Annotated in this window: 90 protein-coding genes and 2 pseudogenes (1 of these 92 cut by a window edge); 37 read left to right on the top strand and 55 right to left on the bottom strand. The window is 44.2% G+C overall.

The window, feature by feature from the left end:
• The 5 genes from ACVA53_RS01905 to melB form a co-directional block, all read right to left on the bottom strand.
• The coding region (locus ACVA53_RS01905) for an IS30 family transposase (protein WP_446504395.1) at positions 1-592 on the bottom strand (592 nt) is incomplete at its 3' end.
• A 688-nt stretch (positions 593-1,280) separates the two neighbouring features.
• A complete protein-coding gene (locus ACVA53_RS01900) occupies positions 1,281-2,306 on the bottom strand; it encodes an L-rhamnose/proton symporter RhaT (protein WP_274126261.1) in 1,026 nt (341 codons plus the stop codon).
• Between the two features lie 9 nt (positions 2,307-2,315).
• A complete protein-coding gene (locus ACVA53_RS01895; protein WP_446504386.1) occupies positions 2,316-3,737 on the bottom strand; it encodes a hypothetical protein in 1,422 nt (473 codons plus the stop codon).
• Between the two features lie 270 nt (positions 3,738-4,007).
• Positions 4,008-7,079 (bottom strand): sugar-binding domain-containing protein, encoded by a 3,072-nt coding sequence (locus ACVA53_RS01890; protein WP_255041884.1) that lies wholly within the window; start codon positions 7,077-7,079, stop codon positions 4,008-4,010.
• Positions 7,080-7,099: 20 nt separating this feature from the next.
• Entirely contained in the window at positions 7,100-8,461 is a 1,362-nt protein-coding gene (melB, locus tag ACVA53_RS01885) for a melibiose:sodium transporter MelB (RefSeq protein WP_255041883.1), read from the bottom strand.
• A gap of 532 nt (positions 8,462-8,993) precedes the next feature.
• Here melB and ACVA53_RS01880 point away from each other — a divergent pair.
• Positions 8,994-10,190: an ROK family transcriptional regulator gene (locus ACVA53_RS01880; RefSeq protein ID WP_255041882.1), complete on the top strand. Its 1,197-nt coding sequence runs from the start codon at positions 8,994-8,996 to the stop codon at positions 10,188-10,190.
• 98 nt (positions 10,191-10,288) lie between these two features.
• Here the strand turns inward: ACVA53_RS01880 and ACVA53_RS01875 are convergent, their stop codons facing one another.
• The 3 genes from ACVA53_RS01875 to ACVA53_RS01865 form a co-directional block, all read right to left on the bottom strand.
• The gene (locus ACVA53_RS01875) at positions 10,289-13,621 is read right to left on the bottom strand and encodes a DUF5107 domain-containing protein (RefSeq protein WP_255041881.1); all 3,333 of its coding nucleotides are present in this window, start codon (positions 13,619-13,621) and stop codon (positions 10,289-10,291) included.
• A 303-nt stretch (positions 13,622-13,924) separates the two neighbouring features.
• Positions 13,925-14,215: a carboxymuconolactone decarboxylase family protein gene (locus ACVA53_RS01870; protein ID WP_255041879.1), complete on the bottom strand. Its 291-nt coding sequence runs from the start codon at positions 14,213-14,215 to the stop codon at positions 13,925-13,927.
• A 261-nt stretch (positions 14,216-14,476) separates the two neighbouring features.
• Positions 14,477-14,734, bottom strand: a complete 258-nt coding sequence (locus ACVA53_RS01865; RefSeq protein WP_255041878.1) for a YdcH family protein — start codon at positions 14,732-14,734, stop codon at positions 14,477-14,479.
• Positions 14,735-15,048: 314 nt separating this feature from the next.
• Here ACVA53_RS01865 and ACVA53_RS01860 point away from each other — a divergent pair, with 314 nt between their 5' ends.
• Positions 15,049-15,345 carry a hypothetical protein gene (locus ACVA53_RS01860; protein ID WP_255041877.1) on the top strand — a complete coding sequence of 99 codons (297 nt, stop codon included), beginning with the start codon at positions 15,049-15,051 and terminating at the stop codon, positions 15,343-15,345.
• Positions 15,346-15,352: 7 nt separating this feature from the next.
• Here the strand turns inward: ACVA53_RS01860 and ACVA53_RS01855 are convergent, their stop codons facing one another.
• Positions 15,353-16,510, bottom strand: a complete 1,158-nt coding sequence (locus ACVA53_RS01855) for a winged helix-turn-helix domain-containing protein (RefSeq protein ID WP_255041889.1) — start codon at positions 16,508-16,510, stop codon at positions 15,353-15,355.
• Between the two features lie 245 nt (positions 16,511-16,755).
• Between ACVA53_RS01855 and ACVA53_RS01850 the strand changes: the two genes are divergently transcribed.
• A complete protein-coding gene (locus ACVA53_RS01850) occupies positions 16,756-17,241 on the top strand; it encodes a VOC family protein (RefSeq protein ID WP_255041875.1) in 486 nt (161 codons plus the stop codon).
• A gap of 59 nt (positions 17,242-17,300) precedes the next feature.
• On the opposite strand, the gene ACVA53_RS01845 is transcribed toward ACVA53_RS01850, so the two are convergent.
• From ACVA53_RS01845 to ACVA53_RS01835, 3 genes are read right to left on the bottom strand one after another with little or no spacing between them, the layout of a single operon-like run.
• A complete protein-coding gene (locus ACVA53_RS01845; protein WP_255041874.1) occupies positions 17,301-18,269 on the bottom strand; it encodes a hypothetical protein in 969 nt (322 codons plus the stop codon).
• Positions 18,266-19,540, bottom strand: coding sequence for a cytochrome-c peroxidase (locus tag ACVA53_RS01840; protein WP_446504394.1), 1,275 nt, complete (start codon positions 19,538-19,540; stop codon positions 18,266-18,268). Before ACVA53_RS01840 ends, ACVA53_RS01845 begins: the two co-directional genes overlap by 4 nt.
• Entirely contained in the window at positions 19,512-19,958 is a 447-nt protein-coding gene (locus ACVA53_RS01835) for a FixH family protein (RefSeq protein ID WP_446504385.1), read from the bottom strand. The genes ACVA53_RS01840 and ACVA53_RS01835 overlap by 29 nt, the downstream gene beginning before the upstream one ends.
• Before the next feature lie 548 nt (positions 19,959-20,506).
• Between ACVA53_RS01835 and ACVA53_RS01830 the strand changes: the two genes are divergently transcribed.
• The 7 genes from ACVA53_RS01830 (at position 20,507) to ACVA53_RS01800 (ending at position 28,130) form a co-directional block, all read left to right on the top strand.
• Complete coding sequence (locus ACVA53_RS01830) at positions 20,507-21,301, top strand: TOBE domain-containing protein (protein ID WP_255041869.1); 795 nt, start codon at positions 20,507-20,509, stop codon at positions 21,299-21,301.
• A 614-nt stretch (positions 21,302-21,915) separates the two neighbouring features.
• On the top strand, positions 21,916-22,335 hold the full coding sequence (gene rbsD / locus ACVA53_RS01825; RefSeq protein ID WP_446504384.1) for a D-ribose pyranase: 420 nt from the start codon (positions 21,916-21,918) through the stop codon (positions 22,333-22,335).
• Positions 22,336-22,375: 40 nt separating this feature from the next.
• Positions 22,376-23,881, top strand: a complete 1,506-nt coding sequence (gene rbsA, locus ACVA53_RS01820; RefSeq protein ID WP_446504383.1) for a ribose ABC transporter ATP-binding protein RbsA — start codon at positions 22,376-22,378, stop codon at positions 23,879-23,881.
• A complete protein-coding gene (rbsC, locus tag ACVA53_RS01815) occupies positions 23,878-24,861 on the top strand; it encodes a ribose ABC transporter permease (RefSeq protein WP_446504382.1) in 984 nt (327 codons plus the stop codon). The genes rbsA and rbsC overlap by 4 nt, the downstream gene beginning before the upstream one ends.
• A gap of 229 nt (positions 24,862-25,090) precedes the next feature.
• Entirely contained in the window at positions 25,091-25,969 is an 879-nt protein-coding gene (rbsB, locus tag ACVA53_RS01810; protein WP_255041862.1) for a ribose ABC transporter substrate-binding protein RbsB, read from the top strand.
• 191 nt (positions 25,970-26,160) lie between these two features.
• A complete protein-coding gene (rbsK, locus tag ACVA53_RS01805; RefSeq protein WP_446504381.1) occupies positions 26,161-27,081 on the top strand; it encodes a ribokinase in 921 nt (306 codons plus the stop codon).
• Between the two features lie 44 nt (positions 27,082-27,125).
• Complete coding sequence (locus tag ACVA53_RS01800) at positions 27,126-28,130, top strand: substrate-binding domain-containing protein (protein ID WP_255041859.1); 1,005 nt, start codon at positions 27,126-27,128, stop codon at positions 28,128-28,130.
• Between the two features lie 750 nt (positions 28,131-28,880).
• On the opposite strand, the gene fabG is transcribed toward ACVA53_RS01800, so the two are convergent.
• Positions 28,881-29,615 carry a 3-oxoacyl-ACP reductase FabG gene (gene fabG, locus ACVA53_RS01795; RefSeq protein WP_446504380.1) on the bottom strand — a complete coding sequence of 245 codons (735 nt, stop codon included), beginning with the start codon at positions 29,613-29,615 and terminating at the stop codon, positions 28,881-28,883.
• 285 nt (positions 29,616-29,900) lie between these two features.
• Between fabG and ACVA53_RS01790 the strand changes: the two genes are divergently transcribed.
• Together ACVA53_RS01790 and ACVA53_RS01785 are read left to right on the top strand one after the other, a co-directional pair.
• The gene (locus ACVA53_RS01790) at positions 29,901-30,872 is read left to right on the top strand and encodes a LysR family transcriptional regulator (RefSeq protein WP_446504379.1); all 972 of its coding nucleotides are present in this window, start codon (positions 29,901-29,903) and stop codon (positions 30,870-30,872) included.
• Positions 30,823-31,740 carry an alpha/beta fold hydrolase gene (locus tag ACVA53_RS01785; RefSeq protein ID WP_255041854.1) on the top strand — a complete coding sequence of 306 codons (918 nt, stop codon included), beginning with the start codon at positions 30,823-30,825 and terminating at the stop codon, positions 31,738-31,740. Before ACVA53_RS01790 ends, ACVA53_RS01785 begins: the two co-directional genes overlap by 50 nt.
• 114 nt (positions 31,741-31,854) lie before the next feature.
• Here ACVA53_RS01785 and ACVA53_RS01780 read toward each other — a convergent pair whose 3' ends face one another.
• From ACVA53_RS01780 to ACVA53_RS01760, 5 genes are all read right to left on the bottom strand, one after another.
• Positions 31,855-32,376 carry a DUF2058 domain-containing protein gene (locus ACVA53_RS01780; RefSeq protein WP_255041852.1) on the bottom strand — a complete coding sequence of 174 codons (522 nt, stop codon included), beginning with the start codon at positions 32,374-32,376 and terminating at the stop codon, positions 31,855-31,857.
• Positions 32,377-32,501: 125 nt separating this feature from the next.
• The gene (astB, locus tag ACVA53_RS01775) at positions 32,502-33,836 is read right to left on the bottom strand and encodes an N-succinylarginine dihydrolase (protein ID WP_255041850.1); all 1,335 of its coding nucleotides are present in this window, start codon (positions 33,834-33,836) and stop codon (positions 32,502-32,504) included.
• 290 nt (positions 33,837-34,126) lie between these two features.
• Positions 34,127-34,513 carry a hypothetical protein gene (locus ACVA53_RS01770; RefSeq protein ID WP_255041849.1) on the bottom strand — a complete coding sequence of 129 codons (387 nt, stop codon included), beginning with the start codon at positions 34,511-34,513 and terminating at the stop codon, positions 34,127-34,129.
• 151 nt (positions 34,514-34,664) lie between these two features.
• Complete coding sequence (locus tag ACVA53_RS01765; protein WP_255041847.1) at positions 34,665-35,588, bottom strand: cation diffusion facilitator family transporter; 924 nt, start codon at positions 35,586-35,588, stop codon at positions 34,665-34,667.
• Between the two features lie 112 nt (positions 35,589-35,700).
• Complete coding sequence (locus tag ACVA53_RS01760) at positions 35,701-36,294, bottom strand: DNA-3-methyladenine glycosylase I (protein ID WP_255041846.1); 594 nt, start codon at positions 36,292-36,294, stop codon at positions 35,701-35,703.
• A gap of 366 nt (positions 36,295-36,660) precedes the next feature.
• On the opposite strand from ACVA53_RS01760, the gene ACVA53_RS01755 reads away from it, so the two are divergent.
• A complete protein-coding gene (locus ACVA53_RS01755) occupies positions 36,661-36,942 on the top strand; it encodes a hypothetical protein (protein ID WP_255041845.1) in 282 nt (93 codons plus the stop codon).
• 193 nt (positions 36,943-37,135) lie between these two features.
• Here the strand turns inward: ACVA53_RS01755 and ACVA53_RS01750 are convergent, their stop codons facing one another.
• The 5 genes from ACVA53_RS01750 to ACVA53_RS01730 form a co-directional block, all read right to left on the bottom strand.
• On the bottom strand, positions 37,136-37,483 hold the full coding sequence (locus ACVA53_RS01750) for a hypothetical protein (protein ID WP_255041844.1): 348 nt from the start codon (positions 37,481-37,483) through the stop codon (positions 37,136-37,138).
• A 137-nt stretch (positions 37,484-37,620) separates the two neighbouring features.
• Positions 37,621-38,808 carry a cystathionine beta-lyase gene (locus ACVA53_RS01745; protein ID WP_255041842.1) on the bottom strand — a complete coding sequence of 396 codons (1,188 nt, stop codon included), beginning with the start codon at positions 38,806-38,808 and terminating at the stop codon, positions 37,621-37,623.
• Positions 38,809-38,963: 155 nt separating this feature from the next.
• Positions 38,964-39,860, bottom strand: a complete 897-nt coding sequence (gene secF / locus ACVA53_RS01740; protein ID WP_446504378.1) for a protein translocase subunit SecF — start codon at positions 39,858-39,860, stop codon at positions 38,964-38,966.
• A 1-nt stretch (position 39,861) separates the two neighbouring features.
• Positions 39,862-41,682 (bottom strand): protein translocase subunit SecD, encoded by a 1,821-nt coding sequence (secD, locus tag ACVA53_RS01735; RefSeq protein WP_446504377.1) that lies wholly within the window; start codon positions 41,680-41,682, stop codon positions 39,862-39,864.
• Positions 41,683-41,932: 250 nt separating this feature from the next.
• On the bottom strand, positions 41,933-42,466 hold the full coding sequence (locus ACVA53_RS01730) for a hypothetical protein (protein WP_446504376.1): 534 nt from the start codon (positions 42,464-42,466) through the stop codon (positions 41,933-41,935).
• Positions 42,467-42,777: 311 nt separating this feature from the next.
• Here ACVA53_RS01730 and ACVA53_RS01725 point away from each other — a divergent pair, with 311 nt between their 5' ends.
• Complete coding sequence (locus tag ACVA53_RS01725; RefSeq protein ID WP_446504375.1) at positions 42,778-43,659, top strand: NAD(P)-dependent oxidoreductase; 882 nt, start codon at positions 42,778-42,780, stop codon at positions 43,657-43,659.
• Positions 43,660-44,663: 1,004 nt separating this feature from the next.
• Here ACVA53_RS01725 and ACVA53_RS01720 read toward each other — a convergent pair.
• The 3 genes from ACVA53_RS01720 to ACVA53_RS01710 all read right to left on the bottom strand — a co-directional run bounded on the left by ACVA53_RS01720 (position 44,664) and on the right by ACVA53_RS01710 (position 49,018).
• Positions 44,664-45,872: a NupC/NupG family nucleoside CNT transporter gene (locus ACVA53_RS01720; protein WP_255041837.1), complete on the bottom strand. Its 1,209-nt coding sequence runs from the start codon at positions 45,870-45,872 to the stop codon at positions 44,664-44,666.
• A 588-nt stretch (positions 45,873-46,460) separates the two neighbouring features.
• Entirely contained in the window at positions 46,461-48,395 is a 1,935-nt protein-coding gene (locus tag ACVA53_RS01715; protein ID WP_255041836.1) for a monovalent cation:proton antiporter-2 (CPA2) family protein, read from the bottom strand.
• Positions 48,396-48,397: 2 nt separating this feature from the next.
• Entirely contained in the window at positions 48,398-49,018 is a 621-nt protein-coding gene (locus ACVA53_RS01710) for an NAD(P)H-dependent oxidoreductase (protein ID WP_255041835.1), read from the bottom strand.
• A gap of 493 nt (positions 49,019-49,511) precedes the next feature.
• Between ACVA53_RS01710 and ACVA53_RS01705 the strand changes: the two genes are divergently transcribed.
• Positions 49,512-50,129, top strand: a complete 618-nt coding sequence (locus ACVA53_RS01705) for a hypothetical protein (protein WP_446504374.1) — start codon at positions 49,512-49,514, stop codon at positions 50,127-50,129.
• Between the two features lie 98 nt (positions 50,130-50,227).
• Here ACVA53_RS01705 and ACVA53_RS01700 read toward each other — a convergent pair whose 3' ends face one another.
• The 4 genes from ACVA53_RS01700 to ACVA53_RS01685 form a co-directional block, all read right to left on the bottom strand.
• Positions 50,228-50,995, bottom strand: a complete 768-nt coding sequence (locus ACVA53_RS01700; RefSeq protein WP_255041833.1) for an amino acid ABC transporter ATP-binding protein — start codon at positions 50,993-50,995, stop codon at positions 50,228-50,230.
• A 19-nt stretch (positions 50,996-51,014) separates the two neighbouring features.
• The gene (locus ACVA53_RS01695) at positions 51,015-52,112 is read right to left on the bottom strand and encodes an amino acid ABC transporter permease (protein WP_446504373.1); all 1,098 of its coding nucleotides are present in this window, start codon (positions 52,110-52,112) and stop codon (positions 51,015-51,017) included.
• Between the two features lies 1 nt (position 52,113).
• Positions 52,114-53,388 (bottom strand): amino acid ABC transporter permease, encoded by a 1,275-nt coding sequence (locus tag ACVA53_RS01690; protein ID WP_446504372.1) that lies wholly within the window; start codon positions 53,386-53,388, stop codon positions 52,114-52,116.
• Positions 53,389-53,653: 265 nt separating this feature from the next.
• Complete coding sequence (locus ACVA53_RS01685; protein ID WP_373689552.1) at positions 53,654-54,643, bottom strand: amino acid ABC transporter substrate-binding protein; 990 nt, start codon at positions 54,641-54,643, stop codon at positions 53,654-53,656.
• Positions 54,644-55,931: 1,288 nt separating this feature from the next.
• On the opposite strand from ACVA53_RS01685, the gene ACVA53_RS01680 reads away from it, so the two are divergent.
• Both ACVA53_RS01680 and ACVA53_RS01675 read left to right on the top strand, forming a co-directional pair.
• Positions 55,932-56,396 (top strand): SRPBCC family protein, encoded by a 465-nt coding sequence (locus ACVA53_RS01680; protein ID WP_255041829.1) that lies wholly within the window; start codon positions 55,932-55,934, stop codon positions 56,394-56,396.
• Between the two features lie 124 nt (positions 56,397-56,520).
• Positions 56,521-57,069 (top strand): GNAT family N-acetyltransferase, encoded by a 549-nt coding sequence (locus ACVA53_RS01675; RefSeq protein WP_255041828.1) that lies wholly within the window; start codon positions 56,521-56,523, stop codon positions 57,067-57,069.
• Here ACVA53_RS01675 and ACVA53_RS01670 read toward each other — a convergent pair.
• Positions 57,062-57,313, bottom strand: coding sequence for a GNAT family N-acetyltransferase (locus ACVA53_RS01670; protein ID WP_446504371.1), 252 nt, complete (start codon positions 57,311-57,313; stop codon positions 57,062-57,064). The genes ACVA53_RS01675 and ACVA53_RS01670 overlap by 8 nt on opposite strands.
• A gap of 618 nt (positions 57,314-57,931) precedes the next feature.
• On the opposite strand from ACVA53_RS01670, the gene ACVA53_RS01665 reads away from it, so the two are divergent.
• Positions 57,932-58,240, top strand: coding sequence for a DUF4198 domain-containing protein (locus ACVA53_RS01665; RefSeq protein ID WP_255041826.1), 309 nt, complete (start codon positions 57,932-57,934; stop codon positions 58,238-58,240).
• A gap of 68 nt (positions 58,241-58,308) precedes the next feature.
• On the opposite strand, the gene ACVA53_RS01660 is transcribed toward ACVA53_RS01665, so the two are convergent.
• Positions 58,309-58,860 (bottom strand): hypothetical protein, encoded by a 552-nt coding sequence (locus ACVA53_RS01660; protein ID WP_255041825.1) that lies wholly within the window; start codon positions 58,858-58,860, stop codon positions 58,309-58,311.
• A gap of 186 nt (positions 58,861-59,046) precedes the next feature.
• On the opposite strand from ACVA53_RS01660, the gene ovoA reads away from it, so the two are divergent.
• The 5 genes from ovoA to ACVA53_RS01635 all read left to right on the top strand — a co-directional run bounded on the left by ovoA (position 59,047) and on the right by ACVA53_RS01635 (position 63,794).
• Positions 59,047-61,173: a 5-histidylcysteine sulfoxide synthase gene (gene ovoA, locus ACVA53_RS01655; protein ID WP_255041824.1), complete on the top strand. Its 2,127-nt coding sequence runs from the start codon at positions 59,047-59,049 to the stop codon at positions 61,171-61,173.
• A 110-nt stretch (positions 61,174-61,283) separates the two neighbouring features.
• Complete coding sequence (locus tag ACVA53_RS01650) at positions 61,284-61,589, top strand: DUF1289 domain-containing protein (protein WP_255041823.1); 306 nt, start codon at positions 61,284-61,286, stop codon at positions 61,587-61,589.
• A 233-nt stretch (positions 61,590-61,822) separates the two neighbouring features.
• Entirely contained in the window at positions 61,823-62,059 is a 237-nt protein-coding gene (locus ACVA53_RS01645; RefSeq protein WP_255041821.1) for a hypothetical protein, read from the top strand.
• Positions 62,060-62,163: 104 nt separating this feature from the next.
• The gene (locus tag ACVA53_RS01640) at positions 62,164-62,610 is read left to right on the top strand and encodes an META domain-containing protein (protein ID WP_255041819.1); all 447 of its coding nucleotides are present in this window, start codon (positions 62,164-62,166) and stop codon (positions 62,608-62,610) included.
• Positions 62,611-62,690: 80 nt separating this feature from the next.
• Entirely contained in the window at positions 62,691-63,794 is a 1,104-nt protein-coding gene (locus ACVA53_RS01635; protein WP_255041817.1) for a hypothetical protein, read from the top strand.
• Between the two features lie 52 nt (positions 63,795-63,846).
• Here ACVA53_RS01635 and ACVA53_RS01630 read toward each other — a convergent pair whose 3' ends face one another.
• On the bottom strand, positions 63,847-65,616 hold the full coding sequence (locus tag ACVA53_RS01630; RefSeq protein WP_255041816.1) for a lysophospholipid acyltransferase family protein: 1,770 nt from the start codon (positions 65,614-65,616) through the stop codon (positions 63,847-63,849).
• 376 nt (positions 65,617-65,992) lie between these two features.
• Here ACVA53_RS01630 and ACVA53_RS01625 point away from each other — a divergent pair, with 376 nt between their 5' ends.
• Positions 65,993-66,469, top strand: a complete 477-nt coding sequence (locus ACVA53_RS01625) for a CreA family protein (protein ID WP_255041815.1) — start codon at positions 65,993-65,995, stop codon at positions 66,467-66,469.
• Positions 66,470-66,723: 254 nt separating this feature from the next.
• Here ACVA53_RS01625 and ACVA53_RS01620 read toward each other — a convergent pair whose 3' ends face one another.
• The 5 genes from ACVA53_RS01620 to ACVA53_RS01600 all read right to left on the bottom strand — a co-directional run bounded on the left by ACVA53_RS01620 (position 66,724) and on the right by ACVA53_RS01600 (position 72,653).
• On the bottom strand, positions 66,724-67,890 hold the full coding sequence (locus ACVA53_RS01620) for an ABC transporter permease (protein WP_255041814.1): 1,167 nt from the start codon (positions 67,888-67,890) through the stop codon (positions 66,724-66,726).
• A complete protein-coding gene (locus ACVA53_RS01615; protein ID WP_255041813.1) occupies positions 67,887-69,032 on the bottom strand; it encodes an ABC transporter permease in 1,146 nt (381 codons plus the stop codon). The genes ACVA53_RS01620 and ACVA53_RS01615 overlap by 4 nt, the downstream gene beginning before the upstream one ends.
• Positions 69,029-70,018, bottom strand: coding sequence for an HlyD family secretion protein (locus ACVA53_RS01610; protein WP_255041811.1), 990 nt, complete (start codon positions 70,016-70,018; stop codon positions 69,029-69,031). The genes ACVA53_RS01615 and ACVA53_RS01610 overlap by 4 nt, the downstream gene beginning before the upstream one ends.
• A complete protein-coding gene (locus tag ACVA53_RS01605; RefSeq protein WP_255041809.1) occupies positions 70,015-71,463 on the bottom strand; it encodes a TolC family protein in 1,449 nt (482 codons plus the stop codon). Before ACVA53_RS01605 ends, ACVA53_RS01610 begins: the two co-directional genes overlap by 4 nt.
• A 176-nt stretch (positions 71,464-71,639) precedes the next feature.
• Positions 71,640-72,653 (bottom strand): helix-turn-helix domain-containing protein, encoded by a 1,014-nt coding sequence (locus ACVA53_RS01600; RefSeq protein WP_255041808.1) that lies wholly within the window; start codon positions 72,651-72,653, stop codon positions 71,640-71,642.
• A gap of 319 nt (positions 72,654-72,972) precedes the next feature.
• Between ACVA53_RS01600 and ACVA53_RS01595 the strand changes: the two genes are divergently transcribed.
• Complete coding sequence (locus tag ACVA53_RS01595) at positions 72,973-74,145, top strand: cation:proton antiporter domain-containing protein (RefSeq protein ID WP_274126258.1); 1,173 nt, start codon at positions 72,973-72,975, stop codon at positions 74,143-74,145.
• A gap of 33 nt (positions 74,146-74,178) precedes the next feature.
• On the opposite strand, the gene ACVA53_RS01590 is transcribed toward ACVA53_RS01595, so the two are convergent.
• Positions 74,179-74,889: a hypothetical protein gene (locus ACVA53_RS01590; RefSeq protein ID WP_446504370.1), complete on the bottom strand. Its 711-nt coding sequence runs from the start codon at positions 74,887-74,889 to the stop codon at positions 74,179-74,181.
• A gap of 185 nt (positions 74,890-75,074) precedes the next feature.
• Here ACVA53_RS01590 and ACVA53_RS01585 point away from each other — a divergent pair, with 185 nt between their 5' ends.
• On the top strand, positions 75,075-75,350 hold the full coding sequence (locus tag ACVA53_RS01585) for a hypothetical protein (protein ID WP_446504369.1): 276 nt from the start codon (positions 75,075-75,077) through the stop codon (positions 75,348-75,350).
• 346 nt (positions 75,351-75,696) lie between these two features.
• Here ACVA53_RS01585 and ACVA53_RS01580 read toward each other — a convergent pair whose 3' ends face one another.
• The 4 genes from ACVA53_RS01580 to ACVA53_RS01565 all read right to left on the bottom strand — a co-directional run bounded on the left by ACVA53_RS01580 (position 75,697) and on the right by ACVA53_RS01565 (position 78,868).
• Positions 75,697-76,161 (bottom strand): hypothetical protein, encoded by a 465-nt coding sequence (locus tag ACVA53_RS01580; protein ID WP_255041804.1) that lies wholly within the window; start codon positions 76,159-76,161, stop codon positions 75,697-75,699.
• A 176-nt stretch (positions 76,162-76,337) separates the two neighbouring features.
• Positions 76,338-76,847: a porin family protein gene (locus tag ACVA53_RS01575; protein ID WP_446504368.1), complete on the bottom strand. Its 510-nt coding sequence runs from the start codon at positions 76,845-76,847 to the stop codon at positions 76,338-76,340.
• A 373-nt stretch (positions 76,848-77,220) separates the two neighbouring features.
• Entirely contained in the window at positions 77,221-77,790 is a 570-nt protein-coding gene (locus tag ACVA53_RS01570) for a porin family protein (protein WP_446504367.1), read from the bottom strand.
• Between the two features lie 157 nt (positions 77,791-77,947).
• Entirely contained in the window at positions 77,948-78,868 is a 921-nt protein-coding gene (locus ACVA53_RS01565) for an AraC family transcriptional regulator (protein WP_255041802.1), read from the bottom strand.
• A 254-nt stretch (positions 78,869-79,122) separates the two neighbouring features.
• Here ACVA53_RS01565 and ACVA53_RS01560 point away from each other — a divergent pair, with 254 nt between their 5' ends.
• On the top strand, positions 79,123-80,274 hold the full coding sequence (locus tag ACVA53_RS01560) for an iron-containing alcohol dehydrogenase (protein ID WP_446504366.1): 1,152 nt from the start codon (positions 79,123-79,125) through the stop codon (positions 80,272-80,274).
• Positions 80,275-80,474: 200 nt separating this feature from the next.
• Here ACVA53_RS01560 and ACVA53_RS01555 read toward each other — a convergent pair.
• Positions 80,475-81,080: pseudogene (locus ACVA53_RS01555) on the bottom strand (murein L,D-transpeptidase catalytic domain family protein); the annotation flags it as partial.
• Positions 81,081-81,300: 220 nt separating this feature from the next.
• On the opposite strand from ACVA53_RS01555, the gene ACVA53_RS01550 reads away from it, so the two are divergent.
• Entirely contained in the window at positions 81,301-81,933 is a 633-nt protein-coding gene (locus tag ACVA53_RS01550; RefSeq protein ID WP_255041799.1) for a D-Ala-D-Ala carboxypeptidase family metallohydrolase, read from the top strand.
• 129 nt (positions 81,934-82,062) lie between these two features.
• A complete protein-coding gene (locus ACVA53_RS01545; protein WP_446504365.1) occupies positions 82,063-82,716 on the top strand; it encodes a LuxR family transcriptional regulator in 654 nt (217 codons plus the stop codon).
• Between the two features lie 74 nt (positions 82,717-82,790).
• Here the strand turns inward: ACVA53_RS01545 and ACVA53_RS01540 are convergent, their stop codons facing one another.
• Complete coding sequence (locus ACVA53_RS01540; protein ID WP_446504364.1) at positions 82,791-83,687, bottom strand: LysR substrate-binding domain-containing protein; 897 nt, start codon at positions 83,685-83,687, stop codon at positions 82,791-82,793.
• Positions 83,688-83,836: 149 nt separating this feature from the next.
• Here ACVA53_RS01540 and ACVA53_RS01535 point away from each other — a divergent pair, with 149 nt between their 5' ends.
• The 4 genes from ACVA53_RS01535 (at position 83,837) to yidA (ending at position 88,343) form a co-directional block, all read left to right on the top strand.
• On the top strand, positions 83,837-84,052 hold the full coding sequence (locus ACVA53_RS01535; protein WP_446504363.1) for a DUF1656 domain-containing protein: 216 nt from the start codon (positions 83,837-83,839) through the stop codon (positions 84,050-84,052).
• An 18-nt stretch (positions 84,053-84,070) separates the two neighbouring features.
• A complete protein-coding gene (locus ACVA53_RS01530; RefSeq protein ID WP_446504362.1) occupies positions 84,071-84,952 on the top strand; it encodes an efflux RND transporter periplasmic adaptor subunit in 882 nt (293 codons plus the stop codon).
• 9 nt (positions 84,953-84,961) lie between these two features.
• Positions 84,962-87,154: an FUSC family protein gene (locus ACVA53_RS01525; protein ID WP_446504361.1), complete on the top strand. Its 2,193-nt coding sequence runs from the start codon at positions 84,962-84,964 to the stop codon at positions 87,152-87,154.
• Positions 87,155-87,530: 376 nt separating this feature from the next.
• The gene (yidA, locus tag ACVA53_RS01520; RefSeq protein ID WP_446504360.1) at positions 87,531-88,343 is read left to right on the top strand and encodes a sugar-phosphatase; all 813 of its coding nucleotides are present in this window, start codon (positions 87,531-87,533) and stop codon (positions 88,341-88,343) included.
• A gap of 659 nt (positions 88,344-89,002) precedes the next feature.
• Here yidA and ACVA53_RS01515 read toward each other — a convergent pair.
• Together ACVA53_RS01515 and ACVA53_RS01510 are read right to left on the bottom strand one after the other, a co-directional pair.
• Entirely contained in the window at positions 89,003-89,719 is a 717-nt protein-coding gene (locus tag ACVA53_RS01515) for a hypothetical protein (protein WP_255041790.1), read from the bottom strand.
• A 569-nt stretch (positions 89,720-90,288) separates the two neighbouring features.
• Positions 90,289-91,266: a SphA family protein gene (locus tag ACVA53_RS01510; RefSeq protein WP_446504359.1), complete on the bottom strand. Its 978-nt coding sequence runs from the start codon at positions 91,264-91,266 to the stop codon at positions 90,289-90,291.
• A gap of 136 nt (positions 91,267-91,402) precedes the next feature.
• Here ACVA53_RS01510 and ACVA53_RS01505 point away from each other — a divergent pair, with 136 nt between their 5' ends.
• Complete coding sequence (locus ACVA53_RS01505; RefSeq protein WP_255041786.1) at positions 91,403-92,338, top strand: CorA family divalent cation transporter; 936 nt, start codon at positions 91,403-91,405, stop codon at positions 92,336-92,338.
• Positions 92,338-92,880 carry a mechanosensitive ion channel domain-containing protein gene (locus ACVA53_RS01500; RefSeq protein ID WP_255041784.1) on the top strand — a complete coding sequence of 181 codons (543 nt, stop codon included), beginning with the start codon at positions 92,338-92,340 and terminating at the stop codon, positions 92,878-92,880. The genes ACVA53_RS01505 and ACVA53_RS01500 overlap by 1 nt, the downstream gene beginning before the upstream one ends.
• Positions 92,881-92,935: 55 nt before the next feature.
• Here the strand turns inward: ACVA53_RS01500 and gltS are convergent, their stop codons facing one another.
• Positions 92,936-94,162: a sodium/glutamate symporter gene (gene gltS, locus ACVA53_RS01495; RefSeq protein ID WP_446504393.1), complete on the bottom strand. Its 1,227-nt coding sequence runs from the start codon at positions 94,160-94,162 to the stop codon at positions 92,936-92,938.
• A gap of 255 nt (positions 94,163-94,417) precedes the next feature.
• Here gltS and ACVA53_RS01490 point away from each other — a divergent pair, with 255 nt between their 5' ends.
• Complete coding sequence (locus ACVA53_RS01490; protein WP_446504358.1) at positions 94,418-95,380, top strand: YhfZ family protein; 963 nt, start codon at positions 94,418-94,420, stop codon at positions 95,378-95,380.
• Between the two features lie 97 nt (positions 95,381-95,477).
• Here ACVA53_RS01490 and ACVA53_RS01485 read toward each other — a convergent pair whose 3' ends face one another.
• The 4 genes from ACVA53_RS01485 to ACVA53_RS01470 all read right to left on the bottom strand — a co-directional run bounded on the left by ACVA53_RS01485 (position 95,478) and on the right by ACVA53_RS01470 (position 101,176).
• On the bottom strand, positions 95,478-97,187 hold the full coding sequence (locus tag ACVA53_RS01485) for an FAD-dependent oxidoreductase (RefSeq protein WP_446504357.1): 1,710 nt from the start codon (positions 97,185-97,187) through the stop codon (positions 95,478-95,480).
• On the bottom strand, positions 97,187-98,677 hold the full coding sequence (locus ACVA53_RS01480; protein ID WP_446504356.1) for an FGGY family carbohydrate kinase: 1,491 nt from the start codon (positions 98,675-98,677) through the stop codon (positions 97,187-97,189). The genes ACVA53_RS01485 and ACVA53_RS01480 overlap by 1 nt, the downstream gene beginning before the upstream one ends.
• Positions 98,678-98,696: 19 nt before the next feature.
• Complete coding sequence (locus ACVA53_RS01475) at positions 98,697-99,644, bottom strand: hypothetical protein (RefSeq protein WP_446504355.1); 948 nt, start codon at positions 99,642-99,644, stop codon at positions 98,697-98,699.
• Positions 99,645-99,778: 134 nt separating this feature from the next.
• Entirely contained in the window at positions 99,779-101,176 is a 1,398-nt protein-coding gene (locus tag ACVA53_RS01470; protein ID WP_446504354.1) for an FAD-binding oxidoreductase, read from the bottom strand.
• 237 nt (positions 101,177-101,413) lie between these two features.
• Here ACVA53_RS01470 and glcF point away from each other — a divergent pair, with 237 nt between their 5' ends.
• The gene (gene glcF / locus ACVA53_RS01465; protein ID WP_446504353.1) at positions 101,414-102,679 is read left to right on the top strand and encodes a glycolate oxidase subunit GlcF; all 1,266 of its coding nucleotides are present in this window, start codon (positions 101,414-101,416) and stop codon (positions 102,677-102,679) included.
• Between the two features lie 80 nt (positions 102,680-102,759).
• Here the strand turns inward: glcF and ACVA53_RS01460 are convergent.
• From ACVA53_RS01460 to ACVA53_RS01450, 3 genes and pseudogenes are all read right to left on the bottom strand, one after another.
• Positions 102,760-102,915: pseudogene (locus ACVA53_RS01460) on the bottom strand (tryptophan synthase subunit beta); the annotation flags it as partial.
• Between the two features lie 252 nt (positions 102,916-103,167).
• Positions 103,168-103,542, bottom strand: a complete 375-nt coding sequence (locus ACVA53_RS01455; protein ID WP_255042699.1) for a hypothetical protein — start codon at positions 103,540-103,542, stop codon at positions 103,168-103,170.
• Positions 103,543-103,741: 199 nt separating this feature from the next.
• Positions 103,742-112,387, bottom strand: partial view of a retention module-containing protein gene (locus tag ACVA53_RS01450; protein ID WP_446504352.1) — the 3' portion only. The gene runs 2,835 nt beyond the window's last position; only the last 8,646 of its 11,481 coding nucleotides appear in the window; its start codon lies off the right edge, out of view — the gene reads right to left on this strand; the stop codon is at positions 103,742-103,744.

Here is a 112,387-nt window from a genome sequence, read left to right as displayed (position 1 = left end):
CCACTTTTTTAGCGAGATAAAACCGGCTCTTGCGCTCCAAGATCGTGACTATTGCACCCGTCCCGTGCTTGCCCAATACGGTGTCAATTTCCCAGTCCCCAAATCGGTCGCGGCTATCCACGACCGATGGACGCTCGTCGATTGAAACCGCATGCTTAATCGTTGGTGCCTTAACTCTCTGCCCCTTCCGATAACGTTTATGACCTTGCCTTAAGTGGCGATAAAGCTTGCCACCTGTACGCTTATCAAGTGCGATGTGCTGGTAAATCCACTCGTGGCTAACAGGCGCGCCAGCGCTTGTTAGAACATTGGCAATTTGCTCAGGGCTCCAATCGATACCAAGCAATAGCTTGATGAACTCAATGCGTTCCCTAGGTATTCGATATTTGCGAGCCGATTTTCGCCTACTAATGGTTGAGGCTTCGGCCTGCTCGGGACAATAGCGGCCACTTGTTCGATTTCTTTTTAACTCACGATAGATCGTGGCTCGGTGACACTTCACCCTCTTGGCAATATCAGAGACTGATATTCCCAGTTCCAAAAGGGCAGAAATCTGGTATCTTCTCACCTTAGTCAACTGCTGATAACTCATGGTAGTACTGCTTGTTTCTTTGGCGAGAAGAGCGTACCACTTTCGGCAGTTGGCTTCCTCTTTTACACCTTCCCATGAGTGTCGCACTTATTATCTGAATTCAGGGGTTGGTATAACCTACACTTAAAGAGATTTCACATATTGTGTTGTTCGTACCTGCAAACTCTATGGCCCCATCGGTGCTGTTGCGTATGGACGACTGGTGGGTGACCTATTACCTAGCTATCTGAGCAGTACATTTGCGGGAGTTATGCTTGGGACAAGCTTAAGTACGTTTAACAGCACGCTAAACTCATCGGCAACACTTTACTTCTGTGATATTCATGAACCATTTGTCAATCATCGCAATGTTGCGGCAATTAAGTGGGCTCTATAATATGCCAGTACTTTCGGCATTCATAATAGCCTTATACTGGAGAGATATCGATACAAGAACAGTGATTATTAGGCTGATATCAGGTACGATTTTCTACGCAATATTATTTTCTTTGGTCTCCACTACATTATATTCATCTCATGTTTACTACGATATGCTTCTGTATCACCGTAGCATCTATCTGCAGCCGTGCTATCTACAATCAAGAAGCTAGATTTATTCTATTCAGACGACCTGTTTCGGAAAATTAGACAAAATGCCAGTCAATATAACCTGGCACTTATCTGCATGAAGACCTTTTATATATTATATCTAACTTGCTCCTATCCCAATAATAAGTGTAGATAGGACTAAAATCATCATTCCTGAAACTTGAGTTAATTTTGTTTTCTTTGGAACTTCTATCCATTCTTTCAACACAAAACCAAAAATACCACCGCAAAGAACTAACATAGACATATGGAATGTCCAACTAACAAAGCCAAGTTCAGAATTAACCAACTCTACATGTCCCCAACCATAAAAGAAGAATTGCATATACCAAATAATACCACCAGTAAAAGCAAGTACGATATTTTTATTTCTATCCGTTTTATCGTTAAGTATTTCACTTACAGAGTTGTTCTTGTTAGCCTGAAATAAACAATATAATGTATTGGTTGTAAATCCACCTAGCATTATAAAAATATAACTAGGCATAACTTGGTAAAGAGGGTCGATGCCATACTCAATCGCCAGCTCCTGTATTGGGGCTCCAGCCTCAATTGCAAATGCCATAAATGAGCTCATTACACCACATACAATTGCTATAATTATCCCTTTTTTGAGGTTAAACTCTGAATTTGTTTTTTTAGTAGATTGTTCTTTTTTATATCCAGCCAGTGATGTTACACCTATGCCCATAACAGCAATAATAACACCTAAAATAGCAAATAATCCCGTAGTGGTTGAGATTATCTCCATTATGGTGCCGTTAAGCAGGACTGGTGTTAAAGTTCCAACAACGAGGGTTATACCTATTGCAACACCATAACCAACAGAAAGCCCTAAATATCTTAACGTCATACCAAACGTTAAACCACCAACTCCCCATAAAGCACCAAAAATATATGTCTTAAACATATCATTAAATTTAACATCTAATAAGAAACTTAACGTATCTGGAATAATCAAAAACGTTACCAATGTTGGCATAACAATCCAAGATGCAATGCCATTTATAAACCAAGATATTTCCCATCTCCAATTTTTTATTTTTGCAATCGGAATATAGAATGATGCAGCTGCAAGAGCACCTAAAAAGTGATATATAATACCTAAATTGACAGAGCCTTCCATCATTACCTCCTAAGAAATTCTATTCGTTTTTATTTCTAGACAATTAGCTAATTTTTCTATTTTATTACCTAGATGACCTTTCCCAATTGCAGCATGATGTGATGGCCCACCTAGACACCATTTAGTTGTGAATTCTTTTGCACTTAAGTCAAATTTATAATTGCTATTTGTATTTCCAATATCAAGTACGCTTCCATCTGTTGAATTTCCTTCCGCATACTGAAGAACGATATCTCCATCAGAATTTTCAACTACAGATAAAATAGTTATCGGTCCCTTGGCCACACTCATCTGTATAGATACCCCTTTACCAGGTTTACCATGATATACAGGTAGGGGGACTAAACTTACGACATCCTCAGACATTTCAATATGAGCTGGCCCATCATGGCCCCAAATAACTTTATCATTTTCAAAATCCATTCCATACGGTTCAGAAAATGATCCTCCAGCACCAAATAAAGACATGATTTTCATCGCAATGACATTCTTTACTTCATATTCTCCAGCAATAGGTATACCCCGAGATGTTAAAAGTGTATTACCGAGAATTACTGAAGTGATAATATTCTCATGTTCTGAATTAGTGGAACCTTCGTAATAATAAGCCATTGCTCCTAAACGGTGGGCATTCACAAGTTTATCAAGTGCAACAGAAGTAATGACAGCTCTTTCGATCTCAAATTTTTCACATTGATTATTTACCGATAGTTTTGACTCTAGCTCTTTGTACTTAATTTCAATTTCTTCAGTAGATACAGCACGCCTTTTTTCAACAAGTTCACATATCTCTATAACGTCAAATCGAACACCAAATTTTGAACTTAAAAGTCGTTTATTAGAGTAAACATCAACCATGCCATTATAATAATGACCAAGAACACCAATATTTGTTTTACTCAACTGTTTTTTTACTGTAAAAGCATTCAATGTATCGCTAACTTCTGACCAAACATCATTTTCTTCTAAATATCCTACGATCATTTCGTACGGTATTTTAGCCGTATTAAAAACACTTGCTAGCTCCGGAGCGGCACATGCTTGGCAATGAGCGAGCCATTTCCCTGTTCTAGTGGCACGATCATCATATTTATTTATTTCTTTATACGGTAATTGTTTCTCTGGCTGAAGTGCTAACACGATAACTGGCTTATCAATCGCCTGAACTAGTGGTAAAACAGTTGAGCTCAGTGCATATGTTGTTATATACAAAACTAAAACATCAACCTGCTCACTCTTAAATTTATGCTCTATATCTTCAGTCTGCCTAACAGTATCAACCAAACCTGCATTTAATACTGAAAATCCTAATTCATGGATTTTCATAGATACCGTTTTAATATACTGGTTCAATTGTTCATGTAAGCCATCAAATTGTTCCCAGTAAGTATCAAGCCCTATTCCAAATAATCCTATTTTAATTTTATCCATTCTATATTTCCTTGCTATTATAAATGTAACGCTAAGATTACGAACGATAGCAAGCCGTATAGATTAAAACCTTTGATTTTTTCTAAATTACTTTGCATGGTAGGTATTTATCTGAAGATATTGACGATCCACGTCTCATATTAGAAAATTTGATAGCCAGACTAACCTAAATCAATCGTATATAATGATAGTCGAAGTGGTGTCATATTTTATAAAAAACCCTGGAAACACCAGGGATTTTATATATTTAAAGATTATAGTTTAATGTTTCTAGCCAAAAACTCGAAATGCTCGATGCCCAGCGGCTATAGATCCCATCCTTCGATCGTATGTTATTCGGATATAACGCCATTCACCACAAATTGAATGATTTTGCGTTCTAAATGAAACTTCAGGATTAACCAATTGATGTATATTTTTGAAATCAATACCATCAACAGAACCTGCAATGGTGTATTCATATAACGCATCATGGTTAAACTCGATCTCGATTTCGCTGATCGTACTAACCTTGCCTAAATCTACACGCCACCAGTGCCCAGCCTCATATTCAGAAGCAAACCAACCGGTTATACATTTACCATCGACGGCTTTATGTGGAAGTGTTGACTGGTCACGGTAACAATCCGCAATAGCTGGTTTACGATAGGCTAAATCATTGTCATGATTACTACTTATTGATTCTTTGAAAAGAGTCAACATCTGCTCTTTCGTTAGGTGATTACCCGGTTCGAAATTAGGTGATTCCATATAAGACAAAATACTGCTCAACAGACATGAGGCAACAGGATCGGTATTAAGCTCATCAAAAAAGTCAAAACCTGCAAAAATAACTCTACCATTAAGTACATTTGCTTCAAACAAATTAGTCCTTGCAGCATTGTGTAAATAGTTAGGTATTACATCAATAATTGGTTTAAAAGTAACACCCATTGATGAGTAGTCAATATTAACAGAATCTTCTAGTAAACTTTTCCACTGATAATTAATATATTTTTCCGTTGGGAACATTGACAGCATATCAGATTCGTGATCAATTATAAGTCCTAATGAATCCTCACTAGAGAAACATATAGGACTCCAAAATACTGGAAAAAATGTGCCTGGCTTTGGCGAAGTAAGACAATTAACATCCGGAACAATAAGGACATCTTCTCCCTGCTCCAGTTTTTTAATTACTAGCTCATTAAAAGTATTAAAAACAAATACTTTTTTATTATTCACTAATTCACAACATGATAAATTGGCAGCTTTTGGTAATACCCATATCATCCAACGATTCTTATATTCCGTTCCTTCTACTTCAAACGATAACTCTACAGGGCTTGTTGAGCTACAATTTTTCAAGGTTACAGTATAATCTTCAAAACGATATAGTTGTCCTTGCTTAATTTCATTTACAAAAAGAGGAACACTTTCTATTAATTTATCTCTTTGGTATATTTTAATAACAGCTTTAACCTTATCCAATTTTCTATTGCTATAATTTGAAATAAGAGGCGTAAAGCTAAGTGAATCACCTGATTTGTAAATTCTTTTTTCCAGTTCTAATAATGGCACAACATCATTACAAAACTCACGGAAATCGGTACCACTAACAATACCTTTACTTTTCCAAAAAGCATTCAACATACCGATAGTTGCAGTACCTTGACCAGGATAATCATGAAGATCAAGCAGCTGAATTCCACCAAAATTAGGGGTTCTCAAAGCTGCTTCAATTTCATCCTTGTACAGCATTTTAGCTAATTGGCCCGAGCCAAGCTTATATTCCTCAGCATGTGAAATGAGTTTTTTTTCCACTAGATCTTTTTTAATAATCTTCAAATTAATTGGATTAAGGACACCTGTGTAATCGTCTATTTCGGCCATATCTGGATAAACCAAATATTGGCCAACTTCATGAGAAACAACCGGTACGGGTGAATTTGATGATCCTTGTGAGAATTCGAGTTTCGTGCCTCTAACTAGATCCTCAAGGAAATATTGACCTCTAACACCAACACCACCAACACTTTGAGATGTAAAGAAGTCATCGTAAGACTCAATGTCACGATCCCAGTTACTTGTAAGAGTAAAAAGAATATTAGGGTATTCTATTTTTAGTGGAGCAATAGCATCTCTAAGGATTGAGAAATCCCCTCTCAGTTCATTACCATTAGCAAAAAAACAGAAACTAGGATGATGACCATACTCTTTCAGAATTCTTTGAGCCTCAGACTTAATAAAGTCTCGATGTTGAGGGAAAGAACCCACAATCCTGTTCATACAGTAGTCGAGCCAGATGGGTCCCTCAATATTCAAGTATACACCTAGCTCATTGGCAGCCAAGTATGCCGCTTCAGGAGGACACCAAGAGTGGAAACGAATATGATTGAGACCATAATCTTTTACGGTCTTCATTACACGTTTCCAACTTTCTACATCGCAAGGTGGATGGCCAGTAAGAGGGTAAATACAACAATCTAATGTACCTCTTAGAAAAATATGCTTACCACCAATATGCACCCCATCAGAATCAGTTTTTATCTGTCGAACAGCAATTTGATGTGTATCAGCTTGAAGAGGAGTTACTATACGGTACTCATATTGTTTAGGATTAAACTCATTCCATTGAGTAAAGCACGATAAAGGAATATAAATCTTGATCTTATTATCTATAACTGAGCTTTCTTCAAAGGTATGATTAATATCAAGTTCATCAATACTAACTTCTATCGGAAACTCAGCTTTTGGAGGGAGTATATGAGTAAACTCTACGACATCCCGATCATTATCTATACTTATCTTGGGCCTTTCTACTTTTCGTTCATCACAGACCTTAATAAGCAAATCTCCAACAATGCCATTCCACATCGTTTGTGTATCATCAGTATAAGCACTGGCTAAAATACCAAGTTCTTGCGTATCTCGATTATCAATACACACGCAAATCTCGTTGTGCTGTCCAGCTACTAATAGCTGACTGACATCATATTGATGAGGAACGCAAAGAGAGATAGTATTTCCAACGAAATTACCGTTTATCCACAACTTGCTGTTATAATTCAATCGTTCAAAAATTATTTTATATTTTGCATTATCAACTTTCTGGTCAATAAAGACTTTTCTCTTTAACCACACAGCACCAAGATATTTATAATTATCTCTCAAGCAATGTAGATTTTCTTCATTAAATTCATCGGTAAATAATTGAGGCTCACCGATCTTGTTTATTGAAAGTGTGCCAGGAAATTTTAGCTCACCATCTTCATTAAAATTAACAAACCAAGATTCAGAATCACCAACATCATTTGGATCTAATTTATATAACCATGTACCACTTAAATCATAACTAGGCATAAGTACTCCAAGAGTTTTCATCAACTCACTACAACTATTTCTTTATTATTACTGTCAGGTAAAGATTCTGGGTCAAAGCCATCTTTCATCAAATAGTATTTCTTATATACAATAGCACTCAAAGTCATAAGAATTGCCGGTAGTAATAACATCAGTATTTTTATACCGACAATAGCGCTTTCACTCTGCTCAATATTAGGAACATAGCCAACAATTGAAAGTCCAATGCCAATAAAAAATCCTGCAAATGCCGCAGAGAATTTAACTAACATTGTCTGTACTGAAAAAATAATGCTCTCACTTCGTCTACCTGTTTTATACTCACCATAATCGACAACATCAGCCAGCATCACAGTAGATAGGCCGTTACCAAAACCATTACCAAGCCTGAACATGAAACCAGCAGCACCGACAAGGATGACACTTTCAGGACTGAAAACGCTTGAGATAAACAGCACACCAAAACAGCCGATAGGGAAGAAACATGCTAAAAACCACATAATCCGTCTAGAGAATAAAGTTGACAGATATGGAAAAGAAACAATCCCTAAAATCTCAGCAAAACCTGAAACAAGCATAAAGATTGGGAACAAATGAGGTTTATTTAATCCGTATGTAAAATAATAAATCGCAAAACCGCTGATTAGCTGACCCGCAATATTAAACGTCAGTACGGTTCCAATTAAAGCTTTTAATTGATCATTATGCTTAATAATACCGATGACATCTTTTACGGTAAACTTCTTAAATTGGCTTTCAGGTGTATAAGCTTCCTTAACGTTTTTTACCATAATAAAACTACAAATTACGAACAGTGCCACAATTATAAAAGCCGAAACCAAGAAGCCGTTACCTTGGTCACCCTCTCCTAACTTGCTAATTACCGTGAGTCCATATGCTCCCGTTGTCATCCATGCAATACTGGCAGCAACACGTACCCAAACAACAACTTTTTCCCGGTCTGAACGAACTTTTGTTAAAGCAGGAAGTATTGACCAGAATGGAATATCAAGAATCGTAAAAGATATACCCCAAAGTATATAAGTAACAAATACATAACCATATAGTAACCACCCATCGACTAGGTGAGCACTGAATACAGCGATTAACATAACCGAGTTAACCAAGGTACCAACTAAGATCCATGGTCTAAATTTACCAAATCGACTTTTTGTATTATCAACAATCATTCCCATTATTGGATCAGTTATTGCGTCTATAACTCTGACAATAAGGAATAAAGTACCGATAAATGCAGTAGAAATGCCAACTACATCGGTATAGTAAAACATCAGGTAGATATATATAATAGCGCAAGCATAATTGGCACCTATCGACCCGATTCCATAAGAAACCTTCTCTTTGATACTGATATTTTTCATAAACGCCCCTTAAGCATTTAAAATTATCACTCTATTTTTTATTTCTCTAAACCATAAATCACATAAAAACAATTTATTAAATACTATTTTGTAATTAATTATTTTTTAATTAATTTTATACTATTCAATACTTAACAGGTTAAACTGAATCTTGTGATATAGTTTTCATAAATGTCACAAAGTTTACTAATGTTAGTTAAGTAAAGTGCTTGATCTAACACTCACTTTCTAAGCAACTACAAAAAGCATGATAAAAATCTGTATATTGACAAAAGAGTCATTAAAAATGGAATTAATAAAAAATTCAAACCAGATTTTTTCGTAACTGTAAACACAAATGAGTATCAATATCTCATAGAACGTCCTCTGAGAGTAAAAAAACACTCAATTTAACCAGGAATAAATTTAGCCATCATCAATTCTGTAATCCCTACGTACACCTCAATCTTAAAATTATTGTTCGATTTCTATTTCCTTTCTATAAACTTACTTTTACTCTCTCATATTATTCAACTATTTTTGCATATCAATCATGCCAACTCATTTAAAAGAGCTCACAACAGAGCAAGGGATTAGCCCGAAACATATCCGGCAATTTAATCGGCGTCAGATTCTCAAGCTCCTTTATCACTACAAAGGACTCAGCAAGTCGGAGCTAGCAAAGTTAACTCAACTATCTATTCCTGCTGTAACCAATATCCTTGCTAGTTTGTTGCAAGATAATTGGATTGAGCAGCATCATGTAATAAACGCTACGAGAGGAAACCACAAAGGTATTTTTCGCGTTTCAAAAAACCAACATGACACTGTTTGTGTTTATATCTCACCCAAGCAATTACGAGCTATCGTCGCTGATAACGAGATCCGCCCGATATCAAATTTGTTCGTCCATTCGATCAGTCCTGACACACCTGAAGCGATGCTAGAAAGCATCATTGCTATTATTGTGGCCGCGCGACAAGCTGCAGGCCAACGCCCTTACCGTCTTGCTTTGGCTTGCCACGGTCAGGTAGATACCAAGTCGGGAGCTTCCCTCCAAATGTCCCAAGCTCCTTGGTCTGGTAGTGTTGAATTTAAATACCTATTAGAACAGCGATTAAATGTAGATGTACTGATAGACAATGATTGCGTCATGATTGCGCTTGCAGAAAAGTGGCAGGGGAGTAACCTAGAAAACGATTACTGTATTCTGAATATTGATTATGGCATTGGTTCCTCATTCTTAATTGGCAATGATATATACCGTGGCAAACACTTCGGCAGTGGTCAGATAGGCCATACCACAATATCTCTTAATGGCGAAATGTGTGGTTGTGGGCGACGAGGATGTCTGGAAACATTAGCTTCTCTTAAAGCGATTGAGCAGAGCTATAATAATATGTCTCAGCAACAAGCCGTATCATTCGATACCATCCTCAAACGCTATCACGCAGGTGACTCTTTAGCTGAACGTATTATGCAACAGGCAGCAAAAGCGATTGGCCAAACGTTATATAACTTTCTAGTCACTCTCGATATTAACCAGATAATCCTTTACGGATCCACTTGTCAATTTGGCGAAAAATGGCTTGAAACTATCACTAGTCAAACCCTAACGAACCCATTTGAATCAGACTCCTCGCTTAGTCGGGAGCAAACACAGATCCGCTTTGGCATGTTGACCGATGAACAGTTATTGCTTGGGATCTGTTACCTATGGGTAGAGAAAGAGCTTGATAGCCTAATGTAGAAAAGGCAGCCCTTAGGCTGCCTGAAGATATATGCTAAAGAATTTTCGTTTAATATCTACATTTGATCGAATCAGTTCAAAGTCACATCACGTGCAACTCACATTCTACAAACAGAAGATTCTGCTCTAAAAAGACCGACTAGAGTTGCAACATCTTTGAACATATTCGCCTTCGTATGATCCGGCTTACGTTTAATCAACGTTTCGATGACCGCATGAAAGGCATCCAATGATTGATTATCCACCATCGCTAACCCTAATAAGCCCATTGCTTCGACAAGCTCACAATGACAATTTTGCTCGGTATCAAGATCCGCATCAAAAACAATCAAATCCGGAAGTGAGACAGCAAAAAAGTCCGGCTCCACATGATCCTTCTTATGATCATGCGCCCAATTGATCATATGCTCGTATACCTTCCGGGCAACCGTCTTGTCACCTTTAAGATTTAACGCTGCTGCCTGGTAAAACAAATAGTCCGCAGGCTGATCGTTGTAATAGCGACTCTGACCAATTTCCAACGTACCGTGTGTCGCTAACTCCAAGTGATGATCGGCAAGATCTTTCTTACCAACTTGCTTATAACACCAGCCTAACCAAAAGTGAATATCGTTATCACTCTGTCCAACAAGGCGCCCTTCCCCTAGATTCAACGGGTAGGTCAGTGAAGCCTCTAATACCTTAATGGCTAAATCATATTGTCCATTCTGGATAGCACCAAATGCTTGGCGCACTTGGTTAACAATATATTGCCCAGTCACTTTACCTTCCCCTCCTTCCCAAGGATGGAAAACCCTTTCTTGGAGCAATGAGCGCGCTTTTCCAAGCTGGTCGGTAACATTGTATAGGTTAAGTAACTCGGCGGTGAGGTCATCGCGCTTAAGTGCCAAAGGAAACGACAGTTCAAGCTTATCCAAACGTTGCTGTGGTGACTGAGCGTTCATCTTGCGAAGGTAATCAAGTTCAAACAGCACCCGAGCATCCTCTTGGGCAAACTCGAAGGCACGTTCCATATAATCTAACGCCAGTGTCGGATCATACAATTTATTAAAACTATACACTGACAAGTTACGATATGACGGAGCAAATTCACGATTGAGATCAATACTCCTTTGCCAGTGTGTTACCGCTTGCATGTAATCACGCTTGGCATAAAAGAAACACCCCAGTAAATAGTGAGCAAAGTAATGTCCATCAAATGCCTGCAGCACCATTACTTCCGTTAGAGTATTAGGGAACAACACATCTTGATTAAATTGCTGCTCAGCCTGATTAAACAGGTTGCCCTGAGGTGTATTTATTTGCCCCAAAAGAAATGCTTTATAGAACCATAAGACACCACTTTGGCTTTTAATACGCTCTAATGCCTCCAAAGCCAGTGCCCCTTCACCTAACGATAGGTAGAAATTTGCCAAGTGAATCGCATTAACTGTCCGGCCCGACGTCAACTGCTGAAAGCTCGCTAAAAGTTCAGCGTCACGTTTCATCAACCACCTCTGGAAAACAAGCGCATACGCTAAAGGGTACTGAACTAGTTGACGGTCAATGTACGCTTGTGCAGCGTCTTGACGACCCAATTTATCAAGTAATAACGCTTTCATTGCCATTGCTTGGTAATGCGTACCGTTAAACCGCAACACTTTCTCCACCAACTCAAGCGCCTGTAAATATTCTCTTTGTCGCATAGCTATACGAGCGGCACCATAAAAACCTATATCGCGGCAATTTCCACTCCAGGTTGACTTGTAAAAATCACTGTAAGCAAGTTCAAGTAATCCTTGTTTTTCCCTAGCACAACCGCGTAAAAAGCTTGCCTTTCCACACATAGGGTTTTTATTAAATTTATGTGACCGAGTTAACGCAGCATCACAATAGATTACAGTTTGTGGATAATCTGCCCGATTAAACGCCATAGCTGCAAGCGCAATATTACATAGATAGTTATTCGGGTCACGAACTAGCCCTTCATGATAATACGCTTCTGGTAACCGTGTAGCATGGTGATATTGCTCTAAGTGCTGGCCTATATAATAGAGCTCCTCAATACTGGATACATCTGCCGGTTTTTCCGGTGCGGTAGCTGGTTCCGGAATAGGAATATCCGTTATCTGTTGCTCGGTATAACTAAGTACAGGTGCTCCATCTTCGTCGGTCACCCTAATTGTCAATGGACCAACTTCGTCAATAATGAGTGTCCCATTTACTGACTGCGTTGGTTTCAGACTAATTCGCTGGTTAAGGTATTCATCGTTATCCCCCTGAATGCTGACAACGCAACGGTCAAGACATCCAATCGCATACACCCCCCACCTAACAGTATTACGGCCACCTTTTTCACTGCGTACTAAATTTAGTGCCAGCTGAGTATTTGCATTATGAACGACTCCCAGATCACTGTATGGCAGGAAGTTTTGGACAAATTGCTTTTCTTCATAGCTATCCAGCCAAGTAAAATCTGGTTGGTTATCGGTATAAACCCCAGTCATCAATTCAATATAAGGACCATTATGATCCGTCAGATTACGATCCCAGGCGAGACCAAAATCACAGTTACCCCAAGTCCATTGCTTTTTACCCGGCGACACATGATGATCTGCGATGTGCAACAAGCCACCTCGCTCAGAATGACTATACGCTCCAACAAAATCGTAAGCCGATTTATCAGCCATATAAGAGGTGGGAACAGGTAAATTCCGATAGCAAGAAATATCAGTACCCGGAGAATAATCCACTTTATAGTATTCACCGGTCGCAATGGGAAAATCCGACACATCACGCTTACCGTGATCATAAACGGCGGTGACATCTGGCGGGAATATACTCTGATGATCATCACCCCCTTTGACTGCAGGGTTTGACCACCACAAAAACTGGCGAGGAGTTTCATTACCGTTATACACCTTACCGGTGATTTCAATAAGTGCTTTATCTGTATACAGTTTGAAGCCAGCCATCACCTGCAAACCATACATATGCTCGATTTCTCCCATCCACACTGTGGCAGAACCGTCATCATGATGTTCAATTTTGAAGTCAACTGGCATAAAAGTGGTTGGGCGATGATGCTGTGGCCAATTAAATTCAATACCACCTGAAATCCAAGGCCCAAGCAACCCAACGAGAGCTGGCTTAACGACGTCGTTGTAATATACAAAGTCTCGTTGTTTCACCTTGTCATAGGCGCGATGGATACGCCCACCAAGTTCAGGCAATAACATTACCCGTATATAATCATTTTCAATGAAAATAGCCTGATAGATTTTATCCGTTTTCACATCTGAAATACTGTCAATCACACCGTATGGATACACATTTCCTGATGATCCCTGATACACACGGCTTTCTAGAAACAGTGGATTAGGATCCACGTCTCCAACTTCATAAGTCGAAAGAACCACCTCTTCAATCCACGCTTGTACGGCGTTATTCATTGCCATATCCCCTCATCTGTTACTTTACTTGATAACAGTGTATGAGGTGTCAGCATTAGACACTCAACAACCAGTCACGAACTTTACTAAATAAAGTTAACGAAAAAGTGAGAGGTCAGCGCATAAGGCAACAGAGCTTGGTTTCTGGGCTAGTCAGTAACGCAGGAAAAGCGATCACATTTATTCTCAACATACACAAGCTTCATGCCAAAGATATCTGCTCTAACTGCCGAAATGGCTGAATTATCATAGAGCCCCTAAAAATGGCGAACATTCAGTTCGCCTTACATTCACGATGACAAACTACTTCGAAAAAGTACTTAAATCGATTTCGTACCGCTCTAGTACTTCCTGCATCTGGAGCTTTTTTTGTCCGGCAGATACCGCCATGACCTTAGCGGTCACATCTGAGATCTCCCCCTGGGTGATACCAGCCTTTTTGGCTTGCTTGAGATAATAGTTAGTACAAGGCAGACAATTCATTGCCATTGCCGCCGCGAGACCGACTAGTAACTCTGTTTTAGTATCTAGGTGCTCATTGTCGTGGGTCGAGCGATAGAACGCACCATAAGTTTCCTGATGTTTCCCTAACATATCCCCTCCTTGGTAATTTAATGCCACTTGAAAATAGGTATAAAGTAGCATAAAAACAGGAGGGTAACTTAGATAGACATAATTGACAAAAAAAACCATTTATCAATCACTTAAATAACAATATCTCATCAAATCGAACTATACAGATAAAGCATTTTTGATTATTAATTAGTATGAACCATAAAGCCTCGTGATATACCCAAGTAACTTCCAGATTCTCGGGTATACCACGAGGCTTTAATCAGGCTAATTCGATTAATATTAGTTACTGGCCTGCTCATGGTGTTTGGTGAGTTGTTTATAAAGCACATCTTTTAAAACCATACGCTGGTGTTTTAAATCATGCATATTGGTGTCATCAATTGGGCTACCTGAGATTTCCAACTGACGAATGTCATAATCAAGTTCATGGTAGCGCTGAAGTTCGGCTTTGAACGTCGGATCATCGTGGTTGAGCTGAACAATATCTAATTTGAGTTCTGGAAAATCTAAAATAAACGCATGGTTTTCATTTAGCATCGGCATTCCCTCATTCGTTGGCATACAACCTAGTATAGAGTCTACATAGATGAAAAACTGTGTCCTAGCTTTTATCGCGAGTGAAATATCGTTGTAAAGCTACCTATCAATCGATGCTCCCCATGAAGTGGCGCTATGGTATCTTGCCCATCATAGTCAAAAAGCGCTCAGCCTCTTACAGCATTACCATAACCTTCAGCGTTTTTAGCTCCCCGCTAGTTAATGAACACATCATCAAATGACATAACTCTAACTTTAACTCATTCAAAAGACAGTAGAATAATTATACCCAGTACACGATTTAAAGGGATGGCATGTTTAAATTACAGCCACAACACTCCATGTATGACATTGCTTGCCAAGCGGAGCAAGTCGGCCGTGTGACTGTTGTTTGTTCAGAGCATCAGCTGAACTGGATACATGATATTGAGTTCGCCGGTGTAGAATTCGTCATCACAACAGCAGCGGATTGTAACAAGTATAACTTGAAGCGGATCCCTTCCATCCTGTTCCATGAACATGGATTTATCACCAGCGGAATAAAGTTATCAACGGCCATTCGAGATCTCGAAAAGATTTTGTTGAGAAAGGCGAAGTACAACAAAAGGTAGTGATAATTCAATAAAAGTCATACGACACTTTTTGGATAGAGTATTCACCGCATTGATTGAATTTTGTGAAGGCCTGCAACTCTTGTGCTAACGCCGCTAAAAAAGCGTCACGCTCTTTCAAAGAAGGCTCGACATACAGATGCATCAATTCAAGTTTTGAAGCTGGTTTGTTGACTTTACAATCGGCTCTGGCAACAAGTTTGCCATCCCACAATATTGGCAAGCAAAAGTACCCAAATTTACGCTTAGGTGCTGGCACGTAACATTCCAGCTGATAATCAAAATTAAAAATAGTACTGGTTCTATTTCTCTGTATGAGCATGTTATCAAAGGGAGACAGTATTCTCGCATGCTTACGAGTCAATCTTGTATTCAGCAAGAACAAAGACTCTGAACAGGTAAAGTATTCGTCATCGCTGATTATGATCTTCTCGATTTCACCGCTCTCAAGCAACTGCTCCAACACGCACTTTACTTGCGCTTTCACTCCCTTCAGAAGATAAGTCATTTCGGCTAACGTACCAAAGCCGTTAGCCTTTAGGTAACGAAAAACAAGAAATCGACCGTGCTCTTGCTGCGTAGGAACAGAGGCATCAATACCCTTTGGCAGTACACGCTCCGTTAAATCGTACACTTTGTGAAAGTTTCTGCGCTCAGAGATCATCAAATCTCCCTGCATATAGAGCATTTCCAACGCCTGCTTGGTCGGCTTACTTGCCCAACCATTTTTGTTTGTCCGTTGAGACTCAAAGTCTTTCGCCATTAACGGGCCATCAATTTCAATGCGGCTGAGTACGTTGGCCATCAACTTCGGGTCTTTTCGGTACCAATGATTTTCGACTCCTGACTTTATGGCGAGCTTACGGGGTAAAGTAAATCGGTAGTCATCCATCAGCAAATAAGATGCAGCATGGGACCAGTACTCAAACACCTTTCTATCTGCAACTAACTGATCAAGATGACCTAACCGATAATCCTGATTACGGCTCCACAGGGTATGGTGGTGAGCACGCTGAACAACAGAAATCGTATCTATCTGTACATAACCTAACCGACAAAATACCGATAGGGTCTTTGACAATGCATGGCCTTTGAGTTGCTTAGGCGAAAGACCTTGAGAAAGCAAAACAAGCTTCCTTGCCTCAGAGATAGAAAGTGACTTCATAATGACTTCGCGACTTGCATTTCCTTTGAACACCTTTCGATTTTCACCCTTGTTACTAGGCTTGTCCATGGTTGTCTATGTTGAATTAACATTTACACAACACAGATAGAGTTATCGCCACTCATAATGATAATTTAAAATTATCATTTTTATAATCTATGATAATTTAACTTAATATTTATTTCTCCATATACTCACTCCATCAAAACGAATCACGCAACAATCATCAGAGTCTGGAGCAAATTATGAAAATGAATCACGTTGGTATCATGGTCGGTGATATGGATAAAGCAGTAGAGTTTTATACCAATGCTCTTGGCCTTAATATCGTTATGGGCAACACCAAAGTTATTGAAGAGCGTGAGACAGCTATCGGCAGAATGTGTATCGCCGTATTTGGCGAAGGTTTTAAAGGCTTCAACATTGCCCACTTAGTCACCAGTGATGGTATTGGTGTTGAACTATTTGAAATGAAAGAGCGCCAAGAGCGACACGAAGTCGATTTCTCGCGCCTCGGCATTTTCCACTTTTGTCTTCAAACCGATGATTTTGCAGGTGTTATTGAGAAAGTTGAAAAGTTCGGCGGAAAAGTACGTATGGACATCATGCGCTATCACCCAGAAGATGATAACAAGCCAGCGAAAATGGTTTACCTAGAAGACCCGTTCGGTAACCTGTTTGAGCTTTACTCTCACACTTACGAAGAAACTTACGCGTCTGATTACGAGTAACGGATTAAAAAGAAGAAAAGCCAGCCTCTTTAAGGCTGGCTTTGTCATTTCATTTAGCATCAACTCGCCGTCTTCAATGGCAATACATTGGCAGTATTATTTACCGACTCACATAACAGGATGAAAGCGATAGCAAAAATAGGCATGTGACCCAACACATCTTTTGGCCCTGCGACATAGGTAGTGATAAGAAAAATTGTTGCCAGTAACCCCACCACTAACCGGTTGGCTAACCCCAGTATCAACATCAAGCCAAGCAGCGCCTCACTTAATCCGACAAACCAAACAAAATGATGGTTGGTGAAATTCTCCCATCCGAATAGTTGAAAGAAATTATAGTAAGGGTACATATCAAGGAAAGTAAGCGATAAACCTGGCAACATCAATTTATTATGAATCCCTAATATCAGCAATTGTAAACCCAACATCATTCTCAACAAGTTTACTGCCGCCTGTCGACCACCCAGTGGGTATACAAGGCCTGAAAACATTTTTTTATCAAACGGCGAAATATAGGGACCAATCAGTATCAGTGCGCCACCAATTCCTAACAATTCAGGCAAGTAATCAATAACAGCCGAAAAAGGCAATAATATACTCGAAGCCGCCGCAATTAATATTATGACGATACCACTGATGGTGACAGAAAACACCATAACCGTTGCCACCGCAATTTGCAGAATAATACCAATCAATTCTTGGCCTGTGTTTAATTGTAGGTTCGGCGCAATAAACTCGCCAAATACAACATTAAGAATAAAAAACAATGCCATAACAACGGTTAATATACGCCAGAAAAAATAGGTATCAGTCATTACGGGATTTGATGTAATCGGGCCCAACAAACCTCTTCGGGTAATAAATGAGGCAATAAGACAAAACCCAAGAATAAAGGTTAAAATAGAGGCAAATAATATATCAACAGGTAAAGTGGCATCCGTATACTCCGACGAGTTAACAAACCACCGAACATGAGCCCACGTTGGTAATGAAAATAAACCAAAAACGAAGAGTAAAATCAATTTCATTCTTTTTTCTCCTTGCTGTGAGTTAGTCCCCACGCCGATGAAGGGGCTATTCCACTTTCAAGTGATGATAAAAATTGCTCGAGCTGTTTAAGTTGAAATGGGAAAAGGTATAGCGGCTCTAGTTCTGTATGATTCAAGCCATTGCGAGGGGAACGATTATAGTAATCCAATACCTCGCTGAGATGATAAAATGAGCCATTATGCATATATGGAGCGGTCAGGGTGATATTTCTCAGGGAAGGTACTTTAAACGCATGGCGCAACTCTTCCCCGTCTGTTTTTAAGTAAATGAGCTCATCACAACTCCCTTCACCTTTGTCAGCATAACGGCTAAGGCAGTTGAACTCATTGGATGATAGCTGAGCAATGACGGCTAAACGCCCTTCATCTCGGTGACTTCCCGGTACTGCTGTTGTTGTAAAGTCGCCATTAGAAAACATGGGGCCACTGTGACAACGTACGCATCGCCCGCTATCACTAATAAATAGCCTAAGCCCTGCTTCTTCAGCTGGGCTCAACAATTGGCTCGCTGATATATAATCCTCTTCGACAATAGCATCGACATACCGATCAAACCTTGAAACAGCAGGCATCAAGCGTGCTTGATAGGCTGCCAAGGCTTTCCCCACCAAGGCATATGTTTGATTAATTCTATTGCGCTGAGCTTTCGTTAAACGATGCCAATTTTCAATACTATTTACTGGAGACGCTTGCTTTGGCAGTGAGCTTTGTTCTTCAACCAGTTCTACTAACGATGCGGTTTTACCAAATGCTGCCTTAAAATCATCTAAAAAGTAGTCCAGAACAACGTGGACTACCTCAAGCCGGGTTAGCGCATGTTCAGTGGGATCTTCTAACGGAAATAATGCTTGAGACCACAGACTATCAGCCCGACCATCCCAAAATAGCCAAGTAGAACCAACAGCACCAACCACAGTGGGAGTATTACGTTTACCGTCAACTGGTTTGCCTGACGTGAAGTAATATTTAGGTTGGTGGCAATGAGCGCAAGACATATCCCCTTTTCGGCTTAACTGTGACGAGAAGAACAGCTTTTTCCCTAGTGCTGCAGCCGCATCATTAGCTAAATACGCATTACCGGGATCTGTTACAGGTGGTAAGCTAGACAGTTGTAATGACTGAAGTTGTTTCAATTCGACCTGACTCCAGCCATGACGAGAAGTCGGCATTTCATCCAAGCACCCAATTACAATCGTGCACAGAGATAAATAAATGAAAAATTTAAAGAGTAAACTCAAAAGTAAATTCATGGTCACGCTCTCTGTCGTCCTTACACGAAAAGACAACTTGCCAAAGGCCTGGCATTTGAAATTTCAAACCATCTATTCGATAACTTCCAGCCTCTTTACCATGATGCCATTGCGGCTGGGTAGGTAAGCCATGTCGATGAGCGGGCATTCCCCCTCTCACTGGCAGTGGACTGCAGTTCATCGCAACACCTTTGTCATCAGTGATCATCAATTGCCAACTATGTATCTGATTAAGTGGTAGATCTTCAGCTTGCTGAACACGTTGTGCCATCCAGCCAAACTCACTCACAGCCTCATTATTCTCTGGTGATTTAGCAAATGCATTATGGAAAAATACACTAAAAAAAATGATGAAGCTTGGACTCCAAATCATAAAAAAATCACCATGCAGTATTATTTTGTTGTTAAACTTAATCATAATCTTCGTATTTATAATTACTTATTAATTCTATGACATAATAAATCAAAAAATTTCAGACAAGTTAACCATTAAACTTCAAACATAATGTTTCCAACATATAAATATAGAAAATGCTATTGAGAAACATCTCAAAGTTGTAGCAAAATTTACTTTGTGAAGCGGCGCAACAAAATAAAGAATAACCAAGCACTGATGCATAATTTATTGGTCAATAACCGCCATTTATAACCTTAATCCACTCGTGGTTATTTAGCCATGTTCAAAATTAAAATCTTTATTACATCTCGGAATAAGATAAGAAAAGTCGGTATCAAAGTTAACGTTGTTGATACTACGGAGGGCTGACGATGTGCTCATGGTGCATTCAAGATAAGACAAACTGATAAAACTTTAAATAGACAAGGGCTGATCATTTCATCTCCATTAATTTCTTGATTATTTTTGTTTTATAAATCAATCACTACATAAAATCGGGTATACTCTACGGCAAAGCATCACTGCGGTTTATGATCTGACACAACGGCTAAAGGGGGTTGGATAACACTATGGTTTTCGACGCAATTCTTACCTTGTCACAACAAGGAAAAATGTTCGCTAATCCTCGTCGTATCGCCCTATTGAAAGCGATTTCATCGACAGGCTCGATTAGCCAAGGAGCCAAACAAGCCGGGATCAGTTATAAAGCTGCTTATGATGCTATTAGAGAAATGAACAACCAGTCTGAATCCCCACTTATCGAAAGTGAAAAGGGAGGAAAAGGTGGTGGCGGTGCTTCACTCACTCACCGCGGGCAAAGACTGATACAAATGTACGAACTGCTTGATCAAATCCAATCCATGGGATTGGAAGCGCTTAATGATGAGTCTGTACCACTGCACAGCTTACTGGGTGTCATGAGTAAATTGTCATTGCAAACCAGCGCCAGAAATCAACTTTTTGGTACCATTGCAAAAATAGAAAACCATGCGCTCCATGATCAGATCACGGTCGTCTTACAAGAAGACATAAAGCTTACAGCCACTGTCACCCACGGCAGTACAATTCGGTTAAACCTTCAACCGGGTAAAGATGTTGTTGCCCTTATCAAAGGACCAGCCATTGATATCAAATTGCCCTCCTCTAAAACTGAAGACTTATCAGATCACAATTGGTTAAAAGGGAAAATAAAAGCTATCGAGGAAGATGACAACTCAGTCGAAGTTACTTTAACCCTGAATCAGGAAGATGAGATTTGTGCCCTAATTGATAAAGGGAGCGAAGATGTTTCACAGCTTTGTATTGGGAGTGAAGCCTATGCCGTTTTCTCCAGTGCCCAGGTAATCTTGGCAACCCTGAGCTAACTTGGCATAAATAAATCGCTAATTGAATTTGATACAGGAACTCTGAAAAGGGTTGTAGACTTCCCCTTGTAACAGGCAGTTTTCCAGATAACGATAATCCAGATACTGAAATGCAAACAGCAGTAAGACAGAAATCACCATCCCTATCAATGACACTCTCATCAGCCACAATTTTTTGCTCTTCATGGCATACAGCATAACAGCCACCGAAACTGGGGCAATGCTAAGAAGAACAGGTTGAAGCTGAAGTACGATTACCATCACGAGCAGTCCATTAAGGTGATTAAAGAGCGAGCACGGCATAATAATACGCTTTTAGCATACCCGATATCAAAGTAAAGTCGCGGCCTTTGCAAAACCTTACACAAAAATCACATCCTCCCCTGCATAGATTTCTTGACAACGCACACAAAACATAAATTAAAAGCATATTTCTTCTGAGACCAATCACATTTTTCAACCATTATTAGTGCGCATCGAAACGTTTGCTTTTATATTCTCAGCCATCGAAACGTTTGCGTAATCGTTTCGATGGCGATTTATGACACAGATGACGCAGCCAAGCTTGGCACGACGTTAGAAGCATCACCACCATCAATAATTAAGGTGCAAGCATGAAAAAGAGCGCACTCATCAATTCTGAGCTGTCTTATTTGGTCGCTACTCTCGGCCATACCGATGAAGTCACTGTGTGTGACGCAGGTTTACCGGTTCCAGATGAAACCCAACGTATTGACCTTGCCCTTATTCCAGGTGTCCCGACTTTCATCCAGACGGTTAAAGCCTTGTTAGGCGAAATGCAGATTGAAGGTGTGGTGATGGCAGAAGAATTCAAGCAAGCCAGCCCTGATCACCACGATACACTGATTGCCCTACTTAACGAAGAAGAAGCGATGTGCGGAAAAACAATCAACATCACTTATGTTCCTCACGAAGCATTTAAAGTACACACCCAAAGCAGTAAAGCGGTGATCCGCACGGGTGAATGTACCCCGTATGCCAATGTCATTTTCCAATCCGGCGTTGTTTTTTAAGCACACCTGTGGTTTCAAGGCCTAGTTGCAAGGACTCCCTATGACTCAGCCAATTCTAGAACTCAAGGACATCGAAAAAGCTTTTCCCGGCGTCAAAGCCTTGGATAAAGCCAGCCTGAATGTCTACCCAGGTAAGGTCATGGCCTTGATGGGTGAAAACGGCGCAGGTAAATCAACTCTCATGAAAGCGTTGACCGGCATCTATCACATGGATGCAGGTGAAATTCGCTATCAGGGTGAAACCGTCAACTTCAGTGGTCCACGCCATTCGCAAGAAGCGGGTATCAGTATTATTCACCAAGAGTTAAACCTGCTCCCTGAATTGACCATTGCCGAGAATATCTATCTTGGCCGCGAAAAAACCAACTCTTTTGGTGGTATCAGGTGGTCACAGATGTACAGGGAAGCCGACGCCCTGCTGGCACGCCTGAATGTTAAGCACAGCTCGCGTAGCTTGCTTGGTGAGCTGAGCCTTGGCGAACAGCAAATGGTAGAGATTGCCAAAGCCCTGTCCTTCAAATCCCAAGTCATCATCATGGATGAGCCGACAGACGCCCTCACCGACACCGAAACAGAATCACTGTTCAAAGTGATCAATGAGTTGCGCGCTGAAGGCACAGGCATTGTCTATATCTCCCACCGCTTGAAAGAGATCTTCGAGATCTGTGATGACATAACAGTGCTTCGCGACGGGAAATTCATCGGTCAACGCGCCGTTGCTGATATTGATGAAGACACCATGATCGAGATGATGGTTGGCCGCCGTCTCGACGAACAATACCCTCGCGTCGATGCAAAACATGGCACTACTTGCCTTGAAGTAAAAGGCCTTAATGGTGCTGGGGTCAAAAATGTCAGCTTTACCTTGGATCGCGGTGAGATCTTGGGGATCTCCGGCCTAATGGGAGCTGGCCGCACCGAATTGATGAAAGTCATTTACGGTGCACTGAAGCGTGAATCCGGTGATGTCGTTCTTGATGGCAAAGCAATCAATCCATTAAGTCCACAAGACGGTCTAGCCAATGGCATCGCTTATATTTCTGAAGATCGTAAGGGTGAGGGTCTGATCCTCGGCCTATCCGTGAAAGAAAACATGTCGATTTGTTCACTGGAGCAACTGTCAAAAGGTGTCCAGCTTCAACACTACGACGAAGTGACGGCTGTAGAAGATTTCATTCGTCTATTTAACATCAAGACCCCAAGTCATAACCAGATCATCGGTAACCTGTCTGGCGGTAACCAGCAGAAGGTCGCTATCGCTAAGGGTTTGATGACTAGGCCTAAAGTTCTGATCCTGGACGAACCGACTCGCGGTGTTGATGTCGGCGCCAAAAAAGAAATCTACCAGCTAATCAACCAATTCAAGTCAGAAGGGATGAGCATCATTCTTGTTTCTTCTGAGATGCCGGAAGTACTCGGCATGAGTGACCGTATTTTGGTCATGCACGAAGGTAAAATCAGTGGCGAATTCATGGCTGAAGATGCCGACCAAGAAAAACTTCTTGCCTGCGCTGTGGGTAAACAAATCAACGAGGTAGCAGCATGAGTAGCAACGCTATGACCAAACAACAAAACACTGGTAGCACCAAGCTATTTAGCAAAGAATGGCTAATCGAACAGAAGTCTCTGATTGCCCTCGTGTTCCTTATTGTCGTGGTGTCATTCCTGAACCCGAACTTTTTCACTGTCGACAATATCCTGAATATTCTGCGCCAGACCTCAGTGAATGCCATCATTGCCGTGGGTATGACTCTGGTTATCCTGACTGCGGGTATTGACCTGAGTGTTGGCTCCGTCCTTGCGTTGTGTGGTGCCTTCGCCGCTACGTTGATTGGCATGGAGGTCCCAGTCCTGATCGCCGTACCGACTGCCTTGCTAGCCGGTGCCGCGCTGGGTGCGATAAGTGGTGTGATTATCGCCAAAGGTAAGGTCCAGGCTTTCATCGCGACACTGGTTACCATGACGCTGCTGCGTGGTGTGACCATGGTATACACCGATGGTCGACCAATCTCAACAGGCTTTACTGATGTTGCCGACAGCTTTGCATGGTTCGGTACGAGTTACGCTATGGGTATCCCTGTGCCAATCTGGCTGATGGTGATTGTATTTGCTGCAATCTGGTACCTACTAAATCACACCCGTTTCGGTCGCTACATCTACGCCCTGGGTGGTAACGAATCAGCAACTCGCCTATCGGGTATCAATGTGGATCGCGTCAAGATTGGGGTTTATGCCATCTGTGGTCTGCTTGCCGCACTTGCCGGTATCATCGTGACTTCTCGCCTGTCTTCAGCGCAGCCTACAGCTGGTATGGGCTACGAGCTTGATGCTATCGCAGCTGTTGTTCTTGGCGGCACCAGCCTAGCCGGTGGTAAAGGCCGCATCATGGGTACTCTAATTGGTGCACTGATCATCGGCTTCTTGAACAACGCCCTTAACCTATTGGATGTCTCCTCCTACTACCAAATGATTGCAAAAGCAGTGGTAATTTTGCTGGCAGTCCTTGTAGATAATAAAAATAAGTAATACCAATCTGGATAAATAGTTGACCAAGGATTTGCACAGGAAAAATCGTTGTTATCAAGGCAGAGATTGCAGTAACTAGTGGTTCTAATTATAAAATCTCTAACACAGAGAACAGCGATTTTAACCTGCAAGACTGAGCAAATATTTATGTAAGTTGGTATACCACAACTTCTGTGCGCGGGTAGCCCCCTGCCCGCCTTTACCCGACATATATAGAAAGGAATATAGAATGAAAAAGTTAGCTACCCTGATCTCTGCCGCCGTACTGTCAGCGTCATTCAGCTCTACGGCTGCCGCGCAGGACACGATGGCTATGGTCGTATCAACGCTGAACAACCCATTCTTCGTCACCATGAAGGAAGGGGCTGAGGCCAAAGCAAAAGAACTGGGCTATAACCTGATTGTTCTTGACTCACAAAACGACCCAAGCAAAGAGCTATCCAACGTGGAAGATCTTACTGTTCGTGGTGTGAAGGCAATACTTATCAACCCAACCGATTCTGATGCCGTTTCCAATGCCATCCGCATGGCAAACCGCTCGAAGATCCCGGTCCTAACACTAGACCGTGGTGCAAGCCGTGGAGAAGTAGTCAGCCACATCGCTTCTGACAACGTTGCAGGTGGGGAGATGGCCGGTAAATACATCATGGAAAAAGTGGGTGAACAAGCTCGCGTTATTCAACTAGAAGGTATCGCTGGCACCTCTGCTGCTCGCGAACGTGGTAAAGGCTTCATGCAAACGGTTGATAGTAGCGGTATGGAACTGCTAGCAAGCCAGCCAGCTGACTTCGACCGCACCAAAGGTCTTAACGTAATGGAAAACATGCTTGCCGCGAACCCAGACGTTCAAGCGGTATTTGCCCAGAACGATGAAATGGCACTGGGTGCCCTTCGCGCTGTTCAGGCTTCAGGCAAAGAAGTCCTAATCGTCGGCTTCGATGGTACTGAAGACGGCATCGCAGCGGTTAAACGCGGCATGCTTGGCGCAACCATCGCTCAGCAGCCTGATCTAATTGGTTCATTGGGTGTCGAAACTGCCGACAAGGTGCTAAAAGGCGAGCAGGTTGAAACAAACATCCCTGTGCCTCTGAAAGTGATTTCAGAATAAGAGAGGCACGAGGCCAGAAGCGATAGGCGATAGGTTCAAAGCCAATAGCCGGGCAGGATATAACGGAGCTTCGAGTTTTATCCTGCCTCCCAACAACCCAGAAAATGTTCAAAATCTATCGTTTAGCAAACAGCTCCCTCCCTACTGCTAAGCCATACATTTTGGCCAATGAGAATGAGAAAGGTCCCAATATGAATAAATTAATCGTTCTTGGCAGCGTGAACGCCGATCATGTTTTGCAAGTTGCCTCTTTCCCTCGTCCGGGGGAAACACTGCATGGCCATAGCTACTGTGTCATCCCTGGTGGAAAAGGGGCGAACCAAGCAGTGGCAGCCGCTCGCCTAGGCGCTGATATTGCCTTTATCGCATGTGTCGGTGATGACAGCTTCGGCCATGAGATGCGTGAAACATTTGCCAAAGAAGGCATGAATACCGATGGCGTAATGATTGAGAAAGGTATGCCAACCGGCATTGCAATGATTCAGGTCGCGGCAACGGGTGAGAACAGCATCGCCATTTCCGCTGAAGCCAATGGCTGCCTGAGCCCTGCTCGTATTGAACCGCACTACAACCTGATCAAGCAGGCCGATACACTATTAATGCAATTAGAAACACCGATGGCAACAATTGAAGCCGCGGCTAAAGTGGCCAAACAGGCAGGCACCCGCGTGGTACTCAACCCAGCCCCTGCCCAGCCATTATCGGATGACTTATTGCAACATATTGATATGATTACGCCTAATGAGACTGAAGCGGAATTGCTGACAGGTATCAAGGTAACCGATACCACCAGCGCTCAACATGCAGCCGATGCCCTTCACGACAAAGGTATCAAGCAGGTCATGATCACCTTGGGCAGCCAAGGAGTGTGGATCAGCGCAAACGGCGAAAGCCGTCAAGTCCTAGGCTATCGTGTTGATGCCAAAGACACGACCGCAGCCGGTGATACCTTCAACGGTGCCTTGCTGACCGGTCTGCAGGAAAACAAAGCGATGGACGATGCCATCCGCTTTGCCCATGCCGCTGCTGCAATTTCAGTCACCCGAATGGGTGCTCAAACTTCAATTCCGCACCGTCGTGAAGTGGAACGCTTTCTTATTGAGCATCAGTAAGTAATTGATACCGTGCCCACAGTGGCACGGTTCAGGGAGAACCTATGGCGACAATCAAAGATGTAGCAAAACATGCAGGAGTCTCGACTTCCACCGTTAGCCACGTCCTGAACAAAACCCGCTTTGTCAGTGAAGACATTTCTGTGCGCGTGATGGCGGCAGTGAAAGAGCTGAACTATGCCCCATCGGCGTTAGCGCGAAGCCTGAAGGTTAACCACACCCGCACTTTCGGCATGTTAGTCACCACTTCCACTAACCCTTTTTTTGGTGAAGTGGTAAAAGGAGTCGAGCGTCGCTGTTATGAACAAGGCTATAACCTGATCCTCTGTAACACCGAGGGTGATCTTTCCCGAATGAGAGACAGCCTTGATATCCTACTGCAAAAGCGTGTCGATGGACTGTTGTTGATGTGCAGCGAGGTTGATGGTCAGGCATTCGAGCTGTTTTCCCGCCACCAACCCGTACCCACAGTGGTCATGGACTGGGGTCCGATCGATTTCCCTAGTGACAAGATCCAAGATAACTCGCACCATGGTGGCTACCTCGCCACCAAGCATCTTATCGAGCAAGGCCATACTCAGATTGGCTGCCTAACTGGACCACTTGATAAGCTAACCGCTCAACAACGTTTGTCCGGTTATGCACAGGCAATGGAAGAAGCCGGTTTAGACGTCAATAAACAATGGATTGCATCAGGTAACTTCGAATGTGAAGGCGGTGAAATTGCCTTTAACGACGTATTGGCCAGAGGCCCGCTACCAACAGCACTCTTTGTGTGTAATGACATGATGGCAATGGGTGTAATTAACACCGCCAGCAAAAAAGGTATTCGTGTACCCGACGATCTCTCTATTGTCGGCTACGACGACATTAAGCTGGCGAAGTACATAACCCCATCACTGACTACCATCCACCAACCTAAGCACCGATTGGGCCAACAAGCGGTCGATATCCTGCTGGAGAAAATCCAGAATAAGCATGAAAGCAACAAGGTGATCCAACTAGAGCCAACACTGGTTGAGCGCGACAGCGTGAAGCGCATTCCATAAAGTATCTAAACTCAAGTGACTTCTCGCCCAAGGCTATCTGTACCAATAATCACAGCCTGACACATATAAAGCTCTATATATTAGGGCTTTTATTTGTTTTAACCCCATCAATTTAACCACCCCACCCTAAAATAAGATAATTTGACTGCTTAGTGGTATTTCTCAAAACAAGTTATACCAATCTGGATAAGTAGTTGATCAAGTATTTGCTCTGGAAAAATCGTTGTTATCAAGGCAGATATTGCAGTAACTAGTGGCTCTAATTACAAAATATCTAACGCAGAGAACAGCGATTTTAACCTGCAAGACTGATCAAATATTTATGTAGGTTGGTATTAAGCATACGCCATTAACAATTTGGCATAATTATGAACACTATTTCATTGACCAAACGCCCAATTCAGCGTACAACTGTAAGCCGAGTTTCGGTGACATATCTTTGGGTCTCAATCTAACAGCCAGATGTACCCTGGCTAAAGGACAACATCATGCTAGATAGCATTACACACTGGATTAAACTTCGCTTAATAGGTTCTTCCTTATCCACTCAATGGGAAAACGATTTTTTTTCCAACCACTTTTGACATGCTGCGACAAAGTAACGTCAAAGTGCTTGGGTATACAGAGTACCCCACTTAGGATCGCAAGTAAGAACCAAAGAAATAACACTGTACTAAGGTTTATTGGCACGCATAAAAAAATCCCCTACTTGACAGCAGGGGATTTTACCAACCAGTAAAGTGAAGCGCTTTAAATGACTAACCCGCCATCAACTTTCAATGTTTGACCTGTAATAAATGCCGAATTGTCACTTGCTAAGAACAAAGCGCCATTGGCAATATCTTGCGGTTTACCCATACGGCCTAATGGCGTTTTATTCCTCATGTGATCCAATACTTTTTCCGGTAAATCAACGGTCATTGGTGTTTCAATAAATCCAGGGGCTATACAATTTGCCCTCACTTGGGCACCTTTGCGCGAAAACTCCTTCGACCAACCTTTTGTCATGGCAATCACACCACCTTTGGTTGCTGCGTAGTTGGACTGACCGATATTCCCGTCAGTCCCCACCACTGAAGACATGGTGATGATTGAACCAGACCCGCCTTCAACCATCACAGGTGCAATGGCTTGGGTCATATTGAAGACTCCCTTCAGGTTGACATCGGAAACCAAGTCCCAATCTTCCTCTGTCATTTTTTCAATCAGGTTGTCCCGTGTTACACCAGCATTGTTGACCAGTACATCAATCTTTCCGTACTCTGATTTCACTTTATTAACGAAATTCGCAATATTATCTCGATCACAAACATTCAGCTCAATGGCAGTAACGTTAGGATACTTGGCTTCTAAGTCCGTCATGGCAGCTGAGTTCATATCACACGCATACACCTGAGTTGCATCATTCTTAGCAAAGGTTTCGACAATGCAGCGACCAATCCCTTGGGCACCACCTGTCACTATACACACTTTGTTATTTAGCATTTTAATTCCCCTATATGAATACCAAACTGTTGACATCAAAACGGTTGTAACTGGTATTAGCGAGTGCCTGCAGTTGTGACGGGCAACACAACTCACTGTATTCTGGTATTTTAGAGGATTCACCCAAAAATATTACTCACATTAATGCAAATCAGCTTTGCTAATATGACGCTATGTCTTCCTCTTCTACATGCAGTGATCATTGCCGCCTTGAGTATTTATTCATCATTTTGTTGCATTTTATTGCTATAACTGTATGAGGGTAAATGGATTTTAGGATGTACTATGTTGGACAAGGTTGTCTTCTTTCTACACGTAGTGAGAACAGGTTCGATCAGCGAAGCGGCAAAGCACAATAATATCTCCCCTTCCGCTGCCAGCCGCTGGCTTAATGAGTTGGAAGAAAAGATGGGGGTTAGCTTACTCAAGCGCACAACACGCAAAATCACCCCGACTCAAGCCGGGCAACGACTGTTCGACCGATTCAGCTTGTTGTATACCCAAATTGACGATGTGTTCAACGAAGTCCAGAACATGAGCAGTGAGGACAAAGGAACCATCAAAATTGCCAGTACCCCTCTATTTGCCAAGCACTATCTGAGTCAGATCATCGGTGAGTACCTGCTGCTTCACCCATCAATTAACTTTGTCGTGCTAGAAACAGCCTTCGAAGTCGATCATGTCCATGATGTTGATTTTGCGATACGAGCCAACGCCACCTATCGTGGTTTTCAGGACAAAGATAGCCTGCTGGTTAAGCGTTCACTGCTGAAAGAGCCATTATTGGCATGCTGCTCGCCGGCATATATCAAAAAAAACGGCAAACCTATTGTCCCCGATGACCTCAAACACCATCGCTGCTTGTATGCCAGTACATTGGTTGGTGGTAATCGTTGGATTTTCGAATCGAATGGCGAATACTCCACCGTTGAGATAGCTCAGACAGTGGAGGCCGATGACAGTGAAATTCTCAAGAATATCGCCATACATGGTGGAGGAATTGCGTATTTGCCCTTTAGTTTAATTGCCAATGAACTCGACAGGAAAACCTTACAGCCAATTTTGGAAAATTACGTCAGTAGCCAATTTGAGCTCAACCTCTACTTCAAGCCACGAAAATACATGCCCGCGCGTTGTGCCAATTTCAAAGATTATCTTATCGAACGCGTTCCCGAAATTGAACGACTAAAGCGACAAGGAAACTCGCATGGCCGACATGCCAACAAGCCTGCAGATATGGCTAAAATCATTCAATGATGCCCTAGCGCAAGCAAGAGTCTTGGGGATTTCACCCACGCCTGAGATGGCAAGACTAGGGCTGTCGACTATCACACAGCAGTTTGTCACAGCCCCCATAACCATAAAACAAGTTATTGATACATTTATCCATGGAACTGCAATTCCATGCCGAATTTACCACCCATCTCCGGGTAATGAATTACCGGTATTATTATTCTTCCATGGTGGCGGCCACATGTGTGGCAGTATTGAGGTCTACGATCCAATCAGTCGTCGCCTCGCACATCACAGCCAGCACGTCGTTGTCACGATTGATTATCGGCTTTCTCCCGAGCATCCTTACCCGAAAGGCCTCGTTGACTGCATTATGAGCCTTGAAGAGATAGTAAATACGCTGGTGACACAGAATATATCCTTTCGGCCGACGATATCTATTGCAGGTGATTCTGCAGGTGGTGCATTGGCGGCAACGCTTGCCCAACGTCAACCAGATACCATCAATCAATTAGTCTTGATATACCCAAGCCTCGATTACACATTATCTAGTGGATCTTTAATTGATTACCGCGAAGGGTACATCTTAGAGACGGAAAAGATTCAATGGTATTTTGACCAATACTTCCAGCAAGAAAATAACCGCCAGACAGCGTCACCACTATTCGGGGCGTTACCCAGCAACCACCCTGCAACCCTGCTTATAACAGCGGGCTTTGATCCAATACAAGATGAAGGAAAGCGGTATCTCAAGCGATTAACAATGTTAGGGATCGATAACCTGCACCATCACCTCGATAATATGACACACGCTTTTCTGAATTTGGAAGACCTCGTTTCGAAGGCTTGCGACACGACCTACCACTATATTGACGAGTTCCTCAATCGTTAAGTAATACCAATCTGGATAAGTAGTTGATCAAGTATTTATGTCGGTTGGTATAAAACGTTCAGATAACATAAAGCCCAGCATTTGCTGGGCTTTAACAATGTTACGGGTAGCGGATTACCACATAAGATCATCAGGGATCTGGAAATCAGCATACGGGTCATCTTCATCAATCTCTTGCTCAGACGACGTATTATTCACGATGATGCTTTCTTCATCCCGCTGGCTGATCTTATCAGCGACGACACCAGGGATCACTGCGTAACTCTCCAGGTAACGAGCAATCGCCAAACGGCCGCTAACAAGCTGATCTTGCGTCTGCTTATTAACGTAAATCTTCTTCACTAACGTGCCATCAGTAAAGTTATAACCGATGTCACCGTCTGCGATATCGATTTTGTTCATTTCAATCAACTGTTTGACTTGAGATGTGATCGCTTTCTTGTCAGCCTCTGCCTGCTTTTGACGATTCAGCTCTTGATCCTGCTCCAGCTGTGCAGCCTTGTTAGCTTCCACAGCGGCTTTAGCTTCATTGCGAAGAGTACGTGATTTTTTGGACTGTTTGCCCGCTTTCTTTAGTTTTTTCTTATCAATGAGTCCAGCTTTTAGCATCTGCTCTTGAAGGGATAGTTTCGCCATTTCGACTCCGTCACGGGCATAAAATTTTAATCTCCCTATTATCCCTTTGTCGCCTGAATCTCGTCAACCTTGTGTTGTCCACTATAAGCAAGATAAGCGGCACAATCGCGCCACAAGTCAGAATATTAACGCTGAAAAGGATAAACAGAGCCTATATGAAGAATCTGTGTGAGCTCATCAAGCGCAGTGCGTGATTCCACCAACAAGGACGGATCCGCCAAATCCGCTTCAGCCAATTGATCGCGGTAATGGTGTTCTACCCATTGGCATAACTGCTTATATAAAACATCGGACATCATTGTATTGGGGTTAACAGCGGCCAATTCATCCTGTTTTAGCGCGACGCGCAATCTCAAGCATGCAGGTCCCCCACCGTTCGCCATACTTTGTTTCAGGTCGAAGATTTTAATATCATCGATACCCTGCTTGTTGGCTAATAACTGGTCTAGGTATGCCCACACCCTCGGATTGTTTCGGCATTCTTCAGGCAAAATCAACACATTGTCACCGTTAGGCATAGTGATCAACTGCGAGTTAAACAGGTAACTGGTCACTGCATCTTCTATTGATACACTCTTTGTTGGTACTTCGATAATGCGCATTTCACCCGATAGTTTTAGATCAAGCTCGTCATAAACCGCCTGCTGATTCAAAAAGGCCTGCTCATGACAAAAAAGGACATTGCGGTTACCGACAGCGATAACATCGTTATGAAACACACCTTGATCAATCACATCCGGGTTCTGCTGGGCAATCACGACCTTGTCATTCTCCAGCTGGTGCAACCTTGCCACCGCTTCGCACGCTTCAAAAGTATGCCGGGCAGGGAATTTCTTTGGCTCAGGATAACGGCTGTCAAAGGCATAACGACCAAAGACGAAGAATTCTACCCCTTGCTGATCATAGGTGAGACAGAAACGGGTGTGGTTAGCGGCACCTTCATCACCAAAGTGCTCAATACTCGGTAAGGCTGGGTGGTGAACAAAATGGTTATCGTCAGCGAAAGTGGCTTTTAATATCCGCCCAGTCACCTCATGCTCGATAGAGCGATGGAATTTATTGATTAAATTCGCTGGTGTAAAGTGGACCTTGCCATCTTTGGTATCTGCCGAAGGCGAGACGGTTGCTGCGTTAGCCGTCCACATGCTTGATGCTGAACAACAAGCCGCCAATACTTTCGGCGCCTGCTTCGCAGCTGCGGCCAGCACCGACTGATCACTACCAGTAAAGCCCAGTCGACGTAACGTCGCTATATCAGGTCTTTCCTGTGGGGCGAGCACACCTTGCACCATTCCTATATCAGACAGTGCCTTCATCTTAGCTAATCCCTGCAAGGCTGCTTGTTTAGGGCTAGAGGGAGTAGCTTGGCTCCTCGCCGAGGCGACATTACCAAAAGACAACCCACTGTAGTTGTGAGTTGGACCAACTAGGCCATCGAAATTTGCTTCAACTGCGCTCATAGATATTCCATGTTTGATTACCACAGTTACACAATAACAAAGTCGCTACATTTACAACAAGCTTGGCACAACCAGCTACCTTTAATCGCTGATAAGATAGAAATGATTTTTTTAGGCATGACTATGCACCTGTAAACGTTTACTGCCGTCTCTATTACGTGTAGCAAGGGGGGATTGAGCCGAAGATTACTGGGGACAACACATATTTACGCATTTTATGCTCAACAAAAGCCAGCTCAAAACAAGCAGGCATCTTATTAAACTGTGCGTTAGATCATCATGAAGTACGTTTAATCATCCCACTCAACGACATGTCCAGCATCATAAATTCCATCACTGTAAGCCGGGGAAAAGTTAATAAAGATGTTTTCCTTAGATACTGGCAAGACGTCAGCCAAGGTATTGGCAATGACTTCCAACATAGTGGCAATTTGCGTTTCGGTATTGAAGTTAGGGGCGATGAGATGAACGAGCAGTGGGTGTGTTTTATCTGGCTGGCAGTCAACCACTTTGCCGTTATGGGCATAATGATGAGGAGAAAGGTAATCCCATGTTGCCATGACATGCTTTAAATCGATATCGCTAGTTTCTGAAACGGCTTTTGAGAGCACACCCAAGGTGGCCGGAATATTGACTTCTTGAGCAAAAGGCAAAGACTTAATTCTAATTAACGGCATGTCGCTTCTCCTTTTATGACCATACCTAGCAACATCATTGCTGCTAGGTAATTTTTCTGGATCACTTTTAGAAGATAGCTAAACGCGTTACTGTCACGCCTTCTCAATATTGAGAATTTTAACTTTTTTGTCACAATCTTCAACAAGGCCGTTAATCACAGCGCTTATCTTCACAGCACGGGTTTATCACCCGCTCAGCACAGGTATAAGGTTCAATGTGAATAACAACATCAACCAGTTCATCGATTTGCGCCAAGATATGCGCTTTGAATTTTTCGCTGATGGTGTGAGCATCTTCAACGCGCATGTCTGGATCGACTAGCATATGAAAGTCCAACAAAATAGTACTGCCCGTACGTCGACTACGGATAGCATGCACTTCTTTTATCTGAGGTACCTCGCCAGCATAACCTTGTACTTTTACTTCTATATCTTCATCAACCTGTGCCTCGGTCAACTCCATAATAGCCGGCCATAAAATTTCAATCGCCGCTTTGAAGATCATCGCCGTTACGATCAGCGCTGCAACTTGATCGAGGTAATGCAGATCAGGGAACACAAAATTCGCCACGACCGCGATAGCAACAGGTAAAGAACTCAAGGCATCACTACGGTGGTGCCAAGCATTAGCATGCAGAGAACGACTCTTGATCTTCTTGGCTTGGATAACGGTCCAACGGTAAAGCACTTCTTTTACCACAATCGAGGCCAATGCGGCCCAGAAGGCCAGCATTCCAGGAATAGCGGTTGTTTCATGCCCTAATGCCGAGAGGGAGTCCCAACCAATACCTATACCGACAATCAGCAGTAGAATACCAATAAATATATTGGTAAAGGTTTCGAAACGACCATGGCCATAAGGGTGGCCTTTATCGGCTGGAGCTGTCCAGTAACGTGATCCAATCAAGATAGCCGTATCGGTGATAAGATCCGAAAAACTGTGGACACCATCGGCAACCAACGCCTGACTGCCCGTAATTTTGCCTACCGTTATCTTTAATACCGCCAAACTAACGTTAGCGATGGAGCCTATCCAGGTTGCTCGATGGATTACTTTTACCGGGTTTTCAGCCATTGTTCCAACTTCTAATAAGGTTAAAGCACCCTCACCACTTCAAAGTGCAAGGGGTAACGTGAATAGAATATACTACGAGTCATCCCACTGACAAACCAGTTCATTAGCCCTATTACTTCGATAGGTCTGACTTATTCATTACCTCTGAATGGTAATAACAAGTCACTAAATGATCATTGACCATTCCAACGGCTTGCATGAAAGCATAACAAGTCGTCTCACCCACAAACTTAAAACCTTTCTTTTTGAGAAAGCGACTCATTTCTTTGGAGGTTTCAGTGAAAGCCGGAATATCGGCCATGGTTTGCCAGTGATTAATAACTGGCTGGTGATCGACAAATTGCCACAATGCATTTGCTAAACTGCCATACTCATAAATTAGCCGCTGGGCAGCCCGGGCGTTATTAAATACCGAGCTAATTTTCCCTCGGTGCTTGATGATATCGTAGCTGGCAATAATCGCCTCTATGTGATCATCCTCATATGAAGCTAACTTTTCGATATCATAATTGTCGAAAGCAGCCCTGTATGCTTCTCGGCGTTTTAAAATGGTGTACCAGCTCAGCCCAGCTTGTGCACCTTCAAGTGTCAGGAACTCGAATAAATATGTATCTGATTTATTTACCCGCCCCCACTCTTGGTCATGATATTCCCGTTCAATAGGCTGCTTCATAGCCCATGCACATACACTCTTTTCCACAGCCATTCCTTACATTTTGTTAAATTTTTAATAGTAAAATTTAGTTACAACAATGATATTTCGCCAACTATCTGAACATGAAAGAAATTTGTCACGAGTACCCCAAAAGGGGTAGTTTTGGTCGTTAACCCCCTTGCTAATATTCTCCTGGGGAATTATTCTGACAACACTTACTGATGAGTTTATCGACTATTAAGGGTTGATGTGACCGGTAAAGTGAATTTAATTCTCATACATACATGTAATTTTCAATTTTATGATACCAGCATCACATAAACCTAGATGAGCTGTGTAATTCAAATTGAAAACTAACAACTTAGTTCCATAATGGGGAAGTCAATACACAGCTATTGATTAGGGAAAAGGACTTTTATGAGAAATATCGCCGATTTTATCGAGCAACTAGAAAAAGGAGATAACCCATTTAATGTTTGGGTTTACTCCAGTAAAGGTCAATATAGTCAGTTTGGCAAGCAAGGTAATAAGATTTCAACCCCGGCTCTTCAGCGTGCGTTGAACAAGTACCTACAAATTGTGGTAGAAATGAATAATGAATCGGATGACGATGCATTTTTATTACTGCCCGAGGTGCATGCCGCCGTGCCTGTTTCGTTCCGAGACGGCCAAGTACAATTACTGACAAGACAAAACTAAATAAGCCATAGCATTTTGTGACTAACGATTAAGAACGATACCTGGCTAGGTCAATCTTCAACACAAAGTGATAGTGACTTAACCAAAAACAGACCTTTACGGTCTGTTTTTTTATGGCTTTACAGCAGCCACATCCGCTTTCTGTCATACCAATCTGGATAAGTAGTTGATCGAGTATTTATGTAGGTTGGTATCACTCATAACTGTATCTAAAACTCTGATAAGGATTGATAAAGGATGTCTGCATTAGCACTCGTCTACCAGACTGACAGGCTTTGTTACCTTCATCCCAGCCTTGGTTAAATTTTGTGTCACTACCATCCAGGGTTTCATCCTTACCAAAAACTTTCCCATAATTGCCGGTAATGCCCAGCGCACTGTCACAACCTTGGTTATAGCCATAATGGTAGAGACTGTCGTAAGGCACATCGTAAACATAATCATCTGGAAAAAGCTGATAGTTTTCCAGATCTGAGCTTGAACAACCCAGCATTGTCATTGGAAATATGACAATAGCAGCCCAATACCCTGTCTTTTTCATAACGACCCCTCTAGTATGGCGTTTAGTAAATAGTAGCTAAAACCTACACACACTGATGCTCAGAAAGATAATTAATTCAGATAAAAGCCAGCATTGCTGGCCTTATCATTAGAACAGGTTAAGTGCGGATTAGCTGATTACTTGTTCAATACCGCATTCAAACGCTCAAATCCGCGTTCTAGATCAGCGATCAGATCGTCTGCCGACTCCAAGCCAATATGCAATCGCAATAACGGGCCTGCAAAATCTTTCTTGGCAACCGTGCGTAGCGAATTAATATTTTCGTTCGCGAGGATCAAGCTCTCAAAGCCACCCCAAGAGTAGCCCATGCTGAAATGCTCCATACCATCGAGCAATGCCGTCAGCGCCTCGGAATTACCGCGGTTCAACACAACAGAAAACAGACCGTTACACCCTTTAAAGTCACGCTTAAAAAATTCGTGCCCTTCACAGCTTTCAAAAGCCGGATGGCGCACATGATCAACTTCTTCGCGCTCTGCCAACCACTGTGCAACTTTAAGGCTATTCTGCTCATGCTGCTTCAAACGTACGCCTAGAGTACGAAGTCCTCGCATGGCAAGGTAGATATCATCCGCAGAGGTACATTGACCAAGCAGGTAACTGTTTTCTTGTAACTGTGCCCAACAGCGTTCATTAGCGACTGCAGTCCCCAGCATGACATCAGAATGCCCCACAATATATTTGGTTGCAGCCTGAATCGAGATATCAACACCATGATCAAAAGGCTGGAAGTTAATTGGTGACGCCCACGTATTATCTAGCATCACAACCAAATCATATTCATGGGCAATACGAGACAAAGTCGGAACATCTTGAACTTCCATGGTGATTGAACAAGGTGACTCAAGGAACAATACTGTTGTATTCGGCTTGATAAGGTCACGGATCCCCTCACCAATCATTGGATCGTAATACGTGGTTTCCACGCCCATCTTATCGAGGATTTTATCACAGAAATCACGGGTCGGTTCGTAAACACCATCGACCATCAAGATGTGATCTCCTGCTTTAACGAACGACAGAATAGCGCTGGTAATCGCTGCCGTCCCACAAGGGTACACGGCACAGCCTACACCGCCTTCTAACTCAACCATGGCATCTTGAAAAGCAAAGTGAGTGTTGGTACCGCGGCGGCCATAAAACAGGGCTTGGTTCTTTCTGTTAGCCGTTGCCTGTTTCATCTCTTTCACCGACTCAAACACTATGGTCGAAGCTCGGCTAACAGGTGGATTAACCAGCGACTGTGTCCACTTTGCAGAACGCCCAGCAGTAACGATCTTGGTCTCTAATGATTTCTTTCCCATGTTGTGTCTCTTTCCTTTCATTCTCGGCGCTAGTCTCCATTCATTTGACGTTATCACAGTTGGACGCTAAATGGGTAGCCATGAAAAAAAGACAACAAAAAAGGGCACGAAGGCCCTTTTAACTCTATAAAGCAGCCGTATATACAGCTGCCGCCTTATGGCTCTTGTGAAACAGGCTGCAACTTATAGTGTGAAGAATCCAGCTTAAATAACTCAGGTAGCGCTGTGCCCACAGAGACTGAAGACCAAGTCCCCGTCAGAATGCCGATAAACATCGCGATGGCAAACCCTTCAAGAGGACCGCCACCCAATAACCATAAAGAGCCAACTGTCAGCAAAGTCGTACCGGATGTGATCATCGTACGGGAAATCGTCGCCGCTATCGCTTCATTGTTGATATCTTCAATCGCTTGATTCGGTTTCGAAATCAACAACTCGCGAATACGGTCTGCAATGATGATTGAGTCATTCAGCGAGTAACCCAAAATAGCCATCACAGCTGCCAGCACCGTCAAATTGAATTCCATCTGAGTCAGTGCAAAGAAACCCAGAACAAAAATTACGTCGTGCGCCAGAGCAAAGACTGAACCCGACGCCAAACGCCATTCAAAACGGTAACTCAGGTAACCGAGAATACACAGCACAGCGACCAACAGTGCCAATCCACCCTGCTCTGCCAATTCCTGCCCCACTTGTGGACCTACAATGCTGGTATTTAGCACCTGTACTTGTGAATCAATAGTATGCAGTGCAGCGGCAATATCCGGCGCTTCACCGTGCTGTGGAATCGCATAGCGTAATACCCAGCGTCCCGGCTCACCGGCCGCAATCACGCTGACATCCTGACCCAGTTTATCGTCCAGCAGTTGATCGATTTCATGGCTAGTTAACGCACTGTTGGTTTGAACTTCAGTGACAATACCACCGGTAAAATCTAATCCCCAGTTCAAACCTTTGACCGAAATAGCCACTATGGAGCCAATCAGTAAAATAATAGAAATGACACTCGTAACGTGACGCCATTTTGTTGCATTTGTCATAGTGATAAACATATTAAATTCGCACCTCTCGTCGAGCATCACGACCCCACACCACATTAATAATGGCGCGAGAAGCAAAAATACCGGTAAACATACTGGTCATCAGTCCCAGCCCCAATGTCAAGGCGAACCCTTGAATAGGACCATTACCAATTGCATAGAGAACAACCGCGGTGATCATGGTGGTAAAGTTAGCATCGAAAATCGTACTGAAGGCACTGCTAAAGCCCCGGTCGATTGCTTGAGCTAAACTACGGCCTTCTCTTAGCTTGTCGCGAATACGTTCGAAAATAAGTACGTTAGTATCTACCGCCATACCGACAGTCAACACCAAGCCAGCAATCCCCGGCAGTGTCAGTACCGCCCCAGGGATCATAGCAAGCAGACCAAACAGCATCACCATATTGGAGACCAGTGCGACATTCGCTACCCAGCCAAGGCGTCGGTACCACAAAGCCATAAAGATCAATGTCAGACCCAAACCCAATGCCAATCCCGCAAAACCATTTTGAATATTCTCTGCCCCCAGTGTTGGACCAATCGTGCGCTCTTCAACGATTGTCACAGGTGCTGTTAATGAACCTGCACGCAGTAACAGCGCCAACTCTTGCGCATCTTGCATTGAGCCAGCGCCGGTAATTCTAAAGTGATTACCCAATTGGCTTTGGATCGTCGCCACACTGATGATCTTGTTCTCTTGTACCGCATTGCCTTCGCTGTTCCGGCTGTACTCGCTAAAAGCGGTGGCCATTGGCTTGCCGATGTTCTGGCGTGAAAAGTCAGACATAATCTTGCCGCCAGCACTATCAAGGTTGATGTTCACTTCGGCCATACCCATCTCACCAAAACTGGCACGAGCATCAACGATATGGTCACCACTCAAAATAGGCTTACGCGCTACGCGTACAGGCTGTCCATCCTCATCATTGATGATCATTGTGCTACCACTACCCAGTTCTCGAACCGGATAGAAAGCCAAGCTGGCTGTTGCACCGATAACACTTTTGGCTGCCGCGGGGTCTTGAACACCAGGCAGTTCGATTCGAATCCGGTTTTCACCTTGGCGCTGCACCAAGGCTTCGGTGATCCCCAGCTCTTCAATTCGGCTACGCATGGTTTGCAAGTTTTGTTGAACCGTTAGGTTACGAAGCTGTGTTTGCTCATCCGCTCTCAGAGCCAACTTAACGCCATGGCCAGCATCATTGGTTACTTGCCATTGAGGGTAGTTATTACGGATAAACTGGCGAACTTTACCATTGGCTTCGCCATTAGGTAGACGCACGGCCAAGGTATCTGAAGCCACGGCTTCAATTCGGGTATTTCGAATGCCTTGCGTGCGAAACTCCTGACGCAATTCATCTTGAAGCAATTCGCCCTGTGCTTGATACACCTGATTCATATCTACATCTAACAAGAATTGAACACCGCCACGAAGGTCCAAACCAAGCTTAATAGGCGCAAAGCCCATATCCTGCAACCATGCAGGTGCAGCGGGTGTCATGGCCAATGTTAATTGCGAATCACTTTTAGGTCCCATTTTCTCCGACAGAACTTTACGGGCTTGGGTTTGCTGTGAATCGTCGGCAAGCACAACCAACGTACTATCTGGCTGCTGATCAATACGCTTAACTGCAATATCATGCTGCTTCAATGTGTTTTGCAGTTGAACAACATCAGGCACGGGCACGCCTTTGGCAGAAACTTGCACGGCAGCATCTTCACCGTACCACGTCGGGATTGCACTGAGCATCAGCACCACCAAGGTGACGAGAAGGACAACATATTTCCAAGCGGGGTAATGGTTCAACAAACGTTGAGGGGCTTTCTTTCTCATATTTTTTACCACTGTTTTTGTTGCACCCCCATGTCGACAGAGGCACAACTCACTGCTGTTTCAATCAAATTGAAAACAGTCTGAATCGCCCTACTCGTTAAACACTTTGTAGCCATGAGCTAAAGACGCGCAGTATCAATACACAAGTAGCAATACCTAAAGCGAAGCAATACTCAGAGCAATGTAATAACAAGCAAGGTTTCATAGTCCTACTTTTACAAGGCAGGAATAGATCGATGACAGGCTATGTCTATGAGAGGCGGTGGTGGTAAACCGTATAGAGCAAGTTAGATTCCTTCCAACCGGAAATCCGGCCTGAAGGGGGGGAAGTGTTCAGGGTCCAATCTAGCGCTGGCTGCATATCGACGCGGTAGTCCTTGGCAAAACTCGGGACAGGTTCGATAGGCAACTCAATCGCCAATTGATAAGCAGGTTCAACCTCTTCTGGATCATGGCGCAACAAGCTGGCAAAACGGTTAGAACTAACAATAGCGAGGTCAAGACTGCGGTCATGCTTGGAGTGTTGATTGTTATTCGATTGGGAGCTGCTGTGAACGTCTATCGCATCAACGAAGTCAGTCTGATCCAATTTAAACAGCGCATTGAGCTCTGTTTGAGAAGCCTGAAGATGTAAGTTCTGGCTTGCTGTAGCAAAAAAGCGATCAAAAGCAGCGGACTGAGCCAATTGTTGTGAAAAGAGCATCGGCATATAACGAGTGGAAGCACTGTCGACATCGCTATAAACATTATGCTGTAGTCCTGCTGTCACACTTGATACAGGCATGACTGAGCCTGCATGGCTAGGCCATACAAATCCCAAACACACTATCAACATCAAAACTCTCAGCACATAAACTAGCATAAAACAGCCATTACAGAATAACTTTCCGCATCATAGGGTCCGAGCCAGTGATTCACAAGAAAAGAATGCGTTTGCCTACATTTTTTTAGTTATTTTTTGACAAGCTCATCTGTGCTATATATCGAAGCAAATCATTAGGCCGTGTTAACCTATTGCCAAGATAGTTAAAAACCACATATTCACTATCCATTTTTACCGTTACTCAGTAGCGCTTATGTTAAGGGAAGCAAATCATGACATCACATAAAATTGCATTTATCGGACTGGGCACCATGGGCTTCCCGATGGCTGGCCACCTCGCCAATGCTGGCCACCATGTGACCGTATACAACCGTACCACAGCCAAAGCAGAAAAATGGGTCGAGACTTATGCTGGCAGCTACGCCCTAACGCCTGCTGAGGCGGCTGAAGGGGCTGACTTTGTCTTTACCTGCGTTGGTAATGATGATGATTTACGCCAAGTATACTGTGGTGATGATGGCATCCTTGCATCAGCAAAACCGGGAGCGGTGCTCATTGATAACACCACCGCCTCTGCAGAGGTTGCTAAAGAAATTGCTGAAAAAGCCGTGGATTGCCAGCTTAACTTCCTTGATGCGCCAGTTTCCGGTGGTGAGGCTGGCGCTGTGAATGGTTGTCTTACCGTCATGGTTGGCGGAGATAGCAAGGTATTTGAACAAGCAAAACCTATTATGGGTAGTTTTGCTAAAGCCACCACCTTGATGGGTGGGGTCGGCTACGGCCAAGTAACCAAAATGGCTAACCAGCTTTGTATTACCGGTATTCTGCAAGGGTTATCAGAAGCGATTACATTAGCGAAATCTGCAGGGCTTGATATCGAGCAGATGACAGAAGTACTCAAGCACGGTGCAGCAGGATCTTGGCAATTGGAAAATCGCGCTCAAACCATGGCAGAAGATACATTCGACTTCGGCTTTGCCATTGACTGGATGCGTAAAGACCTGAGTATCTGCTTTGAAACCGCGGAGAAACTTGGGGTTGAACTTCCTATCGCCAAACAAGTTGACCAAAAATATGCTGAACTACAAGCCCGTGGCTACCAGCGTGCCGATACCTCCGTGCTTATCAAACAGTTCGATAACGATAAGCGCTAATACACAGCAAATACTTTTCTTGATGAACGTTTTCAAGTGATTTATTCCCCAGTTTCTAGGGCATAAATACCAACAAAAGCATAGGCTACTAACCAGCCTCTGCTTAGGGACTCAGATGTGCAGGCTGATTGGGTCCCTAGCATGGCAACAGATACAAGACGACAGGGGATATGATTAAGGGCAAATACAACCAGTTTTAACTTGGGAAAATGGAAATAGATTTCATCAACTCATCGATATAAATATATTATCCAACTATAGCGAAAAAAATTTAAAGTTGCCAATTAACAATAAATAATACTTAATACGCATATTTATTGTTAATTGGAATTCCGCTGTTAATATTAATATCAACAATATACATCAACTCTAACCACATGATTAAGAAGCAATAAAAGTTATTTTTTATTGCCAAAATGTTTATTGTTATTTAATTCACAATTTAGCATCATCAAGCTTTCACGAACTTTAAACACCACTAATAATAGGGATAATTATAAAAAGGATTTATATTATAAAAATGAGGGCAGTATGATTAAAGCTTATGCTTACTTGTCTATGAAAAGACCACATATCCACATATTCAGCGTAACATCAACATTTCTTCTTTTTGCTTTTTGTTGTTACCAATTGCTCGCTAATGAAAGGATGACTTTTGGGTTAGGGTTAATTTTCGTTGGCATCATGGTCACCTTGTTCAGCCAAGCTTCTTCTTATCGCCAGAAGTACTTAAGCCGTGACTAAACTAAGACTCAATCACCTAAGGTAGTTTTGGTATATGACCCAAAAAAACCTCTTTCAATGAAAGAGGTTTTTATAACGATAACTCGTCATTTATACCAACCTACATAAATATTTGATCAGCCTTGCAGGTTAAAATCGCTGTTCTCTGTGTTAGATATTTTGTAATTAGAGCCACTAGTTACTGCAATATCTGCCTCGATAACAACAATTTTTCCAGTGCAAATACTTGATCAACTACTTATCCAGGTTGGTATTAGTCTTTAAAGGCTAATGAAAATCCCCGCCAAAGCAGCACTCATCAAGTTGGCTAGTGTTGCAGCTAATACTGCTTTAATACCCAGGTTCGCAACATCACCACGACGCTCTGGGGCCATTACACCAATAGAGCCAATCTGAATAGCGATTGAACCTATGTTGGCAAAACCACACAGGGCAAAAGTAATAATCACCTGGCTGTTCTGAGATAATGTTTCTTTGATGCTGACGAAATCGAGGAAAGCAACAAACTCATTCAGAATCATTTTCTGGCCAATGAACGCACCAGCCTGAAGCATTTCAGACGCAGGCACACCAATGACGAACGCTAGCGGTGCGAATAGGTATCCAAGCATACCTTGCAAGGTTAGGTGCTCGAAGCCTACCCAAGAACCTACGGTTTCTAGACCCGCGTTAGCCATTGCAATCACGCTAACAAAAGCAATCAACATAGTACCGATAGCCACAGCCACTTTCATACCGTTCATGGCCCCTGCAGCTAGAGCATCAATCGCATTACTGTGATCACTTTTCGCCATTTCAATATCAGTTTGCTCAACCGCGACACTCTGCTCTGGTACCAGCAATTTAGCCATCATCAAGCTACCTGGCGCAGCCATAAAGCTTGCAGCAATTAGGTACTTCAGATCCACACCCAAACCTGCGTAACCGCCGAGAACACTGCCGGCAACCGATGCCATACCACCTGTCATTACTGCGAACAGTTCTGAGCGTGTCATTTGAGGCAGGAATGGTTTCACCAACAGTGGGGATTCACCTTGTGATAGGAAAATATTACCTGTAGCAACCAAAGATTCAGCACGGCTTGTACCCAACGCACGCTGAATACCACCACCGATCACTTTGATGATCCATTGCATCACGCCAAGGTAATAGAGAAGGGAAATAAGAGCACTAATAAAAATAACAAGCGGAAGGACGCGAACAGCAAAGATAAAACCGGAAGTCGCTAGATCACCAAACAGGAACTTGATCCCTTCATCGGCAAAACCCAATACGCTAGCAACACCATTACTCATTGCTCCCAGCAGCTTTTGCCCAATAGGAATATACAAGACCAAAGCGGCAAAGCAGGCCTGTAACAACAATGCCCCACCAACCGTGCGCCAATTGATTGCACTACGGTTTTCAGAAAGCGCGTACGCGCACAATACCAGTACCAAAATACCGGCCAAACTAATTAACAACTGCATTATTTCGTCCTGTTGCTTTGACTATGTGTTGGAAAGTCGAAAAATGAAGGTGTTACTGTCTGCAATACCAATGGGGACATCGCCTTCGGAGAGAAAGCTAAACATGGAAGGTCCTGAACAAGATTGCTCAAAAAATGTGGAATTGCCCGTCCATTTGTAAAACATACAAATCACCTAATTAACAAGCTAAGTAATGCCGGTCCAACTCCGTGGGTCATTCACATGTCCATGGTGACAGCTTGTTAATACCAAACTAAGTAATAGTCTCGCTGATAATTCGAGTTATGACTTTGTTAGGTATAGGTGGCTGAACGCTATGGTTCTGGCCGGAAGCGGAGTATATAGAGATATAAATCACATTAAAAACCCGAAAGGGTGTTTTTTTTGTGAACTCGGCTTGATTGAGCAAAAACTCGTCAAACGTAAGAAAAGATTTCCAACTGTCAATTTCGTATATAGAAAAGCAAACGATTACTAATTTTTTGACGCTGTATTTCTGCTTTTTATTCTGGTAATTGCTTAAAAGCGCAGCCAAGAAATAGGTTTACTCAGCTACGCCTAGGTTCAAACTTGTCATCTCAATAGAGATTAATCTTGCTCTTTTTGCATTTTCGCGATGATATTGATGTAGTCTTTTGGTGGCGGTGTCCACCCCCGCTCGGATGAAGCATGCTTATGATGCCGGTCTGTTTTCATTTCGTTGCTGAGTACTTCCTCTAGTTGTATAAACAGATCACGATACGTTGCATTGAATTTGCTTTCCTCAGTATTGTCCTTCCAAGCTTGGTACAGCACTTCTTTACTTCTGGCTTCCGTCTCAACAAAGGTTTGCCGCAACTTCTCGGCTCTAAATGGGTGAACTCCCAAGTCTTTCAGAGCTTGAGTCCCCATCGTCAATGCGGAGTGGTAGGTTTCACTGATAATAAAGTCAGCACCGGCAAAGCGAAGTGCGTAGTGATGGCCCCGATCATAAGCCCTCGCTAAAATACGAACATGGGGGTAGCTATGCTTCACATACTCTGTAAGCTCTACCGCACGCTCTTGATCATCAATGGCAATCACCAACAGTTTTGCCTCTTCAATACCAGCGGTATGCAGTAAATCAGGGCGCGTCGCATCCCCATAATAGCTTTTGATTTTGATGGCCCGCATATTATCTATCTGGCCAGCTTCATGATCGAGAACAACGGTTTTGATCCCGTTAGCGACCAACAAACGGTTAATAATTTGTCCAAAACGACCAATCCCTGCGATGATCACCGTCCCGGTTTCATCAATTTTATCCGCTTCTCGCTCATTGCTCTGCTCTACAAATTTCGGCACTACCACTTTATCGAAGAAAATGAACAAGCCTGGAGTCAGGAGCATGGAAATGGCGACGACCAGGGACAATATCTGTGCAATGCCTGCAGGCAGTACATGGTTTTGCATTGAATAACTCAGTAACACAAATCCAAATTCACCCGCCTGAGCCAAGCTCAATGTCAGCAAATAGCGATCACTTCCCTTTACTTTAAAAATCAACGCGAGGGAAAATAGCACCGCTGCTTTAATCAGCATAACCCCCAAGGTAATACCCAGCACCAACCCCACATTGCTCATCAACACCGAAAAGTCTATGCCAGCACCGACGGTAATAAAAAACAAACCGAGCAACAGCCCCTTGAACGGTTCTATGTTCGACTCAAGTTCATGGCGAAATTCACTGTTTGCCAACACAACGCCAGCCAAGAAGGTGCCCAATGCAGGAGACAACCCGACCAAACTCATCAAAGCTGCGATACCAATAACAAGCATCAGCGCGGAAGCTGTGAAGATCTCTCTGAGACCCGCACTAGCAACAAAACGGAATAATGGCCGGCTAAGGAAGTGCCCCCCCACTACCACAGCACAAATAGCACCGACAACAACCAACGCATAACCCCAACCAGGCAGCCCTTCAACGAGACTTAGCTCCTCATGATGTTCAGCCGCTTTATGCACCAATTGCTGAGCTTTTTCCACCAGTTCAGGCAGTGCCAACAAGGGGATCAAAGCCAGCATAGGAATAACCGCAATATCTTGGAACAACAAGACAGAGAAGGCATTCCTACCTCCTTCGGTTTTGGCTAACCCTTTTTCGTTGAAGGTCTGCAAGACAATCGCGGTTGATGACAGAGAGAAGATCAAACCTATCGCCAACGCCATAGTCCAGCCTAGCCCAAAGAACATCGCTATCGCCATCACAATCAAGGTCGTTAATCCGACTTGTAGCCCCCCCAACCCCATTAATCGATGGCGCATGTCCCATAACATTCTGGGTTCTAATTCCAACCCGACCAGAAACAGCATCATAACTACACCAAACTCGGCAAAATGCTGAATGGCCAAGGTTTCTTCACCCACCAAGCCCACCACAGGACCGATGACGACACCAGCAATCAGGTAACCTAATACCGAGCCCAGGCCAAGACGTTTAGCAATAGGAACGGCAACCACGGCCGCACACAGGTAAATAAATGCCTGAATAAAATAGATGGTCATGCCTACCCCTCCCTAATCAGCACATCGAGGTGGTCGTTGAGCTTGGTTACCGCACCTGCCTGCTCAAAGTCAATCCGGTCATCCCGCAATGCCAGCAGCAATCGCTGCCAGCCTTCAATATGCTTCCCTACCCGCTTTTCCTCTGCAGCCGTCCGAGCACCGAACAATGCATAGGGTGCAATATAGTGCATGCCTGTTAACACTGCGGTTTGTTCCAGAGGATGCAGTAACTCGCGGAGGGTGTAGTGGTTGAAGCCATCTTCGCAGTAAGCATTTGCTGGCCCACCAGCGGTGAGCGCACACAAAAATTTCTTACCCTGCAGTGCGGTTCCGTCCTCACCGTAGGCAAAACCATATTCCAATACCAAATCCTGCCACTCTTTTAAAATTGCGGGAGTTGAATACCAATACATAGGAAACATGAACACCACAATGTCATGCTCTCGGAGTCGCTGCTGCTCCCGATCGATATTGATATGGAAGGTTGGGTATTCTTGGTAGAGATCAACCGCTGTCACGCCACCGATACCCTGGGAGGATCGGAATAAAGGCCAATTTATCTCAGAACGATTAATAGATGGATGGGCGAAAAGAATAAGTACTTTGTTCTTGGTCCCTGACATAAAGCTCCACACTCCGGGAATCATAACGACAAGCGACGGATAAGCCGTGTCCCACAAAAATGTCACAAAGTCGCGATAAGACAATAGCCTAGCCGCGATACCTCTTTGGCATTAAGTGTAGACTGACAAATAAAAAAAGGGCGCCTGGAAGAGCGCCCAAAAGGAAGTTGTGTGCTAATTGCTTACATCGTTTCCAAGCTCGGTATCCAAGGAAAGGGCGCGATGCCCTAGGGGAGGTATAGATACCTTGCTTGTTGCCCGAAACGTATAATTAATAAAGCAATGGATATGCCAACTTTTCAAATGAAGTCTGTTTTATTTAAATGTAAGGAATTTCGACCTCTTGGGCTTGAAATATGGCGGTTTGGGCTAGTAATCACCATTTTTATTGGAGTACATTTCCACTACAATGCATTGATTTTTAGCCGTTAAGTGATTGCTAAGCGTGCACGGCGCACCATATTAGAGCAGAAGGAAGCCCAAGGCCCTGGTTATGAAAGGACGTTCATCAAGTACCTCATGGAAAGCGTTATCCCGAAAAGTCATTAATGAAAAATCATCTACCTTTAGGAGCACAGCAATATGGCTTCTATTGGCCTTGCTTCCACTTAGCCAAAGCACCGCTAATTCACCCCTAATTCCCCAGCAACTCCTCAACCATACAGATAGTTACGGCAACATCTCACTACGCAACTCTGCCGAGATCGCGTTACCGGATCCCTTGGTTGTTAAGGGAAACCTTAATCTCGAAAACAGCCAGATACGCCAGCTTCCCAATACTCTAGCGGTAAAGGGAAACTTGAACCTTGCGTATAGCCACATCGAATATTTACCCGCTCAAATCCGCATTGGTGGCTACCTTAACCTTGCCCACTCGAATATTGCCGCGATCAATGAAGGATTACAGGTACATGGCGATCTCAGCCTGATGGGCACAACACTGACTAAGCTCCCTGCACACCTTTATGTTGGCGGCGATCTTTACCTCGCCAACTCAAGCATAACCGAACTGCCTGAATTCCTTGTTGTGAAAGGAAATGTTCACCTTGGTGGTATAGCGATTAACCGTATCCCAGAGCATGCTCAAATTGAAGGGTTCATATTCCAGTAGCGCCACAAACTAAAAAAAAGGCGCCCAGTCGGACGCCAAAGGAGGTTGAAACAGAAGTTACCGGTTATCACATGTATTGCTTGTAATGAATAGTTTGATTAATGAATAATTTGCTGCAAGAACGCTTGAGTTCGATCAAACTGCGGAGCACTAAAAAAGGCTTCTGGCTCGTTCTGCTCAATGATTTCACCTGCATCCATAAATATCACCCTATCTGCCACCTCTCGGGCAAAACCCATCTCATGGGTAACGCAGATCATTGTCATACCCTCTGAGGCCAACTCCACCATGACATCGAGCACTTCCCTTACCATCTCAGGGTCCAACGCCGACGTGGGTTCATCGAATAACATCACCTGTGGTTGCATAGTCAAAGATCGGGCTATCGCAACACGCTGTTGCTGTCCACCCGATAACTGTCCAGGAAACTTGTGTGCTTGGTCTGCGATTCTTACACGCTTTAGGTATTCCATCGCGAGAGCTTCCGCCTCTTGCTGAGGCATTTTCTTCACCCAAATCGGTGATAGCGTGCAGTTTTCCAGCACAGTCAAATGTGGAAACAGATTAAAATGCTGAAAACACATCCCGACTTCCCGACGCACCAGTTCTATGTTCTTCAGATCGTCGGTAAGCTCTGTCCCCGCCACCATAATTTGGCCACGCTGGTGATCTTCTAGATGGTTAATACACCGAATCATCGTTGACTTACCCGAACCGGATGGCCCACAAATGACAATTTTTTCACCTTTTTTCACATTTAAATCAATATCTTTTAGAACATGAAATTCACCGTACCACTTATTAACTTTCTGCAGGCGGATCACAGAGTCTTCCGGCACTGACTGATAAACGGTTTTTGTAAACATATAAACTTCCTTGTACAAGTTAATGTCGGTGTTCCGTGTTTAGCTTACCTTCCAGGTAAATACTGTATCGAGACATACCGAAACACATAATCCAAAACACCAAAGCTGCAAAAACGAAACTCTCGGTAGAAAAGCCAAGCCATGCCGGATCACTGTTTGCCGACTGGGCAATGCCAAGGACATCAAACATACCGATAATCAAAACCAGACTGGTATCTTTCAACAGGGCAATAAAGGTATTCACGATAGAAGGAATACTGATCTTCAGTGCCTGCGGCAAAATGATCAGCCTCATCGATTTCCAATAACTCAGGCCAAGCGCTTCAGCCGCCTCGAACTGCCCTTTTGGTATCGATTGCAAGCCCCCGCGAATCGCTTCAGCCATATATGCGGCATTAAACAACACCACACCAATCAATGCCCTTACTAGTTTGTCTATTTCTGTCCCGCCAGATAAGAACAGCGGCAACATGACCGATGCCATGAACAATACGGTGATCAAAGGAACACCACGCCAAAACTCGATATAAACCGTACTAAAGCTGCGCACAATTGGCATCTGTGATCGGCGACCAAGTGCTAACACAACGCCAAGCGGTAATGAGACCACAATACCAGTTAGGGCAATGACTAAAGTAATGAGCAAGCCGCCCCATAAGTGTGTTTCAACCACAGGTATACCAACCACACCTCCGTACAACAAAGCCACAGACAAAACGGGAAGCACGGATACAGAGACCACCAGTAGCCATTTTTTGACTGAGCCCTTGCCCAACAACATCCCAGCAATGATACCTAGCAGTCCCAGCATAAATGTCACTGGTCGCCATATCTCTTCGCTCGGATAAAACCCAAACATAAACTGTTGGAATCGAGCCTGAACAAATACCCAGCATGCGCCATCGCGACTACAATCTTCACGGCTAACCCCAACCCAGTCGGCATCAAGAAGTGCCCATTGGATAATGCTCGCCAATGCGATAAATGCACCACCGGCAATAACACCTGTGATAAGGGTATTTAATGCTGAAGAGAACAAATTCTCCCTAAGCCATGCCGAAATGCCGATCATCTTCGATGGCGGTGCTTCAGACGGCGAAAAATGAAAAACTTTCATATTATCTCTCCACCAAGGCCATTTTACGGTTATAGATATTCATCAACAGTGAAGTTAACAAGCTAAACGTCAGGTAAACCGCCATGGTCATCGTGATGATCTCAATCGCCTGCCCGGTTTGGTTCAGCGTTGTCCCGGCAAATACCGAAACGAGATCGGGATAACCAATCGCCATTGCTAATGAAGAGTTCTTCACCAAGTTCAAATACTGGCTGGTAAGGGGAGGAATGATGACTCTCATTGCCTGTGGGATCACCACCAACTTGAGCACTTTCGTTGATGGTAAACCCAATGCACTTGCAGCTTCAGTTTGCCCCTTATTAACCGCCATGATCCCAGAGCGAACAATTTCTGCGATAAAAGCTGCAGTATAAATAGACAGCGCAATAAGCAAAGCAAACAATTCAGGCATGACATCAATGCCGCCTCGGAAGTTGAAACCTTTCAACTCAGGATATTCAATGCCGATTGGCTTGCCGGCAAAGAAAAAAGCCAGCACTGGCAGTACTACCATGACTAATGCACTTAATCGCCATGCAGGAAGAGGGTACCCCGTATTGTACTGCCTTCGATGGCTCGCGATGTGTATCGCCACCACACCCAACAAGCCCGCGATCACTGATATACCAACCCACACTGCACCAGAATGGAACTCCAGTGCAGGAAAGAACAAACCGCGAACATTTAAAAAGACAGAATCGGCGAAAGATAAACTATTGCGCGGTGAAGGCAATGCTTGCAAAACGACGGTGTACCAAAACAAGATCTGCAATAACAATGGAATGTTACGAAAAACTTCAATGTAAACAGCGGCAACCCGACTCAGTAGCCAATTTTTCGACAGGCGCGCTATCCCAATTATAAAGCCCAGTACCGTAGCCAAGGCAACTCCCAGCGCAGCAACCAAAGCGGTATTGAGTAAACCAACTATGAAAGTCGCACCATATGTATGAGTCTCATCATATGAGATCAACGACATCCCAATTCCAAAGCCCGCCGTTTGCCCCAAAAAGTCAAACCCGGTAGCAATCCCTCGTTGCTCCAGATTCACTAGCGCGTTATTGATAGCGCCATACCCCAAAAAGCCCATCCCAGCTAATAACAGTATCTGAAAGAAAATGGCTCTCGCTGTCGGGTTATACAGCAGCCGCTTTAATCCAGAGGTTAATGGAACTTGCGAGGGTTCATCAGCAGATGGAGCAGCAGCACCTCTATGACGGGCGGTCTTTGGCTCAGGACCAAGCCGCGAATCCAACTCTAAATCACTAATAGACATCAATGCACCTTTACCACTCAGTTAAATCCATGTGCAATAACAAATGAAAAGAGGCCAGATACCCAGCCTGACCTGGCCCCCTCTCTCCTGCCAACTTATACCAACCTAAATAAGTATTTGATCAGTTTTACTGGTTAAAATCGCTGCTATCTATGTTAGAGATTTTGTAATTAGAGCCACTAGTTACTGCAATCTCTGCCTTGATAACAACCATTTTTCCTGCGTAATACATAGATCAATTACTTATCCAGGTTGGTATTAATAACTATCGAACTGGAGGTGCATACATGATGCCGCCATCATTCCATAATGCATTCAAACCTCGAGCAATTTTCAATGGTGACCCTGTACCCACTGTGCGCTCAAAGCTATCACTGTAATTCCCGACTTGCTTTAGAACTTGATACGACCAATCATCTGTTAGCCCCAAACCTTGGCCTTTCGGCCCATCAACACCCAATAAGCGCAAAACATTAGGATCGGTCGACGTTTTCATGCTATCGACATTGGCTTGTTCAATGCCATACTCTTCAGCATTCACCATTACATTCAATGTCCACTTTGCGATATTGAACCACTGGTCGTCACCTTGAGCGACAACAGGCCCTAATGGCTCTTTAGAAATCACTTCAGGTAGTACGACGGCTGACGTTGGGTCTGCAAGCTTGATACGTAGTGAGTAGAGTTGAGACTGATCGGAAGTCAGCACATCACAACGGCCTGCTTCAAAGCCCTTAACTGTTTGATCGGATGTATCAAACACAACTGGCTTGAACTCCATGCCATGCACTCGGAAATAGTCCGCCAAGTTCAATTCAGTTGTTGTGCCTGACTGGATACACACCGAGGCACCATCAAGTTCTTTAGCCGAACCGATACCTAGCTCTTTGCTGACCATAAATCCTTGGCCATCATAATAATTAACACCAACGAAATTGATCCCAAGAGCACTGTCACGCTGCATCGTCCATGTTGTATTTCGAGACAGAATATCGATTTCACCAGACTGAAGTGCGGTAAAACGCTCTTTCGCCGTCAGTGGCACAAACTGTACCTTACTGGCATCTTTTAACACTGCCGCAGCCACCGCACGACAATACTCAACATCGATACCTTCCCAGTTACCTTTCGCATCGGTACTAGAAAAGCCTGGTAGACCTGTACTCACTCCACACTTTAAAACTCCTGCTTCTTTCACCTTTTTCAACGTTGCCCCAGAAGAATCTGACGCCGCTGTAACACTACCCGAAACCATTAGCGCTGAAGCTAATAAAGAAATCGACACACCATTTATAACTTTCTTCATATTGGACATCCTGTCTACCATTAGAGATAAGCTTTTGTTTTACTTTCCAATCTCATTATTGCAACAGGTATGCCAACATAACCCTAAAGGATTAAATCGGCACCTAAATAGAAAATATCACTAACAATAAAATTTTTATGACAGATATAGCTATAAAATCAGGAAACAAAGGATTAGATACCAACAATCAACAAACCACGGAAGGCACGCTCAGTATTAGGGCGCAATCGCTTCAAAACAGCCCCCCAATTTGGGGAGGGATTTGCACCAAAACTACTCAAGCAATATTGATATACTCGCTAACGAGTACAACAAATACTCTTTCGTTCAAAAATAATGAGATATAAAGATCAATGAGGAAATATTTTGATTTAGAAGTAGCGCTCTAAAAAAGTAATCGTTTGCGTAAAGGTTTAAATGAATAATTGACGAAAAGAAGATTTAGTAAGGAGGGGGATATATGCCAGAAACACTGGATCACTTGTGCCTCTGGCTGTACTTCTACTTTAACCTATTACAATCAAGTAATTAGCGCGATTGCGCAGCAACGGAATTACTTAGACTTTGCTTTCAGGTTATTTGTTTGTGCCTGGTGGTAAAACCACTGACGGCGATTTCTATTTGACATAATACACCTCTCATTTTCCTAAACGAGTAAGGTTGATATTTCTCTTTAATAATACCGTTCTTACTCATCCCAATCGTTTTACTTTAAACTAAATCCTGTGACATCCTTATGACAATTTAGTAAAAGAAAAACGTCAATTCTCTATATGTTCCAATATCTGAATTGCCTATTCTTTAAGGCTAATTTGATATCAACATTGGAGTAACAGAGAATTTAAAGAACTGTGATATAGCTAGAGGAGAGTGACTTGACCTTAAATAATGGTTTAAGGAGCCTTGAATGGAATTCTACCTCTGTTTTGCAATCAACAGCGTTCAATATAAGAGGGTACCAAACCTTTTGCAATAGTCTTTGGCATTTTTTTTGTGATAAACATCATTATTTTTCACCCTCATATACCTTCTCTTTAGATATTCTAATCCAGCACATTGATTTATCTAAGTTAAATCTAAAATCTCAATGAAATTCCCCAATCGTAAATTTAGCAGAAACAAGAAATCTATATACCTATCAATAACAAGAAACCGCCAACAACAAAACAAAAACCTCATATTGACAAGTTCGCAACATGGAATAAAATGGCACAATAGTCCATGCGGGGTGATAACCATGGGTATACACACTATAACTCTTGATAAAAAAGTAAAAGTTCCAAAGAAAATTCTATTTAGATTGCTTACCGACCACGATAACCTCGGCCGTTTTTTTGATAGCCAATATAGCTTGATCAAACCAGGCAAGCCTGAATGTAATGGGATCGGTGCTATCAGAGAGGTGTCGACTGGTTTATTTACTTTTCAAGAGCAAGTGATTGATTACAAAGAAAATGAGCATTTACACTACAAAATCATACAAGGTGTGCCAATCAATGAGCACGGAGGGTGGATAAAATTCAATAGCTTAAATGCTCACAATAGTATGATCCATTACCGCATCATGTTCACACCCAAAGTCAAAGGGACTGGCTGGATAATGAAGTACCTTTTTGAAAAGCGAATAAAGCGGGCTCTCGACAGTATAGCGAGCTATGGTGAGAACAACTGGCAGCCAGAAAACAGTATTTCCTCCAAGTAACCGATTTATCACATGAATGTGCTAATTGTTTAATATATTTCCTCTAATTTGATCTGGTCGCTATCCAAGATAGCCTTTTAAGGTTTAACTAAGACTATCTAAGTACCAAGCTAAGAGGATCACTATGCAACACCAGCCACTATTAACGACTCAGCGATTACTACTCCGACCGTTGCAACTTTCTGATGCTAAAAGGGTGCAAGAACTTGCGGGTGACGAGCAGATAGCCAATGGTACAATCAATATACCCCACCCTTACACTGACGGTGTTGCTGGACAATGGATTGGCAGGCACTTAGCCGGTTGGCACCAAGGACAATCAGCCATCTATGCCATTACTCTCAAACCAACCCAACAACTCATCGGTTGCGTTGGCCTACACAACATACAAGATGGTAAAGCACAGCTTGGCTATTGGATTGGTGTGCCTTACTGGGGGTTAGGATATTGTACCGAAGCGGCTGATCGCATCGTTGAATTCGGTTTTAAGCGCTTGAATCTTGAAACTATTTATGGCCAGCATTTCAGCCGCGAGAATAACTCCGGAAAGGTAATGCAGAAGATTGGCATGAAACATGTGATGACCAGGAACCACGGGATCAGGGTAAACATGATCACAGAAAACATGGAGTACTATGAGATGAAGTGCCCTCAAGCACTTTCTGTCAGTTAACCGTTGGCGCCTCTCTGCCCAACGACTCCCTCAGCCTTGCCATTTGGTACACATCAACATATTCACCATTACGCAAGGCATAGTTTCTCGATGTCCCCTCAATTACAAAGCCAAGTTTCTCATAGAGCGCAATGGCGGATAAATTATCTGTATACACTGTTAGCTCGATACGAGTCACCCCGATCCAGTTCTCAGCAAGGTCGATCAACGCTGTAAATCGCAGGAATATCTTCCTTCTCAACATGCCTGATTTTGATCGACATTGGCTTCCTCCTTGTTTCTCCCCCCTTAATCAATCATGTAATAAAATGAAAAACAACAACTTATCAAAGATACAACAAAATACTTACCGTAACCTATTGCTAAATATCTGACTTATAGCTTTTATGATCTACTTACACTTCAGTTTTTTATAAATTTCAGTCATTTCGACTTTATTTTATAATTAAATTATCTATCTGATCCTTTTCATTTTTCTATAAGTATAAAGAAAGTGATTAGCGTATTGATTTTCCAAAAATTATGAACTTATATTCTTTTTATGTAAATATCATAAACATAGACCAAAGCAGCATGAAATTTGTGCCATTTAATGGGATCCAATAGCTATACTGAAATTGAGGTAGATGGGCTAATTCGCACTAGCAACCCAAATTAACTTATGCGACAAGCTACATTTAATGCTCATGGAAAAAAAAGTTTAACTGTTAACACACTGATTTTTAGTCGATAAGAAAAAAAATAATAATCTGATGAAAGATACGATTTAAAGGCAGGTCTTATAGGTTGAACGTGAACTTAGTAACACTCATAAGTACACAACAACAATATGGCCGAAGCCATAGATAACGAGGTGAAGATTATGTCTAGCTTAAAAGTACTAACTGCAACCGCTGTGATTGTAATGTCTTCTTCAGCCTTTGCTGATATCCGTGTGGCAGATACCCACAACGGTGCATGGGTAACCGTAACTGAGAATGGTCAGCCAGCGGCAAACGCGTCTGTCTCTGTTGCCAATGTCCCTCAACAACGTCAGAGCTACAAAACTGATGCAAACGGACGAGTTTTCATTCCATTAACATTAGAAAACTCTCGTTCTATCAAATACAAAGCAACTACTGAGGGTGGTAAACAATCTTCTCGTTTCGCTTTCCACTCTACTAATAAATAGTTGAAGAGACCCTAATATGCAAAGGCCCTCTTCGGAGGGCTTTTACTTTTGTGACCATCCACACAAAACTATCGGTAATCCTTCCGGTTAAGATCCCTTGCTAAGACAAGTGCTAAACCTAGAACTTGAAGGAATAATGCCAAGTTCCTCAGCCGGGATATGGCTTTCATCTTGCCAGCATTATCATTAATCAACTCTTGGTTAACCAGATATAAGTCATTAATTTTCTCACGCTGCCCTGTTTGCACCTCATTGAGTGCTTCCATCAGAGTTGGGATACTCTCAATGGACAGTTCAACAGGTATATCTGGAAGCCAATAACCAATATCATGTTCAATTTGCGCCGCTACCTCACCAGGCAACGAAGACTGCATCATTTCGGCCGCATTCAAGATCACCAACACATGCTCTCGCTTACGCTCGACAGTTTCAACTTGCTGCCAAATCAATTGGATCAGTTTTTCATTACCTTGCTGGCGCTGGACGATATCATTCGACAGCCTTGCTAAATCATCAATATAAAAATTCGTCAGCAAAGCCGAAACAATATTGAGAATCAAACCAATTGCGACCAGTGTCCAAGTCGGTACATGCCATTTTTTAGAAGAAGCCTGTTTCATCAAACCATCCATGCTACCGACAAATATACTCATAATTATGGCAAAAAATTTTCACTTTTATGTCGATAAAGTAACACCAAGTATTCTCACTAAGACAGTCATTTATATTAACTTCATGGCTGGCGGTTTCTTTGACTATCTTTAATTTTAAGCGGTCTAAAAATAACTGAAAAGGAATGCGATTCAATGGATAAGGTTCCAATGTATGCTACCCGTACAGTCCCTCTGACTGGTCACGACCCCGAACAAAAACGCCAAGCACTCAAACTCGCTTTTAATCACACTTGGGAGCTTTATGAATCTCTTTTTAGTGTGATCAATAATGACAAGGCTTATTTTGTCAAAGCCGAACCTTTGCGCCACCCATTGGTTTTCTACTTCGGTCACACAGCCACCTTTTACATCAACAAGCTCAAGTTAGGTAAATACATTGAACATCGAATCAATCCTAATTTCGAATCCATGTTCGCTATTGGCGTCGATGAGATGTCATGGGATGATCTTGATGACACCCATTATCAATGGCCTAGTGTCACTGAGGTCAAACAATACCGAGACAGTGTAAAAGCTCTTGTTAATCAAGTAATAGATGAACTCCAACTGACTCTGCCAATCAACGAAGAAGACCCCGCTTGGATCATCTTGATGGGAATTGAACACGAGCGAATCCACCTTGAAACCTCATCTGTCATCATTCGACAATTACCCCTTGTCGATGTTACCCCTTCTCCCCTCTGGCCAGCCTGCACTGATACCAGCAATGCGCCGGAAAACTGTTTGCTCAGTGTGGCAGGTAGCCACGTGACGCTTGGTAAGAATGATGATGAAACCACCTATGGTTGGGATAACGAGTACGGCACCCAAACCTACCAAGTTGCAGACTTCAAGGCATCCAAATATCTTGTCTCGAACCAAGAGTTTCTCGCCTTCGTCAAAGCAGACGGTTATCGTCACTCGCGCTACTGGGATGATGAAGGTAAAGCATGGCTAGCCTATACCCAAGCGAAGATGCCCCGTTTTTGGCGAGAAAGAGACGGACAATGGTACCAACGAAATTTAACAGATGAAGTGCCACTCCCGTTGAACTGGCCTGTCGAAGTTAACCAGCTTGAGGCCAAAGCTTTTTGTAACTGGAAAGCAGAACTGGCTCAAAGCCCTATCCGCCTGCTCACCGAAGCGGAGTGGTACTTGCTACGACAGAACATTGAAAGTGACTCCCCACATTGGGGTGAGGCTCCTGGCAATATTGAGCTGGGTTATTATGCCTCTTCCTGTCCTGTCGATCGTTTTGAACACGAGGGGTTTTGCGACATCATTGGCAACGTCTGGCAATGGACAGAAACGAGTATCGATGGTTTCCAGGGCTTCAAGGTCCATCCTTTGTACGATGATTTTTCTACCCCCACATTTGATGGCAAACATAACCTAATAAAAGGCGGTTCGTGGATTTCCACAGGAAATGAATCGATCAAAGCTTCGCGATATGCCTTTCGTCGCCATTTTTACCAGCATGCGGGCTTCAGGTACGTTGAGTCCCAGCAGGCACCCGAAACAATGGCGAGTTTAAATATTTATGAAACCGACGAGTTGATTTCACAATATCTTGAGTTTCATTACGGAGCAGAATATTTTGCCGTACCGAACTTCTGTATCCATGGTGTTCAAACTTGCTTGCAAGAAATCCAGCTCTCTCAGCACCAAAGGGCACTCGACATTGGCTGCTCGGTGGGTCGTGCTTCTTTTGAGCTCGCAAAAACATTTGACCATGTCGATGGCATCGATTTCTCGGCGCGCTTTATTCAGCAAGCCTACTCGCTCACCGAGCAAGGGGAAAAACGTTATACCATCAAAACAGAAGGTGACTTAGTCGAGTTCAAATGTGTCACCTTAAGTGATATGGGTTATCAAAATATCGCCAACAAAATCCACTTTGTTCAAGGGGATGCATGTAACCTCAAGCCACAATTCACTCAGTATGACTTGATCTACGCGTCAAACCTGATTGACCGATTAGCAAACCCTCAGCAATTTCTCGGTACCATCCACCAAAGGTTAAATCCCGGTGGATACCTTGTCATAACGTCCCCCTACACCTGGTTGGAAGAATATACTGACAAAGCCCACTGGCTTGGCGGGGTCAAAGTCAACGGGGAAAACTTCACCACCCTTGATGGCTTAACGGAAACCCTTTTTCCCCATTTTGAACTCATCGCAGTGAAGGAAATCCCGTTTGTGATCAGAGAGACCAAACGTAAGTTCCAACACTCACTCTCGGAGATGACCATTTGGCGAAAACGAGAGGGGAACCATTAAGCGCCCCTTTCATACCCCAGCAGCTTCAGAGGGCGTTGGGGTATATACCCAAATCACGGGGGGATATGTTATGTTGTGCGCACCCAGCAAACAACGAAGTAGTATCAGCAGTGAAAACCCCTTGCGTGGCAAAATGTAAGAATAATGAAGGTATCTGTAGCGGATGCCACCGAACGATGACTGAGTTAACAGCGTGGCATACCATGAGTGATCCAGAACAAGAACAGAAGATAGCAGAGATCCAAGGGCAGCAATCCACGCATACCTGCAACCAGTGCGGCCAGCCGGCATACTGTGAGATCAGCGCGGGAAAAACGACTTGCTGGTGCTTCGAGCTTACCAAGCGTGATACGTCAGGGTTGCCGCCAGGCTCTTGCTTATGCCGCCACTGCTTAGAAAAGCTTCCGCTTCTCTAACGCTTTCAGCTACTCCCTTTCGCAGGCATGCACCAAACTATCAATAACCTTTAAAACAATAACATAGCTGTTAACTTGCTTTTATTGAACAGCGTATTATAATTCACCCCATCAAAATCAGGCTCACAGAGATGACTGCTTTAAGAATATTATTCGTTTTATTTTTTGTTTCATTGCCACCGCTCGCATTCGCAAGCAACATAAATGTGCAGCCCGACAATGAACAAATATGCATGAGAGAAATGGAAACCTTACTCGGAAAGCAGCAGATACTATTCAGTGATAGCCAAGCAACTCCTGATGTACGCAGAATGGCAGAAAGAGCCATAGACACGAGCCGTGAGGCCTTTGCCCAGCACGGCAGTTACTGTGACGCACAGCGAGCACTACAACATTTTGATGAGGATAAAGAGAGTGGATTCCATGACCAGCAAGGCGAAGTCAACTTTTTTGGTCGGGGTCACTATTGATATTTCAAGATAACTGATTGGTAGTGCTACTATAATTCAAAACAACTCTTTAACGATATCGTTGATTAAAGTCCTTAATACGGCAAACCTTTGAGGTAATGTATATGAAAAAGTGGCTATTTATCTTGGTACCCTTGTTATTTGCTCTAACGGGTTGTGATACGAATTCAAAGCAAGGTTTTTCAGCTAAGAACCTACAACAGAGCTGGGTACTGACCAAGGTTGACGGTAAAGACATTACCATTACAGAACCCCGCACCGTACCGGGTATGGCTATCGACGCTGACCTGAAAGTCTCAGGATTTGGTGGGTGTAACCGGTTCTTTGGTCAAATTGAATTAGCGGATCAAAACCGAATTCGCCTTGCAGGTATGGGCTCAACTAAAATGGCCTGCATTCAAGATGATCAGGCGACGGTTGAAGCGGTAATGACCCAGTCTCTTCAAGAGTGGAATAATGTAGCGTTGGAAAATGATATTCTGACCCTAACGTCAGAACAGCATATTTTGACGTTCACACCTGAAGAAGTGGCCGACGAAGATAGCCAATAAACCTTTGTTCATTACCTCCCTTATCGCGCAGCTGTTTCTTGGCTGCGCGTGGTTTTGCATAAACTGTATTATGTCTAGTTATGAAAATTAATAAGCGACAAGCAAAAACCCTCAATGAGGCGATAACTCAGTGGGAGAAAAATGAGCAGATCAATGCTGATACCGCCAAGTCACTACGTAATAGCTACGAAGTAGCTGGCTTTGACTGGAAATTACTGGCTGTCTACTCATTTTGGATTGCCATTACCTGCTTTATTATCTCTATTGGCATATTGCTGGCAGATGACTACCTAATGGCTTTATTGGCCACCCTGATTGATACGCCAGCCAGTGTTCTGTCTGTCATCAGTGCAATTTTAGCCGCTGCATCATTTTCCTTCGGCATTAAACGTCGGCGTCGCTATCCAGAGAAGTACTTCAGCAATGAAGCCATGTATTTCTTTGGCGTGCTTTGGACTGCGGTATCGGTTGGGTTCTTGAGAGAAACCGCATGGTTCAGCGAAGTCCATGACGCAATCTATTTACTGATTTTGACTCTGGTATACGGTGGGATCGGGTTCCGCTTATCCAGCATGCTGGTTTGGATTTTCGCCCTGCTGAGTTTTGCCGGATGGGGACTGGAGCAGTCGAGTTATTTTGCCGAGCCATCGGGTTACTTCTTGGGCCTAAATATGGCATGGCGCCTTGTCGTTATCGGCTTGCTGGTGCTGGCTACCGCTTGGTGGTTCGGGCGTAAACAGTCCGCAGCAACAGAAGCCGCTGGCGTCCAGGTAAAAACAATATCGCCAGTTAACAAATTTGCTTATCTGCAAGATCCTACACGATTCATTGGATTGTTTTATCTGATGTTCGCGTTATGGCTAGTTTCATTTATTGGTAATCACACCAGTGCATCGACTTGGTCGAAGGTATCTCAAGTCACCTTCTTTCCATGGGCAGTGCTATCTGGGTTGGTATGCATAGGGTTGCTTTACCACGGTATCAAACATGCCGATAAGCTCACACGAAGTTTCGGTATCACCTTCTTGCTAATCAATCTCTACACCCGTTACTTTGAGTATTTCTGGGATGCTATGCATAAAACTGTTTTTTTCGCCATACTGGCGCTGAGTTTCTGGCTGATAGGCACCAAAGCTGAAAAGTTATGGCAACTAAGCCATATAAAGGAAAACGAAGACACATAATCTTCAGTGACTTGGCAGGAGGAAACATTCGCAACGTCCCCCTGCCTAAATCCTACCGCTCTACTTCAGATTGCGCTAAATATGTCTGTACTTCAGACTTACCCATATACTTACCGAGTGTTTTAGCAGGGACTGCGCGTAAATCCACCACAATCAAACCATCAAGCGCATCATTGAAATCGGCATCGACGTTAAAGCACACCAACTTGCCGTTTAGACCAAGGTACTGCCTCAACAGCACCGGAACGCCTTTACCTCCCTCAAGACGAGAGATCACCTTGGATAGCAGTTGAATATCTGCCAACGATGACAACATCTCGGTTTTCCAAAATAATGGGGCTTTCTGTACTAAAGGGTTACTCGCAGAGACCAATTCAGCACTTTCTATATCATAGTGATGTACAGCCATACTCTCGACCAATAAATGCCGAGCTTCTGAGCTGTAATCATTGCTAATACTCACAGGCCCAAATAAATGGGTGTAACGAGGATGTCGATAAACAAATGTCGCGATGCCTTTCCAAAGCAACATCAAAGCACTCAGGCTTTTTTGATAGTCTGCCGCAATGACCGAACGCCCCAACTCTATGGCACTCCCCTGCTGGCGAATAAACCGTTCATCATAATTGAACAAAGTTCGGGAATACAATCCATCGATCCCTTCAGAGTCCAATATCCTATCCACCAAGCCTAAACGGTAGGCACCAACTAAGCATTGTCGGTCACGATCCCAGACAAACAGATGATGGTAGTAATGGTCAAACTCATCAACATCCGTCGCTTTTCCTGTCCCTTCCCCTACTGCACGAAAGTTTACTTCCCGCAATCTGCCGAGCTCGGCCATAACCGCAGGGATACGCGCAGCCAACGTACAATAAACATCAAACTGTCCAGAGGAAAGCAGGTGTTCTCCCCTATCAAGTTGGCTAATTTCATGGGTCAGTATATCTGGAGCAACAGGTGCGACGATAGGCTCAGCATCAGAATCAAATACTGGGATCTTCGGCTTTTTTGCGTTTTTCAGCTGACTACCCAACAAATATGTATTGAGCCTTAAATAATTAACCAGCTTCTTGCTGTCCTCGAACCCTTTGATCTCTTTGAAACTGATTGCTTCACCAATAGCGAGATTAATTTGCCTGTCACGCTTATTGAGCAGTTCACGGCCAAGCATCAATGTTCTCAGCAACGGGTGAATTCTGCCAGCCATATAAAACTTTCGGCTGTTCTTGCCATCAATATAGACAGGGACCGTCGTCGCCTTACTTTTGCTGATCAAACGGCTAACAGAATGGCTCCAATCTTTATCGGTAATACTGCGGGTTTTATGGTCGTACGCTGAAACTTCACCAGCCGGAAACATTAGCAGCAACCCACCATTGGCTAGATGCCGGTTCGCTTCACGCAAGGCTTTAACGTTGGCTTTTACCGCTTGTGGGCCTTCGAAGACATCGACCCCGATAAACAGCTCATCTAACTCAGAAACCGTTTTCAGGTAATGGTTTGCCAAAATCTTAATGTCTTTGCGCACCGACCTTAGCAACTCGGCCAGTATGACACCTTCTACACAACCTAATGGGTGATTAGCCACAACAACGGTCGCCCCAAGTGCTGGAACTTGGGCAAGCGAGCCTTGCTTAACCGAGTATTGGATACCTAGTGTATCCAAAGCGTAGCGGAGAAAAGCACCCACACCGCCACCAACAGGACGAGCAGCGTAAAACTGATCCAGTTTTTTTAACCCCGTCGCCCACTCAGTGACGTGCTCCCCCACACCGAATGGCGTTTTACGAGGGAGTCGAAAAGGACTTGTCACTTCCATGTATGTTTTTACCTGTTTAATCATTCAACCAATGAATGAAAATTATGAAACAGCCAGATGACCGATTCGTGGCACTTTTACGGCAAAATAATGAGTGAAATGCGACGATATGATGAAGCACTAAGTCGCATACTGTTGAAACAGGAATCGGTACTTTATACCAACCTACATAAATATTTGATCAGTCTTGCTGGTTAAAACCGCTGTTCTCTGCGTTAGATATTATGTAATTAGAGCCACTAGTTACTGCAATATCTGCCTTGATAACAACGATTTTTCCAATGCAACTGCTTATCCAGGTTGGTATTAGTGGATAGTAATTATAAATTAGCGCCAAGTTGCTGCTATCATGGTAAAAAATGATGGAGAAATAATAATGAAATCCAAATTACTGCTTGCTGGACTGCTTGCTGCCTCTACGGTGTTAAGCGGTTGCTCTGGGGACGAAGTCGGAGATGTCTCGCTGGGTATGTTCACCTTAAAGGATATAAAAATCGGCCATTTAAAAGATGATGTAGTAACAGGTGTCACATGCCATATCGCCTCTGTCGAAGCCAATTTAAGCCTTGCCGATCCAAGTGACAGTTCCATATCCTGCCGTCAAACGGGTGACATTACCCCAGAGATGATCGCACAAATTGACAAGTCTAAGTCAGGTGAAGTGGTCTTTAAGAAGTCCAAAAGCATCTTCTTCAAAACGATGAAGGTAAGACGCATCTATGATGCTGATAGCCAGACGCTACTGTATCTGTCATATACCACCAAAGAGACAGAAGGTAGCTTCAAGCATAGCCTATCGACCGTTCCACTCTATGGAACAAAAGCTTACCAGGCTCCCGCTGTCGCTGAATAAATTAGTATCGCGTTAAAGGTGAAGATAGTGCCTGTTCCCCCTCAATACTACTCTTCACCATTCAACATATTATTTTGAGAAACCAAGCAACTAAACGCACGCAAGACACGGTTAAAATTAATAATGATGGCAATACCATCTATCGCCATGATGACTTTATTTACACCTCACTGATTATGGCTCAGGTTCTGCCATGACAACATTACTCTCTACAAAACAAAAAGTGCGACTCTTCAAAGTCGCACTTTTTTGTCCTACCGTTTAATGGTTAGCTTATTATTCCGCTTAACTTTTAACATCAACCTTGCTGCAATTACCCCATAAACAACAGCCTGTAACCATAATTGCCCCCATAGGGACAACACTTGGTCAAAGTCGGCACCCATTTGGTTTATTCGCAGAAAAGCATTAATAGCTGGGGTTGATGGTGCTAATTGCGCCAGCAGTAATATAGGTTCAGGGATAATTTCAACAGGCCAAATAAATCCGGCCGAAAAAACCAATGGGAGTGAGCTTAGCAAAACCACAACAGTCGCCAACTCTCGCCTTGGGATCAGCTGCCCTAGAATCATCCCCAGAAAAATCACGCTTAACAAAAATGGCATCGTAATCAAAGCCAAATCCGTGATCGAAGCTAATCGACTGATGTGGTAATAGCTAAAACTGAACCCAAAGTAATACATAACTAAAGGCAGATAGATAAGGGTGAAGACGATACCACGAACAAGTACTACTCGCCTTGCTGGAAAATGTACCCAGTAGCCACTTTGGCCTGCTCGCAGGTATTCATTTTGCCCGCCCCCCAAAAGACCAACTGCAATCAGTAGTGTCTGGTGAAGGATCAATACAAATACCGCCGGTACCACATAGTTCACATAACCCATTGTCGGATTAAATACTGGCTGGGCATTGAGCTTAATCGCCGTGTAATGCTCAGCGGCCAATGCCATATCGCTACCCGCCATGACCATCCGGGCCACTTTTACCGTTGCGCCCAATGTACCTGCAGCCGTTGCGATCCCTTCAGCTATTGTGCCATAGACCAAAAAGTAAGCGGCATCACCACCGTAGGCCAAGGTTGGACTTTTGCCAAGCAAAACATCACGCTGGAAATTTTTAGGGATCACCAACAGCCCTTGCACCGAACCTTGATCCACCAGCGCTTTGGCGACATCAATCGACTCTGCCCGAGCGGAAATCATCACCTGTGGTGTCGCATCGACCATACGCTCAAGTTTGCGCCCTAATTCCGACTGATCTAAGTTGACGACAACTATCTGCTGCTCTCGTGGCAATTGGTTGGTATAGGGTAACGGATAAAGAAACGAGTAAATCAGTACCCCGCCAAACACAGTAAATAGAATCGATGGGTTGGTAAAAATAGCCTTTAGTTCAAACTTAAACAATGAACGCCAGCTCATACTCCCCCCTCATGCTTTGCACTTAATATATTTACTCGCCAAGCGGCCCCTATCCAAGTGATCAGAAAGGCTAGCAAGCACAGCAGCTGCGGCATCGCCTGTAGAGCTGTCATACCATGGTTTACCTGATGTAGTTGAACATCCAAATAATGACTCGCGGGCAGCATTGCCCGCCATACAAGCGCAAAAGTAGGCATGTCTGTTGCGGGGAAGGTCACCCCGACAAAGGCAAAAGCCGGAGCGGTAAAACCTGCCGCCAAACTCATCGCTTTGGTTGCATCAAGGGTGAACAAGTAGAACATGCTGGCCACACCTTGGCACGCCAGAACCATCAACAACTGGGCAAGTATCAAAATCCACCATTGCCCATGCATTGGCCAATCCAACACTCCATACAAGGCAACAAGGAAAATAAGCCCTTGGATAAAGAACAGCAGTGTGTAGGGGATGAGTTTGCTCATTAAGTGACTTTTAGGCGTTACACCTAACCAAGCGTTAATCCCTCCACGCCGCTGTTCCGCCGACAAAGCCATAATCGTGGTGATCACTATCGCGATTTGCCAAATAGCCGGAATAGTCGCCGACACCAGGAATTGACCATAATGACTATTTACGTTGTACAGCGGGGTGATCTGGTTTCTAACCGGAACGGCCTGTCCTAGCGCTTGCTGAGGAACACGGCTACCAGAGACCATATTTCTCATGGTATCGATTTGCGCGTTAAGGGTTCCCTGGGCCTGCATCACAGCGGAGTTCACCAATTTAGCAATCAGCACAAACTGGCTGTTATAAAACACAGTTGCCGTCGGTGATTTCCCTAACTTAGTGTCTTGCTCCAAATGGGTTGGGATCACCACCAGCGCATAAATATCTCCACCTCGAAGAGCATGGCTTCCCTCTGCAACCGAAGCATAGGTATTAGAAACCGCCAGAGTTGGGTTAGCATCGTAATAACGTACCAGCTGCCGCGAAATTTGACTGTGGTCTAAATCAACCACACCAACGGATAAGTCTCTTGCGATACCCGCCGAGAAGATGCCCCAAATTATTGCGAACAGCATCAGGGGCAGCCATGTTGCCATTGACAACAGCCAGCGCTCATTGCGGATCAGTCGCCATTCACGAGTGAATTGCATCATCATTCGCTTACAATCACACTCATACCAACACGAAGCCCAGCCACTGGTTCTATAGGGCGTGCTTCTACTTCAAACGTACGCATATCAAAACCCTGAGCAGCATCCGTTGTACGCCATGTAGCAAAGTCGCCCATCACGGCAACGTGAGTCACCTTAAAGGTGTATGCCTGATCGCCCAACGCCGGTACTCTCGCTTTAAATTCGGTTCCTTGCTGGTAGTGTCTTAGATTGTCTTCGCGAACATTGAACAGTGCCCAGGCATCGTCCATATCTACGACACTGACTACCGGAAAACCTTGAGGAGCAAGCTCACCTTCGTGCAAAAGCACTTGGCTGACTTCACCATCAAACCAACTGGAAATCTGGGTATCTGCCGCGTAGGCTTCGACTTCAGCCACCGCCCCTGCTGCCATACGAACCTTTTCTGCTGCAGCACGCTTGGTCTCTTCCCGCGCCCCTTCTTTGGCCATGGCGAACATTTGGTAGGCCGCTTGCTCGGTATAGCGCGCCGCTTGCCACTGGGTGTACGCTTCATCACGTTTTTGCTCTGCCATTACCCCTTCTCTATAGAGGTTATCCACACGGCGATAGGTCTTTTGCATCAATGTTGCAGCCGCTTTCGCTTTTTGCCATTGATCTCGTGCAGCCGCAACTTCCTGCTCTCGAGCCCCTTTTTCTGCCTGTTGTGACATCGCATCTGCAGCTTGCTCACCAGCACGGGCCTGCTCAAGCTTGGCATCAATTTCCGGACTCAATAGGGTAAACACTAAATCTCCTTTAGCAACCCTATCGCCTTTACGTACAAGGACTTGATCAATACGACCCGGCACTTTGGAAGAGATATTATAATACTGGGCCTCAATTTGGCCCTGCATACGAACAGGCGCAGGTTGATAAGCCAGCCAAAACTGATAACCCAGCCAGCCCACCACCGCGATGGCTGACACTGCAGCGGCGATCACTTTCGTACTTGATTTGCCGTTTTTCATGACTGAACCTCTAACCCTTGATATTGCTGATATTGTTTAAAGCTGTTGATTTCACTGCTGACCGCTAACAACCGGGCCAGAGAAATGACATATTGATAAGCGGCAGCTGCACGCTGAGTTTTCACTCCAGCCAGATACAACTCGGCGTCAACAACACCCAATGAGGTTGACAAGCCTTGGCTAAAAGCTTTTTCACGCAAGCTGACATTCTCTTTGGCCAATTCCAAGCTCGACGCTAAACCGTTGTATTCCTCTAAAGACTGCAGCGCCTCCCGGTAGGTTTTCTCTACCAGCACCGTGAGATCTTGCTCTGCCTGTGCACGAAGGTAGTTTACTTGGGTTACAGCACTGTGTGCCGCTTTCACTTTGCCTGAGCGGCCAGAGCTATCGAGCAGCGGAATATTCACCCCCACACCAACGGCCCAATCCGGTTCTGTTTTGGCTGCTAGCGTATCGTCTTCATAGAGGTTGTAGTTACCGTAAAGGTACACTTCCGGGTAATACTTACCCTTTTCCGCCGCCATCAAACCCTGGGCCTGTTTCTTTTTGGCATCAAGAAGTTGCAGGCCGGGGTAGCCTGCTAGTGTCTTATCGATAAACGCAGACATAGGTGGAAGAGATTCGTTCACAAACAGTGAAGAGATCGGTACTGCAGGCGTATCGACTTTCAACAGTTTGGTCAGGGCAACTTGGGCAATTTCCATGTCCCGCTGAGCTTTCTGACGCTCAACCCGGGCTTTATCATAAGATGCCTGCGCCTGCAGGCGCTCAACTTCGGCTATTTGGCCTTGTTGCTCTAATTTATTTGCACGCACGAAATGCTTTTTCAGGCCATTTTCGACCTCGATACGCGTTTCCAGAACCTGCTGAGCCAAAGCAACGCCAAAATAGAATTTAGAAAGGTCTTCAAAGGTCGCTTGCTGCTTCATGGCAAGCAGTTGGGTCGCTTCTTCAGTTTGGCCTTTCGCGATATCCTGTGCCGCGGTGATACGTCCCCCCGTGAAAATCGGCCACACTGCACGAATAGAGCTGGTGAATACCTCTCGATTAGTCAACTGTGATGTGAAAAGTTGGTCAAAAATCGGAAGGCCAGAAACAACATCACCAATAGGCATGCTCTCAATCAAGTCTGAAGGCTTAATTTCTACCGGCTTATCAAGCCGAGTATATTTCGCCGTGGCGCTGATTGATGGCAAATACAGGTCCTTCGCGGCATCCTGCATGTTTTGGCTACGCGCAATATTGGCTCGCTCAGCAGCAAGGCCATCATTTTGGCTGACCACGGCCTGCCAAGCATCAAGGAAGCTAACCGGATGTTGAGCCGGAGAGGCAGTCGCAACAGGGATGGAAGCGTTATGTGGGTCATTAACAATAATGTCATTGGCATTCGCAGATGCCGGTACAACCATCATCGCCCAACAGGTGAGCGCTGGCGTTAATCTCATTGTGAAAATACCTATATGCCTGTTTATTTGGCTTGATTTGCCAATTTTAGAGCAATAGCTCTAAAAATCAATAAATGTGGTGCAAGTCACGCAAGGTTAGGTACTCATATATAAAAAAGAACCTATATGAATTGACGTAAGAGCAAGTTTATACGTTCTACAGCTGCTGATAATGGCTAAGGGTCCCTATCCAAACTCAGAATAACTTTCTGGTACACCTTTGGGGTGAGACCACTAATACGCTTAAAAGAGCGGGAAAAATGCGCGATGTTTGAATAGCCCAGTTGGCTTGCAATATGCGTCAGTGATAAATCTTCGGCCATCATATCTACCGCAACGGTGTAAAGGAGGTTATCTTTGAGCCGTCGGAAGCTGGTTCGCTCCTCGGTTAATCTCCGCTGTAAGGTTCGCGGACTCATACTGAGTAACTCAGCCGCTTCTTCTAGCGTCAGGTTACGTTCCCTAACGTAAGGCAGTAAAGAGGTAAAAACCCGATCGGTAAAATTTGCATGCCAGCGAATTAAAGGCGCTTTGGCCTCTGAGTCTTTAGCTGTGATACGCAGTTGTTGTGCCAATACATCGTCGTCAATTAACCATTCAATCCTTTCATTACCAACGAAATACTGGATTGAATTACCCAAAATGGAGCTGTATATATCCGAGTCATTGGATTGAATCTTAATTTGACTCGGCAACCAGTCACTATGGGTAAGCACACGAATAAATTCGACCGCATATAATACAGCCCACACTTCAGACCATAAGAAGTGCGCGCTTTCATCAGCACGGCGCTTGCACCAATACCAGGTTCTGCCATGGCTTGACTCCAGACCAACATTAACCACAGTCGAATCATGTTGAAACACAGTTTGCGTCAGCTCCAAGGCATCTTTCACTGTTTTACAGTCGGCAAACTCACCGATCAGGCGGGGGATGGCTTTTCGGCGGATCGCGGTTCGTAATATTTCCCCGAACTGAGTAAGCCCCAACTGGTTAGCCAATAGATATATCAGCTTTTTCATCGGCTCTTGAGGCAGAAACTCTTGGTCTAAATCAAACAGATCCGGAGGCAGCCCGGAATCTTTGATTACTTTATGGGGGTCATGATTATATTCATAGAAAATCTCTACGATTAAACGAGCATAGCCAGACTTAATCAAAGGGACAATGGGATCTTTGCCACTGATCATACGCTTGAACTCAACATCTTTACCATAAACATTAAGGGTAGAGCGTAGCCTCGATATGGCAAATTCGAGCTAACGTGAACACGCTAACTCTGAGGAAGATTAGAACTATTTAAACGCAAAAAACTCATCATTACAGCCGGTGTGACCAGGTCCCCTTCTCACTACACAGACTTATACCAATCTGGATAAGTCGTTGATCAAATATTTATGTAGGTTGGTATTAATGCAACCAGACGCTTAGGCGCAACAAAGCAACTTGGGCCAAACTTATACCCAAGTCACTTCACGTTCAGGGTTTACCTCATATGGCTGTACCGGTATGCCGATTGATTTAGCACCGATCATCTTCGAGCTATGTGTGATTATTATCAGCGCAGCGATCCTCGGTACGCTTTTTTTGTATGCCTGCCAACCGATAATTCTGGCTTATATCGCCGCTGGGGTAGTTATTGGCCCCTACGGCTTCAACCTGATCCCTAATACCGAACACATCACCCAGTTCGGCAATATTGGTGTGATTTTGTTGCTGTTCCTTATCGGTTTGAACTTACAGCCCAACAAGCTACTTAGCTTATTTAAAGAAAGTGCCATTATCACCCTTGGCACCTGCGCTTTCTTTTTTACCGTTACGCTTCTGTTTTGCTTAGCTATTCAATTATCGATACTGGATGCGGTGATCAGTGCGGCAGCATTGATGTTTTCCAGTACAGTCATTGGCTTGAAATTAATCCCGACGACAACGCTTCACCATCAACGAATGGGGGAAGTGATCACCAGTATTTTGCTAGTACAAGACGTCATAGCAATCAGTGTAATCATCTTTCTCAATATGGACGGTGGCAATGCCATGTTGGTCGGTTTCCTGCTGATGCTGGGTAAGTTCGTCGCAATATGCACTCTCGCGTTTATCGGTGTACGCTACATTATATTGCCTCTTTTTCAGCGATTTGACGTCATTCAGGAATACAGTTTTCTAACAACCTTGGCGTGGTGTTTCTTCTGTGCTGAATTAAGCCATCAGGTTGGGTTATCTTATGAAAGTGGTGCGTTTATCGCGGGGATCTCGATTGCCACTAGCCGAGTCTCACAAGCTATTTCTGTACACTTAAAGCCACTGCGTGAGTTCTTTTTGATCTTGTTCTTCTTCGCCATTGGCGCAAGGATGAACTTCAGTGAGTGGAATATCTATACCTTCTTTGGACTGGCGTTTGGCGGTTTGCTGGTTGTGATCAAGTATTGGGGATTTTCTATTGCCTTAAAGCTCGCTAAAGAAAAGCCCACGATGCAATATGAGCTAAGTGCAAGACTCAGCCAAGCCAGTGAGTTTTCCTTCCTGGTTGCCTATGCGGCAATGATAAGTGGGGTATTATCGATGGAAGCGACCCTATTTATTCAAATGGCAACAATTACAACTTTTATCATCTCAACCTATTGGGTGGTAAACCGCTTCCCGACACCTATATCGACGATCAAAAAACTCCGCAAGGATTAATGCCCCCTACGTTGCTCCACTTGCCACAACCCGCTACCCCGTATATGGTTGGCTGGCCTGCAGCAGGATTTCATCATTGCTGACACTAATACGTACCATCGTTAAGCGCTCAAACCCTCTCTGAGCCGCTTTGTTGTTCAACCAACTATCCACACTCTTAATCTTTGCCTTGAGTGCTCGCTTAAAATTACGATGATCAAGTAAGATAAACTCTCGCTGGGTTGAAAAATCAGCTTGATTGATTAAGGTAAATAACTGGTCATCAAGTGTTTGCGTGTCTAATAGCTTAAGTCCTGACAATACATCCAAGGTTTCATCACCAACGGTAACTTGGGTGAAGACGTAATTCTGGCGACGCAAACCGGACAGCACGGCGTTGTAGTTAGCCAGTGACACCTCAAGACTATACTCCACTTTATCAACAACACCGTCAGCCATAAAAGCGGTCAGCATTCCCCCTTCGGTATGAAACAAGTTCGCGTCATCAAAACAAAATGCGGCATTCTCTTGTTCACTGTCTTCTGCTATACCAGTTTGATAAAGGGCTGAACAATCAAAACTGTCAGGGAGTGAGCGGACATAGTCCACAGAGTCACCAAACTCGAACTCTTGCAGCAGAGCCGTCGCATGGGTAACTGGTGAAAGCAACGTTGATATCACACTGAAGACAAACAAATAAGATGGTAATTTGGAGCAGGAAAGCAATTGAAAATAGGTGTGGGTACTCGAGAAAGCAAAAGGCATGATCAACACTCCATGTAAGCCACGATTATATATCAACCTGTAGGATTTAGAAGGTAGGACTTTGTCGATATACCCAAGAGACCCTAAAGATCTTGATTAGTTAGAAACACTGGGATGATAAGCAAAAACATTATGGGATTACGCTGGGTGATTTAGGCGCGCCGCTAAAATTGCTCGAAGAGCCGATGACCTTGGTACCTTTTTCTGATCTCAACCAATGGCTGGAAGATCTCGAACATGTGATTGGTGATCAGGCATACCTCAGCAAGATGGCGATTTCAAGACAGCAACTGCAACGCCGTCTCCATAAATTTGGTTGGAGCTTCAGTTCGATTACCAATTATGTTCTGTGTAACCAAGCCATAAAACATATGCAGGCTGATCTGAGTGTTAAAGAAATTGCGGAGGAACTGGGCTATAATACCAACCTACATAAATATTTGATCAGTCTTGCAGGTTAAAATCGCTGTTCTCTGCGTTAGAGATTTTGTAATTAGAGCCACTAGTTACTGCAATATCTGCCTTGATAACAACGATTTTTCCAGTGCAAATACTTGATCAACTACTTATCCAGATTGGTATAAAAATGTCCAAAGCTTTAGCAAGGCCTTCCAGCGCCAAAGGGGACAAACTCCCACCCAATGTAAAGAAAAACTGCTAGAACGTAGTCACCGCAGGTCCATTTGAATTCTATCCAAGTCCTTAAATACCCAGGTGACTTCATGTAGCAATATTTAGAGCACCTTTACTCAAGCATAAGCACTTAGTTAAGGGGCGCTTGGGTAGATTCGTGAACAAAATATAACACTAGGTTTGACGGGAACAATTCAAAGTGAAGCGCTGATCGGGGGTAATATGATGGCGCATAACAAACTCTGCTCGAGTATCACTTTCGAATTGAGGTTGAAAGAATATTCGATAGCCAAGCAGATCACGTCTTGCATCACTATCAAACGGGTTAACATTGTTTTTATCTACCACGATATCTCTGGTGAGATTAATAGGCCTCAATACATAGTCTAAACCGTTATGGAAGAAGCTGTAGTTTACAGCCAGCTTGAACTCCAATTGTACTTGATTGTTTTCTGAACGCCTTAGCCACTCTTCTGAATGAATCGTGCCATCAGGCATAAATTTATACGAGGTGGTCTCCAACATGTTTTCCGGAGTGTCTGGCCGTTTGCATAACCAAGTGCCTCCTTCCAGTTGAGTTGCAAAAGTCGGCGCTGCCAACATGCTACTTAGCATTAACCCTATGATCTGTAGCTTCATCCTTGAATCCTAACTTATATAATTCTAATACAATTAGTTATAGCAGTATCTATAACAACAAGACAGTGAATTTATGTTTAACCTATTTAGCTGCACAACGGCGATTTGAATATGAAAAAGGGAAAGCAATCGCTTTCCCTTTGGGTATTCGTTCTATCGTTTTATCAAGTCATCAACTAGAAGCGGTAGTCAACTGACCAAACAATTTGCTGTGAGTAATCAATCTTAGTGCCGTTTTTGCTGTAGTCCTGATCTAGGTAGCGGTAAGTCAAATCTGTTGACCAGCTGTCATTGATTTCATACATAGCACCAACCTGGCCACCCCAAACGAAATCTGTTGAGCTACTGCCGCTAATCTTATTATCGGCCACACCCGCAGAAACACCCGCGAATAGGTTTACATTCTGATGTACAGGTACAAGGTAATCATAAGAAGCTAGGAACATATTTTGTGATGACTTATCCATGTAACTGTAAGTACCCATAACACGGTGATGGTCATTCATAATTGCACCACCACGAAGCTGGTAAGTAGCATCTTCACCATTCTGGGCGTTTGTACCTTTCACGTTATCTTCTTGATAACCTACACCACCACCGACAAACCATTGTGTATCAGCTGCAAATGCTGGAGAGGCGGCTATTATTGTCAGTGCTAACGTCGAGATTGCTGTGATCTTTTTCATGTATATCTCCTTGGACTCCCAGCATCATCATTAATATCTTTTCTAATGTGCCGGATAAGTACTATATGATAAGTTCTGTTCGTTAATCACTATACAATTACTTCCTGAACGCAAACTTAAGATATAAAACGATGTTTTTTAACTTAATGCATACTGAACAAATAATGAAAAATCTCAATAAGGTCACTGCTAAAATTAAATGTAATTAATCAAAAACATTGCATTTGATTAATTATCAATTACAACCTATTGATAAATTAAGATCAATAACTGTAAATATTGATTAATTCAAGAAAAGCAATACACTAATTGAATGAAATGATATATATAAAAAGGAAACTTTGTCCTCTTTTTTATATACTTTCAGATTAAATTAAAACTTGTAGTCAACTGACCAAACAACTTGCTGGGTATAATCAATCTGATTTAAGCCTTCTTTGTAGTCTTGTTCTAAATAGCGGTAAGTCAAATCAGTTGAAAGATTATTGCTCAACTTATATTGCGCACCTACCTGTCCGCCCCAGACAAAGTCTGTCGAGCTATTACTCCCAAAATCAGTTTTAATCTTGTTATCAGCATAACCCATAGTCACACCGGCAAATAAGTTCACCTTCTCTTGAACGGGAATCAAGTAGTCATATGAGGCTAAGTACATATTCTGCGTAAGCTTATTTTCAAAGCCTAAAGCACCATTATACTTATCCTCAAAGTAGCTGTAAGTTGCGGTAAAGCGATGCTGGTCATTAACGATAGCACCACCACGGAATTGGTAAGTTACATCTTCAGCATTTTTACTTGGGTGAGCAAGAATAAAGTCTTGCTCAACTTTATCATTCTGGTAACCAATACCACCACCAACAAACCACTCGGTGGTATTTGCAAGCGCAGGTGTAGCAGCAAGAGTGGCGAGAATAAGAGCCGACGCTACAGCATACTTTTTCATGTGTGATTTCCTTTATTCAATATTATTGGCAGCTGTGCTTGCTGCCGTTTTGATAATGCACACTGTACACAATAAAGCTGAACGCAACCTTAAAATAAAAAACAACGTTTTATTTGGTGATTTTAAATTTCAAAACACATGAAAATACTTAACGCGGTTAGAATGACCCTATATGAGAAACCCGGCTTGGTGGCACGCCAAAGTAACGCTTGAATTCTCGGCTGAACTGGGTTGGACTCTCGTAACCCACCTTCAAGGCAGCGACATTTGCCGGCATGCCATCTTGCGACATCATGGTTTTGGCCTTATTCAGACGGATTTTTTTGATGTACTGCAAAGGCGGATCCGTAACAACTTGTTTGAAGGCTCGATGAAAGGCAGACACGCTCATACCTGCCATGTCTGCCAGATCATTGATTGCCAACTTTTCATCGTAATGTGACTGTACGTGAGATATCACCTTTGTCACCCGCGATAGTGCACTATCTTGTTTACAGTATTGCGCCAACAAATGCCCTTGATCACTTTTGAGCAAGTGGAAATAAAACTCACGCAGTAACTGCTTGCCTAACACGCGAGCATCCAACGGATCTTTCAGGCACCCCAGAAGACGGCAAATACAACCTCTAATATCAGGTGTAATTTGAGTCACCGCCACCCCACGACCGTTATCTTGTGATTTTGGTATCTCGCTATGTTGGTGATGCTCAAGAGTATCGACAAGTTCTTGGATAATGGTCAGATCAAAATCTATATCCAATCCAATTAACGGTGCCTCCGGCGAAGCAAACGTCTCACAGGCAATGGGATAAGGTGTTGCTACAATCAGGCAATGGTTTGAGTCATAATCAAATCGGTAATCATTAAGATGACCCACTTTATTACCCTGTAAAATCACCACCACGCCTTGCTGGTACATTTGGGGCGTCATCTTATGGTACTGATTTATCCGAAATAGCCGGATCCCCGGCACATCCAACTCAACAATCCCAGATTCCGTTACTAAGCCATAGAGATGACAGAGTTCTTCGCCTTTTTCGACACACTTTCTGGAAACTAATCCTGCTGAAGACCCCACGACACTTACCCCGCCTTTTATACTTAATCGTTGCCTATAACCACAAATCAAAGCACAAGTACCCATGAAATACTAGCGCTTAACGATTCAGCTCAATAAAACACACCATAAGATAATAGCTGTCACCCTTCGAACAAAAAAGTAGGTTTAGGCAAGTATTAAACAGTTTTGAGCATGACAATTTTCAAAGCATTGGCATAGACTGGTGTCATTATATTGCTATAAACAATCACAGCACACACTGGAGATACCTCATGGACAAGTTTACTTACCAGAACCCTACCCGTATTCACTTTGGTGAAGGCCAAATTGCGGCCATTACCAACGATATCCCTCAAGATAAAAAAGTCCTGGTGATTTACGGTGGCGGGTCGATTAAGAAAAACGGTGTATATGAGCAAGTAGAAGCAGCCTTGAGCGAACATAACTGGGGGGAATTTGCCGGTGTTGAGCCTAACCCACAATATGACACCCTGATGAAAGCAGTAAAAAAAATCAAAGACGAAGGTTTTGACTACCTGCTTGCTGTTGGTGGTGGCTCGGTGGTCGATGGCACGAAATTTATCGCAGCCGCCGCAGCTTACCAGGGCGAAGACCCATGGAATATTTTGGCCCAACAACACCCTGTCGAAAGCGCGCTGCCACTAGGTTGCGTATTGACGCTCCCTGCAACAGGCTCAGAAAGTAACATGGGCGCCGTGGTTTCCCGCGGAAAAGACAAATTGGCTTTCATGACACCAAAAGTTCAGCCTTTGTTTGCCGTGCTGGATCCGACGACGACACTTAGCCTGTCTCCACGCCAGGTCGCCAACGGGGTCGTTGATGCGTATGTCCATGTGATGGAGCAATATCTCACTTTCCCAGCGAATGCTAAAGTACAAGACCGCTTTGCCGAAGGCCTACTACTTAATCTTATCGAAGAAGGACCTAAAGCGCTTGCTACGCCTGACGATATCGATGTGCGTGCCAACATTATGTGGACCGCAACACAAGCATTGAACGGTTTGATTGGTGTCGGTGTCCCACAAGACTGGACCACTCATATGATCGGTCACGAGCTTACGGGTAACTACGGTATCGACCATGCACGCACGCTAAGCATTGTGCTACCAGCCGTCATGCGAGAACGCCGTGAAGACAAAGAAGGCAAATTGCTACAGTACGCAGAACGTGTATTTGGCATTACTGAGGGGTCAACTGATGAGCGTATCGAACAAGCGATTAGCCACACCATTGCTTTCTTCAAACAAATGGAAGTGCCGACCAGCTTGAGCGACATAGAACTAGGTACAGCAGATATCGATACTCTGGTAACAAGCCTAGAGAGACACGGTATGAAAGCGCTCGGCGAGCGTGGCAATATCACCGTCAGTGACAGCCGTGCCATTTTAGAAGCCGCTCTGTAAGAGAGTGCCAGAACGGAAATAAAAGAAAGACAATAGTCTGTCTTGCTGTCGTTAAGCCGATGAACTAATCATCGGCTTTTCTTCCATGCGGAAACAGTCTATCGACTTATCACAATACGATTATCGCTTTCCACTGGCTCATGATAAGTATTGGATGCCAACAAGGATGGTGACGAGTCCTGTCTAATCATCTCTTCATTGGCAGCGAGGATGATGCTACCACCTTTGATTAAATCGATAATTTCTCGGTTTTTTTCAGGTGGCAGTGCTGGGCAGCCCCAACTCCAGCCAATGAAATTATTCGACGCCAGAAAATCTGGAGATGCATAGTTTGCACCGTGGATCACGATATAACGCCGGCGGGCATTATCATTTATCCCCTCAGACAACCCATCAAGACGGAGTGAATAGCCGTATTTCCCATAGTACGTCTCAGCAGTTTTAAACACCCCCAATGAGGTCTGCTTCGAATTTACCGTATTGGAAAAGCGTTCCGCATACGCTCCTCCGCTTTCAATACCATGGGTAGTGTAGGTATGATACTTCAGCGTCTTATCAGCCAAATCAACAACATAAAACCTTTTCTCATTCGAAGGGCGACGAAAGTCAATAATCACCAAATTGGGATTCGCACCGGTGCCTTTGGTCATATAAGCTTCGACACCTTGTTTAAGCAATGCATAGTCAATGACTCCATCCAAAGAGGCCATTGAATACACCTCGCTGGCAAGTTTCTCGATATGCTCCTCTACAGTACCAGCCTGTGCAAAGGAAGAAAAAAGCAAAAACAGAAGTATTTTTTTGATCATAGTTATTAATATAAAGCGATTTTTTTACGATAAGGTTACCTTCATAATTTTAACAGATTAAATGCTAATGGTTTTTTTATCTCACCAATTCAGACAGATTTTCATAAAAAATTACAAATAAAGGCTTAAGAAACGACTCAACCCCTATCAGGTAGATATTCTACACTTAAACGATCTTGTCGATGTATATCCTATGGATAGTGATATGGAGTAAAAGATGAAGTGGATTATATTGTCGTTATTCTTGGCTTTTTCGAACACCATTAAAGCAGAAGCTGTTGATCTATCGAAACTTTATGAAGTTCATACCGAATTTGACTACAGCGACTTAGTCATCGAAGTGCAGGGGTTCAAGGTACCAACCCTTGCTGCATTCCGAGGCTGGGTATTAATGAACGGTAAACAGGCCGATATTCAGAAAGGACACGAATATTTCCTCGATAAAGGGGTAAAAGAAGGCATACCTCTCCACCTCGTGCTTTTACAGGGGACGGATTGGCGGCTGAGCAATACTAATGTTTTCAATCTTCCTGACGAGAAGGTCTGGAAGAACATGGCACGCACTCTTCTTTTCATTCAAGAGCATGTAATGCCCAAAACAGGCTTGCTTATTCCTGTCTCTGGCGACCGAAGTAAAGAGTACAACCAACATGCAGGAGGAGCCCCTCGCAGCTCTCACCTCGACTTTTGTGCACTTGATCTCGTCCCCATACGGAATATCTCTCGGGCTGAACTACATAAAATCCTCAAAAGTGTATACAACTCGGTTGGTAAGAAAAATAAGATGGGTCTTGGCCTCTACAGTGGTGTGCGCTTTCATATCGACACCTGTGGCTACCGACAGTGGTAGCTTGTATAAACATGGCTTTTGATAAACGAATCAAAAAGGGGGATTTATCCTACTTTCTTTCCTTGATCTGAGTGATAAAATGCGTGGGTGAATATAGATCAAAATACATACTTATCCGTTCTGATTCACATGCTAGAGAACAGCCCTTATCCGGCAGGATTAAAGTCTAAGGATGGCATTTTTGCCTTTGCCAACAAAGCTTACCGTGACTTAGTCAATGCACCTTCAGATATAGCGGGCCTCACTGATCGTGATCTACCATGTGATACAGCCCAATTTGCATCTGAATTTGTACGGCAAGACATACATGCATTAACAGAAAAAAAGATAGTGACAACTATTGATGCGCACAAGTACGCATATGGGTTTGATGCTTACACTTTTGAAAAGCGACCAGTCATCATTAATGACGAACCTTGGGGAATCCAGTTCAGCGCGACCAACTTAAGGAAATTGGTAAACTTGGCTTCTTTTGCTGAAATTATGGCACTAAACAGTACCCATACTTCTTTCAGCACCATAAAGCCCGAGCGCATGCAGTTAACACCTTCCCAGGAAATTGTGCTGTTTTGGCTGCTGCGTGGACGACAAACCAAGCAGATTGCCCATTTGATTCACCGAACCCCAAAAGCAGTGGAAAAACAAATCGCCAACTTGATCGCGCGTTTTTCTGACATAGGTGTGACTAACCGTGCATCATTGATAGAGTATGCCCGTTGTAACGGTTGGCTTTCTGTCATCCCTGAACAACTATTCAAAACACCGGCATCGATCATTGTTTAATGTTGCATTGGCAATTCGGAAATTAAAAGCCAGCAGCTCACCTCTGCTGGCTTAGCGACAACATTACGTTCGATTTAGTCATCAGTATGGGGCGCCAAAGCCTGACGTACAAAAGCCTGTAATGCCGTTAGCCGCGCCGTATTACGCAGCGAGGGCTGATACAGCATATACAAATCAATGGCTGGTAATGAGTAGTCTTGCAGTATCGATAGGATGGATCCTTCTGCCAGCGCGTCACTGACCTGAAAGATTGGTTGCAAGGTAATACCCGCCCCTTCCAACGCAGCTGCCAGCCTTGCCTGCCCACTGTTCATGGTAATGCGAGAAGTCACTTTAGGTGCACTGATTTTCTGGCCATCAAAGAAGCGCCACTTAAGAGGGTCTTGTGAGAGGTTACTCTGCAAGCATTGGTGACGATCAAGCTCATCCGGGTGTTGCGGAGTGCCATACTGCTGCAAATAGGCCGGTGAAGCACAGGCGATAATTGGATAACTGCATAACTTGGTTGCGACCAAATAATCATAACCTTCTAACTGCTCACGAAAGATAACATCGTAACCCTCCTTCTTCATATCCGGCGGGCTATTTTCCAGGGTAAGATCAATTTCGAGCTTTGGGTATTGTTGCTGAAACTGGGCAAGTATTGGTGCCAAAGCCTTAATCCCGAAATTCACCCCCGCTGCGATTTTCAGGCTTCCAGTCGGCTCACTCATGTTGCGGTAGATATCTTCCTGAGCCGCTTTCAACTCCGCCAGCACGATCAGGCACCGCTGATAATACTGTTCACCCGCAGCCGTCAAACTCTGAAATCGAGTAGATTTTGTCAATAGCTTTGCACCAATTGCTGACTCTAACCCCCTGACATGCTTACCCACCATTTGAGCACTGATCCCGCGCTCCTCTGCAACTGCAGCAAATGAACCTAGCTCTACTGCTCGGACAAAAATTTCGATACTGGTTAAGCGATCCAACAGCTTGCTCCATTATTACCAATTATATGATTCTATTTTAACCAACATTCGAAACCAAGGGTTTCTAGTCAATTCCTTCTCGGTGAGTTTATCGGAAGCAACTTTATTCATAGAATCTGTTATTCGCTACTAACATCGAGAGAAACACTGTGCCTTTTGCCGCTCCCAAAGAGGTCGCTTTTGGCGATCTTTACCTTCCCCCGCTGCTGGTCGCTGCATTACTGGGGTTGGTTTGTACCTCCCTTACTGTGCATTTGCTTAATCGGCTGCGCTGGTTTCGCCATGTCGCTAGCCCACCGTTGGTAGAGCTCTCATTGACGATCATCTACACCGTTATTGTCGGTACCTATGTTTTTCCTTCTTAATTGAACCCGGAGCCTACTTTGATTAAACGTTTCAGCATCACAACCTGCTTACTCCTTTTAGCTGTTACCGCTATAGGCTGGAAATACCAACAATATTTACACAACCCATGGACTCGAGATGGTCAAATCCGCGCCCAGATCATTCAGGTGACCCCTCGTGTCACCGGCCCGATCATTAATCTGCCTATTAGTGACAACAGCGAAGTGAAAGCGGGTGATGTGTTGTTCGAAATCGATCCCCGTACATACAAAGCAGCGCTGGCAAAATCAAAGGCTAGTTTGGTACAAGCACAAGCCCAACTAAATAAAGCTCAGGATGAAGCCAAGCGAGGCCATTCACTCTCTCGCCGCCAGCCCGGTTCCATCTCACAGCTAACGCTTAGCCAGCTCAACAATGCCGTTGAATCCGCCCAAGCCGGTGTGATGGTAGCCAAAGCTGCCCGTGAAGAAGCCGAACTCAATCTCGGGTTTACCAAGGTAACCGCACCGGTGGACGGCTTTATTACCAACCTCACACTACGAGTGGGCAGCCAAGTCGTTGCGAATCAACCGGTCGTCGCCCTGGTGGATAAAAATAGCTTCTGGATCGAAGGCTTCTTCAAGGAAACAGACATCCAGGATGTCCCCCCCGGAGAACAAGCAGTTGTCACCTTGATGGCATACCGTAACCAGCCGTTACAGGGGCGCGTCGATAGCATTGGTTACGGAATCGCCCACCAAGATGGCAGTACTGGCGTCTCCTTGCTTCCTAATGTGAACCCTAACTTTCAATGGATCCGTCTTGCCCAGCGTATTCCCGTCAGAATTACGCTCGACGATTTGCCTGAAACTATCCAGCTTCGCGTCGGGGCGACCGCATCCGTCATGATCAACAAATCTCAACCACAAGATACCCAGTAAGGATCCGCTATGCTCAATCAGCGCTGTATCTTGCCTCTTAAAGTGGCTATTGCCCTAACCTTGGCCATTGTCAGCGCGCTTTGGCTGGGTTGGGATCGACCTTATTGGGCTGGATTTGCCGTTGTTGTCATGGCTGCAACCGAAACCTCTGGGCATTCTCTGAAAAAAGGGCGCCACCGCCTTGTCGGTACGTTACTTGGGGTAGTGGCCGCTTTGATGCTAGTTGGGGTCTTTGCCCAGCAACCTTTGCCACTCCTGCTTTGCTACAGCCTTTTTGCTGCACTTTGTGTCTATCTGCAAGGTAATCCCAAAAATGGCTATATCTGGACTATTTGCTTGGCTGTCTGCTCATTGGTTATAGTCATGGGACAGCTATTACCTGAGCTTACCTTCTCCATGGCGGTGCTGCGGGTACAGGAAACCGTGCTGGGGATCCTCAGCTTTACCCTTGTCTTCAGCCTGCTTTGGCCAAGCTCCAGCCGCTCAGTCGTTATCTCAACCCTGCGGTTGTACTTTGAAAATCAAGGCAAACAACTGCAAGTCGCCAACGGTGAGCTTTTCGAGCATGGCACCTTCACCAAAGAGCTCAACCTGGGTGATAGCCTGAGGCAATTAACACGCTTAGAAGATCTTATCTATGCCGCCAGCGCTGACAGCTACCATGTCGCCCAGGATTACCCACAATGGCAAACCTTGCTTAACCAGCTAAACCAGTGGGCGCTGTTATGTGGCCACTTGGCCGAACTCAGCGAGCAGAGTAAAGGCGAATTGGTACCGGAACAATGTGCAGAAATAGCATCTTTACTGGAGAGGCTAAGCCTCAGGGTAAATAACGCCTTGGGCATGCTGGAAGCATCGTCGCCAACTGAACAAGAAAGCGTTCTAGTTACCCCAAAGAAGGTGTCATTGATTACCCCGAGGCAGTCAGGTATGACTGTAAAAGGTACTCATGATCTTCATGGCACAACTATGATACTGGGCTCACTTCTTACACAAATTGACCAGCTGCACTATGACATTGTGGCAACACTTGGCGCAGTAACGGGCACGGGCTACGCCAATGCAGAGGAAGCAGGACAAACTAAGTCAAAACAAGCAAAACCTGCCAAGGCGCCATATCAGACTGTCTGGGCATTTCGCCCAGACAGCGCCATCGCGGCATTGAAGGTCTTCCTGGTGAACTGGATCTGCATTGCCTTGTGGATTTATGTCCCGATGCCTGGCGGCGCAATGATTGTAATGCTCGGTGCCCTACTCAGCAGCATTGTATTGTCGCTGCCGTTTGCAAACGTCAAGAACCTGCTTTTTTCCATGTTCGCCTGGTCATTGTTTGTCCTGGCCCAATATGTATTGCTGATGCCGATGATGACCGAAGTGTGGCAGCTTGCGGCGTTTTATTTCATCAATGCATTTGGCATTTGGTATGTGCTCAACCAACCTCAACAAGTGCTTCAACGCTTGATAGGTACCCAGTTATTGATAATGATGACCAGCGGTGCGATGCAACTGACACCAGTCTACGATATTCAGCAAGCCTTGCTTCAGTTGCTGCTGCTTGCCATCGTCATGCTAGTCGTATTTTGGGTAAACCATACTGTTTTCTCTGGCACCCCCGAGTCAACGTTTTTACGAGAGATGCAACGGCTGCGTATGGGGCTAAGGTCCAACTTGCAACCATTGAGCCATAAACCATACAAGCGCTTCCAATTCCTGCAAGACCCGTTGCGCTCGGTGGCAATGGCCGAACGAGCCATGGGAAGAATTAACTGGGCCAAATATCCGGATCTCGAACCTGCGAAGGTCAATGCACTAATCACCAGTGCATACAAAGCCTGCCTGCTTCTGAGGGCTTTCGAGGATAGTTATCAAAACTGGCTTCAGTCATCGCATCAACAAGCGCTGGAAATGTATATTTCAAAAATCTTGAAATCACTGGCGACTATTCTGGAGGAACCGACTATCAGCGAGGCGCTTACCGCTCATCAACAACAGCTCGATAATGTACTAGGCGAACTGCAACACTACCTGATCGGCCTGGATAATGAATCCGTTTTGCAATTTTCTCACAGCAAGGATGATATTGATGCCAGCTACCGACTGCTAACGTCATTGAAGCTACTCATCGTGTCGTTAAACTCCCTGAGCCTTAATGTGCATAACAGCGAAATCCACCATCTTCGCCTACAGCCATTTGCTATATAGCGACAGCCATAAAAAACGCCACCCGATCTTCCTATGATGTAATGATTTGGTGGCGTAATGGTTGGGTAACGCTTCATGTTTGAGCTAAAACGAAAGCTGTATACCCAAGCGAATTAATTGAATCGACCGAACTAACAAGGTGCGGGGGTCTCCTGCGCTTGATAGCTTACATATCGCCGGATTATTTCTTCACTGATTCCAATGCTATCGCCAAAATACGTAGTGCTGAAGTCGATAGTTTTAACCTCGCCATTGTGATTGACTCACATCAACCTCAGCTTGAAATGTCACAACAAGATCACCAAAGAATGTCGAGTTAATCACAAAAATTGATTACTATGCAGGTTCTAAAATTTCTCCCTGATTGGACGAATCCATGTATAAATTGGTTGCCCTTGATATGGATGGCACATTGCTTAACTCGCAGAAAGCCATTTCTCCTCGAACCAAACAAGCTATTCAGGCAGCACGCGACAACGGTGTGCAAGTGGTACTGGCCTCAGGCCGTCCGCTAGAAGGCATGACCAAATACCTCGATGAGCTAGGTATGACCGGCGAAAGTGATTATGTCCTTAGCTACAACGCCTCTTTAGTACAACGTGTAGAAAGCAAAACAGTGATCCGCAAGCAGATCATGACAGGCCGTGATGCGAAAAATATTGCTAGCCTAGCCAATGATTTGGGCTCCTTTGTTCACGCTTTTACTCCAGAGCGTGGCCTGATCACTCCAGAGAACAACAAATACACCGAGCATGAATCTGAGATCAATGGTGTACCGACCACGGTGATGGACTTTTCTGAGCTTGCTGATGATGAAGAAGTGATCAAAGTGATGATGGTTGCCGATCCTGACGTACTGACTGCGGCCATCAACCAACTGCCTGAGAGCCTATACACTCAGTACACGGTGGTGCAAAGTGCCCCATTCTTCCTTGAGCTGATGAACCCAAATAGCAATAAAGGTACTGGCGTTGCCATGCTTGCCGAGCATTTGAGCCTAGACGCTAGCGAAGTGATTTGCATGGGTGATGCCGGTAACGATCACCACATGATCAAATACGCAGGCCTTGGTGTTGCAATGGGCAATGCCACCGACGATATCAAAGCAATTGCCAACCACGTTACCGACACCAACGACAACGACGGTGTGGCAAAAGTAATTGAAGAGTTTGTACTAAATAACGCCTAACTGTCTCAGTGTGAAGTTAAAGGTAGCCAACTGCCTTTAACTTCAGCGACCACCTTGTACATGCCTTAGAAAACGAATTACCTTTTCTGGGAGCGCTTGGTTTTTATCAGCCACAGAATTAAGCGGTAAACCCACCGCCCTACCTTCCCCAACCAGCTACGGGGATATTGGCTATATGCCATAAGAAAGAGTCCTGACACTAAAATCACTGACCGGACATACCACAGTTCAGTATACGCTTTTCTATTAATCGAGCTTGTCGATTCAACAGTAAAGTCAATCAGCCATAGAATCAGCTGGGAAGAAAACAGTATTGTCCCCCAGAAAAAGGCATGTTTCTTCTTAATTACCATCGTTTTTCCTATATGACGCCTCGCTAAGGCAAACAAGAAAGGCCGATGACTCGGCCTTATCCAGGTAATCTGCAGGCAAGCGAACTTTCAGTGTGCTCTTTCAAGGCAACACCTTTTGTACCGAAATCGGGAAAGTAACATTTGCAAAATTGGAAGCAGGACTTGCAAGCACAATTATTCGATGCGGTTCTGTTATTTAGTAAGACAGGAAAATGTTATGTGCAAATAATTGCTCATAATGATGGGAACGTGCTATGCCTTTCATCAACGGTAAGAAAGGCATAGGGAGTTATGTGTCTACACAACTCACTTCGAGTTGTCATCAACAGCGTTTTGGATTAGTCGGTCTCGCTCATTGGTAGCACGGGTACGAATTTCATGCATCACATAGGTTTGCTGATCACGTGTCCACGCCTGGCCGGAGTCAGGATCAAACTGGCGCGGCATCTCTAGGCCCTGAGGCAAAAAGGCATCAATGCCAGCCTCACGCGCGGTATCAACTGTACGCAAGCTGTGTTCAAAAAAAGCAACCACCGCAGTTTTACCCAAATTAGAGACACTTCCAGCCATTAATACCGCCTTCTCAGCAACTCCCTGGGTACAGAGGTACTTTGTATTGCCCTTCCCAGAAAGCCGCGGGTAAATAGCATTGAGATCATGAACAGGAATCCGGCTGCCAATTGCCTCAGCGACTTCCCATTGGGCATAAACCGGCACAGCATTCTGGCGATACAGCAACACCACCGAGTCAGCAATCGCTTCATTCATCGGCCCTGGATGCTGGTTGCCATTAAGGGAAATACGATTGCCAAACGCAAAGGCAAGAATACTCTCTACCTGTGTAACAGGTACTGATTCAGCGTGCCAGTTGAGTAAAGAATCCATGAAGAACTGCGCCGTTTGTGTGGCAACAGCCATATTATTCAACTGTTTGTTAAGCCTGTCGGCAATTGCTTGCTGCAATTGCTCATCACTCAGCGACTCGATAGGATCGAACGTCGGCTGATACATCATTGCTGCCATAACCACATCAACTTAATAAAAATAATTGAAAGCACCTAAGTCAGTATTGCAGCGTAGTCGTGGAAAAAGCATACATAACGGCCATAGGCAATAATATCATTTTGCTACAGCCTACTGGTGTAACTTTACAGCGGGATGTAACAAGAAAGCTTATCCCGTCCGGTGGGATGGGTTTTATACCCAAGCGACTTCAAGATGCAGGTTCAGCGAGAATTTATAAGCTTATAGACAAGGCATTGTTTTGAAGATCTAGCGGCTCTAAATCAAGAAACAATAACGCAGTAAAGAAGCTTAGAAAACTCGCCCTTCGGTAGGGTGTCAGCCCATTCACTCCGTCGTTGAAGCTTTTTGAAAGGGAATGCCATTCCTGCAAACCTTCGCCTTGGATTGAAGGCACTGACAACCCTCTGAATCCTGCACCTTGAGGTAACTTGGGTATATTACTCACAGCTTAGTGATTGCCAATGCTTTTGGGACGCTAATACATAATGTGTCTTAGATCTGATACACAATTTCGATGGAATACAATATACGGCATAGAAATGTCCGTAAGGGGGGTAAATAGAGCCCTAAAACTGAACTGAAAGCTTCAATGAAATCAGATCACCTTCTGGGCGGTTTCGTACTTCCAGCTCATTGATCCACTCTAACTCTGCACGAACAGGTCGACCTGACCACTTTGACTGGTAGCTAAGTACAGGCCCTAGTCCGACAGCTTTTGCCTTAAAGTCGCCAAGTACCGCCCCACCTCCAGAGTCAGCGCTGATCTGTTGATACCAGTAGCCAGATAAGCCAATTCCCGTAAACCCCCACAGTAGAGGAATATATTGAATCACCGTAGAGCCAATGTGCACCTGAGCCCCTGTCTGATAATCGGTATCATCATTCTTACTATTCCAATCAACCCCAGCAGACACCGTAAACTCCTGCCCAGTTGTCGGCTCAATATATTGCAGCCAAGCTACAGGCGAAAAGCTCCAGTAGTTCTTACCGACATTGGCCAGTTTATCAACCTCAAAATCTCCCGTCGGAGCGTAAATATTGAAATGAAACTCAGATTGCCAATACTCAGATATAGAGTAAGCCAGCATCAGCGGTGTAATCATAATATCGCCAAGACCACTGTTTTTGTCTCGCTTACGACCACCAGCATCATTGGAGCTGCGAACAGAAACCTCTACTGAGCGATAAGGTAAAGAAATAGCCATTGCATACTGCCAACCGCCAGCCAGTTCTATACCTGGATTCCAGGCAAAGTTCAAAGATGACACCTGACTTTTGACATCCAAATCAGTGACCAACAAACCGGCCAGCGGTACAGAGAGTCCGCCCTGAGTATTGCCATCGTACTCACTCAGATCCACATATGCATTGATTGAGTGACTAGGTGGGATTTTATTCATCCTTGATGATCCGCTACCAATCTGATAGTGACCGCTCACTCCTTCTTCTGCGAATGTATGTGCAGTAACAAATACACCCAGCACCATCGTTACCAGAAAAAGGCCATCTGTCAGAGACTCTCGAACCGTCGCTTTAACGTACATAATATATGTCCATCTCTTCCCAATACATTGAAATATAGATGAGTATCAGATAAAACGAGGCTAATTAATTACAACAACGAAAGTCGTGTAAGCTTCACCAAGGAACCAAAACTATAAAGAACGAAAAGGGATGTATATGAACGGATTTATAATTTCCTGTTGGGATTTTACATCAGGCGTTGCTATAGAAAGTTCGCTTGAAGCTAATAAGCTGCTCCCTGCAAACTGGTACCACTGCCAACGAGATGCAGAAGGGTTAAGGAGTTGGCTGTTAGACAACCTTATCCCCGAAGCAATTGTCGACTCACTGCTCACTGATGACACTCGTCCCCGGTTTGAAAAATACAGTGACGATTGTTTCCTCATTATCTTACGCGGTATCAATCTTAACGAAGGTTCAGAGCCCGATGATATGTTAAGCCTGCGCATACTCTGGTATAAGGGCTCTTTAATCTCAACAAGAAAAGTCCCTTCGCGAGCAGTTGCCAATATTGTACGTAAGCTAGAGCAAGGAGAAGGGCCGAATACTCTGACGGACTTATTGCAAGCAATCGCAAATAGTGTCAACAGCATTATTTCAGACTTTCTCTCACCCGTTGAAGATAGGCTCAATGAAATGGACGAGAATGTCCATACTGATAGAGCTGTATTGAGTTCAATAAACTCTCGTTTACTGCGCTTGCGCCGATACCTTAAGCCTCAGCGCTATGTGCTAGAAGATCTGATCGAAGCCGACATCCCAGTATTAAAAGGGTACAAAAACCATTTTAAAAACTGTTTAGATACCATAATGAGAATGAACGAATCTATCGATTTCTATATCGATCAAATCAATCTCTACTTTGCCACGATTAATCAACAACAAGCCGAAACGATGAACCGAAATACCTATTTATTTTCTGTCATTGCTGGCATATTCCTACCTGCTGGTTTTTTTACGGGCTTACTTGGTGTCAACATAGGTGGAATACCCGGCGTTGAAAACCCGCTAGCATTCACTTTGTTCTGTCTTGGATTGATCGTTATCGTGGCTGTTGAAGTCATTGTCCTCAAAAAATTAAGGTACATTTAATGTTTGATTTTTTACTGTCTAACTTATTACTTAAACAATTTGTGCTGGGTATTCTGCTAATCATTGGCTATATCACTTTTAAGCATATTGGTCGAAAATGGATTGAGACACTGGCAATAAACAAGAGGGTATCTCTAAAAAGAACCCAATTTGTAGTGAAAACATTTACTGCCATTTCTTTCTTGCTCTTTGGAGCTATATTTGTCATTACTCTCGATCTCGGCTTTGGCGATATATCGTTATTTTTGTCCTCGATCTTTGCTGTACTGGGTGTCGCGCTGTTTGCCCAATGGTCAATATTAAGCAACCTCACGGCCAGTGTGCTGATATTTTTCGTATTCCCTTATCGAATTGGCGATAATATCAAAGTGGCAGACAAGGACGAAGATATCAGTGGCATTATTATCGATATCACTATGTTTCACGTCATACTCCGCCATGAGAATGGCAACATTATCACCTACCCCAACAATTTGATCCTGCAAAAGGGAGTAACAAAGTTGATAGTAAAACATGAACTCAATCCAGCAGACGACAAATAGGCCGGAGAGTATGACTCCGGCTTACTTGTTCAGCTATTCTTCTTGAAAGGAATTGTTAAAAATTCGCTAAGAAGTACGGGATCATCAGAGCATTAACCAAGTCGATAAAGAACGCACACACTAAAGGCACAATAATAAAGGCAAGGTGGGAATTACCGTAGCGCTGGGAGACTGCAGACATATTGGCCATGGCCGTTGGTGTAGAGCCTAGCGAAATCCCACCGAAACCAGAGCAAATCACCGCTGCATCGTAGTTTTTTCCCATTGCCGGGAACACCACAAAAATATTGATCAACACTGCGACGATGAACTGCGCGGTAAGAATGGCAAAAATAGGCCCAGCCAGATCAATTAGCGTCCATAACTGCATGCTCATCAGCGACATCGCCAAGAAAGTACCTAACGCGATATCAGCAATCAGGGCGACAGCAGGCTTCCTTGCAGGCCAATCAGTTCCTGTGATACGGCGAATATTAACCCGGAACACCAAGTTGGTCATGACAATACCGGCGAACAAACAGGTCACGAAAAGCGGTAATTGCAAGCCCATCTCCGCGATTGACTCATTGAGTATATAACCCAAAATGACACAAACATGAATAGAGAAAACGGCATCAAGGAAATCAAAACCGGAAATATGGCCATTGGACTTATCATCCGCTACCCCTACATCGAGTGCTTCTTTTTTCTCTGGTTTCAAATCGTGTCTGGTGATCAAAAACTTGGCGATAGGGCCACCCATCAAGCTGGCCAAAATCAAGCCAAAGGTGGCGCATGCCACCCCGATTTCCATCGCGTTACTGATACCATAACCTTCTGCAATACGTGGCGCCCAAGCTATAGCTGTACCATGTCCACCAATAAGGGAAACACTACCGCCGAGCATACCTACAGGGCTATCAAGGCCGAAGGCACTGGCCACGCCGATACCTGTTAGGTTCTGGACAACCATATAACCGACGGTGATAGCGAGCAGGATAACGAGAGGCAAGCCCCCCTTGAGAAGATCTTTCAAACTGGCGTTAATACCAATGGTGGTAAAGAAATACACCAGCAGCACATCTCGTGCGACGAGATCAAACTCAATAGCAATGTCAGACACACTGTAAACAATTGCAATCAGTACAGAAAATAGAATGCCACCCGTCACTGGTTCAGGAATACTGAACTCTTTTAGTGGCTTGAATACATTATTAAGCTGACGGCCTACAAACAGCACCAAGATCCCAATGGTGACGGCAAAAAAGGAATCAAACCTCAAAATACCGTTTACCCAATCCATTTCCATCTAGTTATATCCTTAACGTTCCAAATGCTGCATTAACCGTAGCAAAAGATTGTTAAAAATAGCGCTATAAAGCTCAACAAAAGTGGATTTGCTCGCAAGAATCAGTGTTATGGGCATTGAGACAGTTCTCATAACAACAGTGATAAGTTAGCCTGCTTCATCAATTTGATTAACAATTAGTAAGTTATATCTGATTTCGATACAATTTGTTTATGTAACCCTTAGTATTTGATGAGTGACTGTCTCTTTATGCCCAATAACACGTCTTCTGTTTTTAGTGATGATCAAGCGATCTTAAATGCTAAACGCCACATTGTGATCCATGCATTGAAGTCAGGGTTAGGAAGCAAACTGCTTACAAACACTCAATTTAATGAGCGATACGGCATTGTCGCTGGCACTATGCAACGTGCGCTAAAACATTTAAAAGACGCTATGGCCCTAACAACCCAATCAAAAGGGCATATGGGGCGAATAGTTACCCAAATTGATACCGGGCTGTGTTGGAACATTGCCAAATTAGACCCAGTGCAATTGATAATGCCTAGTAGTGGTTCAATCGAGATAGATACTCTAATACGTCATATTACAAACAAACTCAGTAAACTAAATATTCCCTACTTTATTGAACACCAACCAGGTGGAGAGCTACGAATATCCCAGGTACTATCAGGTAAATTTGATATCGCGTTAGTATCTCTCGGTGCTGCGAAGAATATGCCCCAGCCCATTGACGAAAATAATATTAAAATGCTGGCACCAGGTACCTATTACTCAATGAATCGCCTTGTTGTCGTATCTGAAAAGCAAAACAATTCCCCTGTTCGTGTTGCCATCGATAACAACTCATCAGACCATGTCCGGTTAACTGAGATAGAGTTTCCTAAAAGTGACGGATTCAAGTATGTTGAAACTGACTTTCGTCAAATTCCAGCAAGAATTTTAAGTAAAGAAGCGGATATTGGTCTGTGGCATATGACCTCGAGCCCAGTATCGCTGGAATATGCCGGTCTTTGTGCAAAGTTACTTTCGAAGCAAGAATCCATTACATCGCACCGGCAATTATCTGCGGCGACACTGGTGATTAACCCTCATAGGCCAGAACTCTTTGCGCTGCTAAGTGAAGTTAACAACAATGAAATAGTACAAAGCCAAACAATCGCTTTTAACCAGGAAGATCCTTATCGTAAAGCCTTCAAGAACATTGGTTAATCAAGAAATTCCAATTCTGGTTCGGCAATAAAAAAACCAGCCTAAACTTACATATCTAGGCTGGTAACTTTAATAACCCACTAATAAAACAGAGTGACTAATCATGGGCAATTTGAGCAACGTCATTAGGTTCATGGATTGGTTTTGCAATAGCCTTTGGACGATGTTTACTCACCAAATCATAATAACTATCGATTTGAGATAACTTATCTTCTTCTGTCCAACCCAGTATTGCCTGCATCTCCTGGACAATGGGGCCAACTTGCTCAAGCCCACCATTTTTATCCCAGAAAAACGCAGACGTCCTGCGAACCAACAGATCTTTTAATGAACATGCCGCTTCTTCATGTATGCAATAGTGAACTTCCGCCACCGTCAGCTCTCGAGCGCCCAGTGCTTTTTGATATAGAGGTCCCTTATTCCAATATTTGGCAATACAGTGGGCGTTGTAGCCATAACGAGATGCCCACACTCTTGCAAGATAAAACGGTATTCCAACCTCTCGCAACTTTGCAACGACATTATTGACGGCATACTTATTTTTACCAGCATTCATCTCTGCGCCCGTTTTCTGCGCCCCAGAAATAGCGACCTTACTGGCACGATAAGGCAATAAATCTGGCCTTAAGTGCTTGTATTGATCATGTTTAACCACCCTATCCAGAAGCTGTTTAGCCATAATACGGTTACTGGTTAGCTTTCCACCAACGATCGAATAAACACCGGACTCACTACGTAAAATCTGATGCTCTCGGGGGGTTTTACTATTATTAAGCTCATCTTCCGGAGCAATCAGTGGTCTTAGTCCAGCCCAAGAACCCACGATATGGTCTTCAGTAATCTTCTTTTTCGGCATCAAGTGGTTAGCAACATTCAACAAATAACGGATATCTTCTTTTTCCGGGTGTACATTATTCAAATCTCCCTCATAGGTAGTATCCGTTGTACCAATGAAAACCCGGTCATCCTGCATTGACGGTATTGGCCAAACCGTCCGACCATCATCTGGTGAGCGCATGAATACAGCTGAGTGTAGCGGGAAATCCTGTTTTCTCAGCACGATATGAACACCTTTAGTTGGACGCAATACTGTCGAGTCGCTTCGTTCGAAGTTAAGAATCTTATCACTCCATGGTCCTGTTGAATTGATAACATAATGCCCTTGTATCACCCCTTGCTGTTTAGTGAGCTTATCGATAACTTTAACACCATTACATTGGTTATCAGTAAATGTCAGCCCTGTGACTTCGCAATGGTTAATAACTTGAGCACCATGCTCTGCAGCTCCTTTTACTGTATCTATCGTTACCCTAGCATCATCAGTAGACACATCATAAAACATCGCCGCACCGCGCAAACCCTCTTGTCTAAACTCTGGTTGACGAGCTAACACTTGTTCCTTGTTTAACATCTTATGGCGCCGTTTATTCCAACTTCCCGAAACCAGGTCATAAAAGGTCAACCCAAGGTTCAACAGCCACTTCTTATCAGGCGTATCGTCATAAAACATATATAAAAAAGGCTGCACTTTAGTGAGATGCGGCGCCAGCTTCAGTGCCATCTCACGTTCACGCACTGATTCAGCGACCAAACCAAACTGGTAAGTTTCCAAATAACGCAAACCTCCATGAATGAGTTTAGAAGAGCGGCTTGAAGTCCCTGAAGCAAAATCGTCCTTCTCCACTAACACCACTTTTAGCCCACGCAACGCTGCATCCCTTGCTGTTGCAGCTCCTGTGATACCGCCACCGATAACGACAAGATCAAAAACGGTATTTGATAATTCATGCAATGCTGATCTTTTCATTACATACTCCACCCTTGCGCACGTTTAACGGCGCGGTTCCACATTTGATATTGTTTTTCTCTGGTTTCTTCATCAATTTGCGGCGTGAAGGTTTGCTTATTTCTACTAACAGAAAATGCCTCATCTTCACTTTTCCAAATCCCCGCCCCAAGACCAGCCATCAAAGCTGCACCAAGACTAGTCGCTTCAACATTGCGTGGACGGATCACAGTTACACCTAATTGATCGGCTTGAAACTGAACCAACAGATCATTTTTTGCAGCCCCACCATCAACCGACATTTGAGTGATATCAAACCCTGATATCGACTGCATGGCTCTAATAAAATCACGAATAGAGTAAACAATGCCCTCAAGTGTCGCCCTAACAACATGGCCACGTGTTGTCCCTGGCGTGATCCCCAAAATTGAGCCACGAGCATAAGGGTCCCAATAAGGTGCTGAGAGTCCAGTCAGAGCCGGGACAAAATATACTCCTCCATTATCATCAACTTTGGCCGCAACCGATTGTGATTCAGCCGATGAATCAATAATTTGTAATCCGTCTCTTAACCACTGTACGGCAGATCCGGTACAACCGGCATAGCCTTCCAGAGCATAATGCGTTTTACCTTTTTTACGCCAAGCAATCTGACAGCAAATTCCACTACTGACATCAATGACCGGCTTATCACCAATCAACATATCAAGAAATGTGCCTGTTCCATGGGTACACTTAATCATTCCAGCTTTAGTACACCCTTGGGCAAACAAGGCAGAGTGTTGATCTGCAATCATGCCTGAAATAGGAACGCTTCCCCCTATGATGCGCTCGTCAGTCAAGCCAATAACTGCAGAGTCATCGCATACTTCAGGAAACATCGATAGAGGGATGTTCAATGCACTCAACCACTCTTCGTACCATTGCTCTTGGGTTAGATCATAGGCGCCTGTAACAGATGCATTGGACGCACTGATAACATGCTTTTCACCACCTGTTAGACAATAAACCAACCAAGAGTCTATTGTCCCAAAGGCTAAATCTCCCGCTTCAGCCTGCTCCCTGATACCATCAACGTTCTCTAGCACCCACTCTAAACTAAGCGATGAATAAACAGGTGCAAGAGCCCATCCCGTCCGGCTATAAACTGTATCTCCCCAGTCTTCTACTAACGTTTGAACACGATCCGCCGTTCTAGTATCCTGCCACACTATTGCGCGTGTCACCGGCTTGCCTGTTTTACGATCCCACACCACTGTAGTTGCACGTTGGTTGGTGATACCCACACAGGAAATATCATTCATCTGCAAAGAAATATGCTTGAGGGCCAGTGCGATCATTTCTTGTGTCGCCAACCAAATTTCATTCGCATCCTGCTCAACACGATCAGGTTGAGGATGATAATTGGGAAATTCAGTGTAAGCCTGGGATAGTATTTGACTCTGCTCATTGTAAATAAGGGCACGAATACCAGTTGTCCCAGCATCTATCACTAAAATATGTTTGCTCATGACTCACTCCTTGTATTCACTATTTACTGATAACTAGAGAAATTAAAATCAGTGCCGTTGTCATTGGCCAGATTGCGCTTGCAGGCGGGTCGATATGCGTATCAGCCCGGATCAACCAGAATCTTGCAAACAACTGACCTAAAACAGAAGCAAACAACCCTGAGACTGCTCCGATAGTGACCAGCAATACATCATTTTGAACTACACCAATAAACAGTGATACAGCCACAGCACTCACTAGAGTAATATGATGGGTTGTAGGTACAAGGACATTCATCGCTAAAAAGAGAAGTGATATTGCAGAAATTGCGAAACCTAAGAAAATAACTCCAGGAGCATCTGGATAAGCTTTGAGTAGCTCAAGCGCCGACCATGCAGACATTGCTCCAACGAACGTTCCCAATATGATCGTCATTGGAAATGTATCTTGATAAGCTAGCCACGAATGCTGTTCAGATGTTTTGAAACGATCCAAGCCATGCTTACCTTCACAGTGCTGGCCAATAATACCGCACTTACTGAACATCAAGCGAGCCGCTATGGCCGACAAAACAACCGTCAGAGCTACTGAGTCAGTATTGGCTCCGATCCCTTCAATACTGGAAAGAATAGACTGAACAAGATAACCAAATAAACCAAACGCACCACCAATCATAAGCACACTTGGCCGACTTAGACTGACAAGAGGCGTGACGATATCCCGGCCATTTTTCAACCAGCCTTTATGAGAAGCATAAGCCGCTGCGGCAACACCACCGGCAAAGGATATATGAGGACCAAAAATAGGCCCCAAACCGATTAAATCAAGAAATGCGGAGTCACCACTACCAATCACAATCGCGATTCCGACAATAATGGCTATTCCCGTAAAAACAAAAGCAACTAAGCCACCAAAAACGGCGCCTAAAAATCCTCCAGCAAAGGATCCGAGTATACCCATGACACTGATATTGAATAAGTTATCCATCTTTCATGTCCTTTAAACTTTGTAGGGTGAGCCTCGTTGCGCTTTATCTCTATGTTTAGTATTGCGCTAAGGCTCTTTGAGGTTCGGCTCATGCTTGCCTAAGCACCAGCCGGTGGTACATGTTTATTGCATTATCAGAGACCAAGTTTTCCTGGATTAAGAATTGCGTTAGGATCAAGGGCTGCCTTCAACTTGCGCAGTATCAAGTGAGCTTCACCAATCGAGCGACGACTATAAGGGGAACGAGCCAAACCACCACCGTGATGATGTGAAAGCTCAGCGCCATGCTCGATACACACTTCCATAGTCGTTTTCCAAATCTGCTCCAAACGAGCTACGGCAGCTTCATTGTCCTCTTCTTGACCCAGAAGAATGACATACATAGAAGTGCCTTGATTGTAGATATGTGAAAAGTGTGAGATGACCTCATTGGCTAGCGGTGAGAGAGCTTTTTTTAAGTCCTGCCAAAGTGGGTGGATAGAATCCCAATTGTGGGCAATTTCTATGGTTTCACCAAAGCCACCTTTTGTCGCTAATAGATTCTCAACAGTTGAGAAATCAAAACGGCGCTCCATCCAGCCAAGAGTGGCTTCAGGGCCAATGGCTTCACCTCCATGTTTCTCTGCTAACTGATGCAAAATACTTTGTTCTGCATCAACCATGGCCGACAGTCCCCTACTACCCAAAAACAAGACGGGCGTTTCAAAGTTACTGTCCTGCATCGCATGTTTGGCTTCCTCGGTATCATAAAAGCGTACAAGGAAGGGTTTAAGGTTTGATGCTGTGATCTCTCGCATCAGAGCCAAACCATCTTCTACAGTCGGAATGGCATAAGTCATAAAAGCTTCGGCTTCCATCTTAGGAAAGACTTTTAGTGTCACTGAAGTGATCACCCCCAGCGTACCTTCTGAACCCAGGAATATTTGACGTAGATCAGGACCCATGGCTGCACGAGGGTTCGCTTTCAGTGACATTTTTTCACCGGTTGCCAGAATAACATCATAACCAACCACCAAATCCTCAATGCCACCATAAAGCGAGGAAAACTGCCCAGTAGCTAGCGTCGCTAACCAACCACCGACCGTTGAACGGTAAAGTGACTGGGGAGAATGGCCCATGGTCCACCCTTTCTTTTGCAGTAAATCTTCCAAATCCCCACCGTTATGACTACAAGTCGCAGTAACAGTCATATTCTTTTCATTTAGCGAGTAACTACTCGGGATTTCAGAAATATCTAAAACAATTCCCCCTTTTGTTGGCAGGGGTTGCCCGGTAACCGATGAAGCTAGAGCCCTAACAGTCACAGGGATTTTATCCTCATTAGCTAAGGACAAAACTTTACAAATATCCTCATCACTTCGCGCTTTGACGACAATATCCGCCATATTCGGGTGCTTATCCAGCAAATTGAGTTTGGTCATTAATGGCCAAGTATCATGGCTACTCGCTTCCAAATCTTGCTTCAATGTCGATACTTTTGATGTACCTAATGCACTTTCAAGTTTCTTTTCAATTAGTAGGTAATCCAACATAACCCCTCACTTAGCTCATCATTTGGGTATTCACGGTTAGGTATAAGCCTCGATATCACTTATCTTTGACTCAATAATCATATTTTGGAGTATTCAATAAATTGACTATTGATCCGATAAAATTTAAAGTCAAAGTGAAGTTGTTAAAGTGAGATGTGTTGCACGTTATTGTTCACTTCTCAACCAAGAAATGACTTCGACTTGTTTGTGGGCCGATAAATGTCCAAAAGGAAAAACATGCTGACAGAGCTAGATAATAAATATCGCTACATCGATAATGCCCAAGAGGCCGTCACGATCATCAAACGGTGTGTCCATCGAGGCTTCTGTAATGCCACTTGTCCAACATTCATTGACTCTGGCGATCAGAACAGAGGCCCGAGAGGGCGTATTTATTTAATTCGAAATTTCTTACAGGGAGAGCCACTCACGGCAGAACAACGCAAACACCTTGATTTATGCCTCACGTGCCGCAGTTGCGAAACCACCTGCCCAGCAGGGATCGAATTTGGGAAACTGATCAGCATTGCTCGATGCATGATTGATGACGAATACCCTCGCCCATGGAAAGAACGTACTCTGCGCTGGGCTATTAAGCAGGTTCTCCCTTACCCGCACCGTTTTTCTGTAGCTCTTCAAATGGGACAGGTAATAAAACCCTTCTTACCTAGCGCCATAGCAGAAAAAATACCTACAACAGAGAAAAATAACCTTTGGCCTAATTCACAACCGAATAAAGACAACCTGATTTCAAATCAACAGGAGAAGAAAAAAGTCGTTATTTTGCTGACTGGCTGTGCCCAGGACACCCTCAACCCTGCAGCAAAGCTATCCGCCATAAGCGCCCTTAATGTATTAGGTATTCAAGTTAAACAACTTTCAGCGGCTCATTGCTGTGGCGCAATACATGCCAACCTTGCTGACCACAACAAATCGCGACAAATAATGAAAAACAATATCAACATATGGTGGCCTTTAATCGAGCAAGGCGCTGAAGCCATTATCTCATTATCATCAAGCTGCGAGTTAATGGTCAGGGAATATTTCAAACACCTAGGCAATAGCAAAGAGTATGGAGAAAAAGCAGAAATAGTCAGTAATTTAACCAAGAACATTGGCGAAATAATACTAGAAGAAGACGAACAACTTGTGCACTTTTCCCTCAATGATGAGCATAAAAACCTAGCATTACACACACCTTGTTCGCTAAGGAACGGTTTAAAAAAAGAAGAACTGCCTAGAAAAATACTGAGCCAACTTGGTGCGACCTTCAGCGAAACAGAAGATAACAATATCTGTTGTGGATCCGGTGGTACTTATTCGTTATTGCAACCTCAATCTAGTCTTCAGTTAAGAAACAACAAAATCAAAGCACTAACCATCAAGCATCCGTCACGTATTGTCACTTCTAATTTAAGCTGTCAAATACACATAGGTTCGGCTTCTACTTTACCAATCTCGCACTGGATAGAATTACTCGATGTTTGCCCAAATAATCTTTAAGTTTTACTATCACATTAAAAAAGCCAGCCAACAATAATGTTCGCTGGCTTTCTCAATCGTCAAATAAGTTTATCACTGAGTTAAATCAACGATTCGATACCATATTCTTTGCCATAGTTCTCAACCACAAAGTCGATATCTTTATCACCGCGGCCAGATAGGTTAATCAGGATTGAGCCAGTTTCACCTTCCTTTGCCAACTTCAGGGCATAGGCCAAGGCATGGGCCGATTCAATGAGTACAAAAACAATCATAAAGACTAAAGTGCCATGGTTGAATAGTGACAAGATGAATATTTGGGATAAATGTGATCTCGAAGATTGGTATTAATACCAACCTACATAAATATTTGATCAGTCATGCTGGTTAAAATCGCAGATAAGAAAAGGCGCTAGCAAACTCTACTTTGCTAACGCCTGAAATACATAGAACATCATGCTAGGTATGATGAGCATGATTAAATTTAATGATTACGCTTAGTTTGACTCTTAATCAATGTCGCAATCAGTACAACTTTGTAGTGCGATTTCATGTTCAAAGACTGCTGTATCGTTACCTTCTGCCAATAGCTCTGCTATTTCATCCGCGACTTCTTGCTCATCTTCCGCTTCAACTTGATTCGCTAGTTCTTCTTCTGGGTAGCCGTAGAAATTCAGCAATAAGTAATCACGCGCTTCGTCTTTAGTACAAGTCACGTTCACCGAAAGATCTGGCTCAACGTTTCCTTGCTCGATTATCGCAGCCATTTGCGCTAGGACATCATCTTTCATCGCAGCCGTTAACCAACCAAGATCAGTGCTTACTGTGTTTTTTTTACAGTTAAAACAAGGAAGTTGATGAAAGTAATATTGAAAATCAGTCATAGGTAATTTCTTCTTTGAGTGTTGTATAGCAAGATTATGCGCATTTTCTAGCAAAATACTATCTCAATAGACATTGAAGACTGGATTGCTGTGGATAATTTTTAGCGGGACGCAGAGCAAAACAACGCTGACCACTCAGCTAAGACTAAATATCCAAAAGAAAATGTTAAGCCATTTTCAGGTCAAAACAGTAACCAATTCAATCCACAATAAACACCCCGTTAGTAAATAATTCATTAATAATTTCATTCGATGTCGAGCCCGTCCCCAGCCCTAATGCCGCGACATCGATATTTTCAACGGTGATGTTCTGCTGTGAGGTATCGCTTACTGCAACCGAAAGATTCACGGCGTCATCGGTATCAATATTGGCAGTGATATTATTGAGCAACCGATCGAGGTCGCTCTCATCGTTATCCGGTAAGATCTCAGCAATATCTAGCTGATCGAGGTTAATTTCAAAATCTTTCACTGTATCAGTAAACGGCGTGCCGGTGGTGGACACATCCGATGCTTGCCAAGTAAAGACATCTGCTGCACCGTCTCCGATACCATTAAGCTCACCGCCCCACAGTTCGTCATTACCTACGCCGCCAAGCAGCTCATCACTGCCACCAGCACCAACCAATATGTCATCGGCCAACCCACCGAGCAGACGCTCATCGACGTCACTGCCTACGACAAGGTTCTCGGCGTCGTTATCACCAGCACCAACGTCATTGCCGGTGTTGGCTAAATCATCTATACGGATACCTATCAACAGCTCGGTCGACTCGGCTTCGCTGCCATCAATTTCCTGCGAGATACCGACCAAGGTCAAGTTGTTCGCACCTTCAGGGAGATCTGCAACGAATATATCGTCCAGCTCTGTGCTTGCCACCCGCCAGCTACCATCACCGTTATCAGTACCAATTTCAACCCCGGAGCTGTCAACCAACCGCCCTGCTCCAGGGTTACGCACTTCAACAAACAAGGTTTCATCGGCATCAGCAGGGAGCACCGCCAACCCTAGCAATGGCACTAATGTCCCCAAGGTAGCACGCGTATCAGCTAGCTGGGGAACCGTTAACTCCAAGGTCGGTGGCTCAGGTTTCGGGGTGACAGTGACATTGATAATGGTCGTTGCCTGTTGCGGCCCGCCAGAGCCGACATTACCGTTATCGTTGGCAACAAGAGTAATGACATCATCACCTTTGAAGTCGAGGTTACCGAGGTAAGTGATCCCAGCTGCTAAGGCGGTATTAATATCAGCAAGGCTACCTTCCAAGGTGACTGCAGCACTGCCATTGTCGGTTATCGTAACACCTGTGGTTTCAACCGCCGTCAAACCGCCATTATTTGCTGTGAGGGTTACCGTCATCACCCCACTGCTACCGGTCTCATCGAAGTCAATATCGGTGACATTCAAACTATTGATCACCAAAGGAGTATCTTCCTCTACGGTTTGATCGCTAATATCCGGCAATTCTGGCGCATCGTTAACCGCTTCAATATCCAAGTTAATTGTCACGAACTGGGCAATATCGTCTGTCGCCACATCGGTTTGGTCAACAGCGCGGATTTCCAAGTCTAATTGCCCATCCCAGTTATCACTGTTAGCATCGCCGGGAATAAATACGAGGTTATCGAGAGCTGAACTATTAACAGTGACCAACCACACACCGCCGCCCTGATCCGTTACTGTCCCTGTGACACCATCAGGTAGAGCAATTTGGCTCGAATCAGGTACATTACTGACTTGGATTTGCAGCGTTTCCGGTGGGTTTTCTGACACGTTAGTTCCAGTGCCTGAATAGCTATCGCTATCATCAAAGGCTTCGATGTTGAGGGTAAGGTCGATATTGTCATCCTCGGTGCCTTCGGCTGTTGGAGTGACATCAATATCGACCCTGTCCGCAATGGGGTTTACCACCACGGTGAAAGTTGCAGTATTTTCAACCGGCAACTCCAAGCTATCCTCTTTGGAAAACACGACAATATCCAAGTCTACCGAGCCGCTGAAATCGTTAGGGGGGATAAGGCCAAGGCTACTTAAATCAAAAGAGTCACTACCAGGAGGCACGGCAACACTCCACTCGCCCCCACCATTGTTATCTGCACCGTCAATAATAAAACCTTCCGGTACGTTGACGATTTTTATCGACAAGATCGATTCAGAACCATCAATATCGACCACATTTCCACTAATACCGGCAAAGCTGATGGCACCACTGTCTTCATCGCCCTCAACCGGAGTATCAATCCCGATGAAGTTCACTTCATCATTAACCGCTATCACTTCAAAAATAATGCTGCCATCAAAGCTGGCTGTATCGGTTTGGATAGCCGCCCCTGTAGTTTCATCATATTCGGCTGTATCAACAATCGTGACAGCCACATCCAATGAGACATCACCACTAAAGTCTTGTGGAGGAACATAGCGAATCGCACCTAACTCGCTGATATCGGTGATCGTCAGACTGGTCACCTGCTCACCCGCAGCATTAAGCAAAAAGCCACCAGCAGCGCCAACACTAATTACAGCCAGCTCGATGGTCTCGAGACCTTCTAGGGTAGTGTTGCTGATATCGGCAACGGTCGCAGTAACGTCGAGGATGATGGTGCCGTCCTCGTAAGCGATATCAGGGTAAATCACCTCGGGTTCACCACCTTCAACTGGCTGGCGGTCCGCATCCAACCCTTGGGTTTCCACTACAGAGACATCAATATCTGGCACCCGAACATTGTCACCAGTTCTGTCGGGAACATCGACAATGGGATCGATTCGCACCGGAATCGTATCGACTAACTCATTGAAATCACCACTTTCGGTATCGGTATTGACGTATTTCACATCAAGAATGAAATCACCAGCAAAGTCCTGCGGGAGATTCAAGGTAATACCGGATAAATCGACGCTACCATCCGCCTGCACCGGTACTTTAATCACGTATTCACCAGTGACAAAGTTGAAATCCATGCCGGAGATTGTGGCCCCATTAGGCAAGCTAGCAGCACTGATCACCAATGAAAGCTCATCATCTCCCTGGTTTTCCCCGACTGTGCTTAGGCTCACAATCTGATTAAGGAAAGTCCCCAAAGTCACCGTCGTATCTTCTTCACCGGTAACAATAATGCTGTCATCCACCACAATATCTGCCGCAAATTGATCGTTAAGCGTATTCCCTTGGAAATCTATGGTCAGGGTGCTGTTTACTATCTCAATGGCACTAGGGTCCACATCATCACTCTGATCTTGCACCTGAGCAGCAATGGCGATGTCCACAGTACCGATAAAATCAGCAGGGGCGAGGATCTGGATGTCACCCAAACTGCCCTGAGGTACTGTCCAACTACCATCACCGTTGTTGATACCACCAATGACAACAAAGTCTGCTTCGGGATCAGGGAAGGTGATCACAACAGACAAGATGATCTCGTCACTGCTGGGATCGAGATCTTCAAACACGATCTGACCATCAGAGTCTGGACCGCCACCAAGATCCAAACTGCCGTCAATAGAGACGATGGTATCGACAAAATCAGTACTGCCTGTAGGCGTCACTCCAAGTTCGGCATCCGGCTCTACCACTGCCTGAATAATGACATTCAAAGTGCCATTGACCGCTTGGACATCGGTCGCTGGCGAATCAACATCCACTTCAGTAATCATTACCTCTGTGGTGATAGCCGTAGCGCCAGTGAGATTTAAATCTGAATCTTCCGGGGCCAACAGCTGCAGTTGGGCACCATTCAATAACTGGGTCAATTGCGCATCAGTCAAGGTGACAGAGCCCGCCGCATCGACAGCTAAAGTGGTAATCGTGCCACCATCATTTATCTGCAAACCATAACCAGGCTGGATATTGTTAATCACCAAACCGGTCACCACTTCTTTGCTATCGGTTATTACCGGTTGCCAGTTGAGGTTGATCGGCTGATCTTCCAATCCATTACTTTGGCGCGTGTAGTCCTCGGCATCGACAACAGGTTCAATGTGAATAACAAGCTGAAATTCAAATTCACCTTGGTCGCCATCATTTTCTGTTACGACAACATTGGCATCGAGTACGATATCTTCTGTACTGTTCTCCGGCGGGCGGATACTAATAGCCACGGGCTGATCAGGATCACCAATATCTTCCCCCGTTAGCTTCACTTCATAGCGGGGTAAGCCATCGTCATCAAACCCAACAAAGACCAGCGTTTGCTCATTGCCCTCAGCATCAAAAATTTGGGTTCCCTCAGGGATATTAGAAACCACAAAGGTCAGAGTTTCAGACTCATCCAGCGGCGCATTGGCCAACTCCCCTGATACCAAACTAAAATCGAGTACCGCATCGGTATCTTCATCAACCGTGGTTTCAATGCCGGGGACTTCACTACCAACAATTTCGGTCCAGTTACTGCCGTTAAGCTCAAACTCAGGCTCGTCAACCACGCCAGTTAATGCCACCTCAATAAACTGCTCCGGTGTAACTAGGACATCTTCGACCGTTTCTACAGTGCCGTCTTCAAAGGTGATATCAACAACATCCTTAACGATACCTTCTACTTTGAATTGAAAGTCGACATTACTTTCCGGTACCGGGATCAGCACAACTTGATCTAATTCTTCATAGAGAATTTCATACACGCCATCGGCATCTGGAGTGAGGACCACGCCATTTTGTGATAGCAGTGCGCCATCGGGTAGTTCAGAAATACGGACAAACAGGGTTTCAACACCGAAATCATCATCGAAATCATCCAGTTCGGTTAACTCGATAAGCGGAGCAAGAGTGATAAGCTCATCTTCTAGTGACTCTACCCGGCTGACCTTGAGCTGGGCGTCATCAGCAACAGGAAGGACATTCAACAGTATCTCTTCGGTTATTTGTGCCGTTTCCGAGCCCGGCACAAAGTGTCCTAGTTCTGTACTTTGTGCGGTCAGGTTCAAGCGAATATCACCGCTGAAATTATCGATAGGGTCAATCTCAATAGTATCGACTGCAGTCACTGGCACTTCAAACACACCCGGCGCGACTTCAATTATCCCCTCACCAATGAGCTGGGCTTGCCCTTCAGTGATGGTAATAAAATAGGTTAGATCCTCCGACCCATCGGTATCTTGTAACAGTGCCTGAAATGACTCACTGAGGCTGATGTTGTCGCCGTCCTCCTCGCCATCGCCATAGTAAAACACTGCGGTATCAGCGAAAGCCGGCTCATCAGCAATACCCAATACACTGATAGATAAAGTGCCATCTTGCAGAGGCTGATTTACCCCATCAACGGTGACGACCTCCGCGGTTACCGTAAAGTCCAATAGATTATTCGGCTCAAACAAGGTCGAATAATCCGGCTCCGGCACGAAAGTGACACCTTGTAGCTCGAACACCCCATCACCATCGGGATCAACAAAGGCGGTGGGATCAATTTGCACTTGCCCCCCAACAGATACGATCTCGACACCGTTAAGGAAAAACTGCCCGTGAGGATCTGCGGGTAGTATGATAAATACATCTCCGATCTGCTCGCCGCGATCCGCATCACCAATATCTATCGACATATTGATTGGGATCCCAGTCGTAGGATCGCCAAGCGATTCGTCGGGGTTCCGACCTTGATCTTCAACACCTTCGGAAGGCTGTACCACCAGAGTCGGTTCTTCGTCAGTGATAGTGATCGTTAATGTACTCTGGCTAGTATCGTTGTCGCCATCGGTCACTTCAAAATCAACATTGGCAACAATAGGCTCGGCACCATGGGCGAGATCTGATTGGGAATTAAACAACACCTGACCTTCGGCACTGATCAATAACTGACCGAGCAACTGACCGTCCTGATTAACGTCAAAGCTAAAGAAACCCTGTGCATCAGGTGTGCCCGTCAATTCCTGCCTAACACCTTCAATGATAACTGCCGTAACTTCGGCATCATCGGCCCCTTCTTCAGGAACCGTCAGTACATCGAGGGTCTCTGTCGACTCCCCTTCTTCTATCGATTGGAAGGCGGCATCTTGGGTCTGTGGAATATCGTCATCTATCGTTACCGCAAACGTCACAGCAGAGCTAGCGTCGCCATCTTGATCGACCGCGGTAGCTGAGAACTCAATCGTCAGCTCGGTATCATTATCTGGCTGAACATGGTCCAGTGCACCCAGCAAGGTAAAGCTATAGCTATCATCGGCTGAGGTGCCGGTTGCGATAAACGCTAATACAAAGATCACCACACCGTTCACTTGGCCTTCATAGGTGTTGTTGGTGGTATTGAAAACCAAGGTGACCTGTTGCCCGCCAGCCGTTAGCGTGCCTGCATTCGCGGTATTGAACGCATCAACATCGACCTCATAGTTAACGATTTCATCGGAGCCGGTATCAAAGGTGATTGTTGCGGTGGCGGTTTCCCCATCATCATCCGGTGTCGAACCGGGATGAAAATCTCCTCCCTCATCAATATCACTTTCCAGCACCGTGACCGAGGGGATGGTTTCGATAGCCGGATCAGTACCATCAGTAATCGTGGTGGTGATAAGGGCTGGTGTTTCCAAGAAGTCACCATCGGTATCTTGAACCTGGATAGGTAAGTCAAAGACAATGGTATCGTCTTGCTGGCGTACCAAGCCGGTATTATCCGTTCCGTTGTGATCCAATGGCTTAAGCTGAGTCACTGTGGTTGTAATATCTACCTGCTCACCATCGCTGTTTTGTAAAGCAGTAACAACTGCAGTTAATACCGTTTCGCCATCGGCAGTAAGTGTTAATGTCCCCGTAGTAGCATCCCACGTTGCAGTTACCGGTAGCCCACCTGCGGTAATTTCTGCCTCTAGTTCAGCCAGCAATGTGGCTAACTGAACCGGGTCGAGAGCAACCGTGTCGGGCTCTAGCCGATCAACTCCAGCCGCGATGGTGATCGCCGCTTCATCCGATACCGGGTAACCTTGTTCATTTCCAGGCTCACCTTGATCAGGTGTAAGATCGCCTTCAGTAAACGCAAGTTGTGCTGTATTACCACCAACAGGATCTGTCCCGTCTTCAATCGTTATAGTGATTGAACCTTGTGTTGTGTCATCGTCGCGGTCTGTCACTTCTATCGCTAATTCCAGCGTCGCGAGATCTGAGTCGACAACTTGGTCAAGTGGCCGCAACTGAGTGACACTGTAACCACCGGTAATATCAATATCGATTTCCAGCACCACAATATTCGGGTCATCGGCCCTAACCACTGTGATTTGATTGCCAGAAACCGTAACCGTCAGGTCAAAACCATTACTGGTTAAGTTATCTAGCGCAGGTTGTGCGGCAGAAAATAAGACGGAAATAACATCGTCACTACCCTGAATGACCTCAATATTACCTGTCCCCGATGATGTCCCATCATCGCCTTCATTGAGTGCCAGACCTGAGTCATTACCAAAGGCAGGATCATCACCGTCTTCGATATTGATAATGATGATGCCTGTATTACTATCCCCGTCATCATCGGTAACTAACACATTGAGCGGCAGAGATATTGTGTCATCGACAAGGTGATCAAGGTTGCTATTGAGGGTCAGGGTATAGTCACCGGTCGGCGTCATCACCACAGTGAACACGTTCTGCGGGGTGCCGTTAACCTCAATGAATGCGTTGAGAGTATTGCCATCAACCACTTCAAACTGTACCGGAAGGCCGTCGCTAAACAGGCTATCAAAAGCGGGTTGGTCAGCCACAAAGTTAATCGTTGCGACTTCATCACTACCAACGTCCACGCCAACCTGACCCGGTGTCGGTACGTTAAGATCAGCGGTTTCGTTGACCGTAATACTGCTGCCTTCGGCCAGTTCAGGAATCGGCCCGTCAGTAATGGAAGCGATCGCTGTGACTTGGGTTACTAAGTTATCTCCATCAATATCAGTGGCCTGCAATGGCAGGTTCACCGTTATCAACTCACCGCTGACCGATATAAATCCGTCACTGTTTCCATTGATATTATGATCCAACGGTGACGATTGCGTCACTGTCATGGTCAGATCGATATCCTGACCATTACCGGACTGTACCGGGGTGAACACTATCGTCAGCACCGGTGTGCCGTCGCCTAGCACACCAATTAATTCATTCGTGTTCGGGTCATAGCTAAATACCAGTGCCTCTCCGCCGCCAGACGTCAGTTCGCTATTAAGTTCAGCCAAAATTACAGCCAGTTGATCAGGGTCTATCTGGACAGATTCCGGCACCAAACGATCAGCGCCCGCGACAATCACTTGAAATTGCTGCTCGGTCAGCGGGTATTCGCTTGGAGCTTGGTCAGGCGGGGCGAGGTCCGGCTCGGTAAAATCGACGGCGATAGTGCCACCACCAGCAGGATCATCGCCATCAGTGATCGTAATGGTTATCTGCCCAGAGGTTTGGTCGCCATCGTCGTCAGTGATCACCACATCAAGTGGTATTAGCAGGCTATCACTGTCGATATGATCCAGCGTTCCGCTGAGCGTTGTTTCAAACTCGCCATCAATATTGATGGTGACCAACAAGATGGTATTTCCCAGCGAATCTACCAAAGTGATTTCACTGCCTACCGGCGTCCCACCGACCACCAAGCTGACTGGATTGCCATCACTAGTAAAATTAAGTGCTGCTTGGGTATCGGCAAACAGCAGTGAAGCAACGTCATCACTGCCTTTATCAATAGTTATCGTGCCCTCAACTACCTGGTTTGCATCGTCGGTTTCATTGAGGCTAACTCCAGCTTCGTCTGCCAAAGCGGGAAACTCACCATCCGTAATTGTCACAGAGACACTTGCAGGTTGGGTTAAGTCATCACCGTCGGTATCGGTTGCCATCAGCGGCAAGGTAAAGACAATTTCCTCTTCATTGCTGGTGATATAGGACGAAGTAAGCGT

The sequence above is a fragment of the Photobacterium sp. DNB23_23_1 genome (genome assembly GCF_052873815.1).
Note: the sequence above shows the minus strand (reverse complement) of the source record. Positions and strands in the feature narration are given on the sequence as shown.

Excerpts from the sequence above, each read along its gene's own strand:
- rbsC (WP_446504382.1), top strand. The coding sequence starts at position 23,878 with ATGAGTAGCAACGCTATGACCAAACAACAAAACACTGGTAGCACCAAG.
- ACVA53_RS01765 (WP_255041847.1), bottom strand. The coding sequence starts at position 35,588 with ATGGCTGAAAACCCGGTAAAAGTAATCCATCGAGCAACCTGGATAGGC.
- ACVA53_RS01620 (WP_255041814.1), bottom strand. The coding sequence starts at position 67,890 with ATGAGCTGGCGTTCATTGTTTAAGTTTGAACTAAAGGCTATTTTTACC.
- ACVA53_RS01860 (WP_255041877.1), top strand. The coding sequence starts at position 15,049 with ATGTTTAAATTACAGCCACAACACTCCATGTATGACATTGCTTGCCAA.
- ACVA53_RS01525 (WP_446504361.1), top strand. The coding sequence starts at position 84,962 with ATGCTCAATCAGCGCTGTATCTTGCCTCTTAAAGTGGCTATTGCCCTA.
- ACVA53_RS01800 (WP_255041859.1), top strand. The coding sequence starts at position 27,126 with ATGGCGACAATCAAAGATGTAGCAAAACATGCAGGAGTCTCGACTTCC.
- ACVA53_RS01490 (WP_446504358.1), top strand. The coding sequence starts at position 94,418 with ATGCCCAATAACACGTCTTCTGTTTTTAGTGATGATCAAGCGATCTTA.
- ACVA53_RS01625 (WP_255041815.1), top strand. The coding sequence starts at position 65,993 with ATGAAATCCAAATTACTGCTTGCTGGACTGCTTGCTGCCTCTACGGTG.
- ACVA53_RS01480 (WP_446504356.1), bottom strand. The coding sequence starts at position 98,677 with ATGAGCAAACATATTTTAGTGATAGATGCTGGGACAACTGGTATTCGT.
- ACVA53_RS01755 (WP_255041845.1), top strand. The coding sequence starts at position 36,661 with ATGAGAAATATCGCCGATTTTATCGAGCAACTAGAAAAAGGAGATAAC.
- ACVA53_RS01790 (WP_446504379.1), top strand. The coding sequence starts at position 29,901 with ATGTTGGACAAGGTTGTCTTCTTTCTACACGTAGTGAGAACAGGTTCG.
- ACVA53_RS01510 (WP_446504359.1), bottom strand. The coding sequence starts at position 91,266 with ATGTACGTTAAAGCGACGGTTCGAGAGTCTCTGACAGATGGCCTTTTT.
- ACVA53_RS01475 (WP_446504355.1), bottom strand. The coding sequence starts at position 99,644 with ATGGATAACTTATTCAATATCAGTGTCATGGGTATACTCGGATCCTTT.
- fabG (WP_446504380.1), bottom strand. The coding sequence starts at position 29,615 with ATGCTAAATAACAAAGTGTGTATAGTGACAGGTGGTGCCCAAGGGATT.
- melB (WP_255041883.1), bottom strand. The coding sequence starts at position 8,461 with ATGAAAAATATCAGTATCAAAGAGAAGGTTTCTTATGGAATCGGGTCG.
- ACVA53_RS01660 (WP_255041825.1), bottom strand. The coding sequence starts at position 58,860 with ATGAAACAGGCTTCTTCTAAAAAATGGCATGTACCGACTTGGACACTG.
- ACVA53_RS01665 (WP_255041826.1), top strand. The coding sequence starts at position 57,932 with ATGTCTAGCTTAAAAGTACTAACTGCAACCGCTGTGATTGTAATGTCT.
- ACVA53_RS01730 (WP_446504376.1), bottom strand. The coding sequence starts at position 42,466 with ATGCCTGTATCAAGTGTGACAGCAGGACTACAGCATAATGTTTATAGC.
- secD (WP_446504377.1), bottom strand. The coding sequence starts at position 41,682 with ATGAGAAAGAAAGCCCCTCAACGTTTGTTGAACCATTACCCCGCTTGG.
- ACVA53_RS01500 (WP_255041784.1), top strand. The coding sequence starts at position 92,338 with ATGTTTGATTTTTTACTGTCTAACTTATTACTTAAACAATTTGTGCTG.
- yidA (WP_446504360.1), top strand. The coding sequence starts at position 87,531 with ATGTATAAATTGGTTGCCCTTGATATGGATGGCACATTGCTTAACTCG.
- ACVA53_RS01545 (WP_446504365.1), top strand. The coding sequence starts at position 82,063 with ATGCTAGAGAACAGCCCTTATCCGGCAGGATTAAAGTCTAAGGATGGC.
- ACVA53_RS01880 (WP_255041882.1), top strand. The coding sequence starts at position 8,994 with ATGCCAACTCATTTAAAAGAGCTCACAACAGAGCAAGGGATTAGCCCG.
- ACVA53_RS01725 (WP_446504375.1), top strand. The coding sequence starts at position 42,778 with ATGACATCACATAAAATTGCATTTATCGGACTGGGCACCATGGGCTTC.
- ACVA53_RS01750 (WP_255041844.1), bottom strand. The coding sequence starts at position 37,483 with ATGAAAAAGACAGGGTATTGGGCTGCTATTGTCATATTTCCAATGACA.
- ACVA53_RS01865 (WP_255041878.1), bottom strand. The coding sequence starts at position 14,734 with ATGCTAAATGAAAACCATGCGTTTATTTTAGATTTTCCAGAACTCAAA.
- ACVA53_RS01670 (WP_446504371.1), bottom strand. The coding sequence starts at position 57,313 with ATGTTGAGAAGGAAGATATTCCTGCGATTTACAGCGTTGATCGACCTT.
- ACVA53_RS01550 (WP_255041799.1), top strand. The coding sequence starts at position 81,301 with ATGAAGTGGATTATATTGTCGTTATTCTTGGCTTTTTCGAACACCATT.
- ACVA53_RS01675 (WP_255041828.1), top strand. The coding sequence starts at position 56,521 with ATGCAACACCAGCCACTATTAACGACTCAGCGATTACTACTCCGACCG.
- rbsK (WP_446504381.1), top strand. The coding sequence starts at position 26,161 with ATGAATAAATTAATCGTTCTTGGCAGCGTGAACGCCGATCATGTTTTG.
- ACVA53_RS01770 (WP_255041849.1), bottom strand. The coding sequence starts at position 34,513 with ATGCCGTTAATTAGAATTAAGTCTTTGCCTTTTGCTCAAGAAGTCAAT.
- ovoA (WP_255041824.1), top strand. The coding sequence starts at position 59,047 with ATGGATAAGGTTCCAATGTATGCTACCCGTACAGTCCCTCTGACTGGT.
- ACVA53_RS01760 (WP_255041846.1), bottom strand. The coding sequence starts at position 36,294 with ATGGCTGTGGAAAAGAGTGTATGTGCATGGGCTATGAAGCAGCCTATT.
- ACVA53_RS01855 (WP_255041889.1), bottom strand. The coding sequence starts at position 16,510 with ATGAAGTCACTTTCTATCTCTGAGGCAAGGAAGCTTGTTTTGCTTTCT.
- ACVA53_RS01505 (WP_255041786.1), top strand. The coding sequence starts at position 91,403 with ATGAACGGATTTATAATTTCCTGTTGGGATTTTACATCAGGCGTTGCT.
- ACVA53_RS01850 (WP_255041875.1), top strand. The coding sequence starts at position 16,756 with ATGAAAATGAATCACGTTGGTATCATGGTCGGTGATATGGATAAAGCA.
- ACVA53_RS01830 (WP_255041869.1), top strand. The coding sequence starts at position 20,507 with ATGGTTTTCGACGCAATTCTTACCTTGTCACAACAAGGAAAAATGTTC.
- ACVA53_RS01875 (WP_255041881.1), bottom strand. The coding sequence starts at position 13,621 with ATGAATAACGCCGTACAAGCGTGGATTGAAGAGGTGGTTCTTTCGACT.
- ACVA53_RS01890 (WP_255041884.1), bottom strand. The coding sequence starts at position 7,079 with ATGCCTAGTTATGATTTAAGTGGTACATGGTTATATAAATTAGATCCA.
- ACVA53_RS01680 (WP_255041829.1), top strand. The coding sequence starts at position 55,932 with ATGGGTATACACACTATAACTCTTGATAAAAAAGTAAAAGTTCCAAAG.
- ACVA53_RS01745 (WP_255041842.1), bottom strand. The coding sequence starts at position 38,808 with ATGGGAAAGAAATCATTAGAGACCAAGATCGTTACTGCTGGGCGTTCT.
- ACVA53_RS01570 (WP_446504367.1), bottom strand. The coding sequence starts at position 77,790 with ATGAAAAAGTATGCTGTAGCGTCGGCTCTTATTCTCGCCACTCTTGCT.
- gltS (WP_446504393.1), bottom strand. The coding sequence starts at position 94,162 with ATGGATTGGGTAAACGGTATTTTGAGGTTTGATTCCTTTTTTGCCGTC.
- ACVA53_RS01615 (WP_255041813.1), bottom strand. The coding sequence starts at position 69,032 with ATGATGATGCAATTCACTCGTGAATGGCGACTGATCCGCAATGAGCGC.
- ACVA53_RS01895 (WP_446504386.1), bottom strand. The coding sequence starts at position 3,737 with ATGGATAAAATTAAAATAGGATTATTTGGAATAGGGCTTGATACTTAC.
- ACVA53_RS01485 (WP_446504357.1), bottom strand. The coding sequence starts at position 97,187 with ATGAAAAGATCAGCATTGCATGAATTATCAAATACCGTTTTTGATCTT.
- ACVA53_RS01560 (WP_446504366.1), top strand. The coding sequence starts at position 79,123 with ATGGACAAGTTTACTTACCAGAACCCTACCCGTATTCACTTTGGTGAA.
- ACVA53_RS01580 (WP_255041804.1), bottom strand. The coding sequence starts at position 76,161 with ATGAAGCTACAGATCATAGGGTTAATGCTAAGTAGCATGTTGGCAGCG.
- ACVA53_RS01605 (WP_255041809.1), bottom strand. The coding sequence starts at position 71,463 with ATGAGATTAACGCCAGCGCTCACCTGTTGGGCGATGATGGTTGTACCG.
- ACVA53_RS01690 (WP_446504372.1), bottom strand. The coding sequence starts at position 53,388 with ATGTCTATTAGTGATTTAGAGTTGGATTCGCGGCTTGGTCCTGAGCCA.
- ACVA53_RS01610 (WP_255041811.1), bottom strand. The coding sequence starts at position 70,018 with ATGAAAAACGGCAAATCAAGTACGAAAGTGATCGCCGCTGCAGTGTCA.
- ACVA53_RS01455 (WP_255042699.1), bottom strand. The coding sequence starts at position 103,542 with ATGACTGATTTTCAATATTACTTTCATCAACTTCCTTGTTTTAACTGT.
- ACVA53_RS01640 (WP_255041819.1), top strand. The coding sequence starts at position 62,164 with ATGAAAAAGTGGCTATTTATCTTGGTACCCTTGTTATTTGCTCTAACG.
- ACVA53_RS01705 (WP_446504374.1), top strand. The coding sequence starts at position 49,512 with ATGAAAGGACGTTCATCAAGTACCTCATGGAAAGCGTTATCCCGAAAA.
- ACVA53_RS01595 (WP_274126258.1), top strand. The coding sequence starts at position 72,973 with ATGCCGATTGATTTAGCACCGATCATCTTCGAGCTATGTGTGATTATT.
- ACVA53_RS01840 (WP_446504394.1), bottom strand. The coding sequence starts at position 19,540 with ATGAATTTACTTTTGAGTTTACTCTTTAAATTTTTCATTTATTTATCT.
- ACVA53_RS01700 (WP_255041833.1), bottom strand. The coding sequence starts at position 50,995 with ATGTTTACAAAAACCGTTTATCAGTCAGTGCCGGAAGACTCTGTGATC.
- ACVA53_RS01645 (WP_255041821.1), top strand. The coding sequence starts at position 61,823 with ATGAGAGAAATGGAAACCTTACTCGGAAAGCAGCAGATACTATTCAGT.
- rbsD (WP_446504384.1), top strand. The coding sequence starts at position 21,916 with ATGAAAAAGAGCGCACTCATCAATTCTGAGCTGTCTTATTTGGTCGCT.
- ACVA53_RS01685 (WP_373689552.1), bottom strand. The coding sequence starts at position 54,643 with ATGGTTTCGGGTAGTGTTACAGCGGCGTCAGATTCTTCTGGGGCAACG.
- ACVA53_RS01515 (WP_255041790.1), bottom strand. The coding sequence starts at position 89,719 with ATGGCAGCAATGATGTATCAGCCGACGTTCGATCCTATCGAGTCGCTG.
- ACVA53_RS01575 (WP_446504368.1), bottom strand. The coding sequence starts at position 76,847 with ATGAAAAAGATCACAGCAATCTCGACGTTAGCACTGACAATAATAGCC.
- ACVA53_RS01630 (WP_255041816.1), bottom strand. The coding sequence starts at position 65,616 with ATGGAAGTGACAAGTCCTTTTCGACTCCCTCGTAAAACGCCATTCGGT.
- ACVA53_RS01715 (WP_255041836.1), bottom strand. The coding sequence starts at position 48,395 with ATGACCATCTATTTTATTCAGGCATTTATTTACCTGTGTGCGGCCGTG.
- ACVA53_RS01785 (WP_255041854.1), top strand. The coding sequence starts at position 30,823 with ATGGCCGACATGCCAACAAGCCTGCAGATATGGCTAAAATCATTCAAT.
- ACVA53_RS01585 (WP_446504369.1), top strand. The coding sequence starts at position 75,075 with ATGACCTTGGTACCTTTTTCTGATCTCAACCAATGGCTGGAAGATCTC.
- rbsB (WP_255041862.1), top strand. The coding sequence starts at position 25,091 with ATGAAAAAGTTAGCTACCCTGATCTCTGCCGCCGTACTGTCAGCGTCA.
- ACVA53_RS01635 (WP_255041817.1), top strand. The coding sequence starts at position 62,691 with ATGAAAATTAATAAGCGACAAGCAAAAACCCTCAATGAGGCGATAACT.
- ACVA53_RS01720 (WP_255041837.1), bottom strand. The coding sequence starts at position 45,872 with ATGCAGTTGTTAATTAGTTTGGCCGGTATTTTGGTACTGGTATTGTGC.
- ACVA53_RS01900 (WP_274126261.1), bottom strand. The coding sequence starts at position 2,306 with ATGGAAGGCTCTGTCAATTTAGGTATTATATATCACTTTTTAGGTGCT.
- ACVA53_RS01835 (WP_446504385.1), bottom strand. The coding sequence starts at position 19,958 with ATGATTAAGTTTAACAACAAAATAATACTGCATGGTGATTTTTTTATG.
- ACVA53_RS01590 (WP_446504370.1), bottom strand. The coding sequence starts at position 74,889 with ATGCCTTTTGCTTTCTCGAGTACCCACACCTATTTTCAATTGCTTTCC.
- secF (WP_446504378.1), bottom strand. The coding sequence starts at position 39,860 with ATGTTTATCACTATGACAAATGCAACAAAATGGCGTCACGTTACGAGT.
- ACVA53_RS01600 (WP_255041808.1), bottom strand. The coding sequence starts at position 72,653 with ATGATCAGTGGCAAAGATCCCATTGTCCCTTTGATTAAGTCTGGCTAT.
- ACVA53_RS01470 (WP_446504354.1), bottom strand. The coding sequence starts at position 101,176 with ATGTTGGATTACCTACTAATTGAAAAGAAACTTGAAAGTGCATTAGGT.
- astB (WP_255041850.1), bottom strand. The coding sequence starts at position 33,836 with ATGAGCGCAGTTGAAGCAAATTTCGATGGCCTAGTTGGTCCAACTCAC.
- glcF (WP_446504353.1), top strand. The coding sequence starts at position 101,414 with ATGCTGACAGAGCTAGATAATAAATATCGCTACATCGATAATGCCCAA.
- ACVA53_RS01845 (WP_255041874.1), bottom strand. The coding sequence starts at position 18,269 with ATGAAATTGATTTTACTCTTCGTTTTTGGTTTATTTTCATTACCAACG.
- ACVA53_RS01870 (WP_255041879.1), bottom strand. The coding sequence starts at position 14,215 with ATGTTAGGGAAACATCAGGAAACTTATGGTGCGTTCTATCGCTCGACC.
- ACVA53_RS01780 (WP_255041852.1), bottom strand. The coding sequence starts at position 32,376 with ATGGCGAAACTATCCCTTCAAGAGCAGATGCTAAAAGCTGGACTCATT.
- ACVA53_RS01710 (WP_255041835.1), bottom strand. The coding sequence starts at position 49,018 with ATGTCAGGGACCAAGAACAAAGTACTTATTCTTTTCGCCCATCCATCT.
- ACVA53_RS01695 (WP_446504373.1), bottom strand. The coding sequence starts at position 52,112 with ATGAAAGTTTTTCATTTTTCGCCGTCTGAAGCACCGCCATCGAAGATG.
- rbsA (WP_446504383.1), top strand. The coding sequence starts at position 22,376 with ATGACTCAGCCAATTCTAGAACTCAAGGACATCGAAAAAGCTTTTCCC.